This is a genomic window from Rossellomorea sp. QJM3NY_18 (assembly GCF_056173145.1).
The window spans coordinates 1300172-1415514 of the sequence record NZ_CM149659.1 but is presented as its reverse complement, the minus strand read 5'-3'; the positions used below and the strand labels follow the sequence as shown (position 1 = coordinate 1415514).

115 protein-coding genes and 1 riboswitch (1 of these 116 cut by a window edge) are annotated in these 115343 nt (G+C 43.6%); of the genes, 35 read left to right on the top strand and 80 right to left on the bottom strand.

All coding sequences use genetic code 11. The features are described 5' to 3' along the window. From AC0VXY_RS07320 to AC0VXY_RS07290, 7 genes are all read right to left on the bottom strand, one after another. A protein-coding gene (locus tag AC0VXY_RS07320) for an AEC family transporter (protein WP_435992000.1) crosses the window boundary here: on the bottom strand, positions 1-113 show its beginning. It extends 790 nt beyond the left edge of the window; only the first 113 of its 903 coding nucleotides appear in the window; it begins with the start codon at positions 111-113; the stop codon falls past the left edge of the window. A 70-nt stretch (positions 114-183) separates the two neighbouring features. Continuing rightward, a complete protein-coding gene (locus AC0VXY_RS07315) occupies positions 184-1506 on the bottom strand; it encodes a 2-hydroxycarboxylate transporter family protein (protein WP_475527422.1) in 1323 nt (440 codons plus the stop codon). Positions 1507-1705: 199 nt separating this feature from the next. Beyond that, positions 1706-2416, bottom strand: a complete 711-nt coding sequence (locus AC0VXY_RS07310; protein ID WP_475527421.1) for a response regulator — start codon at positions 2414-2416, stop codon at positions 1706-1708. Continuing rightward, positions 2409-4010 (bottom strand): DcuS/MalK family sensor histidine kinase, encoded by a 1602-nt coding sequence (gene dcuS / locus AC0VXY_RS07305; RefSeq protein WP_475527420.1) that lies wholly within the window; start codon positions 4008-4010, stop codon positions 2409-2411. The genes AC0VXY_RS07310 and dcuS overlap by 8 nt, the downstream gene beginning before the upstream one ends. A 115-nt stretch (positions 4011-4125) precedes the next feature. Then, on the bottom strand, positions 4126-5055 hold the full coding sequence (locus AC0VXY_RS07300) for an alcohol dehydrogenase catalytic domain-containing protein (RefSeq protein ID WP_475527419.1): 930 nt from the start codon (positions 5053-5055) through the stop codon (positions 4126-4128). 115 nt (positions 5056-5170) lie between these two features. Further along, positions 5171-6532, bottom strand: coding sequence for a serine hydrolase domain-containing protein (locus AC0VXY_RS07295; RefSeq protein ID WP_475527418.1), 1362 nt, complete (start codon positions 6530-6532; stop codon positions 5171-5173). 346 nt (positions 6533-6878) lie between these two features. After that, complete coding sequence (locus AC0VXY_RS07290; protein ID WP_475527417.1) at positions 6879-7655, bottom strand: enoyl-CoA hydratase-related protein; 777 nt, start codon at positions 7653-7655, stop codon at positions 6879-6881. A gap of 152 nt (positions 7656-7807) precedes the next feature. Here AC0VXY_RS07290 and AC0VXY_RS07285 point away from each other — a divergent pair, with 152 nt between their 5' ends. Then, on the top strand, positions 7808-8110 hold the full coding sequence (locus AC0VXY_RS07285) for a hypothetical protein (RefSeq protein ID WP_475527416.1): 303 nt from the start codon (positions 7808-7810) through the stop codon (positions 8108-8110). A gap of 41 nt (positions 8111-8151) precedes the next feature. Here AC0VXY_RS07285 and AC0VXY_RS07280 read toward each other — a convergent pair whose 3' ends face one another. The 3 genes from AC0VXY_RS07280 to AC0VXY_RS07270 all read right to left on the bottom strand — a co-directional run bounded on the left by AC0VXY_RS07280 (position 8152) and on the right by AC0VXY_RS07270 (position 11591). Next, complete coding sequence (locus tag AC0VXY_RS07280; protein WP_475527415.1) at positions 8152-9708, bottom strand: fatty acid--CoA ligase family protein; 1557 nt, start codon at positions 9706-9708, stop codon at positions 8152-8154. 150 nt (positions 9709-9858) lie between these two features. Beyond that, on the bottom strand, positions 9859-10845 hold the full coding sequence (locus tag AC0VXY_RS07275; protein ID WP_435992014.1) for a lipoate--protein ligase: 987 nt from the start codon (positions 10843-10845) through the stop codon (positions 9859-9861). Between the two features lie 11 nt (positions 10846-10856). Further along, complete coding sequence (locus tag AC0VXY_RS07270; RefSeq protein ID WP_435992016.1) at positions 10857-11591, bottom strand: MBL fold metallo-hydrolase; 735 nt, start codon at positions 11589-11591, stop codon at positions 10857-10859. Between the two features lie 196 nt (positions 11592-11787). Here AC0VXY_RS07270 and yhfH point away from each other — a divergent pair, with 196 nt between their 5' ends. Then, complete coding sequence (gene yhfH / locus AC0VXY_RS07265; RefSeq protein WP_079533738.1) at positions 11788-11922, top strand: protein YhfH; 135 nt, start codon at positions 11788-11790, stop codon at positions 11920-11922. A gap of 65 nt (positions 11923-11987) precedes the next feature. Here yhfH and AC0VXY_RS07260 read toward each other — a convergent pair whose 3' ends face one another. From AC0VXY_RS07260 to AC0VXY_RS07250, 3 genes are all read right to left on the bottom strand, one after another. Next, positions 11988-12740: a FixH family protein gene (locus tag AC0VXY_RS07260; protein ID WP_475527414.1), complete on the bottom strand. Its 753-nt coding sequence runs from the start codon at positions 12738-12740 to the stop codon at positions 11988-11990. Between the two features lie 146 nt (positions 12741-12886). Further along, a complete protein-coding gene (locus AC0VXY_RS07255; RefSeq protein ID WP_475527413.1) occupies positions 12887-15085 on the bottom strand; it encodes a YhgE/Pip family protein in 2199 nt (732 codons plus the stop codon). Positions 15086-15210: 125 nt separating this feature from the next. Then, positions 15211-15783 carry a TetR/AcrR family transcriptional regulator gene (locus AC0VXY_RS07250; RefSeq protein WP_475527412.1) on the bottom strand — a complete coding sequence of 191 codons (573 nt, stop codon included), beginning with the start codon at positions 15781-15783 and terminating at the stop codon, positions 15211-15213. A 188-nt stretch (positions 15784-15971) separates the two neighbouring features. Here AC0VXY_RS07250 and AC0VXY_RS07245 point away from each other — a divergent pair, with 188 nt between their 5' ends. Next, on the top strand, positions 15972-17378 hold the full coding sequence (locus AC0VXY_RS07245; protein WP_475527411.1) for a LysM peptidoglycan-binding domain-containing protein: 1407 nt from the start codon (positions 15972-15974) through the stop codon (positions 17376-17378). Between the two features lie 112 nt (positions 17379-17490). Here AC0VXY_RS07245 and hemY read toward each other — a convergent pair whose 3' ends face one another. From hemY to hemE, 3 genes are all read right to left on the bottom strand, one after another. Next, a complete protein-coding gene (gene hemY / locus AC0VXY_RS07240; protein WP_475527834.1) occupies positions 17491-18888 on the bottom strand; it encodes a protoporphyrinogen oxidase in 1398 nt (465 codons plus the stop codon). A 115-nt stretch (positions 18889-19003) separates the two neighbouring features. After that, positions 19004-19936: a ferrochelatase gene (hemH, locus tag AC0VXY_RS07235; RefSeq protein WP_475527410.1), complete on the bottom strand. Its 933-nt coding sequence runs from the start codon at positions 19934-19936 to the stop codon at positions 19004-19006. Between the two features lie 90 nt (positions 19937-20026). Beyond that, complete coding sequence (gene hemE, locus AC0VXY_RS07230) at positions 20027-21055, bottom strand: uroporphyrinogen decarboxylase (protein WP_475527409.1); 1029 nt, start codon at positions 21053-21055, stop codon at positions 20027-20029. A gap of 276 nt (positions 21056-21331) precedes the next feature. On the opposite strand from hemE, the gene AC0VXY_RS07225 reads away from it, so the two are divergent. Continuing rightward, positions 21332-21838 carry an antibiotic biosynthesis monooxygenase family protein gene (locus AC0VXY_RS07225; RefSeq protein WP_475527833.1) on the top strand — a complete coding sequence of 169 codons (507 nt, stop codon included), beginning with the start codon at positions 21332-21334 and terminating at the stop codon, positions 21836-21838. Positions 21839-21983: 145 nt separating this feature from the next. Continuing rightward, positions 21984-22559, top strand: coding sequence for a cysteine hydrolase family protein (locus AC0VXY_RS07220; RefSeq protein WP_475527408.1), 576 nt, complete (start codon positions 21984-21986; stop codon positions 22557-22559). A 98-nt stretch (positions 22560-22657) separates the two neighbouring features. Here AC0VXY_RS07220 and AC0VXY_RS07215 read toward each other — a convergent pair whose 3' ends face one another. From AC0VXY_RS07215 to liaF, 3 genes are read right to left on the bottom strand one after another with little or no spacing between them, the layout of a single operon-like run. Then, positions 22658-23311: a response regulator transcription factor gene (locus AC0VXY_RS07215; RefSeq protein WP_475527407.1), complete on the bottom strand. Its 654-nt coding sequence runs from the start codon at positions 23309-23311 to the stop codon at positions 22658-22660. Between the two features lie 18 nt (positions 23312-23329). Then, a complete protein-coding gene (locus tag AC0VXY_RS07210; protein WP_475527406.1) occupies positions 23330-24358 on the bottom strand; it encodes a sensor histidine kinase in 1029 nt (342 codons plus the stop codon). Positions 24359-24379: 21 nt separating this feature from the next. After that, positions 24380-25192 carry a cell wall-active antibiotics response protein LiaF gene (liaF, locus tag AC0VXY_RS07205; protein ID WP_475527405.1) on the bottom strand — a complete coding sequence of 271 codons (813 nt, stop codon included), beginning with the start codon at positions 25190-25192 and terminating at the stop codon, positions 24380-24382. A gap of 243 nt (positions 25193-25435) precedes the next feature. On the opposite strand from liaF, the gene AC0VXY_RS07200 reads away from it, so the two are divergent. Continuing rightward, positions 25436-26833: a hypothetical protein gene (locus AC0VXY_RS07200; protein WP_475527404.1), complete on the top strand. Its 1398-nt coding sequence runs from the start codon at positions 25436-25438 to the stop codon at positions 26831-26833. A gap of 40 nt (positions 26834-26873) precedes the next feature. Here AC0VXY_RS07200 and AC0VXY_RS07195 read toward each other — a convergent pair whose 3' ends face one another. Continuing rightward, the gene (locus tag AC0VXY_RS07195; protein WP_435992041.1) at positions 26874-27467 is read right to left on the bottom strand and encodes a phosphatase PAP2 family protein; all 594 of its coding nucleotides are present in this window, start codon (positions 27465-27467) and stop codon (positions 26874-26876) included. 95 nt (positions 27468-27562) lie between these two features. Between AC0VXY_RS07195 and AC0VXY_RS07190 the strand changes: the two genes are divergently transcribed. Continuing rightward, positions 27563-28765, top strand: a complete 1203-nt coding sequence (locus AC0VXY_RS07190; protein WP_475527403.1) for a M20 family metallopeptidase — start codon at positions 27563-27565, stop codon at positions 28763-28765. Positions 28766-28805: 40 nt separating this feature from the next. Here the strand turns inward: AC0VXY_RS07190 and AC0VXY_RS07185 are convergent, their stop codons facing one another. The 4 genes from AC0VXY_RS07185 to AC0VXY_RS07170 form a co-directional block, all read right to left on the bottom strand. Beyond that, entirely contained in the window at positions 28806-29213 is a 408-nt protein-coding gene (locus tag AC0VXY_RS07185; protein WP_435992045.1) for a DoxX family protein, read from the bottom strand. Positions 29214-29355: 142 nt separating this feature from the next. Then, a complete protein-coding gene (locus tag AC0VXY_RS07180; protein WP_475527402.1) occupies positions 29356-30084 on the bottom strand; it encodes an EcsC family protein in 729 nt (242 codons plus the stop codon). A 38-nt stretch (positions 30085-30122) separates the two neighbouring features. Further along, the gene (locus AC0VXY_RS07175; protein WP_475527401.1) at positions 30123-31352 is read right to left on the bottom strand and encodes an ABC transporter permease; all 1230 of its coding nucleotides are present in this window, start codon (positions 31350-31352) and stop codon (positions 30123-30125) included. Further along, complete coding sequence (locus tag AC0VXY_RS07170) at positions 31342-32085, bottom strand: ABC transporter ATP-binding protein (protein WP_435992051.1); 744 nt, start codon at positions 32083-32085, stop codon at positions 31342-31344. Before AC0VXY_RS07170 ends, AC0VXY_RS07175 begins: the two co-directional genes overlap by 11 nt. A gap of 1302 nt (positions 32086-33387) precedes the next feature. On the opposite strand from AC0VXY_RS07170, the gene AC0VXY_RS07165 reads away from it, so the two are divergent. Both AC0VXY_RS07165 and AC0VXY_RS07160 read left to right on the top strand, forming a co-directional pair. Beyond that, complete coding sequence (locus tag AC0VXY_RS07165) at positions 33388-33810, top strand: HIT family protein (RefSeq protein ID WP_435992053.1); 423 nt, start codon at positions 33388-33390, stop codon at positions 33808-33810. Between the two features lie 171 nt (positions 33811-33981). Then, positions 33982-34518, top strand: coding sequence for a tryptophan transporter (locus tag AC0VXY_RS07160; protein WP_475527400.1), 537 nt, complete (start codon positions 33982-33984; stop codon positions 34516-34518). Positions 34519-34580: 62 nt separating this feature from the next. On the opposite strand, the gene yhzF is transcribed toward AC0VXY_RS07160, so the two are convergent. Beyond that, positions 34581-34763, bottom strand: a complete 183-nt coding sequence (gene yhzF / locus AC0VXY_RS07155) for a membrane protein YhzF (RefSeq protein ID WP_475527832.1) — start codon at positions 34761-34763, stop codon at positions 34581-34583. A 176-nt stretch (positions 34764-34939) separates the two neighbouring features. On the opposite strand from yhzF, the gene AC0VXY_RS07150 reads away from it, so the two are divergent. Both AC0VXY_RS07150 and AC0VXY_RS07145 read left to right on the top strand, forming a co-directional pair. After that, positions 34940-35311, top strand: coding sequence for a YtxH domain-containing protein (locus tag AC0VXY_RS07150; protein ID WP_435992059.1), 372 nt, complete (start codon positions 34940-34942; stop codon positions 35309-35311). Between the two features lie 373 nt (positions 35312-35684). Beyond that, positions 35685-36260 carry an HTH-type transcriptional regulator Hpr gene (locus AC0VXY_RS07145; protein ID WP_435992061.1) on the top strand — a complete coding sequence of 192 codons (576 nt, stop codon included), beginning with the start codon at positions 35685-35687 and terminating at the stop codon, positions 36258-36260. Position 36261: 1 nt separating this feature from the next. Here AC0VXY_RS07145 and AC0VXY_RS07140 read toward each other — a convergent pair whose 3' ends face one another. Next, the gene (locus tag AC0VXY_RS07140) at positions 36262-36591 is read right to left on the bottom strand and encodes a DUF1878 family protein (protein ID WP_475527399.1); all 330 of its coding nucleotides are present in this window, start codon (positions 36589-36591) and stop codon (positions 36262-36264) included. 185 nt (positions 36592-36776) lie between these two features. On the opposite strand from AC0VXY_RS07140, the gene AC0VXY_RS07135 reads away from it, so the two are divergent. Continuing rightward, positions 36777-37313: a DUF3267 domain-containing protein gene (locus AC0VXY_RS07135; RefSeq protein WP_435992064.1), complete on the top strand. Its 537-nt coding sequence runs from the start codon at positions 36777-36779 to the stop codon at positions 37311-37313. Between the two features lie 220 nt (positions 37314-37533). Next, on the top strand, positions 37534-37713 hold the full coding sequence (locus AC0VXY_RS07130; RefSeq protein WP_034763303.1) for a hypothetical protein: 180 nt from the start codon (positions 37534-37536) through the stop codon (positions 37711-37713). 63 nt (positions 37714-37776) lie between these two features. Here AC0VXY_RS07130 and AC0VXY_RS07125 read toward each other — a convergent pair whose 3' ends face one another. From AC0VXY_RS07125 to AC0VXY_RS07115, 3 genes are all read right to left on the bottom strand, one after another. After that, on the bottom strand, positions 37777-37872 hold the full coding sequence (locus AC0VXY_RS07125; protein WP_079534381.1) for a YjcZ family sporulation protein: 96 nt from the start codon (positions 37870-37872) through the stop codon (positions 37777-37779). Positions 37873-37999: 127 nt separating this feature from the next. Further along, complete coding sequence (locus AC0VXY_RS07120) at positions 38000-38083, bottom strand: YjcZ family sporulation protein (RefSeq protein WP_060670486.1); 84 nt, start codon at positions 38081-38083, stop codon at positions 38000-38002. An 85-nt stretch (positions 38084-38168) separates the two neighbouring features. Continuing rightward, positions 38169-38255: a YjcZ family sporulation protein gene (locus AC0VXY_RS07115; RefSeq protein WP_034763301.1), complete on the bottom strand. Its 87-nt coding sequence runs from the start codon at positions 38253-38255 to the stop codon at positions 38169-38171. Between the two features lie 186 nt (positions 38256-38441). Between AC0VXY_RS07115 and AC0VXY_RS07110 the strand changes: the two genes are divergently transcribed. After that, positions 38442-39371, top strand: coding sequence for a peptidylprolyl isomerase (locus tag AC0VXY_RS07110; protein WP_435992067.1), 930 nt, complete (start codon positions 38442-38444; stop codon positions 39369-39371). A gap of 51 nt (positions 39372-39422) precedes the next feature. Here the strand turns inward: AC0VXY_RS07110 and AC0VXY_RS07105 are convergent, their stop codons facing one another. From AC0VXY_RS07105 to AC0VXY_RS07080, 6 genes are all read right to left on the bottom strand, one after another. After that, positions 39423-39602, bottom strand: coding sequence for a sporulation YhaL family protein (locus AC0VXY_RS07105; protein ID WP_435992069.1), 180 nt, complete (start codon positions 39600-39602; stop codon positions 39423-39425). Positions 39603-39719: 117 nt separating this feature from the next. Beyond that, entirely contained in the window at positions 39720-40661 is a 942-nt protein-coding gene (gene yhaM / locus AC0VXY_RS07100; protein ID WP_435992071.1) for a 3'-5' exoribonuclease YhaM, read from the bottom strand. 54 nt (positions 40662-40715) lie between these two features. After that, positions 40716-43667: an ATP-binding protein gene (locus AC0VXY_RS07095; protein WP_475527831.1), complete on the bottom strand. Its 2952-nt coding sequence runs from the start codon at positions 43665-43667 to the stop codon at positions 40716-40718. Positions 43668-43672: 5 nt separating this feature from the next. Beyond that, a complete protein-coding gene (locus AC0VXY_RS07090; RefSeq protein WP_475527398.1) occupies positions 43673-44884 on the bottom strand; it encodes a metallophosphoesterase family protein in 1212 nt (403 codons plus the stop codon). 145 nt (positions 44885-45029) lie between these two features. Then, entirely contained in the window at positions 45030-46280 is a 1251-nt protein-coding gene (locus tag AC0VXY_RS07085; RefSeq protein WP_475527397.1) for an ABC transporter permease, read from the bottom strand. Then, positions 46273-47172 carry an ABC transporter ATP-binding protein gene (locus tag AC0VXY_RS07080; RefSeq protein ID WP_475527396.1) on the bottom strand — a complete coding sequence of 300 codons (900 nt, stop codon included), beginning with the start codon at positions 47170-47172 and terminating at the stop codon, positions 46273-46275. Before AC0VXY_RS07080 ends, AC0VXY_RS07085 begins: the two co-directional genes overlap by 8 nt. Before the next feature lie 191 nt (positions 47173-47363). Between AC0VXY_RS07080 and AC0VXY_RS07075 the strand changes: the two genes are divergently transcribed. After that, complete coding sequence (locus AC0VXY_RS07075; protein WP_475527395.1) at positions 47364-47549, top strand: YhzD family protein; 186 nt, start codon at positions 47364-47366, stop codon at positions 47547-47549. A gap of 95 nt (positions 47550-47644) precedes the next feature. Here the strand turns inward: AC0VXY_RS07075 and AC0VXY_RS07070 are convergent, their stop codons facing one another. The 6 genes from AC0VXY_RS07070 to AC0VXY_RS07045 all read right to left on the bottom strand — a co-directional run bounded on the left by AC0VXY_RS07070 (position 47645) and on the right by AC0VXY_RS07045 (position 54824). Then, a complete protein-coding gene (locus AC0VXY_RS07070) occupies positions 47645-48439 on the bottom strand; it encodes an enoyl-CoA hydratase (RefSeq protein WP_435992079.1) in 795 nt (264 codons plus the stop codon). Positions 48440-48540: 101 nt separating this feature from the next. Beyond that, positions 48541-50154: a long-chain fatty acid--CoA ligase gene (locus tag AC0VXY_RS07065; protein ID WP_475527394.1), complete on the bottom strand. Its 1614-nt coding sequence runs from the start codon at positions 50152-50154 to the stop codon at positions 48541-48543. Positions 50155-50339: 185 nt separating this feature from the next. Beyond that, positions 50340-51833, bottom strand: coding sequence for a coproporphyrinogen III oxidase (locus tag AC0VXY_RS07060; RefSeq protein WP_475527393.1), 1494 nt, complete (start codon positions 51831-51833; stop codon positions 50340-50342). Positions 51834-51967: 134 nt separating this feature from the next. Beyond that, positions 51968-52840 carry a Cof-type HAD-IIB family hydrolase gene (locus AC0VXY_RS07055; protein WP_435992085.1) on the bottom strand — a complete coding sequence of 291 codons (873 nt, stop codon included), beginning with the start codon at positions 52838-52840 and terminating at the stop codon, positions 51968-51970. A gap of 416 nt (positions 52841-53256) precedes the next feature. Continuing rightward, positions 53257-53610 carry a YlbF/YmcA family competence regulator gene (locus AC0VXY_RS07050; protein WP_435992087.1) on the bottom strand — a complete coding sequence of 118 codons (354 nt, stop codon included), beginning with the start codon at positions 53608-53610 and terminating at the stop codon, positions 53257-53259. Between the two features lie 74 nt (positions 53611-53684). Then, positions 53685-54824, bottom strand: a complete 1140-nt coding sequence (locus AC0VXY_RS07045; RefSeq protein WP_475527392.1) for a DUF445 domain-containing protein — start codon at positions 54822-54824, stop codon at positions 53685-53687. Positions 54825-55054: 230 nt separating this feature from the next. Here AC0VXY_RS07045 and AC0VXY_RS07040 point away from each other — a divergent pair, with 230 nt between their 5' ends. From AC0VXY_RS07040 to AC0VXY_RS07025, 4 genes are read left to right on the top strand one after another with little or no spacing between them, the layout of a single operon-like run. After that, positions 55055-56287 carry a YheC/YheD family endospore coat-associated protein gene (locus AC0VXY_RS07040; RefSeq protein WP_475527391.1) on the top strand — a complete coding sequence of 411 codons (1233 nt, stop codon included), beginning with the start codon at positions 55055-55057 and terminating at the stop codon, positions 56285-56287. A 4-nt stretch (positions 56288-56291) separates the two neighbouring features. After that, entirely contained in the window at positions 56292-57383 is a 1092-nt protein-coding gene (locus AC0VXY_RS07035) for a YheC/YheD family endospore coat-associated protein (RefSeq protein ID WP_475527390.1), read from the top strand. Further along, on the top strand, positions 57383-58756 hold the full coding sequence (locus tag AC0VXY_RS07030) for a YheC/YheD family endospore coat-associated protein (protein ID WP_475527389.1): 1374 nt from the start codon (positions 57383-57385) through the stop codon (positions 58754-58756). Before AC0VXY_RS07035 ends, AC0VXY_RS07030 begins: the two co-directional genes overlap by 1 nt. Next, on the top strand, positions 58753-59946 hold the full coding sequence (locus AC0VXY_RS07025) for a YheC/YheD family endospore coat-associated protein (RefSeq protein ID WP_435992097.1): 1194 nt from the start codon (positions 58753-58755) through the stop codon (positions 59944-59946). The genes AC0VXY_RS07030 and AC0VXY_RS07025 overlap by 4 nt, the downstream gene beginning before the upstream one ends. A gap of 42 nt (positions 59947-59988) precedes the next feature. Here the strand turns inward: AC0VXY_RS07025 and AC0VXY_RS07020 are convergent, their stop codons facing one another. Further along, entirely contained in the window at positions 59989-60387 is a 399-nt protein-coding gene (locus tag AC0VXY_RS07020; RefSeq protein ID WP_060670520.1) for a ferritin-like domain-containing protein, read from the bottom strand. A 126-nt stretch (positions 60388-60513) separates the two neighbouring features. Here AC0VXY_RS07020 and AC0VXY_RS07015 point away from each other — a divergent pair, with 126 nt between their 5' ends. Next, entirely contained in the window at positions 60514-60723 is a 210-nt protein-coding gene (locus tag AC0VXY_RS07015) for a YheE family protein (RefSeq protein ID WP_435994586.1), read from the top strand. Between the two features lie 98 nt (positions 60724-60821). Next, entirely contained in the window at positions 60822-61010 is a 189-nt protein-coding gene (locus tag AC0VXY_RS07010; RefSeq protein WP_435992100.1) for a hypothetical protein, read from the top strand. Between the two features lie 186 nt (positions 61011-61196). Here AC0VXY_RS07010 and AC0VXY_RS07005 read toward each other — a convergent pair whose 3' ends face one another. After that, entirely contained in the window at positions 61197-61457 is a 261-nt protein-coding gene (locus tag AC0VXY_RS07005) for a metal-sensitive transcriptional regulator (protein ID WP_258264150.1), read from the bottom strand. Positions 61458-61604: 147 nt separating this feature from the next. Here AC0VXY_RS07005 and AC0VXY_RS07000 point away from each other — a divergent pair, with 147 nt between their 5' ends. The 3 genes from AC0VXY_RS07000 to AC0VXY_RS06990 all read left to right on the top strand — a co-directional run bounded on the left by AC0VXY_RS07000 (position 61605) and on the right by AC0VXY_RS06990 (position 64533). Further along, on the top strand, positions 61605-62522 hold the full coding sequence (locus AC0VXY_RS07000) for a PucR family transcriptional regulator (RefSeq protein ID WP_475527388.1): 918 nt from the start codon (positions 61605-61607) through the stop codon (positions 62520-62522). A 96-nt stretch (positions 62523-62618) separates the two neighbouring features. After that, entirely contained in the window at positions 62619-63716 is a 1098-nt protein-coding gene (locus AC0VXY_RS06995) for an ABC transporter ATP-binding protein (RefSeq protein ID WP_475527387.1), read from the top strand. 598 nt (positions 63717-64314) lie between these two features. Then, positions 64315-64533: an alpha/beta-type small acid-soluble spore protein gene (locus tag AC0VXY_RS06990; protein ID WP_034763234.1), complete on the top strand. Its 219-nt coding sequence runs from the start codon at positions 64315-64317 to the stop codon at positions 64531-64533. 90 nt (positions 64534-64623) lie between these two features. Here AC0VXY_RS06990 and fumC read toward each other — a convergent pair whose 3' ends face one another. The 4 genes from fumC to AC0VXY_RS06970 all read right to left on the bottom strand — a co-directional run bounded on the left by fumC (position 64624) and on the right by AC0VXY_RS06970 (position 68413). Continuing rightward, positions 64624-66009, bottom strand: a complete 1386-nt coding sequence (gene fumC / locus AC0VXY_RS06985; protein ID WP_475527386.1) for a class II fumarate hydratase — start codon at positions 66007-66009, stop codon at positions 64624-64626. 156 nt (positions 66010-66165) lie between these two features. Continuing rightward, complete coding sequence (locus AC0VXY_RS06980) at positions 66166-66900, bottom strand: amino acid ABC transporter ATP-binding protein (protein ID WP_435992110.1); 735 nt, start codon at positions 66898-66900, stop codon at positions 66166-66168. Positions 66901-66918: 18 nt separating this feature from the next. Further along, positions 66919-67614: an amino acid ABC transporter permease gene (locus AC0VXY_RS06975; protein ID WP_435992112.1), complete on the bottom strand. Its 696-nt coding sequence runs from the start codon at positions 67612-67614 to the stop codon at positions 66919-66921. Next, entirely contained in the window at positions 67598-68413 is an 816-nt protein-coding gene (locus tag AC0VXY_RS06970) for an amino acid ABC transporter substrate-binding protein (protein ID WP_475527385.1), read from the bottom strand. Before AC0VXY_RS06970 ends, AC0VXY_RS06975 begins: the two co-directional genes overlap by 17 nt. Positions 68414-68614: 201 nt before the next feature. Here AC0VXY_RS06970 and AC0VXY_RS06965 point away from each other — a divergent pair, with 201 nt between their 5' ends. Further along, on the top strand, positions 68615-69223 hold the full coding sequence (locus AC0VXY_RS06965; protein ID WP_475527384.1) for an NAD(P)-dependent oxidoreductase: 609 nt from the start codon (positions 68615-68617) through the stop codon (positions 69221-69223). 49 nt (positions 69224-69272) lie between these two features. Here AC0VXY_RS06965 and AC0VXY_RS06960 read toward each other — a convergent pair whose 3' ends face one another. The 10 genes from AC0VXY_RS06960 to yfcC all read right to left on the bottom strand — a co-directional run bounded on the left by AC0VXY_RS06960 (position 69273) and on the right by yfcC (position 80418). After that, positions 69273-69758: a hypothetical protein gene (locus AC0VXY_RS06960; RefSeq protein WP_475527383.1), complete on the bottom strand. Its 486-nt coding sequence runs from the start codon at positions 69756-69758 to the stop codon at positions 69273-69275. After that, complete coding sequence (locus tag AC0VXY_RS06955; RefSeq protein ID WP_435992120.1) at positions 69755-70135, bottom strand: hypothetical protein; 381 nt, start codon at positions 70133-70135, stop codon at positions 69755-69757. The genes AC0VXY_RS06960 and AC0VXY_RS06955 overlap by 4 nt, the downstream gene beginning before the upstream one ends. Before the next feature lie 238 nt (positions 70136-70373). Next, positions 70374-72392, bottom strand: coding sequence for an ABC transporter ATP-binding protein (locus AC0VXY_RS06950; protein ID WP_475527382.1), 2019 nt, complete (start codon positions 72390-72392; stop codon positions 70374-70376). Beyond that, on the bottom strand, positions 72389-74146 hold the full coding sequence (locus tag AC0VXY_RS06945; RefSeq protein WP_475527381.1) for an ABC transporter ATP-binding protein: 1758 nt from the start codon (positions 74144-74146) through the stop codon (positions 72389-72391). Before AC0VXY_RS06945 ends, AC0VXY_RS06950 begins: the two co-directional genes overlap by 4 nt. Before the next feature lie 529 nt (positions 74147-74675). Beyond that, entirely contained in the window at positions 74676-74882 is a 207-nt protein-coding gene (locus AC0VXY_RS06940) for a sigmaY antisigma factor component (RefSeq protein WP_435992126.1), read from the bottom strand. Then, positions 74879-75196 carry a YxlC family protein gene (locus tag AC0VXY_RS06935; RefSeq protein ID WP_475527380.1) on the bottom strand — a complete coding sequence of 106 codons (318 nt, stop codon included), beginning with the start codon at positions 75194-75196 and terminating at the stop codon, positions 74879-74881. The genes AC0VXY_RS06940 and AC0VXY_RS06935 overlap by 4 nt, the downstream gene beginning before the upstream one ends. Further along, entirely contained in the window at positions 75186-75713 is a 528-nt protein-coding gene (gene sigY, locus AC0VXY_RS06930; RefSeq protein ID WP_435992130.1) for an RNA polymerase sigma factor SigY, read from the bottom strand. Before sigY ends, AC0VXY_RS06935 begins: the two co-directional genes overlap by 11 nt. A 436-nt stretch (positions 75714-76149) precedes the next feature. Then, on the bottom strand, positions 76150-77415 hold the full coding sequence (locus AC0VXY_RS06925) for an MFS transporter (RefSeq protein WP_435992132.1): 1266 nt from the start codon (positions 77413-77415) through the stop codon (positions 76150-76152). A 267-nt stretch (positions 77416-77682) separates the two neighbouring features. Then, complete coding sequence (gene iadA, locus AC0VXY_RS06920; RefSeq protein ID WP_475527379.1) at positions 77683-78858, bottom strand: beta-aspartyl-peptidase; 1176 nt, start codon at positions 78856-78858, stop codon at positions 77683-77685. Between the two features lie 57 nt (positions 78859-78915). Next, a complete protein-coding gene (gene yfcC, locus AC0VXY_RS06915; protein WP_435992136.1) occupies positions 78916-80418 on the bottom strand; it encodes a putative basic amino acid antiporter YfcC in 1503 nt (500 codons plus the stop codon). Positions 80419-80583: 165 nt separating this feature from the next. Here yfcC and AC0VXY_RS06910 point away from each other — a divergent pair, with 165 nt between their 5' ends. Both AC0VXY_RS06910 and AC0VXY_RS06905 read left to right on the top strand, forming a co-directional pair. After that, complete coding sequence (locus tag AC0VXY_RS06910) at positions 80584-82644, top strand: sigma-54 interaction domain-containing protein (protein ID WP_475527378.1); 2061 nt, start codon at positions 80584-80586, stop codon at positions 82642-82644. A gap of 851 nt (positions 82645-83495) precedes the next feature. Continuing rightward, the gene (locus AC0VXY_RS06905) at positions 83496-84014 is read left to right on the top strand and encodes a universal stress protein (protein ID WP_475527377.1); all 519 of its coding nucleotides are present in this window, start codon (positions 83496-83498) and stop codon (positions 84012-84014) included. Between the two features lie 62 nt (positions 84015-84076). On the opposite strand, the gene AC0VXY_RS06900 is transcribed toward AC0VXY_RS06905, so the two are convergent. After that, positions 84077-84529, bottom strand: a complete 453-nt coding sequence (locus AC0VXY_RS06900; protein ID WP_475527376.1) for a helix-turn-helix transcriptional regulator — start codon at positions 84527-84529, stop codon at positions 84077-84079. A 195-nt stretch (positions 84530-84724) separates the two neighbouring features. Between AC0VXY_RS06900 and AC0VXY_RS06895 the strand changes: the two genes are divergently transcribed. Continuing rightward, a complete protein-coding gene (locus tag AC0VXY_RS06895; RefSeq protein ID WP_475527375.1) occupies positions 84725-86122 on the top strand; it encodes a cryptochrome/photolyase family protein in 1398 nt (465 codons plus the stop codon). Between the two features lie 45 nt (positions 86123-86167). Here AC0VXY_RS06895 and putP read toward each other — a convergent pair whose 3' ends face one another. From putP to AC0VXY_RS06880, 3 genes are all read right to left on the bottom strand, one after another. Further along, the gene (gene putP / locus AC0VXY_RS06890) at positions 86168-87643 is read right to left on the bottom strand and encodes a sodium/proline symporter PutP (RefSeq protein ID WP_435992145.1); all 1476 of its coding nucleotides are present in this window, start codon (positions 87641-87643) and stop codon (positions 86168-86170) included. A 375-nt stretch (positions 87644-88018) separates the two neighbouring features. Beyond that, positions 88019-88582, bottom strand: coding sequence for an NAD(P)H oxidoreductase (locus AC0VXY_RS06885; protein ID WP_435992147.1), 564 nt, complete (start codon positions 88580-88582; stop codon positions 88019-88021). A gap of 680 nt (positions 88583-89262) precedes the next feature. Next, positions 89263-90507, bottom strand: coding sequence for a dicarboxylate/amino acid:cation symporter (locus AC0VXY_RS06880; RefSeq protein WP_435992149.1), 1245 nt, complete (start codon positions 90505-90507; stop codon positions 89263-89265). A gap of 372 nt (positions 90508-90879) precedes the next feature. Here AC0VXY_RS06880 and AC0VXY_RS06875 point away from each other — a divergent pair, with 372 nt between their 5' ends. Then, the gene (locus tag AC0VXY_RS06875; RefSeq protein WP_336198893.1) at positions 90880-91308 is read left to right on the top strand and encodes a low molecular weight phosphatase family protein; all 429 of its coding nucleotides are present in this window, start codon (positions 90880-90882) and stop codon (positions 91306-91308) included. 47 nt (positions 91309-91355) lie between these two features. Here the strand turns inward: AC0VXY_RS06875 and splB are convergent, their stop codons facing one another. The 7 genes from splB to AC0VXY_RS06840 form a co-directional block, all read right to left on the bottom strand. Further along, a complete protein-coding gene (gene splB, locus AC0VXY_RS06870) occupies positions 91356-92384 on the bottom strand; it encodes a spore photoproduct lyase (RefSeq protein ID WP_435992151.1) in 1029 nt (342 codons plus the stop codon). Between the two features lie 12 nt (positions 92385-92396). Then, complete coding sequence (locus AC0VXY_RS06865) at positions 92397-92642, bottom strand: transcriptional regulator SplA domain-containing protein (protein WP_435994588.1); 246 nt, start codon at positions 92640-92642, stop codon at positions 92397-92399. Positions 92643-92815: 173 nt separating this feature from the next. After that, positions 92816-93553 (bottom strand): ABC transporter ATP-binding protein, encoded by a 738-nt coding sequence (locus tag AC0VXY_RS06860; RefSeq protein ID WP_475527374.1) that lies wholly within the window; start codon positions 93551-93553, stop codon positions 92816-92818. Between the two features lies 1 nt (position 93554). Continuing rightward, positions 93555-94316 (bottom strand): ABC transporter permease, encoded by a 762-nt coding sequence (locus tag AC0VXY_RS06855; RefSeq protein WP_435992155.1) that lies wholly within the window; start codon positions 94314-94316, stop codon positions 93555-93557. After that, positions 94313-94606 (bottom strand): thiamine-binding protein, encoded by a 294-nt coding sequence (locus AC0VXY_RS06850; RefSeq protein ID WP_435992157.1) that lies wholly within the window; start codon positions 94604-94606, stop codon positions 94313-94315. The genes AC0VXY_RS06855 and AC0VXY_RS06850 overlap by 4 nt, the downstream gene beginning before the upstream one ends. A 12-nt stretch (positions 94607-94618) precedes the next feature. Beyond that, positions 94619-95605, bottom strand: coding sequence for an ABC transporter substrate-binding protein (locus AC0VXY_RS06845; protein ID WP_435992159.1), 987 nt, complete (start codon positions 95603-95605; stop codon positions 94619-94621). Positions 95606-95772: 167 nt separating this feature from the next. Then, positions 95773-95882: riboswitch (TPP riboswitch) on the bottom strand. 49 nt (positions 95883-95931) lie between these two features. Then, positions 95932-96855: a phosphotransferase enzyme family protein gene (locus tag AC0VXY_RS06840; protein WP_475527373.1), complete on the bottom strand. Its 924-nt coding sequence runs from the start codon at positions 96853-96855 to the stop codon at positions 95932-95934. An 86-nt stretch (positions 96856-96941) separates the two neighbouring features. Between AC0VXY_RS06840 and AC0VXY_RS06835 the strand changes: the two genes are divergently transcribed. After that, positions 96942-97844 (top strand): aldo/keto reductase, encoded by a 903-nt coding sequence (locus tag AC0VXY_RS06835; RefSeq protein ID WP_435992163.1) that lies wholly within the window; start codon positions 96942-96944, stop codon positions 97842-97844. 45 nt (positions 97845-97889) lie between these two features. Here AC0VXY_RS06835 and AC0VXY_RS06830 read toward each other — a convergent pair whose 3' ends face one another. From AC0VXY_RS06830 to AC0VXY_RS06820, 3 genes are all read right to left on the bottom strand, one after another. Further along, positions 97890-98075, bottom strand: coding sequence for a Fur-regulated basic protein FbpA (locus AC0VXY_RS06830; protein ID WP_336198901.1), 186 nt, complete (start codon positions 98073-98075; stop codon positions 97890-97892). 138 nt (positions 98076-98213) lie between these two features. Beyond that, entirely contained in the window at positions 98214-99107 is an 894-nt protein-coding gene (locus tag AC0VXY_RS06825) for a cation diffusion facilitator family transporter (RefSeq protein ID WP_435992166.1), read from the bottom strand. Between the two features lie 177 nt (positions 99108-99284). Further along, positions 99285-99614, bottom strand: coding sequence for a hypothetical protein (locus AC0VXY_RS06820; RefSeq protein ID WP_435992168.1), 330 nt, complete (start codon positions 99612-99614; stop codon positions 99285-99287). A gap of 316 nt (positions 99615-99930) precedes the next feature. Here AC0VXY_RS06820 and AC0VXY_RS06815 point away from each other — a divergent pair, with 316 nt between their 5' ends. The 3 genes from AC0VXY_RS06815 to AC0VXY_RS06805 all read left to right on the top strand — a co-directional run bounded on the left by AC0VXY_RS06815 (position 99931) and on the right by AC0VXY_RS06805 (position 103436). Continuing rightward, entirely contained in the window at positions 99931-101256 is a 1326-nt protein-coding gene (locus AC0VXY_RS06815; protein ID WP_435994590.1) for a hemolysin family protein, read from the top strand. A gap of 98 nt (positions 101257-101354) precedes the next feature. Beyond that, positions 101355-102641: a GntP family permease gene (locus tag AC0VXY_RS06810; protein WP_475527372.1), complete on the top strand. Its 1287-nt coding sequence runs from the start codon at positions 101355-101357 to the stop codon at positions 102639-102641. A gap of 18 nt (positions 102642-102659) precedes the next feature. After that, on the top strand, positions 102660-103436 hold the full coding sequence (locus AC0VXY_RS06805) for a 3-hydroxybutyrate dehydrogenase (RefSeq protein WP_475527371.1): 777 nt from the start codon (positions 102660-102662) through the stop codon (positions 103434-103436). Positions 103437-103477: 41 nt separating this feature from the next. Here AC0VXY_RS06805 and AC0VXY_RS06800 read toward each other — a convergent pair whose 3' ends face one another. Beyond that, positions 103478-105094 carry an SLC13 family permease gene (locus tag AC0VXY_RS06800; RefSeq protein ID WP_475527370.1) on the bottom strand — a complete coding sequence of 539 codons (1617 nt, stop codon included), beginning with the start codon at positions 105092-105094 and terminating at the stop codon, positions 103478-103480. A 197-nt stretch (positions 105095-105291) separates the two neighbouring features. On the opposite strand from AC0VXY_RS06800, the gene AC0VXY_RS06795 reads away from it, so the two are divergent. Further along, complete coding sequence (locus AC0VXY_RS06795) at positions 105292-105948, top strand: YczE/YyaS/YitT family protein (RefSeq protein WP_475527369.1); 657 nt, start codon at positions 105292-105294, stop codon at positions 105946-105948. Between the two features lie 325 nt (positions 105949-106273). On the opposite strand, the gene AC0VXY_RS06790 is transcribed toward AC0VXY_RS06795, so the two are convergent. From AC0VXY_RS06790 to AC0VXY_RS06775, 4 genes are all read right to left on the bottom strand, one after another. After that, positions 106274-106618 carry a hypothetical protein gene (locus tag AC0VXY_RS06790; protein ID WP_475527368.1) on the bottom strand — a complete coding sequence of 115 codons (345 nt, stop codon included), beginning with the start codon at positions 106616-106618 and terminating at the stop codon, positions 106274-106276. Positions 106619-106734: 116 nt separating this feature from the next. Further along, the gene (locus AC0VXY_RS06785; protein ID WP_475527367.1) at positions 106735-108147 is read right to left on the bottom strand and encodes a SpoVR family protein; all 1413 of its coding nucleotides are present in this window, start codon (positions 108145-108147) and stop codon (positions 106735-106737) included. Between the two features lie 399 nt (positions 108148-108546). Next, positions 108547-109737: an MFS transporter gene (locus AC0VXY_RS06780; protein ID WP_475527366.1), complete on the bottom strand. Its 1191-nt coding sequence runs from the start codon at positions 109735-109737 to the stop codon at positions 108547-108549. Between the two features lie 253 nt (positions 109738-109990). Beyond that, entirely contained in the window at positions 109991-110293 is a 303-nt protein-coding gene (locus tag AC0VXY_RS06775; RefSeq protein WP_475527365.1) for a DUF3889 domain-containing protein, read from the bottom strand. A gap of 167 nt (positions 110294-110460) precedes the next feature. Here AC0VXY_RS06775 and AC0VXY_RS06770 point away from each other — a divergent pair, with 167 nt between their 5' ends. Next, the gene (locus AC0VXY_RS06770; protein WP_034763164.1) at positions 110461-110715 is read left to right on the top strand and encodes a YhdB family protein; all 255 of its coding nucleotides are present in this window, start codon (positions 110461-110463) and stop codon (positions 110713-110715) included. Between the two features lie 123 nt (positions 110716-110838). Here the strand turns inward: AC0VXY_RS06770 and AC0VXY_RS06765 are convergent, their stop codons facing one another. From AC0VXY_RS06765 to AC0VXY_RS06750, 4 genes are all read right to left on the bottom strand, one after another. Further along, positions 110839-111381, bottom strand: a complete 543-nt coding sequence (locus AC0VXY_RS06765) for an NADPH-dependent FMN reductase (protein WP_475527364.1) — start codon at positions 111379-111381, stop codon at positions 110839-110841. 21 nt (positions 111382-111402) lie between these two features. Then, positions 111403-112038 (bottom strand): response regulator transcription factor, encoded by a 636-nt coding sequence (locus tag AC0VXY_RS06760; RefSeq protein WP_475527363.1) that lies wholly within the window; start codon positions 112036-112038, stop codon positions 111403-111405. 14 nt (positions 112039-112052) lie between these two features. Further along, entirely contained in the window at positions 112053-113168 is a 1116-nt protein-coding gene (locus tag AC0VXY_RS06755) for a GAF domain-containing sensor histidine kinase (RefSeq protein ID WP_475527362.1), read from the bottom strand. A 174-nt stretch (positions 113169-113342) separates the two neighbouring features. Then, positions 113343-115094, bottom strand: coding sequence for a phospho-sugar mutase (locus AC0VXY_RS06750; protein ID WP_435992186.1), 1752 nt, complete (start codon positions 115092-115094; stop codon positions 113343-113345). Positions 115095-115343: the final 249 nt, after the last annotated feature.

The window sequence follows — 115343 nt, the reverse complement described above, 5'->3', positions numbered from 1 at the left end:
AAGTAGATGGCCATCTTCGAAATCGAATTGATCTCAAAACCAAGTTTCTTTTGACCTATATATCCAACAGCAAAGACCAGTAAGGCAGGCATTACAATCAATATTACATCCATTTATGTCACCACAATCTATTAAAATGAAAGATAGGCCTGACTACTAGAGTCAAGCCTAAGTGTACCATATTTACAGGAGTGGGATAATTAATCCGGCTAACAGCAGGATCAATGCGCCACCAAGTCGTGAAGAAATCTGTGCAAATGGCATAAGCTCCATTCGTTTGGATGCTGACAAAACGGCAACATCCCCTGTTCCCCCCATATTCGCCATGCACAGCCCCGCTGTGATGGCTGCTTCGATCGGATAAAAACCAACCAGTTTCCCAAGGATTGCCGCACCGATGATTGCCCCCAGGACCACTCCGAGTACAGTCAGGATATATTGAAGAGTCAAGGCCTCAAGGACCGTATTCAAATCCGTGTACGCAACACCGATCCCAAATAATAAAGCGAAAGTCCAGTTACCGGCTACAAATTGATACCACTGACTCGCTCCCTCTACTACATTTTGAGGAATGATATTTGAAATCTTCGCCACAGCGACCAGAATGATCATGATCGCATAGGGATGAAGCGGAAGAATGGATCCCAGCAAGGTACCGACCGTAAAGAATGTCAGGGCAGCGAGTAAGCCTACTCCCATCTTCTCAATATGATACTTCTGCTTTGTTTTCTCATAGGTAAAGCCTTTCATGAGCTGGCCGTTTCCACTCAGGGAAGGGACCTTTTTCCCGATAATATCAAGAACCGATGCCAGAATGATGGCAAATACATTTCCCAACGCAAGTGCCGGTACAAGCATCGATATATAATAGCTGGGATCATTCCCCATCATTTCTGAATAGATTTGACTCATCGGCACTGCGCCGGCTCCCATCCCACCACCCATGATTGGCATGGTAATGACAAGGATGGCTTCTTTAAGGGTAAAGCCGACAAGAGATCCAAATATACCGGCCACAATGACCGCTCCCGCCACTGCCCCGAAAATTGGCAGAAAGTAGCGAAGGCCCACCTTTACCAACACTTTCGAATTCATCCCCAATATACTTCCGGTAATTAACGTAGCAATATAAAAATTCAAGAATCCGCCTGACTTCATAAAGTCGGTCATGGATGTGACCGTGGTTTCAGGAAGCAGGCCGGCATAGACCATATAAGCCGCGCCGAAAATCGCTATGATTGCACCGCCTCCAAGGAATGTTTTCACGATGGGGGTACGGTCTCCCGCCCATCCAAATAATTCACCAAGGACCATCATGACGAGAAGGCTTCCGATCATCCCTCCCGGCAGATTCCCCGTGTACATGCTAACCAGCGTAATCCCTGCGAAGACCAGGAACCAAAGGATCGGCATATTAAAAACCTTTAGAGAACGATCTTTCGTATCCGTCACATCCTCTTTTGTTTTCCCATTTTCATATGAAAGTGTTGATGCAGGTTGTCCCATTTTGTTCATCCCCTTTGTCAATTTATAAGTACGAGCTGAATGCTGTAACACTCTTACCAGCACTCTCTTCCTTACACCCCTGTAATCGCACTTTAGCAACCGCTTACATTATACTCATTTTATGAAAACGCTTTACGATTTCATAGATTATGAAACTATTGTTTGTTTTTTGAAATTAAAATAAGCAGCCCTAAGCTGCTTATAGATAACTTTCGATTCTCGGGATATTCATTTTTTTCAACGAATACTGATATACCGGCCTACCGATTCCATAGACCAAGGTTTCATCCACAACCCCGATTTCTTTCAAAAACCTCAGGTACTTTCTAATCGACACCCGTGAAATGGACGTCACCTCCGCTATATCATCTGTTGAAAATGACTCTTCTTCGAAACTGACAAGCTCTTGATAAATAGACGCCAATGTACTTCTCGCCAACCCTTTAGGAAGGGACATCTTCTCCCGGGTTTCCTGGACATCCCGTAATAAAAGCAAATCCAGTTCGCCCTGTTCGATGGTAGAATGCTTTTGAAGCATGTGATTACTCTCCCGGTAAGACGTCAACGCTTTTTTAAACCGTTCAAATTCAAAGGGCTTGATTAAATAGTCCACAACGCCCATCCTGAGGGCACTTTGAATATTTTCTACTTCTGATGCCGCTGTGATGAGGATGACATCCATTTCCCGCTGTTCCATGCGTATTTGCTCCAATAAATCCATTCCCGTTTGCTTCCCGGGCAAATAAACATCCAATAATATCAAATCGACCTTGAACTCATTTATCTTCTCCAAGGCATCTTCAATGGAATTCGAAATGCCGATTAAATGAAATCCATCGATCTCTTCCAGATACCTTTGATTAAACCGGGCCACCATTGGATCATCTTCCACGATCAATACATTAATCACCCTTCATCCCCTCCTTATATGAAGCTTGAACAATCATGGTCGTTCCCGAACCTTCCTTCGATTCAACATGCAGCGTCCCATTCAGTTTACCGATACTCTCTTTCACTAGGAACAGACCGTAGCCGCGCCCTTCTCCCTTAGAAGAATACCCCTTGATAAAAATATCCTCTACCATATCATCCGGCATCCCTATTCCTGTATCCGTCACTACCATTTCAAACTGGCCATCCTGATAAAATATCTCCATCAACACTTCCTTTTCGTCACAATCCATCGTTGCATCAATACTGTTATCCAATAGGTTTCCAATGACGGTTATCAGCTCATGGGTAACAGCAGGGTCCCTTGGTTCCGGAAGAAAGTCGTGGCATTCGATGGTTAACGAAACGTTCTTTTCCCTCGCATAGCTTAGTTTCCCCATGATAAAACCGGCAAGGGCAGGGTCTTTCACTTTCGAGGTCACCATGCTCACTTCGTCGACACGGAAGGAAACAAGTTCTTTCACATACCGGTCTAAATGACTGTAATCCTTCATCTTTACGAGTCCCAGAATCACATGCATCTTATTCATGAATTCATGTGACTGAGCCCGGAGAGCTTCCGCATATGATTTTACACCGGTTAGTTGTTTAGCTAATTGATTCACTTCCGTCTTATCACGGAAGGTAGAGATCGCTCCGACTACTTCATCATTGACGATTAATGGAACCCTGTTCACGAGTATCGATACCCCGTTGATCGTCTGCTCCTCGTCAAGCTCGGGTTTCCCCGTCTCCATCACCCGTTCAAGACGGGTGTGCGGCATGTATTCCTTAATGGGCATACCTATCGGATCGGAGCTCAGTCCAGCTTTATTGAAAATTTTCAGCGCTGATTTATTCACAAGGGAAATGGTAGTATCCTTATTCACGGCCACCACTCCTTCATGGACCGACTGAAGCATCGTATTCCGCTCCTCTAAAATCTTCGCGATTGCAAAGGGTTCATGACCAAATAAAATTCTCTTTATGTACCGGGCAATGATGACAGCGCCTACGATCCCCACAATGATTCCGAAAGCCGACCCCAATAAAATATTGTAGTGGCTTTGATTCAGCGCTTCTTCTACACTTTCCAAGGAAATCCCGACAGACACTGCCCCGATCTGTTCGTGTTTCTCATTGTATACGGGAGAAAAAGCCCTGACAGACTTACCAAGCGTGCCCTCAGAAATGGACAGGCTTTCTTTTCCTTCCAACACATCTTTCTCGTCCCCACCGACAAAGTGCTTGCCAATTCGGTCGGAATCGGGATGTGATTTCCGTATGCCCTCCATATCCATCACCACAACAAACAGGACCTCTGCTGATTCTTGGATATCCAAAGCGTATTCTTGAATGCTGTCTTCGTTTTCTTGATTCTGAAGGCCGGTCTTCACAATCGTGGAATGAGCAACCGTCCTTGAAACAATCTTGGCTTTTTCTTCGATATTCGTTTCAATATTATCATTGATCGTCCTTGTAATCAGCAGATCGGTTATGACAAGGGAAACGAGGACAACGACACAGACGAAAAGAATGATGATGGTACTTAGTTTAAGCTTTTGCATTTTCACGGGAGTCACTCCTGTGCAGTTTGGTATGACTGTTAATTTTACATGAATTCTGGTTTTATGATAGACCCCCGTAAATAAAGAGGCTCCACGGGAACCTCTTTTTGATAAAAAGATGTTAGAAATAGTTCACCAAAACCTTTATGGGAGAAATCTTTCCGGTAAGTTCTTCAAAACACTCGGGCAGTTCTTCAAATGTGATCGTTTTCTCAAACAGCTCGCGTAAGCGGGAATCCTTGTCTTTGATCTGCTCAAAATACCATTTAGAATGTTGCTCATAATCCCATCCATCACTTGCCCCTGCAACCTTAAGCTCTTTGCGGAAAAAGTCAGGTTGCAGAATAAATGATTCCTTATTCCCGTCGGATAATATGCATATTTCACCTTCATACTTAAGCGACTTTTGCAGTATCTTAAATGCATCGTTAAACCCCGAGCACTCTAATGCATAATCATAGAAATCACTTGGGCATTCACTTTGATCTTTATAGACGGTTTTCGCCCCCAATTTCTTTGCTAATTCGCCTCTGAAGCTATGAGGTTCTACCATATCAATGTGACTGACCTTCATATATTCCTTCAGATAGTAGATGGTCAATAGACCCATCGTTCCGGCACCTGTAACCAAAACCCGATCGTTCCCTTTCGGATTCAATTTAAGCACACCTTTTGCTGCATCACATGACAAAATCACAAGCAATGCCTCTTGATGGGGAATATCTTCCGGAACGAAAATGGCCTTACTCTCCTTTACGATCCCATAATCCTTATGCCCATAAAATGCAACCGCCCGGTCCCCTATTTTAAAGCCTTTGACTGCCTCACCTGTGGCTATCACTTCTCCAACACTTTCATACCCGGTTTCTTTAGGGTAAGTCGGCGGAAGGTCAGTGGGATCCGTTTCATTGTATTGAGGAAGTTCTGCCCCGATGCTGATGGCTCCTGCAACAGTTTTAATAAGAATCTCATCTTCATTGAGTGGTGGTATGGTTTGTGTCGTCCACTGTAATGTTTTTTTCGCTGTTAGTTCAAGTGATGTTTGTATCATGTCGCATTTCCTTTCATTCAATATTTCCTCCAGTTTATCAGATAGTCTTTACGCCCGGCTCTTAATAGAGTCATCAGGCAATCCAGAATCGTATTATCCTTGGGTATAGAGGCAATCAGTGTCTTGCTTCATTTCGCTTTAGCAATGCAATCATTAAAAGTAGGACACCATTTAACGTCAACATCCCAACCAGAAGTTTTATGATGAATGCAATATCGGGCGCGTATAGATTGATTGAACGCCAGGGAGCAGAGAAGAAATAACACAATAGGGGAATGATTCCTATCGCAAGAAGCAAGGACAATGATCCGATGAATATCCATACTCTATTCTTAATGGAAGCTTTCGTTCTGAGTCGGGATAAAATCCAAAAGCATATTAAAAAAAGAAAACCTGTGATGAAAGAGACTATCCATTGTAAGTGATGATTAACCGGCTTCACTTCCGGCATTGTCCCATTTTCCAAAATCGTCTTGATACCATCCCTCATCTTTACAGTTGAAAGGACTTCTGAAAAGTTGTTTTTGTTTGTGAGTAAGATAAATCCATAGTGCCCATTGGGATTTATGAATAGTTCTGACCGCGAATCGGGTGTTTCCCCGCCATGGAAATAGTAAGAATCCTCTGCCCTTGTGGAGATTCTCCAGCCATAACCGTAATACATATCTTCTTTTCTATGAACTTGTGGAGAAGTATACATAGAGAAGGTTTTCTCTGAGAGCAATTCTCCGCCTCCGTCCATCATAAATCTTATGAACTTCGATATATCATCTGAAGTGGAGACCATATACCCGTATGGGACCCCGCTATCATCCATAAAACCTTTACTTTTTATCGGCTTACCGAACCATGTTTGAAACCCTGGCTGATACCCTAATTCTTGAGCATCTCTAAAATTCGATGCAGTCTTACTCATTCCAATTCTATTAAAAATTTCATCATACATAAAAGTAGCAAATGGCTGATTCGTTACATTCTCTACTATTTTTGCCAAAAGTAAATAATTTGCAGGGCTATATTCATGCACTTCCCCGGGTTCATGTTTTAAAGAAACACCACTCAGTTCCTGAACAGCTCTAGCTATTGCATCTTCTCCTCGAAGATTGCGGTCAGATAGAACCAATCCATCGTAAGAGCTAATCCCGCTTGTATGCGTTAGCAACTGCCTAATGGTCACTTCCTGATAGGAGCTATCCTGCCTATAATGGAAGTGTGGTAAGTATTGAGATATTTCTTGGTCTAGGTCCACCTTTCCATCATCTACTAACTTCATGATAGCGAGGCTGGTTATGGGCTTGCTGACAGAACCAATCGTAAACATGGTGTCCTTTGTTACGGGTGCCCCATTACTCTGTTCCCCGTACCCTGCTTGAAATATGAGTTTGTCATCCTGCACAATGGCTAATGAAGCTCCTGGAATCTTATACTTTTTCAATGAATCTATCATAAATTCATTGATGAGCTCTGCTTTAGTCATCTCTCCACGAACATGTGAAGAAATGGGAAGAACAATGCAACAAACCAAACATATAGAAATAAGTATTTTTTTCAAGGTCGTAGTCCCCTTTCTTACTGAATTGTCGGAAGAACAATGATACTTTTCATAAATTTACCAATAAATGCATCATCATACTAACGACCAGAGGACTATCTCATAGTGAGACTTGGGGCGTAAGGAAAAGAAATCTGTATATGATAGTTTTATTTCCAAAAATGCATCTCCACCAGTCCACCACCATAAAAAAGATCCGCCACGAGAGCCAAGCTCGCTCCACAGCAGATCTGCTACTCACATAAAACCTCAATCAGTCAAAACGTTCGATTCACTTTCCCTTAAACTCCGGCTTCCTCTTCTGACTGAATGCCAGTAAAGCCTCCACCCGGTCTTCAGTGGGGATCGTGATTTCATATGCTTTTCTCTCAATCTGCAAACCTGTCTGCAGGTCCACGTTCATCCCATTCTTAACGGCAAATTTAGCCTGCTGCAGTGCAACCGGGCCATTCGCTAACATAGGTTCCACGAATCCATGGACTTCACCCATGAAATTTTCTTTTTCTGCTACCTTTGTAACAAGTCCGATTTCCAATGCTTCTTCTGAAGTTAAACGTTTAGCAGTGAGGATAAGTTCGAGGGCTTTGGATTCACCGACCAGTCGCGGCAAACGTTGAGTGCCTCCTGCTCCCGGAATGATGGCCAGGCTTGTTTCGGTCAGTCCCATTGTCGTGCCCGCTACAGCTATTCGGAAATCGCATGCAAGGGCAAGTTCCATCCCTCCCCCGAATGCGTACCCGTTCATAGCAGCGATGGTCGGCTGCGGAAGGGTGGCGACAGATTGGAAGACCTCTCCGATTTTGTAGACGTTTCGGATGACCTGCTGTTCAGTCAAGGTCTTTCTTTCTTTAAGATCCGCTCCGACTGAGAAAGCTTTTTCTCCACTTCCAGTAAAAATGACGACCCGGACGTCCGGGTTGATGCGGAGTGCTTCGACAACCTGCTGCAGTTCGTTCAGTGTATCATAGTTAAAGGCGTTCATTGCATCCGGCCTGTTGATGGTGACCGTTGCAACGTTGCCCTTTTGATGTAGTAAAATGGATTCCATGTTTGTTCTCCCCTTTGTATAAGTGTTTCCTCCTTATGTATGATTCGACACGAATCGAGAAAACCCTTTCATTTTTTATAAGGTATGAACACTTCCTTCGTGAATGCATAGACTGTTCGTGACATCTACCCATAAAGGAGCTGTATGCTATTATGTATCATCCTTATAATCAAAACCCTTACTTCCAGCATCAACAGACTGCCCATTACAATAATCAGTACTACCGTGAAACGAAAAGCCTTCCGGATCAGTGGGTCGAATATATCCAACCACTCGTAACCCGTGCCTTATCAGAAGTGGAAGAAGGCATCAACCTTACCCACCTCTTCCAGGAATTTATCTTATCAGGTGTATTGGTCGGGCAGGGATTCACTCCAGATCAGGCAATTGAACAGGTCGAGACGTGGGAAAAAGGTGAATCAAAGCTATTACAGGCCAGTAAAGCTATGAAATGAAACAAAAAGATGCTCAGTGATCCACTGAACATCTTCTTTGTTTATGATTGAAGCACTTGCTCTTTCAGCGCTCTTCTCAAGATTTTCCCTGTTGTGTTCTTCGGCAGTTCATCCAGGAACTCGATGGAAGCCGGAAGCTTGTACTTCGCAAGATGCTCTTTGCAATACTCCAGCACATCTTGTTCTGTCAGGGTTGAATCGCTTTTTACAACATAGCTGTTGACGGCTTCACCAAGTTCGGGATGCGGGACACCGATGACCGCTGCTTCCACGATACCGGGATGATTGTAAAGCACTTCTTCGACCTCACGAGGGTAAACATTGTAACCCCCTACAATAATCAGCTCTTTTTTACGGTCCACAATGTAGAAATAGCCATCTTCATCCATGCGGGCAAGGTCTCCTGTATATAACCAGCCGTCGCGGATCGTTGCGGCGGTTTCTTCTTCCATTTTGTAATAGCCCTTCATAACATTCGGGCCTTTGACGATCAGTTCGCCGACCTCTCCGACAGGTACTTCTTCTCCCATTTCATCGACGACTTTATTTTCGAGGTTCATGATGGATGTTCCGATCGATCCCGGTTTCCTTGGTCGATCCAGCGGGTTGAAGCATGTCACAGGTGACGCTTCGGATAACCCATACCCTTCAGAAATCATGACATTGAATTTCTTTTCAAAATTTTTCAAGAGAGCCACCGGCAGGGAAGCGCCGCCTGAAATACAGAGCCGAAGAGATGATAAATCTTCAGGGTTTCCATCAGGGTACTGGAACAGGAAGTTGTACATGGTCGGTACTCCGGCGAATACGGTTGGTTGATAAGCCTTTGATAATTCAAAAATGGCCTTTGGACTGAAGCGTGGAACGATTAACAGGGTGGCTCCTCTCAAAAGCGGTGCATTCAGGACCACTGTTAAACAGAAGACATGGAACATTGGCAGAGCGGTAATGACGGTATCATCTTCATTCATTCGTAAATAACTGCCCACGTCGGTCGCATTGGAATAAATATTTTTATGTGTGAGCATGGCGCCTTTCGGTTTACCCGTCGTCCCGGAAGTATAAAGAATGATGGCTATTTCATTCTCATCCACTGTCTCTCCTTTAAATGCAGGGTCCCCTTTCCCCAAAACACTTGTAAACGATTTCATTTTAGGGTACACCAGAGAAATTTTTTCTAAATCAATGTCCTTCGCCCGTTCATCTCTTGATTCACACAGGATGAAGTGCTCCACATCCGATAACAGATGCTGCATTTTTTCAATCAATGGCACGAGCAGATCAAGTGTGAGAATGGCCTTCACATCACCATTTTTCAGAATGTAGCCAATCTCATCCGGAGTATAAATCGGATTGATCGGAATGACCTTTAATCCAAGACGCAGTGCTCCATATAATCCGATGACAAAATGCGGTGAATTCCCCAATACAAGCGCGATATGATCTCCTTTTTTCAGACCCAATTGCTCTAAACCGCTTGCAAATTTCGATACAGCACCATTCAATTCCCCGTATGTACTTGAAGTATTCAAGAAATGATAGGCTGTTTTATCTGCTTTCTCTTGAGCGATTTGATCTAACCGTGTAGCAATATTCAATTGTTTCCCTCCCCTTTTTAATAAACTGAATGAATGATCATTCATCAAACTATTAAAAGTATTCAAAATATATTCTATATAAAGAATAGTATTAATACAAGTATATTGATATAAAAAAACCGCCCAATTTGGACGGTTCTTCCATTTAAATCAATACACCAAATCAACGAATTCATCCATCGTGATATTACCGAAATAGTGTTGAATATCAACACCTACCAATGCCCCGGCAATGTCTTTTCGCTCATAGCGTATACCGGCAAGCTTTTCTTCAATGTCCTCTACATTTCCCACCCCGAAGAAATCACCAAAGATTTTACAGTTATCGATCTTCCCTTTATTCACTTCGAGGCGGACATCGATGGAACCGACCGGGAAGCGGTGGGAATGCTGAAGATTGAATTTTGGTGATTTCCCATAGTTCCAATCCCAGTTCTGATAGCGTTCTTTTGAGAGTTCATGGATATTCTTCCAATCTTCTTCCGTCAGGACATATTCTTCTGCGTCGCTTCCTTCGAAGATAAAATCAAGAAGGGTTGAGCGGAACTCTTCTATGCTCATTTGTTCAGTCAGGAATTCAGAGATATTGGCCACACGGCTCCGGATTGATTTGATTCCTTTTGATTCAATCTTGTCTTTTTTCACCCGTAGAGCGGACACGACGTTTTCCATTTCGGAATCGAACAGCAGCGTTCCGTGACTGAACATCCGACCTTTCGTTGAGAACTGGGCATTCCCCGAGATCTTTCTGCCTTCTGCGATGATATCGTTACGACCGCTCAGCTCAGCTTTTACCCCGAGTTTGTGGAGAGCCGTTACAACTGGCTCAGTGAATTTCTTGAAATTGTGAAAGCTCTCCCCATCATCTTTCGTAATAAAGCTGAAGTTCAGGTTCCCCAGGTCATGATACACGGCTCCCCCACCGGAAAGGCGGCGTACGACGTGAAGTCCCTGTTTCTCCACGTAATCTGTATTGATCTCTTCGATTGTATTTTGATTCTTTCCGATGATGATGGAAGGTTCATTGATGTAAAATAATAAATAACTCTCATTAATATCTAAGTTCTTCAATGCATATTCTTCTATAGCAAGATTGATCCGCGGATCTGTGATTCCTTTATTATCAATAAATAACATCGTGTTTCCTCCTAAATTTCTACTACCATATCTTTTTTTGCTAATGATACGTGACCGCTATAAATCGTTTTTGCTTCTGTAATTAACTGCTCCAGGTCGCCGAAATGAGGTAAATGGGTGAGGATTAGGTTCCCGGCACTGGTTAACTGAGCAAGTTTCCCGGCGTCGAGACTAGTCATATGACCAGCGTTCGATGCATCCATCTCCCCATAGAAATTGCATTCACAGAGAAGCACGTCAGCATCCTGTCCGAATGAAATAAATTCTTCCCTGAAGGCGGAATCTGCTGTATAAAAGAGGGATTTCCCATCTGCTTCGATCCTCATCCCATAACATGGAACGGGGTGCTTTGATTTCACAAACGTTACGGTGAAGGGACCAACAGATAAAGTAGAGTCCTCAGTATACTCATGGGCTGTCATTAAATCTTTGTATGTAAGGGAATTATATCCTTGCTGATCTTCCCGATGGGCATATACAGGTAATGGACCTTTATTTTTCCCCAAGAAGTATTGAATCAATAAAGCGTGTTGTAGTACACCTATATCTGCAACATGATCTGGATGATAGTGGGACAGAAGGACTGCATCTAACTCTGTAGGTTCTATATGATGTTGAAGTTGGGATAGTACACCACTTCCACAGTCAATAAGCAGTTTAAAGCCATTAGCTTCAAGTAAATACCCGGTGCTCGCTTCTCCTGCTTTCGGATATCCGCCCCATTGACCAATAACGGTTAACTTCATATTTGAACATCGCCTTTCACTTTAGTCTGTACCCCTACTATACTTCATTGTGCCTATTTTTTCATTTTTTCCGCCCATTTTAGAATTAATTATTGACGAAACTCATACTGTTATAATACAATAAAATAAATTAACACATCAGTTATATAACACGAACAATTGATGGGTGAATACAAATTTACGGAGGGTGATGAACATGGTAAAAAATATTGTTGAGTTCTTTCGAAATTTGCCGCCTAAGTCTTGTGCACAATGTGGAGATACAATTGAGGAGCAGCATGAATGCTACGGCATTTATTGCGAGAAATGTACGACTGACTACGAATACTAAGCACATGAAAATCAAGGGGTACTAAAAAGGATGCTCTTTCAAAATGAAGAGCATCCTTTTTATGATTATTGTACGTCCACTGTTTCCATCGTGTGTTCGTGAATTTCTTCTCCTTTGGTTACATGGACCTGTACATTATATGACCCTTTCTCCGGGAATGTATAGGATCCTTTATATTCTCCGCTTTCACCTTCAGTCAGATCCACCCATTCATGCTTTTCTTGACCATCCTGATAAATTTCAAAACGGACTCTGGCTTCTTCCAGTGCGACTTCTTTATTTTCTACATGCACCATCATTTCCGCTTCTTCACCCGCAGTAATACTGTCAGGCTTCATCAAATGGATGGTAACGGTGCTTTCATGGTCGCCATGGTGGTGATCTTCACCCGCTTCCTCATGATCGCCCTCTTCTACTTCTCCAATGGCAATTTCTGTCTTCGGCATCGTATGCATGTCCCTGGCGGTTACATGAACCTGTACTGTATACAGACCGTCTTCTTGAAACGTCTTTTCTGCTTTATAAAGTCCGCCTTTTTCGTGCTTGGCCTCGATCATTTGGCTTTCATCTTTCTGACCGTTTTTCCAGATCTCATATTTCACTTCACCGGCATCGTCGACGTTCTCATCACCTTGAGTGACTTTCGTGGAAAGGGAAACCGGTTCACCTTTTTCTCCTTTTTCAGGCACGTCTAACTTTGCATCGATCGCTTCCAGTTTTTCATCTTTATTTGCTCCGTTATCTTCTTTTGAATTTCCGCATGCAGCGATAAATAATGCGAGGAAACCTACCAGCAATAATAAGCTTATTTTCTTCATGACAACATTCTCCTTTAGGCATTCTCTTTTCATGTATCACCATTATGTACCTCTCACCATTTAGTATACACGTTCATGTTTACTCGGGGTTTGTCCATTTTATGAAGAAAAAACGACAGATGTGTGTGACATCTGCCGTTTTCCCCTTATGCTTCTACTGTTTTCGAATATTGCTTCTTGAATAATCCTACAAAGAATACAGCTGTCAATGCAACGAACACAATGAAGTATCCCAGCAGGATGAAGAGGTTTTGCCACATGAAGGCAAAGTCTCCACTTGAAATGACCGCCTTGAACGCTGACACCGAGTACGTCATCGGTAACAGTGCACTGATTGGCTGTAATGCAGTCGGAATCAATTCAAGTGGGAATGTACCTGCACTCGTCGTCAATTGCAGAATCAGAATGATGATGGCGACGAATCGTCCCGGATCACCCAGTACCGTCACAAGCATTTGAATCAATGCCAGGAATGTAAGACTTGTAATAATAGTAGAAAGTAAGAATAATGGTACACTTTTTACTTCAAGACCCAATCCAAAGAGTAAAATGGCTGCTGCTATCAGTGATTGGATGATCCCCACTGTCGTAAGGACAGTAAATTTCCCCATGAACCAGCTCATTCCGCTTGATGGACGGTCGGATGGTTCGCGGAGCGGATACACAATAGAGATTAATAATGCCCCTACGAATAGTCCAAGAGATAAGAAATAAGGAGCAAATCCTGTTCCATAGTTTGGAACATGATTGATTTTCTCATTTTTCACATCGACTGGACCCGCCATCATGTCATACGTATCGTCATCCGCTTTGACACTATTGGCTTCTTTTGCTGCGTCCTTTAATTTCGATTCGTATTCCGTTGTCCCGTCTGATAGTTTCGTTGAACCGTTTGCGAGCTCAGTGGAACCATCGGCGAGTTTCCTGGATCCGTCTGCAAGCTGATTGGATCCATCATATACCCGGTTAAGGCCTGAGCTCAGTTCATTCGCCCCTGAAGCAAGACCTACCGTTCCCTGGTATACGTCTCCAAGTTTCTGATTTAATAATCCGTAGTTTTCCACCACTTTATTTTGACCGGCAACAAGTTGATTGGAACCTTCGTCAAGCTGTGCTGATCCGGCCACGAGCTGATCGACGCCGCCCTGGAGTTTCTTCTGGCCATCATTTAATGCACCGATTCCACCCGCGAGAGAGTTTGCTCCTTTTTGAAGTTCAACGGCACCATTACTTAAAGCCCCGGTACCTGTCTGAAGTCCCGATGCACCCTGCTTGATTTGGTCGATGGCTGCCTGAAGTTCAGCCTTCTTTTCTTCCGGAAGGCTTCCCATGAATGGAGTCAATTCTTCTTCAAGCTTTGAAGCCCCGTCCCCAATCGCTTGAGCGCCTGCTTGCGCGCTATCGGCTCCACCTTTCAGGTCACCGATTTTTTCTGCAAGGGTCTGTGAACCTGCCTGCAATTTAGCCGTATTGTCCACGGCACTATCAAGCCCGGCGTCCACTTGCTCCAAACCTGCCTTGCTTTTATCGATTCCGGCAGCAAGGGAATTCAACCCGGATTGAACATCCTGCGTCCCTTTATATAATTGCTGGGATTTATCCGTCATGACGCCGACACCGTCAGATAGTTCCTGAGAACCATTTGCCAGTTTCTCGGCACCTGCACGGGTTTTAGCCACGCCGTCTGTCATCTCGACGTTCTTTTCAGCAAGAACAGCTAGATTGTCCTTTAGCTTCTTGGCACCTTGAGAAAGATCAATGGCCCCATTGTTGATTTCCCCTGCTTTGTCACTGGCAGTCTGGAAACCATCTCCCATTTCCTGAATTTTATCAAACATTGTTTCTGCATACGTTTCTGAAACGGATGTAGAAAGACTCGCTTTGATCTCTTTCATCGCCGTATCCCCAATTTGAGCAGATAAGAAGTTAAAGCTCTCATTCGGGACATATTTTAAAGAAAGCTTTTGAGGATTTTCCTCTAACAACGTAGTACCGTTTTCAGAGAAGTCCTCTGGAATTTCCACAAGCATATAATAGTCTTGTTTCTCCAGATTCTTATATCCTTCTTTTTTATCGACGAAATGAAAATCGAACTGATCGCTTTCCTTCAGCTTATCAACAAGATCCGATCCGATATGCAACTCCTTACCATCAAACTCTGCCCCCTGGTCACTATTCACCACAGCTACAGGAAGATCTGAAAGCTGCTCGTATGGATCCCAGAATGCCCACAGGAACATTCCGCTGTACAGTACAGGAATAAAGAGTACGGCTAGTATTGGAATGAGCAGCTTCTTGTTGCGAAAAATCGCTTTGAATTCTGAACCAATAAATGATTTCTTCATATTATCCTCCTATTATTATTCAAAGAATTGAACTATTGACCAATAAACCCAAACGGTCATTGAAAGGCAAAAAATAAATGACTATTTCATTCATTTGGTCATTTTTTCCTAAAAATGAAGGACTATCAATTTGATAACCCTTTAATGATATATAGCTCAAACAGATTGGCTATTTCATCTTTATCAAGTGGACCATGTGTACGTTCCCAATCGAAGATCAATGAAACGTATAGCTTCAATAGGACGAATGCCGTCATTTCCGGGTTGCAGGGCTTAATCGCTCCTGAGGCAATGGCTTTTTCAATCCGTTGACTCAAGAATTCTATGACCACTTTTTCCATCCGGTCAATGACCTCGGATACAGCAGGTGTTCCCATTTCACGGGCTTCCTGATATAGCTTGATCGTCAGCTTATGCTCTTTGCGAAATTCGAGAAGACGAAACAACGCACGGTGGACATTTTCAGAAAATGTAGCTTCCGGATCAATCACTTCTTCTGCTTCAAAGGTCATCTCATTAATTAAAGATGAAACGATCTCGTCGAACAATTCTTCCTTATTCTTAAAGAACGTATAAATCGTTCCTTTGCCCACATTCGCTATTTTAGCTACTTGATCCATCGTCGTGGCTTTATATCCAAACAAAGAAAAAGAATTGGTAGCTGCCTCGAGGATCTGTTTCTTTCGATCAATCGCCATGAACTCACTCCTCCCATATGACTGTTTGACTAGATTTGTAATTTAGTCATTTTGTTAACATTGATAAATTTATCACATCTTCAATCATTACACAAGTGATATTTTTCATTTTCTTTATCCCCGTTCTTTCATATCGAATAAGCCCTCTTGAATAGGCTATAGGTATAAGACCGTTCAGGAGGTGTCATATGAATATTTACGTAGTAAAAAGCGGGGATTCACTCTGGTCGATCGCATCGAGGTACGGGGTTGAGGTGAACCAGATCGCTTATGGAAATCAATTAAAGAACCACAATCTACTCGTTATCGGACAAAGTCTTCTCATCCCGGAACCTTTAAAAGAATATATCGTTCAGCCAGGCGATACGTTGTATAAGATCAGTCAAAAGTATCATATGGATCCCAATGAACTACAGACATTCAACCAGATTTCTGACCCCTCTACACTATTTATCGGTCAGTTGATCGTCATGCCCGCTTTCATTCACAGGGTTCGAACAGGCGATACCCTTTATACCATTTCCTATAATTATAAAGTTCCCATGCAAGAGATTTTAAATGCGAATGCCATCTCGAATCCATCCCTTATCTACACTAATCAACAGATTCGGATCCCGAACACGAAACCGGTGATCGAGGTGAATGCATACACCACGAGGACGGACAGTCAAGGAGTAACCGAAGTGAATGGGCTGGGAAGCTACTTCACATACCTTGCTCCTTTTACTCATTCCATTACAAAAGAAGGCTCCATTACAGAACTGAACGATACCGGTCTTATTTCGGCTGCGGATAATCAAAACGTCGATCCCCTATTGGTTCTGACCAATTATGTGGACGGAAAATTCAACTCTGACCTTGTTGCAACGATTTTAAGAAGTGAAGCACTGCAAAATACGTTAATCTCTTCCATACTGAAGAAAATGGAATCGAAGGGTTATAAAGGATTGAACATTGATTTCGAATACGTTTACCCCGAAGACCGGGAAAATTATAATTCCTTTTTAAAGAGGACGGTTTCAGCATTAAAACCAAAAGGCTATTCTGTCTCGACGGCACTCGCACCGAAAATCAAGGCCGATCAAAAAGGTCTATTATACGAAGCCCATGACTATAAGGCTCACGGAGAAATTGTCGATTTTGTTGTCCTTATGACTTATGAGTGGGGATGGGCAGGGGGGAAACCATGGGCGATCGCACCCATTAATGAAGTAAAAAAAGTACTGGACTACGCCGTGACAGTCATACCCCGCAATAAAATCCTCATGGGGGCTCCCTTATATGGCCGTGACTGGAAAGTACCATGGGTGGATGGGACCTTTGCGAAATCCGTCTCTCCTCAGGGTGCCATAGACCTTGCAAGCAAATACGGGGTCCGTATTCAATACAATGACCAGTATCAGTCTCCATTTTTCAAGTATTGGGATGAAACCGGTCAGCAGCATGAAGTCTGGTTTGAAGATGCAAGAAGCATGCTGGCAAAGCAAACGGTGGTGGACGACTATAGATTAAGGGGGCTGAGCTATTGGGTTCTGGGCTCTGCCTTTCCACAGAATTGGGTGCTTCAGCATTCAAGATATCGGGTAGTGAAGTAGGATGCACCTTCATTAGAGGGTGCTTTCTTCCATCTGGAAAGTAAGACATAGAGAACATTCAGCATGCCCACCCAAAAAAAGACCACCAGTTTCCCGGCAGCCTTCAAAATAATCAGTTCAAATAATCCAACACTTTCGCTACGGTCCTCTCCCCCTGCCCGATGCAGTCGGGAATACTCAATCCATCGTATGAACTTCCAGCAATGAATACTCCCGGCAAAGCGGCCTCTGCTTGATCATACATACTTTGAATACGTTCCCTGTGCCCCACCGTGTATTGAGGCATGGAATTTTTATAGCGTGAGACGATCGTGAAATCAGGTGGACCATCGATTTCCATGATCTTACTCAAATCATCAAGCACGATTTGCTCGATGTGGTCATCGGATAAATCCACGATCGTTTCGTCCCCGGACTTGCCAAGGTAGCAACGCAATAATGCTTTTCCTTCCGAGGCCGTGTGTGGCCATTTTTTATGTGTCCATGTTCCCGCAGTCAGGGAGTAATCGCTATTTCTGGAGACCAGGAACTCTGTTCCGGCGATATCTTTTTTTATTGCCTCTTGTGAGAATCCCATTGCAACCGTCGCCACTGAGGTGGCAGGCATCTCCTTTAAGAAATGTAAGAATGGATAGGAGGGAAACATGGATTGCAATACGTGATGGGGAGTCGTCACGATGACGCTGTCTGCTTCCATTTGATCCCCGTTCGTGAAAGTGATTGTATAATCACTGCTGATCTCTTTTTCTATGTTGGTTACCTTCATGCTTTTGTATACGGTATTTGGTTCCAAACTTGCTTCCATGGCATCGATCAATGATTGGAGACCCCCGGTAAAAGTCAGGAAGTTCCCTTCTTCATTTGATTCCCCCGCTTGTCCGCTCTTCTTGATGCCGGCTATTAAACTGCGATGTTTCTGTTCCAATTCATAGAGTTGCGGAAATGTAGACATTAAGCTTAATTGATCGATATCCCCGGCGAATATGCCCGTTAAGAGCGGTTCGATCAAATGGTCAACAACTTCATCCCCCATTCTCCTCCTGAAGAATTTACCCAATGATTGATCTTCTCTTTCCTGGGAGCGTGGAAGGATAAAATCCGCTGCAGCCCTCATTTTTCCTGATAGTGAAAATAAACTTGTTGTGATGAAAGGGGCGATTTGGGTTGGAATCCCTACGATGGATCCCCCGGGAATTGGATAGAGTTCACCACCGGCTATACAGTAGGACGTGCCTTTGCGATTTCGGACGAGCTTGTCCTCCATACCCAGTTTTTCCGCTAAACGGGAGATTTCCGTTTTGCTTGATAAACAAGAATCCGGTCCCTTTTCGATAATATAGCCGTCTTTTTTGAGGGTTTGGACCTTCCCGCCCAATCGGTGGGTGGCTTCTACCAGTTTTACTTCGATGGGGAGATTTTCTTCCTTGATTTTCTGTTGCAGATAGTAGGCCGTGGTTAAACCGGTGATCCCCCCGCCTACGACTACAATCTTTTTGTTTTGTTGTTCCAACACGTTCATCGCCTTCTTTAACAAAATATCTTCATATCCAATAATAGAGAAGGACTAAAGCGTTGAGAGTGAACCCACTCGCTTCAGTCCTTCCTGAACAGCCAAAAACGGGAAATTATTTTTTAAGGTGTTTTAACACGACATCTGCCATGGCATCAATGAATTCCGGTTTGGCGTTCGGCATTTCCGGACGATAATAAGAAGCTCCGATATCATCTGTTACGACTTTACATTCATAATCATTGTCATAGAGTACTTCAAGGTGATCAGCCACAAACCCTACCGGTGTATAAACAAAAGTAGTGTAGCCCTTTTCCTTGTGAAGATCCCTTGTCAGATCCTGGACGTCAGGACCGATCCATGGGTCGGGAGTGTTCCCTTCACTTTGCCAGCCTACTGCATATTCCGTGACACCGGCTCCCTCTGCGATCATCTTCGCCGTTTCCTCTAATTGCTTCGGATAAGGATCGCCGGACTGCAGAATGCGTTCAGGAAGGCTGTGTGCAGAGACAATGAGCACCGCTTTATTTCGCTCTTCATCACTCATTTCTGCAAAGGTTTCCTTCACCCTGTCTACCCAGTACTGAATGAATTTAGGTTCCTCATACCAGCTTTCAATCGATGTGATCGTTGGACCGCCAAGCTTTTCCGCTGTCTCTTTCGCACGTCCATTGTACGATTTGACGCTGAACGTTGAGAAATGAGGGGCGAGTACGATGGAAACCGCTTCTTCAATGCCGTCATGATGCATTTGTTCCACTGCGTCTTCTACGAAGGGTTCGATATGCTTTAACCCAAGATACATTTTAAACTCAATGTTGTCTTGAACCGCATTCAAACGTTCCTCCAGGCTTTTCGCCTGATCAAGGGTGATCTTCGCCAGTGGGGAAATCCCCCCGATCGCCTCATAACGTCCCCGTAAGTCATCCAAAAGTTCACTGGAAGGGACTCTTCCATGGCGGATATGTGTATAGTAGCGTTCCAGATCTTCTTCTTTATATGGTGTACCATAGGCCATCACCAATAGACCCATTTTCTTCTTTGACATCCCATTTCACCTCATTGTCAGTTTCATACATTACATTATTGTGCCATGTTTCTTTAATAGAATCCATTTATAGACATGTGTGAATGTTCTCTACCTGGCACTGTATTCATGCACAAAGGCTGCTAATCGCTTTAATGTATCTGGATTGACTTGAGGGAATACTCCATGTCCGAGGTTAAAGATGTGACTTAAGTCCTTCCCTTGATCCAGGATCTCTTTGGCTTTTTCTTCAATTACGTCCCATGGTGCCAGCAGGATCGCAGGGTCCAGATTACCCATCACTGTTTTGGAGATGCCTCTTTCCCTTGCTTCTTTGATCGGCAATCTCCAATCAAGTCCGACTACATCGATGGGGAGATCATGCCATTCATTCGCAAGGTGGCTTGCTCCGACACCAAACATGATCAATGGTACATTCTCTTCCTTCAGTTCATTAAAGATTCTTTCCATGACCGGCTTGATGAATGTGCGATAATCCTGTACATTCAATGCACCTACCCAGGAGTCGAATATTTGGAAGGCAGACGCCCCTGCTTTGATTTGGGCTTTTCCGTAGGTGATTGTCATCGCTGCCAATTTATCCATTAAAGCAAACCAAGCTTGTGGTTCTGCATACATGAACGCTTTTGTTTTATTATAGTTTTTAGAAGGGCCACCTTCAATCATATAGCTTGCTATCGTAAATGGAGCTCCTGCAAAACCGATCAATGGGACCAATAATTGGTCCTGTGTCAGTAATTTGATTGTGTCCAATACGTAAGGAACATCCTGTTCAGGATTGATTTCCCCAAGCTTTTCAACGTCCGCAGTCGTACGGATGGGATTATCGATCACAGGACCGATGCCTGATTTGATCTCGACATCCACTCCAATCGAAGGAAGTGGGGACATGATATCCTTGTAAAGGATTGCTGCATCGACATCATATTGTTCCACAGGCAGCCTTGTCACATATGCACAAAGTTCAGGCTGGTGCGTGATCTCAAAAAGAGAATATTTCTCCTTGATCTTCCTGTATTCAGGCTGTGAACGACCCGCTTGTCTCATATACCAAACCGGAGTATAATCCGTTTTCTCTCCCCTTGCCGCTCGTAAAAAAGTATCATTCATCTGTTTCATACCTTTGTTCGTCCACCTTTCTATGTAACTCCATTGACCCTATTGTAAACTAATTTGAGTAGATTCTAAAATTGTCCTATATATAATTTGAACGTACAGATTGTAACCCTTTTAAACTATAGACGTTTTAGGGAGAATTGTATAGTTATCAAGGGAAAATGTCATAAATTTGCCGATTTTTGAAGAGTGGTGAAAAAATATCCAGCATTCATGTTACAAGAGAGAAAGAAAAGGGAAGAGTATAGTAGAAGTGACTACTTTATTGAGGTGATTTGGATGAAGCTATATATGACGACAGGCACACATGATTTCTTACAAAAAATAATGGATAAGCACGCGGGTGAAAAAATGCTCTTGATGCAGGGCGAAGATGCACTGCTTTTACATGAAACAAGCGGAGAAAGTGTCTTTGAATCTCCTCGCAGCTATGAAATTGTAGATCAATCAGGTGAACTTGAAAGTAAAGGATACGTAGTCTTCAACAACATCCCCGTATCAGACGAAGGAAGGCCGCTTTTTGAATACCGCTTTAAAAATCGTGCCGGTTTGATTGAAGAGGTGCCGGGGTTTACCGCAATTCGGGTTCTGAGACCACTGGACAACGATACATATGTGATCATGACCCTTTGGGAGGACGAACGAAGCTTCCTTGGCTGGCAGGAATCCAAGCAATACGAGAAGGCCCATGCAAAGAGGGGCACTGAAGAAGGAATTGATAATCAAAAGGATATCTTCCCACGTGCATCTTATGTAAGTAAATACTATGTTTCGGGTCAATCCTGAAGAAAAAGCTGCCTGAATTCCGGCAGCTTTTTCTTTTATAATCTTTACAATTGCAGCGGGTGTGTACATACATAATTACAAATGATTAACAGTATACTTAATCGTATTGGTTACAGACATCCTGAATGAAAGGAGAGGAGTTCCGATGAGTGAAACATGTTTGATTTTGATTGATTTTCAAAAGGCATATAGTGATTCTTCACGGGGAAAGCGGAATAATCCCGGTATGGAAAAGAACGCTTATCAGCTTTTGCATGGTTGGAGAGAAAAGGCGTGGCCGGTTGTACACGTGCAACATTCTTCTTTCGATATGGAATCACCACTTCATTCAAGTTCAAGAGGTTTTGATTTTATAGAGTGTTTCCGGCCTGTACAAAAAGAAAAACACATCATTAAGCATGTCAATAGCGCTTTTATCGATACAGATCTGGATTTATATTTAAAACGGGAAAAATATAAATCCCTTGTCGTAATGGGGTTCACAACCAATCACGGTATATCCACTACTGTTCGAATGGCCGCAGATCTGGGATATGAAGTGACGGTCCCAAATGATGCCACTGCATGCTTTGAAACCTATTCGTTTGACGGTTCCCTCTTTTCTGCTGAAATTGTTCATGGACTGTCCCTGGCAAATCTTCACCAAGAATTTGCTTCCATTTCTTCAACGGAGTCCCTGCTATCATCACGATTGAAATTAACTAAGCCGGTCATTTCTTAATATTCAAATTCGTTTTCAGCAGAATGGGCTTAGTCAAGGGGAATGATTTCATTCCTTTGACTAAGCCCATTCTGCTTTCTGCCTTATATAAAACTTCTCTACTCTTTCCTTGAGGCTTTAAACAAGATCCCGTTTCGATTCGCATAAATGGCTGCCTGGGTACGGTCCGTGACTCCAAGCTTACTCAAAATATTACTTACATGGGTCTTGACGGTCTTGATTCCGATAAATAACTCTTCTGAAATTTCCTGATTCGTCATGCCCTCACCCAAACATCTCAAAACATCCATTTCCCTTGTCGTCAACTCTTCATGAGCCTTTCTTACCTGCGGACGGAATCGGTTCATCATCTTATCGGCAACTTTGGATGCTATGACCGATTCACCCTTAACCGCTTTATAAACCGCCCCGGTTACTTCTTCTGCACTTGCCGTCTTCAATAAGTAACTATGAGCACCTGCTTCGATGGCAGGAAACACCTTTTCATCGTCATAATAGCTTGTAAGGATGATAATTTTACAGTGAGGATGAAAGGATAGGATCTTCCTTGTGGCTTCGATGCCATTCCCATTCTCCATTAATAAATCCATTAATATGACGTCGGGCATATACAGCTTGGCAAGCTGAGCTGCTTCATTTCCACTTTTCGCTTCTCCAAGCAAGTCAATTCGATCTTCTGTCAGCAAATAGGTTTTCATACCCAGCCGTACCATCTCGTGATCATCAACAATCATCACTTTAATCTTTTCCAAGTGGCTTCCCCCTTTGAATTAAACCGGGATGCGGAGATTAATATACGTTCCCTCTTTTTCTTTGGAGCGAATCTGAAATAATCCTCCTATTTCTTCCGCCCGCTCTCTCATCGTTTGAAGTCCGTAAGAGGTCATCTTGTTTTCCTTTAGATCAAACCCCTTACCGTTATCACTGATATACAAGGTGACATAGCCACCTTTCTTCTCCGTTACGATCTTTACTCTTGTTGCTTCAGAGTGACGAAGGATATTTGAAAGACTCTCCTGGATGATCCTGAACATATGTGTTTCAGTCCCTTTCGATAAGTCCTCCATTCCATCCAGGGTGGCATCGATCTCAATTTGCGTTTTTTCCTTCAGTTCTCTGATTAAGATGGTTAACGCTTCCCGAAGACTTTCACCCTTTAAATCAATCGGTCGAAGATGAAGAAGAAGGGCTCTCATCTCACCTTGTGCCTTCCCTGCAATATCGGCTACTTGTCTCACGATGATTTCAACCTTTTTATAATCTTTCCCGATGCATTTTTGCGCCGCTGAAGAAAGCATATTCAGGGCAAATAACTGCTGGCTGACAGAATCATGCAAGTCCCTGGCAAGCCTCTGCCTCTCCTCCATGACCGCAGCCTGGTGAGCCTGATCGGCAAGCTCTGACTTTTCATCTGCCAGCCGCTGAAGTGATTTGACCTGCTCTTGAATGAATACCGCAAGCTGATTCAATTCGTCCGATAAAATCCCCAACTCGTCATGATCATACCGGTCCACCCTTGCAGAGAACTTCCCACTTCGGAGTAAGGTGACAAAGGTGGAGATATCATCGATTCTGCCCTTGAATGTATACCCTGTACGAAAACCGAAATAAATGCTTAATAGTAATAAAATGATGGCCAGCCAAGTGGTCAAATAAATGGAAAGTTTAAGAGAGATACTGGGGTCCTCTGAAAGATAAAGATAGACTTGCAAAACGATAAAAAAAAGTAGAATGGCCATGACAGCCATCATCAAAAAGCTCTTGAAAATCCAATTTCGGATATTTGAGGTTTTATTCAATCTCATTCCTCCTCGCAACCTTTATATCCGGGTAATCCGGATCGAACCGATTTTTACATCAACAGTCAGCTTGATTTTTTTGCTTGCCTCGACATATCCGGGGGATCGATAATACAGTTCAGAACGAATATCGGCAGTTTTCTGTTCAAACAACTTCACATCCCCCACCTGCACCTTCAAAGTGATTTCCACAGGGACATTTTCCGGTATGATCATCTTCACATCACCAATCCATCCCTTGATATCAATAGGCGTTTCCCCTTCAGGAATGAAGGCTTTACTGAAATCAAAATAGTAATCTCCTATGGCGTTGTATAGCTTCATATTTTCCAGTGGCCAGTTCGGTTCTGAAAAACGGATATCCCCGACGATAAAGCCTCTGTTGATCTTATTTTTCTTTTGAGGGATCTTTTCACCCAGCGGCTGCTCCTCATCATGTGTTTCAGCTGTCTTATCAAACGGATAATCACTGCTTATACTCACTTGAATCGGTTTATTCCTGACAATCCGATGAATCGCAATAGCAATAATGATAACCGGCCATAACTTCCACCAGTTCACGTAATCGAAAACCAGCACATCGTATCTATCCAGCAGGATCAGCACCCCAAGTGCCAGGCTGAAAAGGCCGAATAGTAATTTACCGAAGCTTTTTTTCAAAAAGCTGTCTACTGACCACTTCAAACCCAGCAGCAATAACAAAATAGGAATAATATTGACAAATATCTGCGTTATTTCCAAGGAAATGACACCTATATTCAGTAATAATAGCCACAATCCTATCACCATCAGCAAAAATGAGAAAAACCATTGCTTTCTTCCTTTGTATCTCATACGAACACCACCTTCACATCACTTATAACTTTCGCTATTGAACTTGCCTATTCCTGTTACATCTTCCATTATAGATTGACTTTCATGATTGTTTGAGGAGCAGCGGAATGATTCAGCCTCAGTCCAGAGGCTGAAAAAATGTATGTTTCCTGTATCACACCTTATCTGCATTTTCATAATCTATAGTACAGATCAGGGCATATGCCCAAGGTTTGAGGAACAAATGTTGAGGAGGTTTTTCTAATGGGGATTGATTTGACTGCTCTTCATTGGATTTATTTAGTTTTCATAGGGTTGATCATCCTATTTATGGTTTTCAGAAAAGACACAACCATCGTATGTATTCTCGGGATCTTCAGTATCGCTTTGGTTGCCACGGGATCGATCAGTGGGTCAATCAGTAGTATATTTAATAGCTTTATCTTTGCCATCACTGAATTACTCTCAACCATTCTCGTCATTTCCATCATCGTTGCCATGAGTAAAGGACTGACGTCGACAGGGATTAATGATGTCATGATCCGACCGTTCACTAAGTTCATCCGCACCCCTGCTCTTGCGTACTGGACAATAGGTCTTGTAATGATGTTCATTTCGTGGTTTTTCTGGCCATCCCCCGCAGTGGCTCTATTGGGAGCCGTGTTGGTACCCGTTGCCTTACGGGTCGGATTACCGGCCCTCGGCATCGCCATGGCCATGAACCTTTTCGGTCACGGAATCGCCCTTTCAGGTGACTTTGTCATCCAGGCTGCCCCAAAGTTGACGGCGGACGCTGCAGGTATTCCTGTTTCTGAAGTTATTTCGGCAAGTATTCCCCTCATCATCGTCATGGGAGTCGTCACGACCGTTACTGCATTCATCTTCCTTAAGCGAGATATGAAAAAAGGGATCCTCACAGTCGATTCCAATTCCCTTGCAGCCATCGGTCCAGAGCAGGATTCTTCACATGATCTTTTATCATCCCGTTGGAAAAAGGCCATCGCGATCCTCATCCCCATTTTATTCGCTGCTGATATTACGGCAATGGTTCTATTCGATCTACAAGGCGGGGATGCAACCGCACTTATCGGGGGAACCTCCATCATCATACTCTTATTGATTTCTTTGGCCGCCTATAGAGGAAAAGGATTAGAGAAAACGACCAGTTTCATGATTGACGGGTTTCAGTTCGGATTTAAAGTATTCGGTCCGGTCATACCGATTGCCGCTTTCTTCTATTTAGGGGACTCAGGGTTCCAAACGATCATCGGGGATTTCCTTCCGGCAACATCACATGGAATCGTCAATGATCTTGGTGCATCCCTTGCTGCTGCCGTCCCTCTTTCCAAGGCGGTGGGAGCGATTACCCTTACGACGGTCGGTGCCATCACGGGACTTGATGGATCAGGCTTCTCAGGTATTTCTCTTGCCGGTTCCGTCGCCAATTTATTCGCTGAAAGCATCGGTTCCGGCATTGCTACCCTAACGGCCCTTGGTCAGGTGGCAGCCATCTGGGTCGGAGGCGGGACTCTCGTACCATGGGCACTCATTCCGGCAGCAGCTATCTGTGGAGTCGACCCATTCGAACTTGCCAGGCGGAATCTGCTCCCCGTCGTCATCGGACTGATCGCAACTACCATCGTAGCGATGTTTTTAATCTAAAGATAGAGGGACGGACCTTCCGAGTGAAGGTCCGTCCCTCTTATTTTGCAGGGCGCTTTTCATATAAGAAAATACATAGCACGAAAAATGAATAACCCAGAAGGAAACCGGCAGCTACATCAGTAGGATAGTGAGCCTGTTCCGCTACCCGGCTGAATCCTGTCAACAGGGAAAGGATGACGGCCAAAGTGAAAATCATTACTTTGATTCCCAGGGACGAAATCTCTTTACTGATGAAATAAGCGATGACCAGCAGAAAGACAAGTCCCACCATGGCGTGACCACTGGGAAAGCTGAATCCTTCTTCTCCATGGGAAAATGGTGGCCTTTCACGCTCCATCAAACCTTTGATGGCTTTATTCAGGACGTTACTTCCCGCTACCAGTACCACGACAGTAATGATTCCTGCATAATCCTTTTTAATCCACCAAAGAAACAGAATCAGGACGATTGTGGCAATTCCGATGACCAGTTCGGTCCCTATCACTGAAAATAGTTCTAAAACATTCAAGTCACCCATGTTTGTCAGAAGATAATCTTCTCCGAACACCTCCAAGTCATGATAAACAAAATGGGCAATGGTCATAAAAAGTACAAATGAAATGATTGCCGTAATGGATAAAATTTTATTCATCGGATCCCTCCTTGAATTTCACTTAACCCCTCTTCCCGGGAACTTTTAGTGTTATAATATTCGTAATATTCACCAAACATTAGGAGGTTGGGGACTTGCTGAATGAATTATATCAGAAATTAGAAGATCGTTGGATAGAAATGGTTAAAATTAGAAGATTTCTTCATCAACACCCGGAATTATCCTTCCAGGAAAAAAATACGGCAAAGTATATTGCGGATTACTACAAAAAAATCGGGGTCCCCGTTCAAGAACAAGTCGGCGGCAATGGTGTGGTAGCGAGAGTGGAAGGTGCTCTCCCCGGTAAGACCGTGGCTCTCCGTGCTGACTTTGACGCCCTTCCCATACAGGATGAAAAGGAAGTGGAATATCGTTCTACCGTTCCGGGCGTCATGCACGCCTGTGGTCATGACGGCCATACCGCTACACTTCTGGTACTAGGGAAAACCCTTCATGAAATGCGCGACTCCATTCCAGGAACAGTCGTTCTTATTCATCAGCACGCTGAAGAATACGCACCGGGGGGAGCTAAGTCCATGATTGAAGCGGGATGCCTTGAAGATGTGGATGTGATCTTCGGCACCCATTTATGGGCAACCGAACCGCTTGGAAAGGTCCTTCACCGAACTGGTCCGATCATGGCCGCTGCGGACCGCTTTGAAATTGTCATTAAAGGATCAGGAGGTCACGGGGCACAGCCTCACAAAACGAAGGATTCCATCGTGATCGGGGCTCAAGTTGTTGCAGAACTTCAACAAATCGTCAGCAGAAGAGTAAACCCGATTGATCCAGCCGTCGTGACCATCGGGTCCTTTATAGCTGATAATGCGTTTAACGTAATAGCCGATTCAGCTAAATTGATTGGAACGGTACGGACCTTCAACCCGGAAGTCAGGGACTTTATTGAAGAAGAAATCGAACAGATCCTGAAAGGCGCCTGCCTTTCAGGCCGTTGTGATTATGAATATGTATATGAGCGGGGTTATCCGCCCGTTGTCAATCACCCTGAAGAGACAAATCTATTCATTCAAAGTGCAGATACTGTAGATGAAGTGCATACGGTGGAAGAAATTGAAATGCAAATGGGCGGTGAGGATTTCGCCTTTTATTTAGAACATGTAAAGGGTACTTTCTTCTTCACGGGAGCAAAGCCCGACAATGTGGAAACAGCCTTCCCACACCACCACCCCAAGTTCGATCTTAACGAAAAAGCACTTCTCATTGCAGCAAAATCATTGGCCGGTGCAACACTTCACTACCAGGATAAACATTCCGTTTCCGAAGCCGTTCCGAAATAACACAAAGAAGGATCGGACGCTCGCATCCGATCCTTCTTTTTTAATAAAAGCGATGATTTTTTTCAATTTTACTGACCACCAACACCCACCAGATCAAGAGGGGCTGAAACAATAGTCTGACCCAAAGCAGCAGTTGATTGGCATCTTCCTGTCCCGGAGCCGGAATTCCTTTAATGGCCGCGTAGATATTTGCAGGAAATACAAGAACTAAATATATCGCTGTGATGATCCCGGTTTTTTCACGAGTCTTCGGAATCAACAGCAGGACTGACAGAATGAATTCAATGATCCCCGTAATATAAACAAGCTCTTCCCTTAAAGGAATAAACGCAGGGACCATTTTCGCAAATCCTTGAGCTTCAATAAAATGAAAGAATCCTGCCAGAAAGAAGAAGAAGGAGAATAAAATAAGCCCGACTATCTTCCATGCTTTTTTCCGTTTATTCATCTATTCCACACCTCACTAAACACAATTTACCCTACCTTTATCACTATACATGAAGTCATTGCGGAAAGAAAAAGATGGGTTTGTCATCACAATGACCCCGACAAAAAGAAGGCCGATCATGACGATCGACCTTCATACGATACTATTCTAATGCATTAAAGTAGCGAATCCGATAAGCAAACTTTGCCACTTCACCAAGCTGATCCAAAAGCTGATAATTCGCATAGGCACCCACAACAGCCCCGACTCCCGGAATGAGCTGGAGCATCTTCACCAAATCGATGTAATCCCGATATTCCTGTTGAAAGGTTTTCCAGTCAAGTTCCTTCAGCTTTTCTTTTTCATCCTCCCAATTCTCAATGATGTGCAGGACCTTCTTCTTATGGGTATCGCTTGAGAATGCAAGTTGAAAAACATATAGAAGAAATAGACGTTCCTCATATTGTTTGGGATCATAACCATGGATCAGGGAGCATTCACTCAAAAATTTCATCTTAATAGACAGGAGCAATGGAAAATCCGCAAGACCAAGGAAGATCCCCCCGGCACCGGTTCCCGCCCCTTCGATGGTGGCAGCTTTCCGGTAAAATTCCATTCGTTCCTTCATCACGACTTCCCGTTCCTGCAGCGCTGACCTACGGGGAATCTTCTGAAGAGACACCCATTCGCTTCCCTTCAGAGTGGCCTCCACCATTTTCTTGATGCTTTCCGTGACAACTTTATGTGCTTTCTCAGGTATCCACTCATTCACTTTCGTTTGGGCCTGTTTGGAAACCCTCTGAAAGATGGATGACTTCCTGGTGTATCTTCGTTTCCACTGCTCAAGCTCTTCTCTCTCATGGTTCACTTTAGAACCACCATCCTTTTTCATCAGCCTTTACTCATATTATGTTCATCTTACCTGTTTCATTAAAAAAGGGTTTCTTCCATCTTCTTCAATCTTTGCCCCAGGTAGAACTGACTGAAAAAAATGGAAAAGGATAAGCCTGCGAGCAGCGTGATCAATCCCGGCAGCCACTCTCCCCTTACAAAAAGGGGCAGGGAAAACACAAGTGCCTGAATCATCATCGACTGGCTCATGATTTTCTGAAAAGATAATGTTTTCAATTCTCTTGAAACGGGGTAAATGAGCACCCAGATCTTATAGTCAAAACGCTTGAATAATGGAATCATCTGAAAAGCAGTCAAATAAAGAAAGACCATAGCCGTCAGGATACTGAAGACGAAAGAAGAATTTGAATAGATCAGCAACACACCGATCAGGGTCAAACGTATATACAGACCTGAATATTCACTTGTCCTCACAAGCGAGCGAAGATATAAATAGCGATAGGTTGATGCTTGTGAGAAAGGCGCCTTCACAAGCCAGTCGAGCCATTTTCTCCGATGTACTTTCCCTTTCAGCTTTGGAACATCCGTGAACATATTGGCGATGCGATAAAAGAACAGCATGCGCTGCTCTTCAAGATTGATCAATAAATCCCATTTAAGGTTCTTACCCTTTGTTGCTTGTTGAAAATAAAATGCATAGCCGAGCATCAAGACAGCCACGACGATTGTCATCCAAAGGGAAGCTCCCGATAAAACAAGGAACACAAGAGCCCCACTCAACAGAAAACGTGCCAGGTTGTCCGTCAGGTGAACTTCCCTCTCCTGAAACCTTAACATGAACCAGCGAACATAAAGATTCCATATTTTTATGACCAATACTAAGGCAAGTAACGGAAAGAAGCTTCTGAAACTGTTTCCGGATACAGCTACATACATAGGCATAAGGGCAGCCAGGACAAGCAGTTGAATGTAGGATTGGAACAAGAAGCTGATCCAGATACATTTCCTGAAATATCCGGATAGACGTTCTTCTAAAGGAAGAAGAAATACAGCATCCGCTTCCCGGAGGAAGGTGTAAACAGGACTCCATGCCAATAAGAGACCAAGTATGACTGCCATGATAAGAGGAGCCGGGAATGTTGGCTCGAGTGTCTTCACCCACTGATTATACGTAAACGCCGCGCCTCCCAATGCGAAGATCAGGACGAATAATAAATGATCGTTGAACATGTACTTCAAATACTTTTGAAGTTCCTGGTTATACTCCACAATCCTCTTTTTCCAGATGCCCTCCACGTTATTCATCATGGGATTCTTCCTTTGTCAGCTGAATATATATATCATCTAAGGTGGCTTCAGGCATAGTAAACTCCCTGCGAAGCTCTTCGAGAGTCCCTTTAGCCCGGATTTCCCCTTCATGAAGGATGATGAATGAATCGCAATATCTCTCGGCAGTGGCTAATATGTGGGTAGACATCAGGATGCCTGCCCCATTTTGTTTCATCTCCTGCATCCAAACAAGTAAGGACTGGATCCCGAGTGGGTCCAATCCGACAAACGGTTCGTCTATGATGTACAGACTGGGCTGGATAAGAAAGGCACACATGATCATCACTTTTTGTTTCATCCCTTTAGAAAAATGGGCAGGAAACCAGCTCATCTTCTTCTCCATGCGAAACGCTTTCAACAATTTGTCGATTCTTCCCTTATATTCCGCATCTGATAACCCGTAGGCCATGGCCGTAAGCTTCAGGTGCTCCTCCAGGGTTAGTTCATCATATAAAATCGGTGTTTCCGGTATGTATGAAAATTGTTTGCGGTATTGATCGGCATCCTTTTTCAACGTATGGCCATTGATGGAGACTTCACCTTGCTTTGCCTCCATCAGACCGATGATATGCTTGATGGTCGTACTCTTACCTGCCCCATTCAATCCGATTAACCCGACAATTTCATTCGATTGTATGGAAAAGGAGATATCCTTCAATACCGGCTTCCTTGTATAACCGCCGACAAGATTCTTGATTTCTAATAGTGACACGAGCAGCAACGTCCTTTCTCTTCAACGTATTATTTCTATTTTACCAAAATTTTAGGGTGAAGGCATGTTTTGAATATGGATCTTTTTCCCCTAGAGGCTGGAATGATGAATAATCAAATTATTAATTAGGATCACTTGCTACACCGCTATTGATTTCCGTGCAAGACTTCGCTTTCCTCGGGGCGGAAGGTAAGCCTCCTCGTCGCTAACGCTCCTGCGGGGTCTTACCAATTCCGCTTTTCCCGCAGGAGTCTTCGTCTTGCACTCCAATCAATAGCTAGATCCTGCTGTAACTGAATATGCTTTAGGAATAATTGCAAAAGGCCCGTTTTTCCAGGGATTTGTTATTCATACACAAACTATAGTTTTTGAATTCGGTCGTTTGGGAGTCTTAGCAGAATGGGTCATTACTGCAACTAAAAGGATAAGAGTGGTGTATGCATTGGTGTAGCAATCTCACCATTCCATTATTTTAGTGAAACACTTACACTTGGATAGTTGATTGGAGCGGAAGGTGCTCGACTCCTGCGGGAAACGCGGGAAAGTTGAGACCCCACAGGGCAAAGCCCGAGGAGGCTCAACTCACGCCCCGCGGAAAGCGAGCACCTGCAGCGGAAATCAACCAGCACTCACTCCTTCTTAGGTGGAAATTTTTACGACAACCGTTGAATAACACACCTTCCATATTTTAGTATTCATAACCATCCCCAAGAATGCACAACATATTATCAGAAGGGGCCAGCAATAAGAAAAAGGGGATGGTTGTTAAAGACCAGCTAACCGATTTCACTATTGTTTGCGACTTGAAGGATTCGTCGTCTTCTTTAGTGAATGACACACTCACCCAATTCATTTCATCAAAAATTTGATAAATGAGGTGTTTGTTAAAGCACATTTTGACTGAATCAACTTACTTTAGTAGCTTACCTTAGCTTATTAGATAAGGGGATGGTCAGTTTGCACAGAGTCATTCATGTTTCTAACGATTTACACATATCATCCTTATAGCAAATGAGGTGTTTGTCCAAGACGGCTAACAGTTTCTATTGTCTGAATGCTTAACTAGCAAAAAGATAAGGGGATGGTCGCATTGAACAATGTTCATTCTACCCAAGAATGGTACCACTACAGTAGCTACTAGCGAATGAGGTGTTTATCAAAGAGTATGAAGCCTGACATTTAAACCTTTAGAGTTTTACCCCTTCTAAGAAGAGAGGCAGGAAAATCGTTCCTGTCTCTTCTTCATTTATTCTCACTTTAATGGTAAAATATTTACACCATTACTGAAAGGTGGAAATGAGCATGAGTGACTGTATTTTTTGTAAAATCATCGATGGAGAGATCCCGGCAATGAAAGTGTACGAAGATGACCATGTCCTTGCATTTCTCGACATCAGCCAAGTGACGAAAGGTCATACACTCCTTATTCCGAAAGTACATAAAGAAAACGTCTACGAGCTGACCCCTGATGTGGCAAGTCACCTCTTCTCTGTTGCACCAAAGATCGCAAACAGCATCAAAGCTGAGTTTAACCCTGTGGGAATGAACCTTTTAAGCAATGCAGGTGAAGAAGCAGGGCAATCCGTCTTCCATTTCCATATGCACTTCATACCACGCTACGGCAATGGAGATGGTTTCGGAGCTGTATGGAAAACCCACAACGACGACTACAGCCACGAAGATTTAAAAACGATCGCCGATTCTATCGCCCGGCATCTGTCATAGAATTGAAAGCCCCGCCCTTTGTGAGTGAAGCGGCCGGGCTTTTTTCAGACATTTTCATCTTTGACACGGAGTATCTATATGTTATAATGTACCTATCTTTTCGCTGATGGCAACAGTGCACATTAGGAGAAGCAGAATACAAAGTATAGCTTAGTTGAGGAGAGATGAGAAATGAATACAAAAACACTTGTATCCCTGTCATTATTAGTAGGGATCGGAGCGGTACTGCACACAGTGATCCCGGGCATATTCCTAGGGATGAAACCGGACATGATGCTGACGATGATGTTCTTGGGAATCATTCTGTTTCCCGCAAAGAAAAACGTCTTGCTATTAGGTTTACTGACAGGAGTCATTTCAGGATTGACAACACAATTCCCTGGTGGTTTCTTACCAAACCTGATCGATAAACCAGTCACGGCATTCGTCTTTTACGGATTATTCCTGGCAACAAAGAAAATCACTCGTTCACTGGTAGGCGCTTCTGTTCTAACCGCAATCGGTACCCTCGTATCAGGAAGCGTATTCCTGCTTTCTGCATATGTGATCGTTGGCCTGCCTGGAGCTTTCTTCGCTCTATTCGCAGCAGTCGTCCTTCCGGCAACACTTGTGAACGCCGGCGCAATGTTCGTTGTGTATCCGATCATCAACGGTATTTTAAAACGTTCAACCATTCGAGAAGCTGTCACAACAGAACAGCTTTCCTAAACGAAATAATAAAAATACCCTCCATGAGTTGTGATCCTTCACATAATGGGGGGCTTTTTTTATTAACTGACTGCAAACCAAAGCAGTATCCCTAAAAGAAACGTGATCAATCCACCTGAACCCAATATGGTCGCACGCTTTTTTAATATATTTTTAGGAGGATACATTCCAGGTCTTTGAATACTAATGAAGTTATATACCATACTTAGAAATAAAACAGTACTGAGAGCAAAGAATCCAAAGATTATTCCATCCGTTCTGTAAGAACCTCCCCCTTTTCCCCACCTATTATCTTATTTTTATGCGTTTAAAGAGAAAGATATGAACCGACTTGTTTCAATCTGTTCTAAAAGGGAAAAGGAGAATACAATCTGATTGTAGAAATATAGTATTATAGAAATAGAAGAACGAGGTGAACATAGTGAATAAAAAATCTCTTGCCTACGGATTATTAATCGGTGGAGTGGTTGGAGGAGTCGCATCCCTGCTGACATCCCCTTCATCAGGTAAAGAAATCCGTGCACAAATCAAAGACAAGAAAGATGATTGGACAGTGGTCATCGAGGAGATGAAAGGCCACATCGGTGAATTGAAAGAGTCAATCGGCACCCTGTCGCAGGAAGGAAAGGAAACTGTCCTTCAGCTTTCCAAGGATCTTCAAGCTTCCTTCAAGCAGTGGCAGGCTTCAACCGAGCCGAACAACCAGCGCCTTCAGGAAGAAATCCAATCCATCCAACGAACCATCGAAGCGCTTGAAAAATCGATCAACTCCGCCAATACAACGAATCAATAACCCTATCCCCGTTTTGCCTTTCGCCCATTTCCGGGTTATGGCTTGCGGGGATTCTTTTTTATTTAAAATAAAATTTATTTTCACCCCGATTTTTTTCAGAATAGTGATTCCCTATACGAATCCCGTCATTACAGGGTTCAAACCCTCTAACATTTCTAATATGAAGCCGGTAAACCAACCAGAAATTATATACTTCGAAAAATTTTGTCAATTTAGCCTTTATTAATTATTACTTTATTGGCATAATAAAATATAAGCGCTTTCTTTTTTGATGATCGTTGTTTTAGTGAATCCTTTGGAACTGCTTACAACGCAACCATTTCAAGAATAGCTTATAGTAAAAAAAGATTTTCTAGCAAAGTGGGTGAATGAGATGAAGGAAAGAGAATTTACTTTGAAAGAGGCAATGCTCTTCAGTCAAAGGATGGCTCAGCTTAGTAAAGCTTTGTGGAAGGCCATAGAAAAGGACTGGCAGCAATGGATCAAGCCATACGACTTAAATATCAATGAACATCATATTCTCTGGATTGCGTATCATTTAAAGGGTGCTTCCATATCGGACGTGGCCAAATTCGGTGTTATGCATGTTTCAACGGCATTTAACTTCTCGAAGAAATTAGAGGAACGTGAACTTCTTGAGTTTTCCAAACGGGAGAATGATAAGCGGAATACGTATATTCAACTGACGGCCAAGGGGGAGAATATCCTTCTCGATCTAATGAAGAACTATCAGCCGGAAAGTCATTCTATCTTCAAGGGAGTGGCTCCATTACGGGAATTGTATGGGAAGTTCCCTGAAATGATCGAAATGATGACCGTCGTTCGTAATATTTATGGAAATGATTTTATGGAAATATTCGAAAAGTCATTTCACAATATTGAAAATGATTTTTCTGATGATAATGGAAAGCTCGGTGAACTGTTTGAAGATGAGGAAGAACTTGCCTGATCTATAAGCTCTTCTGTAATTGTTTCATCAAAGCTGGATAAATATTCTGAACCAGGCAACTATTCACGACTTCATGCACCTTCAGCTTTGCATGAAGCTCTTCTTCAAATTCTTTAAAAAGCGGAGTATTGTATACGAATTCTTCCGCTTTTTGTTTTTCAAGTTTCATGCTCAATCTATCACAAGCATGAAAGAACTCCTTCACTTCCTTCTCTGACAATCCATTTTTAATGATCAGACGATAAAAAGGAAACCCATTTTCAGGGCACATTTCAGCCATCAACCTCTGATGGTATTCAAGTTTTTCTATTCGCTTCATTAGTTCGTGCATCTTTATCACCCGCTATTTATCTCATACTCTTATTGTACAGAAACTATAACATACCTGTCGCCCAAAACTCCCTCCAAAAAATAAGAAAAATCCTTCTAAAATGTATTGATTTTTTCCGGCAATCGTAATAAAGTATGTAAAGCACTTATTTAACCACTATTCGTCTAATGGAGGCGATTTTTTTTATGCATTGCTGGAAAACAATCAACCTGGAAAAACAATTTGGATTTTACCGAGTCTTTTTACTTTCATCCATCATCATGATGATGGTATTCTCATTAATATACGTACCAATCAACTTACTATTTCCGAGTGCTTTTTACGATAAGCATTTCCTGGGATTCTTCGTGGGACTGATCAGTATCTATCCATTGCATAAATTTTTTCACATCGTGCCCATCTTGCCTTTCGTGAGAAAAATAAAATGCAAATGCAACCGAAAAATGCTTTTTTTGCCGATACTTTCATTGCGGGTGGATCAGCCAATTTCAAAATACCGTTATTTGGTCGCCCTTGTGGCTCCATTCTTTGTACTGAACAGTATTTTATTATACGGGTGCTTCCATTTCCCACATTATTCGCATTACTTTACTATGCTCCTTGCATTTCATTCAGGGATCTGTGCCATTGATTTCATTTATGCGAAACAGTTGATGGACTCACCAAAGAATGCATTAATCGAAGAAAATGATGATGGATATGAAATATTGATTTATCAGTAAGGATGATGGATGGCCATTGATGCATACACTCGATGGATGAAATCATCCTTCTCATATTTTCGGGATGATTCGCTGCTTTCATTTAACTGTTCTTCATACCGGTAGGGTATCATATACGAAAAAAGCTTCATTTACATGAACGTAGGCAACACTCTTGCTACCAATTAGGGAAATAATTTGGTAATGTATAGTCTATAGGAGATAACGGGGAGGGGTTTGGATGATCTCCATGTTTTTAGTATTTGCTGTCTTCATCTTATTTTATATAAATAAAATGACCAACGCATTATGTTTACAAAAAGAAATACCTGAAGAACGCCAACCTAAGGTATTTAGGACCATCAATATCCTAATCACCATACTGCTGGTTTCTTCTTACATAGAGATACTATTTACATAGAACATGAAATGCGAGAAAAAAGCAGATCCTTATAAACCGGATCTGCTTTTTAATCTATTTATATTAGCAAACGTATGCTGCACCAATGATGATTAACAAAATGAATAAAACTACGATTAACGCGAAACCTCCGCCGTACCCGCCGCAAGCACCTGACATATGCGCTTCCTCCTTTCATGTATGAAAAGCATAAACATATGAATATGAAGCAAAAGGGGCCAGCCTTTCTTAAGGTATTGCCCCCTCTTACAGTCTTTATCCGGTGAACCTAAACCCTGAGGCTAAATTATAGCCATGCTGCACCCACAATGATTAACAGGATGAACAGTACTACGATTAACGCGAAACCTCCGCCGTATGCGTGACCCATAACTTTCCACCTCCTTTGAAGCGCTACTTTATCTTATTCAAGTTAGCTGCCTTTTGTTTTAGGCAAATGTCATAAATTTATTTTTTTAGTAAATATATGCGGCACCAACGATGATTAATAAGATGAACAGCACTACGATTAACGCGAATCCGGAATTGTATCCACAGCTCATATTTATTACCTCCTTTTCTCTCTTCGCTCTTATCATATGAAAGTACCTAGGAAATGGGTGTGTAAAATGCCCATTTTTCTGAAGATTAGTTTGGAAAATATTTTTTAAAATGGAAGAAGTGTGTTATAGTATGTTTTGTAGATTTTGACAAGCCATCAAACGAAATTATTGTAGGAGTTGGTCACCATGAAAAAATGGATCATTTCAGTATCATTGGCTGCGGGAGTCGTAGGACTTGCAGGATGCAGCGGTGACGGTGCTGAAGGAAACAATGACGTTGTTGCAACAACAAAAGCCGGAGATGTAACAAAAGATGAACTTTACAAATCAATGAAACAAAAATTCACTCCACAAATGGAACAGGCCCTTCAGGAACTGGTGTATACAAAAGTCCTCGAAGAAAAGTATGATGTGTCAAAAGAGGAAGTTGATGAAAAGCTGAATGAAGCGAAGGATCAATTAGGGCCTCAATTTGATAGTTTCTTACAACAATATAACCTGGACGAAAAGTCGTTCAAACAATATTTGAAGCTTCAATTACTTCAAGAAAAAGCTGCGATTTCCGACGTGAAAGTAACGGATAAAGAAGTCAAAGAGTACTACGAGAAATGGAAGCCAGAAATTAAAGTTCGCCATATCCTTGTAGAAGATGAAAAAACAGCGAAAGAAGTCAAACAAAAATTGGCTGATGGAGCGAAATTTGAAGATATCGCCAAGGAGTACTCTACAGATCCCGGTTCTGCTGAAAACGGCGGAAGCTTAGGATGGGTAGACTACGCTGGGCGTCAAAACTTTGTCCCAGAATTCTCTAAGGCACTGGACACTCTGGAAAAAGGCAAAGTAAGTGAGCCGATTAAAACAGAATATGGATATCACATCATCGAAGTGACTGATAAAAAAGAAAAGAAATCCTTTGACGAAATGAAAAAGGAAATCGAAAAAGAATTGAAGCTTTCTAAAGTGGATCCTCAGAAAATCCAGGAAGCGATGAAAGCTGAAATCGAAAAAGCTGATCTGAACATCAAAGATAAAGATTTGAAAAAATCATTCGATCAAGTATTGAATCCTCCTGCAGCACCTGAAGGCGGAGCTCCGGCAACGGAAAAACAGGAATAATAAAAAAGGACTGACGGCTATCGTAAGCCATCAGTCCTTTTTTATGTTTGATCAAGACGTCAGTTGACGCCTTTTCTCTTTTTCCTCTTCCATTCGATGAATAAAGACTTCTCCTTCTTTCTCAATCCACTCATCTTCAATCGTCTTTTCTTCCTTCGCCGATTTGATCGTCATAAAGGCACTCCCGAAAATTCCTGCTACAACCAGGTACATCCAAATAGGCAGGGTCATTTGCTTCATCTCCTTATAGGTTTGTCCTCTTTTATTTACACTATATGAGGCCCTGGAAGAAAACATGACCGTAAGATAAAAATAAGAATCCGGCAATGGACCGGATTCTTGGAATCTTTATTTATGAAAGGTTGGTTTATAGAATGAACGGTTGTCGAGTGCGAATACTCTCTCCGTATACTCTCCCGGCTTCACCCGTTCAAGTGCCCGGTCTAGCATATTCATTTTTGCGTCAACATTATCGATGTAGTGAAGGATCTCTGCTTCCCGGATGAGTGGTGGCTTAGGACTTCCCCACTCGGCTTTTCCGTGATGACTCAGCACGAGATGCTGAAGAATCATGACCTCTTCGCCTTCGATTCCCAGTTCATCCGCTGCTTTCCCGATTTCATTCACCATGATCGAAATGTGACCAATCAAATTCCCTTCAATCGTGTATGTTGTCGAAGTAGGACCCGACAGCTCGATGACTTTCCCTAAATCGTGAAGGATAACCCCGGCATAGAGAAGGTCCGAATCCAGGGAAGGATACAGTCCGGCAATGGCTTTCGAAAGATCCAGCATCGAGACCACATGATAGGCAAGGCCTGATACGAATTCATGATGATTCTTCGTAGCTGCCGGATACTCAAGGAAAGGTTTTTGATACTTCTTAATCAGGTGCCTGGTGATGCGCTGGATGTTCGGGTTCCTCATTTCAAAGATATACTGTGTAATCTTGCTTGTCATCTCATCTATGCTCACCGGCGCCGTTTCAAGGAAATCTGAAATGGCAAAGCCATCCGCCGGGGAAGCTGGCCGGATCTGTTTGATTTTAAGCTGATTTTTACCACGGTAACTGTGTATATCACCGACAACCCTGACGATCGTTTCAGGTTGGTATGCCTTCTCATCCTGCTCAGAAGCATCCCAGAGCTTCGCTTCCATGTCTCCGCTCTTATCCTGCAGAATCAGCGTGAGAAACGGTTTTCCTGTATTGGTGGTACCTTTGGTCATTTGCTTGATTAATAATGGCAAGTCGATCGTCTCACCTACGCTGAAATGTGTAATACCTGACATCTCTTCTCCTCCGTTCCACTATAAAAGTAGTTTCAGTATATCATATTTTTGTACTCAGGTAGTCCGGATCGGCTCCTTCCTCTTTAACACAATCACCTCTTCATCCGTGAACGATTGTTTGATATGGGGGTGGCAGGTAAAGAATAACACTTGATGATCCCTTGCCACTTTCCTTAGGAGCGAAAGAAATGCCTTTGTTCTGGTTAGGTCAAAGTTGACTACCCCATCATCAATCAGAACAGGCAAAGGATATTTGTCACCGATTGATTGAATGAGGGCAAAGCGGATCGATATAAACAGCTGCTCTTTCGTACCTTGACTGAGTTCGATTGCATGAAAAGTGGTTCCATCCATCCTCCCAACTTTGATCATTTCATCATCCAGTAAGAAAATGCGTTGATAATGTCCTTCTGTCAATTCCCTGAAGTTTTCTTCTGCAAGCTCTATGACTTTCGGCATTTTGGTTTTCTGATATAGTTCCATTGTTTTCCTTAACGAGTCCCTCGCCAATGTATATGTAGTCCATTCAAAGGCAAGCTCCCCAAGCTCGGCTTTTTTGCTTTGGAATTCTTGAAGGATGGCCGAATGGCTCTTGCCTTCTTCTAACGTTTTGATTTCATACGAAAGGGAGGCGAGCTCTTTTTGATGAGCCGACAACTCTTTTGACAACTCATCTATGGATTGTAAGACCCGGGTCGACTCCTTCCTGCTTTCTTCCAGCGATTGAAAATCAAGAAACACATCAAGGGTTTTTTGGGTCAATCTTGTTTTCATCCCCCTATATTGAGACCAGAGTTCACTTCGTTCCTGAACCTTCTGAGCCTTTTCCCGGAATTCCATTTCCCCCGTGCAACCAGCTACATGAATAAGGTCATGTATATCATGGCGAATTTTCCCAACTTCTATGGAATGTTTTTCGATATCCAAAGATAAAGGCTCTAATTCTGCAGCAATATTTTCAACTACCAGCTGACGTTTCTCCAGATCCTGCAACATCCTTTTCAATTGAAGCAGCGCTTCGTCCACTGTCGTGAACAAGAGGGCATGCCGGTGGAACCAATCACGGCATTCTTCAGTGAATGCTTTCACTTTCTCCTCTGAATAAGCTTCTTCATCGGATAAATGAGTATATGTTTCATAAGAATAGACTAATTCTTTCATCTTGGCATATGCATCACGCAGCCACTTCCAATGAAAATCGGCAGGTAAGTATAATTCCCTTTTCAGACGTTCTATCCTTCCCTCTCCCTGTACGATTGCTTTCTCAAGCTTTTCCTTCCTCTCATGAAGCTTCTGTATCTTCAGCTCCTGCTCTTCTAACGATAGGACCCGCTGCTTCCACTCGTTGCGAAATTCCATTTGTTCCAAAAGTCTTTGTTCTGCTATATCCAGAGTCTCGGTTTTATCCGGTTGGATATCTTTGGCTCTTTCCTTGAGTTTTTGGAGGGTGAAGGTTTCTTTCCTGACATTCTTCCTCGATTGAAAGATGGTTCCACCGACAGTCATCAGAAACAGCAAGCTCATACCTGCCATGATCCAATTGCCGGAGAACATACCCCATAAACCGAATCCCATTACAATCAGGAATGCTCCCCCACTGATAAGCATCTGATACGAATAGGAAGCTTTTTTTCGGTTATAGTTTTCCTCGGCCTCCTTCAGTTGGAGGTTTACCCATTCCATCTGTTCCCTCGTAGAATGCTTTCCGGTAAGAGCTTTGACCTTCCGCTGTAATTCTTGATATCCATCCTCTTCCATTAATCGTTCTTCTAAGTTTTCGCATTTTTTTTCAATGGCCTGAAGTTCTTCCATTTCCTCTTCCTGAAGCTTATCCAAGCTTTCCCGTTCATGAAGGAGTTTGGTCTGATGGTCCAAAGTCTGCTGGATGTTTTCAGACATCACCAGACTTGTGTTCAATGACGGGATATTTTCCATTTCAATCTGCAGCCCTAATTCCCTGATTGTGTCGCTGATTTTACTTTGGACCATTCTCAATTCTCTGCTTCGTTCCCCGCTCTCTTCTTTCCATTTCAAGTAAGAGGATTGCCGGGACAATAGTTTCTCCATATAGGGAATGTCTTCTCTTAATGTAAGATCCAGATCTTTTGATTCCAACTTTTCATGTAGATTCTTTTGTTTACTTTGCAGGGTATCTAGATAGGCTGACGTTTGTCTTTCTTCGATTTTCAGCTCATTCATTTGTTCTAATCCGTTTGGAGGGAAGTCAAGGTCATTCAGCTGGGAGAGGCGCTTTTCCACATCATAGAAATGGACAAGGGTATCCCAATTTTCATTTACGGAAACAAGATTTTCCCTCTTATCAGAAAGAAGCTCCTTTTCCTTCTCCATGACTGATATTTCTGATTCCAGAGATCTACGTCTCGCTAGGAGCGGCAGGTACTGATCGTTTTTCTCTTTTCCTTCCTTTATTTGTTTTTCTAGATCTTTTAGTTCGGAAAGCACTACATTGATCTTCGGTTTTCTACCTGACTTTTTAAACAGCAGTTCTCTTTCTTTCTGCCAGTCCTGCGAAAGCTTCAATAGAAGGTCCGTCCCTGTAGAACCCGCTGTGAATAAATACCGGTTCAGTTCCTCTTTTTTGAGTCGCTGGATGTTTTGAAGACCATCCAGGTTGAATGAGAAGATGTTTTGATAAGTGGACCGGTCCATTTTGCCCAATAATTGTTGGAGGGTTTCTTCCCCCTCTACTCTTCCATCTTCAAATTGGACGGTTACGTCTCCTGCAGCCTTCCCTCTGATCCGTTCGATGCTCACAATCCCTTGATCATCCATTTGGCAAAGGATTTTCCCACCATACTCGGTCGATGATTTCGGGACGTACCTCAACAAAGATTGCTGTTTCGTTGGAAATCCGAATAGAATACTATGAATGAAGGACATGATCGTCGATTTACCCGCTTCATTTTCTCCATAGAATAATTGAAGATCCCTAAGTGTATAATGCTTGTTCTCAAGCTTCCCATATCCGTATATATGGAGTTCCATCAGCTTCAATTTCTTTCACCCCCACTTTTCAGTAAGTGCTTCGTTTCTTCTATCAGATCATCCTTCTCTTCTCCCTCCAAAGGTGCAAGAAATCGGTAGATCGACGGATGTTCATACAGCTCTGCCAGGACTTCATTCCACTCTTGCCCTTCCAAGCTTTCAAGGGTTAAAATCACTTCCTGTAGAAAGGGATCCCTTTCCTTTAACCCTCTGGTGCCTGGAGACCGGCGTATGGAGTGAACCCATTTCAATCCCCCATGACTTTCAATATCGGATTGCAGTGCCTCCAGAAGATCACCACTTTCAACCTTCCTCATCATATCTTCAGGGAGCGAATCTACATCGGTTAAGACGATTTCAATCAAGCTATCTTCACTTATGATTTCCATCGCCTGATGGATGCGCTGAAATACCTCACCAAACCGGACTATACCATGCAGGGATACATCACATGTTTCCCATATCAAATCATGGGTGGGAATGAACGTCAGCTCTGTCTGATGCTCACCAAGTACGAGCTCATAGCACCCCTTTGCTCCGGTCTCCTTTCGATGCCTGCCCTGGATATTTCCGGGATAGACGATAAATGGCTCTTCATGCAATATCCGGCGTTGATGAATATGTCCGAGTGCCCAGTAATGGTAATTCTTCTCCAATAATTCATTTATCGTAAAAGGGGCATACGTTTCATGAGAAGAATTCATGCTCCCTTCACTTCCATGCAGGATCCCGATTGTATAACGCTCTGCCGATCCTTTAGGATATTCCCCGATCCTTCTTTCCCGGATATGCCTTGTTCCATAGCTGAACCCCACAATATCAACCAGGGTACCATTCCTTGTGGTAAGCTGTTTCACTTCGGTTTTCTCGTGAAAAATATGTATATTATCCGGCATATCCAGTTCTAATCGACGGCTGCCGAGATGATCATGATTTCCGTGGACGACGTATACTGGAATATCATGTGAATGAAGAATTTGAAATTGTTTCACTAATTTTGCCTGGGCCCTTATGCTTCGGTCTTCTTCATCAAACAGATCCCCACTGAGAATCATAAAGTCGATCCCTCTTTCAATCGCTTCTTTCACCACTTTTTCAAAAGAAGCAAAGGTACTATTATGTATTCGTTCAAATACTTCTGTTGGTAAATGCTTCAGTCCTGTAAACGGACTGTCCAAATGTAAGTCTGCTACATGAAAAAACCGTATGTTCTCCATGAAGTCCCCTCCTTCAACACTACGAATATACGTTCTGCTATTCATTCATTATATCCTAAAACCGGGGAAAATTTCAGTATGTATTCACAATTTATCCGATTCACGAAAAAAAAAGGCTGCCAGTTTAAACGTGACAGCCTTCCAATTATTTCTTTGATGTTAAATCGATTGCTTTCTTAATATCTTTATATGAATTGGACTTCCCGTATAATAGCACCCCTCCACGATAGACACGTGCACCGAATACTCCCAGCAGAGTGATGGAGACAAGCAGGACGAGTATCCCGATGACCGGCTCATACACCGGCAGGTTCAGCATCCCGACACGCAGGAACATGACCATCGGAGTGAAGAAGGGGATGTAAGAAGTTACTGTTACAAAGCCCGATTCCGGACTTCCGAGGCCAAACATGGATATAAAGAATCCAATCATGATCAGGAAGGTCATCGGCATGATCATCTGCTGGACATCTTCAATCCTGCTCACAAGTGAACCGAGTAGCGCTGCAAGGGTCGCATACAGAAAATATCCCAGTAAAAAGAAGATGACAGCATAAATGATGACACTGAGTGATAGGGATTCAAATCCGAATCCTTCAAAGAATCCCCCTACCAGCTCATCCTTCTTACGGATCAGGGTAAAATAACCTACACCAAGGATAACGGCTAATTGAGTCAAGCCCACGAGACCGATCCCAATGATTTTGGCAAACATTTGTTTTACCGGTGACACACTTGATATGAGGATTTCCATGACCCTGGAGCTTTTCTCGGTGGCGACCTCCATCGCGGTCATATTGGCATAGGCAATCACTGAGAAATAGATAAAGAACAATAAGACGTAAACAATGCCCCTTGCCTGACTCAGTTCTTCTTCAGACTTCGCCCCCTCAAGCAGTGCTTCTTTCTCAAAAACAACGGGGGCACTTAACAAGGATAGCTCCTCCCCTGACAGATCCAGCTTACCCGCAGCAAGGGACGATTTTACATTTTGCAGGGCTGCCTGCAATTCCCCGGTCACGGCGGACTCTGAAAATGAGTTCGATTTATAAAGAGCCTGTGGCAGCCCATCACTGTTTTCACTTATTACCAATAAACCTTTAAAATCTTCTGACTCTATTTTTTTCTCGATTTCCTTTGTGGATTCCGAAGCAGGCTCTAATTGAATCTCACTATTCATAGTCTCCAACTGCTGCAGGAGCGGTTCATATAATTTGCCCGTTTCATCCTGAACCGCTACCCTGCTTCCTTCATCATCTGTGAAACTCGAAATGACGCTGTCGAAATTGGCCAGTAGGACTAGTGCAGCGGCAATGATGATAGTGGATATGATAAAGGATTTGGCTTTCAATTTTGACATATAGGAATGACCGAGGATCAAGAAGAAATTATTCATAAGATGTTCCCACCTTTTCTATAAATATATCGTTCAGCGAAGGTTCCTCAAGCTCGAATTTACGAAGGAAGCCCTTTTGGACGACATCATGAAATACCCCTTCAGCTGCAGCTTCGGATTCCACCTGAAGCAGGACTCCTTCCGTCGTTTCTTTAAGCTTAGTCACTCCCTGCATTTCCTTTAGGTAGGTAAGGTCAAAATCTGCATGTATCACGACATTCTTCTTTCCAAAGGAACGTTTGATTTCCTTCAGTCCGCCATGTACGACGGGACGCCCTTTATGCATGATGCACAAGCTTTCACAAAGCTCCTCCACATGCTCCATCCGATGACTTGAAAACACGATGGTCGTTCCATTCTTCTTGATTTCCCTCACAGCGTCCTTCAACAGCTCCACATTCACGGGATCTAGACCGCTGAATGGTTCATCAAGGATTAATAGTTTCGGCTTATGAATGACCGATGCGATGAATTGAATTTTTTGCTGATTCCCTTTGGAGAGTTCCTCCACTTTTTTATTGAGGTATTGAGGAACATTGAACCGCTCCAGCCAATAATCCAATTCTTTCAGGATCGTCTTCTTTTCCATCCCCCGGAGGCGTGCCAAATAGACGATTTGATCACTTACCTTCATTTTCGGATAAAGTCCTCTTTCTTCCGGGAGATACCCGATTTCCGGACTGGTGGAGTAATCAATCCCCTTGCCGTCCCACGTGATCCTGCCTTCTGTTGCATCCAATAATCCTAACACCATCCGAAAGGTCGTCGTCTTTCCCGCCCCATTCGCTCCAAGGAAACCGAACATTTCACTTGGGGGAATTTCAAGTGACAGTTCATCTACCGCTGTGAAATCCCCAAACCTTTTGGTCACCTGTTGTAATTTCAAACTCATCGTTTGTTTTCCCTCCTGTTGCCCGTAATGAATTCCGGCATTCTTATCTCTCTAGTACTCTACGATTCTATCCATAAAAGGTTTCATTTTCCATTCTTTTTTCATTATCAAACTATTTAGACTTCCCAAAAAAATGATAATATGAAAAAATAAAGAAGAACATCATTTCAAGTACAAAGGGGTATTACATAATGAAGGTATATAAATTGACGGTATTTGAGCGTGACGGCAAAAAAATCCTGGACGAATCATTCGAAGCTTCATCTGACAGAGAAGCAAAGAAAATGGGAGAAACCATGCTTGAGGAAAAAGGCTATGCTGAACATACGCATCGCTGTACGTCCCCACTTGGGAAACTCTTGCTGTTTCATGTGTAGGATTACTTCTCGCATTACAGACTTCAATGGCTGTAATGCTTTTTTATTACATGCACAAAAAAGAACCAGCCAAAAAGGCTAGTCCCTGTTCTCCATTATTCACCCTTGAATTCAGGTCTTCTTTTTTCCACGAATGCGCGAATGCCTTCCTGGTGATCGGAGGTTTGACGCATGAGCCACTGACCTTCCTTCTCAAGATCAAGTGCCTGCTGCAATCTTTCTTTGTTCAACTCAACATATACTTCTTTCGTTTTCAGCATTGCTTTCGTCGGCGCACTTAATACCTGTTTGGTATAGCGTTCTATGCCTTCCTCCAGTTTCCCTGAAGGAATGGCTTCATCGACGAGTCCTTTCATGAGGGCTTCCTGTCCTTCAAATACTTTTCCATTCCAGATTAAACGTTTTGCCTTATGCGTCCCCAGGCGTTCCTGGAGAAGGAAATGACTTCCTCCATCCGGGATCAAAGCGATTCCGATAAAGTTCATGGCGAGCTTACTATCTTCTTCACAAAGGATATAATCCGAAGCCAGAGCGAGGCTCAACCCAAGCCCCGCCGCTGCCCCGTGAATGCCTGTCAGGACCACTTTCGGCATGGAATACAAGGTCATCACCAGTTCACTGATCGTATCCATGATCCGTGAAAACTGCTCCTCTCCACTTAATGACAGCATGGACTTAATATCTCCACCTGAGGAAAATCCCTTACCCTCCCCTGTCAGGATCAATAAAGAAATCGATGGATCATTTTTCACTTCCTTCAACGCAGCCAGCAGCTCTTCCATAAGCCGGGCATCCAATGCGTTCAGGGACTGCGGCCGGTTCAAGTGAACCCTCGCCACCTTCCCGTCTTTATGTAATTTAACTGTTTCGTATTGATTTGACACTGTCAAAAAAATCCCTCCCCTTTCTATTAGCATAGCGCAGAATGATTATTTAGAAAAGTACAATAATTTGAAATGGAGATCGGCATAGAGTCGATCTCCCGTCTCATTTAAATTTGTTTCATCTGATCCTGAACCTGATCCCTTAGAGCCCTCTTTAAGAATTTCCCAACAGAGGTTTTCGGGATTTCATCCAGGAACAGTATCTCATCCGGCAGCCACCATTTCGCAAACTGAGGCTTCAGGAATTCCATGATTTCTTCTTTGGTCACATTGCCTTTCCCCGATTCCTTTAAAACGACACAGGCAATCGGACGTTCCTGCCACTCCTCATGGGGCACTGCCACCACAGCAGCTTCGAAGATATGCTCATGGGTCATGAGGGCATTTTCAAGATCTACGGAAGAAATCCATTCCCCACCGGATTTGATCAGATCCTTCGTACGATCGACGATCTTGATATATCCCTCTTCATCAATGGTGACGACATCCCCTGTATACAGCCAGCCATCCCTGAACGCATCCTCGGTGCGTTCATCTTCATAATACTCAGAAGCAATCCAGGGACCCCTTAAGGCTAGCTCCCCCATCTCGATTCCATCCCATGCCACTTCCCCGTCTTTCCCGACGACCTTCATATCCAAGCCAGGTACGAGGATCCCCTGCTTCGCTTTCAAGTCGAGTTTCTCTTCGGCAGAAAGGTCGTCATGATAGCTTTTGGAGGCGGCGATCACAGCGAGCGGGCTCGTTTCAGTCATGCCATACGCATGCATGAACGGGATGCCGAACTTCTCTTCAAAAGACCGGATCATCCCTTTAGGTGCTGCCGATCCCCCACACAGGACGGAACGAAGGCTTGAGAGATCATACTCATTTTTTTCCAATTCATTGAGTAATCCAAGCCAAATCGTCGGCACCCCTGCGGAAATGGTCACCTTCTCATCCTGCATGAGCCCGGCAAGCAGTCCAGGAGTGAAATATGGTCCCGGCAGAACCTGCTTACTTCCGAACCAGACCGACGCAAACGGGAGTCCCCAGGCATTCACATGGAACATCGGCACCACCGGCAGGGCAACGTCCCTCTCACTGACGCCTGTCGTATCAGCCAGTCCCAATGCCATTGCATGGAGCACGATGCCCCGATGGGAATAGATGACTCCTTTCGGGTTTCCTGTCGTGGCGGACGTGTAACACATTCCCGCAGGAGTATTTTCATCAATGTCGTTGCGGAATTGGAACGATGGATCTCCTTCTTCCAACAATCTTTCATAATGATACACAGGCTCGAGGGTCGTCTCAGGTAACTCTCCATCGGTCATGACGATGAAGGCTTTAACCGTTGGGATCTGGTCCTTGACCTTTTCAATGAGCGGGACGATGTCCGGGTCGATGAGCAATACTTGATCCTTGGCATGATTGATGATGTAAACAATATGTTGGGGCGATAAGCGGATATTGATCGTATGTAGTACAGCTCCACTACATGGGATCGCAAAGTACGCTTCCAGATGACGGTGATGATTCCATGCAAGTGTACCGACTTTGTCTCCTTCTTCAACACCGAGTTTCGACAGGGCGCTTGCCAGCCTCCGCGTTCTCTCACCCCACTGCTTGTATGTGAAGCGGTTGATACCCGACTCTGTCCGGGATACAATTTCTTTCTTAGGAAAATACTTTTCAGCTCGTTCAATCATTTGGGTCAATAGCAGAGGTGTTTGCATCATATTCCATCTCTCCCCTCAAAATAGTAAGCGTTTACAAAAAATGTCTGATTTTCTATGTCTATCTTACTAATTCTCCTTTCATGAGGATTTATCCTTTAAGCACGGATGAAATAATCCAGTAATGAACAAGGAAACGGAAGGCATAATAAAGAAACACGCCGCTATATCTATGCGGCGTGTCCGGTTTATAAAAATAAATCATTCAAGATCTTGATTTTCTTTTCTGTGTACTCTTTGAATCCAAGGTTATAGGCATTCGGTTCTTTTGGATTGGCAAAATGCGTGATCTTTCCGGTTTTCGGATCGATGAATTTGCTTGCCGCCCCGCAGCCGATTCCAATGATGGTCTGGACTTCTTCCATGATCATGATGTTATAGATGCTGTCCTGCTCGGGAAGGGCGTATCCTACATTTTCCAGGTTACCGAGAATGTTCTTCTGACGGTATAAGTAATAAGGTTCATAACCGTGCTCTTTCGTCCAGTTCTCCGCAAGATTCATCATCTTCTCGATTTCAAGCCTGTCTGCCACTTTATACTTGTCCTTGTTCTTTGTCATTTCAGACGCACGCTTAAAGGACAAGGTGTGAACCGTCAACGATTCAGGCATAAGCTTCTCTGTTTCGTCCAATGAATGTTGTAGTTCCGGAAGCTCCTCCCCTGGAAGACCAATGATAAGGTCCATATTGATGTTGTTCATTCCCATACCACGGGATAAATGAAATTTATCAATCGTTTCCTCCACCGTGTGATGCCGCCCGATCGCTTTTAAGGTTTCCTGAGTGTACGATTGAGGATTGATGGAAATACGGTCGATGTTCCATTTATTGAGCACTTCGAGTTTATCTTCGGATATCGTATCCGGTCTCCCTGCCTCCACCGTTACTTCCCTTACCTTTTCGACATCTGGGAAGGAGCGGTACATCTCTTCATAAAGAGCATCCATTTCTTCAGCTGTGATGGACGTCGGAGTACCCCCGCCATAATAGATGGTTGTAATCTTGATATTATTTTCCTTCATCCAGCGTCCCATTTCCTGGATTTCGTAATGAAGTCCCGCCAGGAAGGAATCTACCCGTCCCTGTTTACCAAGTATCGCATAGGCAGGGAATGTGCAATAGGCACATTTGGTTGGACAAAAGGGAATGCCGATATAAATGCTCACTTCATGCTGAAGATCATAGAGATCCGGTACAACGGATAATTGACGGTCCACGATGTTTTGCATCAGCTGGATCTTTTCATCCGTGATCAGGTATTCTTTTTTTAATTTCTCATGAATCTCTTCTTTGGGCAATCCAAGCTGGGTTTGCTTATGAATGAGTTTCGTAGGGCGGATTCCCGTCAAGATGCCCCACTTCTGCCTGATCCCCGTCAAATCTTGAAGAACATTCAAATACACATGAGAAACAGCCGTTTTCAGCTGTTTGAATCGTTCTTTTTCATTTTCATAGGGTACCCAGTCATGTTCATAGCGTGCAGTGTATGATTGTTCGCTTGAGTTCGTTAATACGGCTTCCGCCTCTATCAAGTCATCTGAAGAAAGTTCTATATGGACTTGAAGATCGGCATCATCACAATCACCAAAGTGAATGGCAGACTCTTCAAAGAATAAATTCGCTATCAATCGCAGGGGACGCTCGAAACGCTCATCCTCGATTCCTTTTATCAAAACATTCACGTTCTAATCACCTTTCATAAAACTAATAAGCTTTTATAAGTGTACAGAAAGGGGTGGGAATGGTCAATGGTCCGAAACCTCCCTACAAAATAACACCCCGTATCCTTGTTGGAATGACGGGGTGTTCCTTTTAGTTACGATTTTATGATGTTCATTTTTTTCAAGAATGGGATGGGGTGTTGTTTACGGAATAACTCAGTGACAAAGTACGGAATCCCTTTTTCAACCTGACTGCGTGTGATCCAGTCCGCCGCTTCCCGCACTTGACGCGGTGCATCACCCATGGCGACACCGAGGCCCGAGCACTCCATGGAATCGATGTCATCTATCCCGGATCCGACCATCACGATTTGATGCTTCTTCACTCCGAGACGCTCAGACAGGTACATCAATCCCCTGAGCTTTGAAACACCCCTTGGCACTATATCAAGTTTATAGTCAGACGTCGGGATAGCGTCCACTTCTTCATACATGCCTTTTAAGGAAGCGACAACGTCCCATACGTCTTCCTTGTGCTCCATCACAACTGAAATCTTCGGTACCGACATCGGATTCTCCAACAGGTGATCACTTACCCGGTCCACAAACTGTTTGCTGTAAAGTAATTTCGATTCTCTTTGCCACGAGACCTTTGCCATCTCACGTGCCCCGGTACTGGTTTTGCCTACGATGGACCGCTTTTCATGGGACAAGTGTACCTGGCATGAAAAACCTTCAAGGAATTGAGAGATTTCATAGGTAATGTCTTCCGCAATTTTTTTCACATACATCGGTTTTTCAAGCTCGCCTGCGATATAGGCACCGCTGTGTGTAACAATCGGACTTTCAAGCTTCAGGGCTTTGGCTACTTTCTTAGCAGAAGCAAAACTCCGACTTGTAACCAATGTGACCGGAACCCCTTTATCTTGAACGTACTCAATTGCTTCCTTCGTTTCCTTCGCAATTTTTCCGTTTTCATTTACAATCGTGCCATCAATATTCAAAGCCAGCATTCGATAGATCATCATTGGTGTCCCCCTATATGTTGTCTACTCCCTTTCTCTACTTTTATGAAGGAGGAGAGACAAATATGCCAAGGAGTGGGATAGGAATGATGACTATTTCTTGGGAATGAAGAGATAGAGTGCTCGGCAGCTAAGAATCAGGTGTTGAAACTGGGGATAAGTGAAAATATTTCTTTTATTGGGACGTTTGGAGAATCTATATGACATTCGCGGGACGATGATTGCGTCATTTATGGGCTTGATCTTGCGTCATTTTCAGCATAATTGCGTCATTTTTTCTATAATTGCGTCACTCTCGACCGGAATTGCGTCATTTTACAATAAATGTAAATACTTTCAATATACCAAAGACAATCAATCAGCTCTACCAACAAAAAAAGACCGACTCCCATCAGGAAGTCGGACCCTACTCATCAGTATTATTGTTGCATGGAACCGTAAAGTTCTTCAAGCGGCTTCATGATGACTTTGTTTAAGTCATTGATCACCATGCTCATGCGTTGCTCAGCTTCCATAAGCTTCGCGATTTTTTCATGTTGCTGTACAAGTTGAGCTGTTTTTTGAGCCTGCTCCACTTCTTCCTGGGAGATTTCTTCACCGCTCATTTGTTTTTGTTGAAGAGTCATTTGGATGTTTCTGAAGTTTTCAAACATCTTGCTAGCAGATTCGTCATTGTTTACTTCATCATACATTTTCTTCAGTTGCAGGAATTCATCGCTCTGACGCAATGCGCTTTCCAGTTCGTTCGCTTGATCGTATAAGTTAATAGCCAAAATACGTACCTCCTAAAATTTCATTCTTCCTCACTATAACAAACAATGGGGTTGATTTCTAGGCAGGACCCTTATCAGGCGATGAAAAGAGCGATGATTCCCTGAATGATCCCGATCACGCCGCCGAGCAAAGCTCCGAGATAGGTGATCATTTTGAATTCACGCCGTGAAATGCCGAGGACGAGTTCTTCCAACCTGCCAACAGAGAAGGATTCTACCTGCTCCTGGACGATATGCTGAAGGTGCATCTTCTCCATGAGGTTCGGAATCTTCTTGGATAATAGGTCCGTCCCTCTATCCACCCATTTCGGCAGCTGTTTGTCGAAGAAGGATTGCTTATGCGGTTCGAGCCAAGACCTGAGCGGCTTCTTGAGGTGACCGTCGATGTTGACGAGTTTGACCAGTGATGTTTGGACGGTTTGGATGAGGTCCTCTTCCGGCAATCTGTCGATGAACTCTTCCAGTTGCATTTGTTTCAGCTTCGACCACTCTTTCGACAGTAGGTTAAAGAGGATCTCCTGTGTACCTTCATGCTTGATGAACTTGACGATTTCCGGCTGCACTTTATCCGCAACCGACGTATTACCAAGGAACATACCCAGCATGTTGCCGAGCATACCGCGTTCTTTCAGGAAATCGTCGATCATGATCTTCACTTTCATTTTTCCTTCCGGGCTAGTGAAATACGTTTCCGCCCTGTTTGCAATGAAGTCGACTAGCTTCGGAATACTTTCTGAAACCTTTTCCTGCCACCTCTCAGGAAGTGCCTCTTCCAGTTTCATAGATGTATAGGACATTTTTGTATCCTTGATCTTTACTGCGATCCAGTCCTCAAGCCATTCATTGAGTCGATCAGAGGAAACGGGGATTTGGAGGGTATCGAGCCATTCATTCACCGTTTTGTCGGATGTGAATACCGGCTGCAATTCTTCGGATAGCCAAAGGGTCACTTCTTTTTGGAAGTCCTCATTCATCACTTTTTTCTGAAGACTTTCAGGGGTGATTAAGTGGTCCACCACCATCTTTCCGAGCTGTTCCGCCAGTTCCTCCCGGCGTTTCGGGATCAGTCCCGGTGTGAATGGGACTTTGTATTTTCCGATATAGTATGCCCGATAAGGCCTGAATAACATTTTTATTGCGAGTGAATTGGTGACTCCCCCAATAAGGGCCCCAACGATTACCATGAATAATACCAGGATGAAAGCATCCAGCATGAGTGCACCTTCCTTTTCTACTTCTCTCGTTTGAACATTTTGCCTATGTTTACATAGAATGCTATATCAACATTAGCCCAATAAATCATTATAAAGTCAACCTAACGGGTTATGCAAACGGGGAATGCCGGATGAAGTTAAAATGTTCATTTATTTCGCGTCATACAAAGGACCATCATCATTTATATATTCCAGGAAAATGGATGGACCGCTTCCCTTTTCAACGACATATGACGTTGAAATGTGGCAGCTCCCTTCTTGACGTTACATGCATGGAAACAAAAACGGATTCTTTACAGATTATGTTGGATACATCCGATTCATTATTCGCATCCATCCCGCCATTGCAAAATATATGGATCTCCATCGATACCAGAAATACCATGATTCATATGGGACCGGTTGTGGCTCTCTTACTCAATCAATCTTCGCTTGAGACCATCCATTCGCACTCTTTAAATGAATATTTTACAGAGTGTCAGGAATGGTTTCAACGAAAAGGTGGATTTTTCTACCTGCTTCCCCTTTCCTCCTTCGTCGGGAATAAAGGGGAAGGTCTTTATTATAACGGGAACGATTGGGAAACCGGTCCTCTACCTGATCCCCATGTCTTATACAATCGATGTCACTCACGAAAAACAGAGCGGTCACCTTCCTTTCAAAAGGCTCTTGGCCGCTCACTGGACGGGGGCATCCAGGTTTTCAATTCCGCTTTTTTGTCCAAAGATCAGGTCTACAATGCATTAAAAGACAGCCCCGTCCTCTCTCCACACCTGCCCGAAACCGTAAAGGGACTACATTCCTTGGAGAAGATGCTTACCTTATATCACGATGTTTTCATCAAAGGGATAAATGGGAGCAAAGGACGCTACATCATGCGGATCAAAAAAAGAGACGGTGGATATCACATGCAGCAGAATTCATTTTCGCCTGAGAATCCTCTCACCTTCCCGACTTACCCTGCTCTTTACAACCAGCTTAAGGCCTGGTGCAATAGCTCTTATCTGGTTCAGGAGACAATCCCCTTTCTTACAGTCGAAGGGCTACCTTTGGACTTTCGATTTCTTTGTCATCAGAATCGCGATGAAGACTGGGAGGTGGTTTCATCGGTTGCAAGAATTGCTTCTCAAGATCAATTCGTGGCAAATGTCGACCAGGGCGGCCGTATCGAAAAGCCCCTCATGGTCTTGCAAACTATTTTTTCTCCCAAAGAGAGCATGGCTATCATGAAAGAGATGAAAGAATTATGTATACATGCTTCAACGCTTCTTGCCGATAGCCTTGAAGGTCATTTCGCAGAGCTTGGCATCGATATCGGCATTGATAAGGCGGGAAAACCATGGCTGATCGAAATTAATTCCAAGCCTTCTAAACGGACCTACTTAGAGAACGACAGGATTCGTCCTTCGGTTAAAGCACTTTATGAATATAGTTTGGCCAACTGGACTAATAAGGAGGAATAATACGATGAATCACTCATTAGGCATCATGACCCTTACACCGGAAGTGACGAACGGATACTTTCTCGAAATCGCAAAACAGTCCCTTTCATATCCAATCGACCTTTTCCTGTTTTCTCCACAGGGAATATCTCCTTTAAACGAAACCGCGGAAGGATTTCATTTTGACAGGGTGAAGGGGGAATGGGAAAAAAATGCCTTTGAAATCCCGGAGTACATCTATGACAGAACCTATTATCAGAAGGATATGAAGTCCCGGCAGGCGAGAGCCGTCGTTCAATGGTTGAAAAACCAGAAGCATATCCGTTTCCTTGGTTACGGATTACCAAACAAATGGCATCTTTATGAAAAACTGAAACAGACCTCCCTCGCCCCCTATATCCCTGCAACATCCTTAGTATCCGATGGAAAACATTTATTAAATCTTCTCCTCAAACATAAAGATATTATAATCAAACCTGTCGACGGGGCCCATGGTTTTGCTGTTTACCATCTCGTTGCACATCCACATGAAATTGTGGTTCGCACCACCAAAAAGCAAGGAATCATAGAACAATCTTTCGCAAATGAAGATGTCTTTCTAAAATGGGTTGACCACATGCTCACGCTTAACACGTTCATTTGTCAAAAAAGGCTGCCAAACCTGACGAAAGGAAATGCCCCTTTCGATATGCGCATTCTCATGAATAAAGATCGCAATGGAGAATGGCGGGAATTCCAACGTGCAATCCGTAAAGGGGAAGAGAATGGGATTCTGACAAATATCAGCCTCGGTGCATCCTATCTTTCCTACAGTGAGTGGAAGAATAGCCATGATCTGCACGCATGGGATTTTATCGACGAAGAACTCACATCCATTTTAGAAGAAGTCCCTATACTTCTTGAAAAACATTTTTCCCCTCTTTTTGAAATTGGGGTCGACCTCATTATCGGGGATGATCATTCCATATGGATCCTGGATTTGAACTCTAAGCCGGGGCATAAGGTAGTGGATGCTTTACATCCCGGGAAGTTATCAACATTATATCAGGCACCTTTAGATTATTGTGACTTTCTATCCTCACAATCTCTTACATCCTTAAGGCGAGGTGATTTCTAATGCTCCATGCATATAAAGTCGAATACTTCCAAGATGAAGAAAGCATCCTCTACCTTCCGTCTGGATTCAAAACCCGGGAAGACACCCTTCCACATACGGTGATACTTGGGACCAGAAGACAACCTGCCAGCTGCAGGCGCCATCCGAATGGCCGGAATGTAATGGGGATCAGTACAGGTTTAGCGGAAAAGCTGCACCTTCCATCAAAAGTGGATTCCCTCTCCCTCTATTGTAAAGATGAATGTTTACACGCAGGGGTACTGATTGGCATATTCACTGCGGGTTTCACAAGTTTCCGATTAAGTCCCATCGGACAGCGATCCCACTTTTTCAAGAAGCTATTATCGGTTCAATCTTCCTTGGGAGTCATCCCATTTGTATTTGGAGAACGTCATATTGATTGGGAGAATGGACTCATCAAAGGATTTTTTCATTTTGGGGAAGGTTGGGAGATTGAAGAAATCCCTTTCCCGAATGTGATTTATGACAGACTTCCGAACAGGCAGAGTGAAAAGCGGAAAACATATCAGGGAGTGAAGGAGAGACTGGAAAGAGAGTACGGCATTCCGTGGTATAATCCAGGGTTCTTCAATAAACTCGACCTTTTCGAGAGATTAGAAAATGATCGGACTGTTCAACACTTCCTTCCGGAAACGAGACCATTCCAATCTTTTGAGGAAATGGAACGAATGCTTTCCGCCTATACCCATATTTATTTGAAGCCGAAAAACGGTAGTCTCGGGAACGGAATACACAAAATCACGTATAACCGGTCCACAGAAGAGTATTATTGCCGTTTCAGGGACGGAGATCAGAAGAACCGTTTACTTAAGTTTAAATCACTTGAACAGCTGGCCAATACAGTGTTTAAAAGCCGGAACCTGGACTCCTTTGTCGTCCAGCAGGGAATCTCCTTACTGAAAGAGAATAATCGCCCCATCGACTTCCGGGTCCATACGAATAAAGACGAAGAAGGCAACTGGCAAGTCAGTGCAATGGCGGGAAAAGTGGCAGGAATGGGAAGCGTGACGACACATGCGAACAATGGTGGGGAAGTGAGGATTCTTTCAGAACTATTCCTTGAAGAAAGTGAAAGAGAAACCATTGAAGAGGCTTTAAAGGATGCGGCTTTATTGTTGTCACATTCCATCGAAGGGAACCTTGAAGGATTCATCGGTGAAATAGGATTCGATTTCGGTGTGGACGACCAACATCGCATTTGGATGTTTGAAGCAAACTCCAAGCCTGGCAGGTCGATATTCTCACATCCTGACTTAAAAAGGTTTGATTTATTAACAAGGAAACTCGCCTTATCATTTGGCATTTTCCTCACTCAACAAAGCTTGGATCATCCCGAGGAAATGATTCCATGATTATCCTTTACGACCGGGTGAAGAAGACCTTTTTTCACGGGGAAGAAGCGATTACAACCTATGGATTTGCAAAGGATTCCTTTCTCTTATCTTCTAAAGTTTCCAATCAATGCTATACATTTACGATTCCCCCCCGAACGAGGAATCGTCCCGCGATTCCCTTAGTCGGCATCGTCTCAAGTAAAGAAGGAAGAAATAAATATAAGGGGAACTTCGAATTATTCCGGTCGATCCAACAGGACGTCGAGCAGTCTGGAGGAATCTGTTTCGTCTTTTCCCCGCAAGATGTTGTGGGTGATTCGATAGAGGGGATCATGTATAATCACGTTTTACACAAATGGGTAAAATGCCTGTTTCCGGTTCCCAACGTCATTTATAACCGGGTCCCATCAAGGCATGCCGAGCAAAATCAATCATACGAAAAGCTTCTTCGTTTTATCAAGAAGCATCAGATTCCATTCTTCAACCCCCATTTCTTTAATAAATGGGAAATCTACGAGTTGTTATCCAAAAATGATGATCTCAAAGTATATCTGCCACAGACCGAACTGGTTACCGATGAAGCTTCCCTTTCACGTTTCCTCTTCACTCATCGGAAAGTATACGTTAAACACTCTCTCGCTTCACAAGGAAAAGGAATTCGACTGATTGAAATGGATGACAGGGGCCGAGTTCTGTGTAAGAGCATTAAGAAAATAGAGAGGTTTACATCGATCTCCCGCCTTCATCAAACGTATAACGAATGGTTTATGGGCAATCAGTGGATCATGCAGGAAGCGGTCCCTTGCAAAACAGTGCACGAACACCGTTTCGACTTTCGCATATTAGTCCTTCACACAGGAGAAGATTTCCGTTTGATCGGTATCGGAGTCCGCATGTCCCAACGTCAGGAAGTCACCACTCATGTACCTGCCGGTGGTAAAATCATTTCCCTGAAGGAAGTAGCAGATGCAGAAACAAAAAAAGAAATTTCGAGGATCGTTCAAACATGCGGGGAAGAACTGGCCAATTCGTTTGGCTATGTAGGGGAGTTTTCGATTGACCTCGCTCCCAAAGAACAAGGGGGATTCGTGTTGTTTGAAATTAATTCAAAGCCGATGTGTTTCGATGAGGTAGAGATTGAGAAGAAGCGGAGAAAACAGCTTGTCCGTACGTTCATGACACTCAGTTCACAAAACAGTGAAGGTTGAATCTTCGTGGATGACACAAGGTTCAACCTTTTTCTTTATTGCTTATCGCAAGGAATTATAAATGGTTGAAAATCTGGTAGCATGTTCCTGTTCATCTGTCATGGCAATAAAAAGCGGTTTATACGCCTGCTGATTGGGAATCTCAAGGAGCATATCCCGGTAAAACTCGGCACCCTCCAGTTCATCCTTCAGAGCCCGAAGGACCCCTTCTTTAAAAGTGGTGAACCCCACCTTTTCTTTCTTGTGCTCATAATACTCTCCCGTCAATAAATAATGAAGATATTGAAACATTTCATAATGTTCTTTTTCGTCTTTTTGAGCGTGTTCAATAAACTCAACGTACAATGGATTATTGGTACGTGCTTTTAGCTCTTTATAGAAATAATAACCTGTCCATTCATCACTGATCGCCTTCTCTAAATCACGAATAAACGAATTCATTCTTCGTCCCTCCCCTATCTCTTCAGTAAATTCTATTAGAGGAGCCTTCCATTTATGATACATTTCACGGCCGGTCCTACACAGTTCGAGTTAAAACGTTTACAATATGAATGGAGGTGACGAATGATGATCCAACATTTTCAATTTAAGAACATGTTCGAAAATAAGCAGCTGCCCGGCTGGATGTTTTCCTTTTATTTCAGCGGGACGAAATATACAGGAACATACCATAAAGACGGAAGGATCGAATGGACCGGCCCCATTCCTCCGTCCGATAAGGAAGAGATTCTTAAGAAGCAGCTCCACGAACTGATGCTTTTCCATGTTTATGAGTGATGCAAACTATATAATAGCCCAGTCAGAAAGAATTTAATCCTGCTCCCATGCATAACTTCAGCTCCCTTTCTAAAACTATAGAAAGGAGGCTGATGAGCATGAAAAAAGACAATATGAACGATCAATTCCTTCCTGATACGAATTACGAAGGAAAAGAAAAAGCATTTCTCGATGTCGACCGTTTCATCAACGAAGGCATGTCCGGAGGTTCCGTCCACATGAGGGAAAACACGACGAACATCGAAGAAGCGATTGAAATCACTAATCATGAAGAACGACCGCAATAGAAAAGCGGAGGCGGCTTGGTCAGGCCCGACAAGCATAAGGCGAACCAACCGGAAAGGCGCTCTTTGCCTTTTTGGTTGGTTTGACTTATGACCTCGAGGGACTAGCCGCCGGAGCTGGACAAATAAAAAAACTCAAACAAAAAAGCTGCCCATGAGGGACTTTCCCTTTTGGCAGCTCTTTATCATTCATCTACTTTTAACGAGCATATTGACAGCTTCTTGAATGGCATCTTCCGCCTTCATGCCCTCTTCTTCCGACTCGCGTATGCACGCTTCCAAATTCTTTGCCACGATGAGGCCGATCGTGCGGTCAACAGCAGTACGGACGGCTGATAGTTGAGTCACAACATCCTTACAATGTTTCTCATCTTCCATCATTTTCAATACACCGCGGACCTGACCTTCAAGACGCTTCATTCGATTGGTTACTTCTTTCGTATATTCCATTCAGGACACCCCATAAGAATTATTCATTGTACAATAGTATTAAAATTATTGTACTTTTGCAATCATGCACTCTTTGATTACTACAGCTATTTCAGTACAATGTCATTATAACCTTTTTTACTATAATAATGAACAAAGAGGGATCACATGTTTACATCTTTACGTAAAAAATATCCTGCTGCCATCATTCAGCACCATTATCCCACAAGCCTTGAATCTTCTAAAATCTGGTTTACAAACGAACAGGAAAATGAATATATAGGGATCGATCAATCAGAGATTACCGAGCCGGAATTGGATTTATTATTTTGCTTGTTCAAAGAGATTATCCCATTACCTGGAAACGTAAATGATTCTTCCGGTTCCGCCGAGTGGTACAATTACTTATTGGAAAACGGGCCGGTCCCCTCAATGAATGATGGAGAGTTCCGCATCATTCAGTTCAGTCTGAAGGAAGGCAGGGATCAGCTACAACTGAGAGAAGCGTTTCAACATTTGTTACCACACGGGACCATCCCCGTTTTCCTGGCTGATCGCATGGGGCTGCTCATAGAAAAGAATCATGAGTGGATCGTGGATGAGGAGCAGCTGCTGTCGATATCCCATGTCATTGAATCGGACTTCTTTGTCACCCCTTCTTTTTACATAGGGCAGTTTCATGAAGCCGATTTACATCTACCAGACTATTTTGCCCATGAGCGTGAGCTATTTGCATTCTCAAGAACCATTCATAAGCAGGCATTCATCCAGTCGGCCGTGACGGTTCTGCCTGAATTCGCCCTCAACCACTTTCCACACGAGTGGGAGGAGCATTTCTTTAAAAAGGTCGCCGACTTTTTTTCTGAAGATCCTGAACAAATTCACACCATCAGGGCATTTCTCGAAAACCAATCCAATATCAGTCAGACCGCCAAGACATTATTCATGCACAGGAACAGCGTCCAGTACAGGATTGATAAGTTCATCGAAAAAACAAATATAGATATTAAAAGCTTCCAAGGAGGAATCCTTGCCTACTTTGCCTGTTTAAGCTTCCAATCTGACAACCTGCCCAATAATGATTAGGCAACTTTGTGCAGGTTGACCATATCGTTTTGAATCCGCTTTCTCTACAATGAATCTATAGATGAAAACGATTGCATTTCAAGGAGGAGAAAATAAGTGGCTGAATTAAAATTAGAAAATATCCACAAGATTTATGATAGCAAGGTAACGGCGGTAAATGACTTTAACCTTCACATTCAAGATAAAGAATTCATCGTGTTTGTCGGTCCATCGGGCTGTGGGAAATCCACTACCCTGCGTATGATCGCCGGACTCGAAGAAATATCCAAAGGGGATTTCTCCATTGACGGAAAGCGCGTGAACGATGTGGCACCAAAAGACCGTGACATCGCCATGGTTTTCCAGAACTATGCCCTATACCCTCATATGAGTGTGTATGATAATATGGCATTCGGTCTAAAACTGCGAAAGTTCGATAAACAGGAAATTGACCGCCGTGTACAGGAAGCGGCTAAGATTCTCGGTCTTGAAGCGCTGCTTGATCGTAAACCAAAAGCATTATCAGGTGGTCAGCGTCAGCGTGTAGCTCTTGGCCGTGCCATCGTCCGTGATGCGAAAGTGTTCTTGATGGATGAGCCCTTATCCAATCTTGATGCAAAGCTTCGTGTACAGATGCGTGCCGAAATCGCCAAGCTGCATCAACGTTTACAAACAACAACAATCTACGTAACACATGACCAGACAGAAGCGATGACGATGGCCACACGTATCGTTGTCATGAAAGACGGTGTGATTCAACAAGTTGGTTCTCCTAAAGAGGTATATGATAAACCGGAGAATGTCTTCGTAGGCGGATTCATCGGATCACCTGCCATGAACTTCTTCCACGGATCTCTGGAAGATGGGAAATTCGTCATCGGTCATACGAAGGTTTCTGTACCTGAAGGAAAAATGAAAGTGCTTCGCGAACAAGGTCATGTAGGAAAGAGCATCATTCTTGGTGTGCGTCCTGAAGATATTCATGACGAGCCTCTTTTCCTGGATACTGCTCAAGGTGCGAAAATCACGGCGAAGATTGAAGTATCTGAATTAACGGGTGCTGAAACGATGTTATATTCTCAATTGGAAGGACAAGAATTTGTAGCCCGCGTTGACTCCCGTACAGATATCGTTGCAGGTCAAACGATCGACCTGGCATTCGATATGAATAAAGCTCATTTCTTTGATTCTGAGTCTGAGTTAAGAATCCGATAACTATATAAGAAGAAAAAGGCGCCCCCTGCTTTTCAGGGAGCGCCTTTTTTTATTAAAATTCCGTCAGGTCGATACTTTTGGCTTCTTCTTCTCCACACCGAAGGCATGTAAAAAGATGTAGACAAGTATCAGAGCAGCTGCTATTCGGAATGCCGTCGGCTAATTGCACGTGCTGAATATCCATATACGCACTATACTCATCGTAAAAATCATAATATCTACCCTGATCCGTTGTCGAGTCCCCACACTTCTTGCAAAGGCCCCTGTATTCAACGATCCCGTTACATAACGCGCAAGCTTTCATGATGTGTCACCATACTTTCAATCTAAATCTTTGTATAGTGTTATCCTTTTTACAATCATGGTGATTTATGTAGAAAACTTGCAGGTATTTAATAGGAATAAATTCCCTGTCACCCTCTTGAATATAATCCTCCAGAAAAACCATAATACCTAGTAACAAGGCAGTAACAAGCCTTCACTTAACCCCACTCGATGGGTTACACCATATGAAGATGGTCGCTCATGGAATAGCGGGCTGGTGCAAGTCCAGCTAACCCAACCAAAAAACTTATACATTCTAAGGAGATGACAGATTATGCAACAGCAACAATCTCGCAGCAATTCATCTAACCAACTAGTAGCTCCAGGAGCTCAACAAGCAATCGACCAAATGAAGTACGAAATCGCTTCTGAGTTCGGCGTACAATTAGGACCTGATGCAACGGCTCGTGCTAACGGTTCTGTAGGTGGAGAAATCACTAAACGCCTGGTTCAAATGGCTGAACAACAAATCGGTGGCGGGTACCAAAAATAATCACCCATTTAATATGATTGGTTAAAACTCCCGGTCTTTAGGCCGGGGGTTTCATTATGTCTTTAATAAGTTTCAGTCCATACTTTCCCATCATTTATTATGAACCATGGATGCCGGATCAATCCATTCATCATACTGTTCTTCTGTCAAATAGCCTGACTTTAGCGCCGCTTCTTTTAATGTGGAACCGTCCTGATGGGCCTTCTTCGCAATTTCAGCCGCCTTCTCATATCCAATATGCGGGTTTAAGGCCGTGACGAGCATAAGGGATCTTTGCACAAAGTCTTCAATGACCTCAAGATTTGCCTCTAATCCCTTCATACATTTATCGTTGAAGGACTTTATTCCATCTGCAAGCAGCCTTACGGATTGCAGCATATTATAGATGATGACCGGTTTAAATACATTCAGTTCGAAATTCCCCTGACTGGCGGCAAAGCCAATGGCTGCATCGTTCCCAAAGACTTGGGTCGCGACCATGGTCACTGCTTCACTTTGGGTCGGGTTCACTTTACCCGGCATGATTGAGCTGCCTGGTTCATTGGCAGGAATCGTCATTTCCCCTATGCCGCTTCGAGGACCGCTTGAAAGCCATCTGACATCATTCGCAATTTTCATAAGATCCGCTGCCAATGCCTTGATGGCACCGTGGACGTACACGATTTCATCATGGGATGTCAGGGCATGAAACTTATTATCAGATGAAACGAATTTGATGCCTGTCTGCACTTCTAATTGTGCCGCAACCTTCCTTCCAAAAGTAGGATCTGCATTGATCCCGGTTCCTACTGCTGTTCCCCCGATGGCAAGGTTGACCAAACGCTGTACACTTTCTCTTGTCATACTATAGGATTTTTCCATCATGGAGCGCCATCCACTGATTTCCTGCCCGAGAGTTAACGGCGTGGCATCCTGGAGATGGGTACGGCCGATTTTTATAATATCCTGAAATTGATCCTCTTTCTCTTTCAGTGTTGCAGTGAATTCCTGAACCACGGGAAACAGCTTGGATTCAATTTCCTGATATGCCGCTACGTGCATGGCCGTCGGGAATGTATCATTGGAACTTTGAGACATGTTCACGTCATCATTGGGATGGACCCTCTCCTCCGAGCCATTTTCACCGAGAAGTTCATTGGCACGATAGGCCACTACTTCATTTACGTTCATATTGGACTGTGTACCGCTTCCCGTTTGCCAGACGACAAGGGGAAAATGGTCATCCCATGTCCCTTCCAAAATCTCGTCACAGGCCTTACTAATCGCCTTCATCTTCCCTTCAGAAAGCTTTCCGAGAGAATGATTGACGACTGCGGCCGCTTTCTTCAACTGTGCAAAGGCATATGTAACCTCAATGGGCATCTTCTCTGTACCGATCTGGAAGTTTTCCTTACTCCGTTGAGTCTGGGCCCCCCAATATTTTTCCTTTGGCACCTTCATTTCTCCTATTGTGTCACGTTCAATGCGGTATTCCATTGTCATTCCTCCCTGTTAATGATCCAACTACTACCATATTTCCACTAAAACGTTCCTTCTAACCTTTTTCTAAAAAAGTTTATTAGCTCTGGCCGACGATATGAATAAAACCCAAAAAAAAGATGAATGAGCCCACGTCCCATTCATCTTCTCACTTTATTGTATTAAGTTAAGGAATTGCTTCGTACGTTCATTCTTTGGATTTTCAAACACTTCCTGGGGAGTCCCTTCTTCGACAATATAGCCCCCATCCATGAAGATGACTTTATCGGCCGCTTCTTTCGCGAACCTCATTTCGTGGGTCACGACGACCATCGTCATCCCTTCTTCAGCCAGGTCTTTCATGACCTTGAGAACCTCACCTATCAGTTCAGGATCAAGTGCTGAAGTTGGCTCATCGAAGAGCATCACTTCCGGCTCGATTGCTAGGGCCCTTGCGATGCCGACCCTCTGCTGCTGCCCGCCTGAAAGCTGGAATGGATAGTAATCGACCTTATCTCCGAGGCCCACTTTTTCAAGCAGCTGGATGGCTTTCTTTCTTGTTTCCGACTTGTTACGCTTTTGAACGACCGTAGGGCCTTCCATGACGTTCTCAAGCGCTGTCATATGGGGGAACAGATTATAGTTTTGAAATACCATCCCCGTTTTTCTTCTTAGTTGAAGAAGCTGCTGCCTGGATGCTTTCTTAGTGAAGTCAACCGCCGTTCCCCCTATTGAAACGGTCCCGTCATTCGGGATTTCAAGGGCATTCAAACAGCGGAGGAAAGTCGTCTTCCCGGAGCCTGAAGGGCCGATCAGAACGATGACCTGACCCTTATCGACTTCTACGTTCATTCCCTTTAAGACTTCTAACTGATCAAATCGTTTCGTTAATCCTTTGATGGAAATCATATTCAATCTCCTTTTAAATTACTTGGCAATATATCGATCCAGCCTGTTCTCGATGCGGCCTTGTATGACCGATAATATAAAGCAGATGATCCAATAAAGCACGGCTGCCTCCATATACATGAGCAGGAACTCATAATTCGTCGCAGCGATTTCCTGTGCTTTTCTGAACATTTCGGTTACTAAGATCAAGGATGCAAGCGACGTATCTTTCACTAGACTAATGAACGAGTTGGCTAATGGCGGAATCGATACTCTCGTCGCCTGCGGCAGGATGATTCTTTTTAACGCCTGTGAATAGGTCATGCCGATCGAATATCCTGCTTCCCATTGCCCCTTTGGAATCGATTGAATCGCCGCACGGACGATTTCTGATGAGTACGCACCTTTGTTCAATGAAAAGGCAATGATGGCAGATGGGAATGGATCAAATTTGATTCCAAGAGTAGGTAACCCGTAGAAAATGATAAATAATTGCACGAGTAAAGGCGTACCCCGTATTGCCGAAACATAAAATCGGGCAATTCCCCGTAAAATTGATATATTTGATAAACGTGCAAGAGCAGTGAGTACAGCCAGAATCATACCTAAAGCAAAAGAAATCAGCGTCAGAGGGATAGAATAATACAAAGCTCCCTCTAACATTGGAAGCAGGGAGCTTTGTAAAATATCAATCATTGCTTCAGGATTCTGGTATATGCTACTTAGGAGATACATCTTCTCCGAACCATTTCTCAGAAATCTCTTTGTACGTACCGTCTTCCTTCATTTCCTCTAACGCTTTGTTTACTTCTTCAACCAGTTTGTCATTCCCTTTACGGAACATGAAACCACTTTGACCTGCATCTTCCGCTTCAGCAGCGATTTTAACTTTGGCATTCGGTTGTTTCTTTAAGTAGTCAAGAATGGAAATTTTATCGTTCACGGTTACATCCACTCTGCCTTGTTCAAGTAGCTGGATTGATTGTGATAATCCTTCTACACCTTGGATCTTTGCCCCGTTCTTTTCAGCGATATCCCGATAGTTACTTGTCAGGGACTGAGCTGAAGTCAAACCTTTAATATCTTCAAATGATTTGACATCCTTGTTGTCTTTTGACACGACCACTACGGCACTTGATTCGATATATGGCTTAGAGAAATCGTATTTCTTTTCACGGTCTTCACGAATTCCCACCTGGTTTGCGATCATATCGAAACGCTTGGAGTTCAAACCTTCAAACATCGCATCCCATTGCGTTTCCTGGAATTTCGCTTCTACACCAAGACGCTTCGCTACTTCACGGGCGATTTCTACGTCAAACCCGGTCAGCTTTCCTGATTCGTCATGGAATGTGAAAGGAGGATATGTACCTTCCGTCCCAACAAGTAATTCTCCATCTTCCTTTACCTTATCGTAAAGAGATGTTTTTTTCGAATCATCATTTGATTCTTCTTTATCTTTAGATTGTCCACACGCAGCTAATACCATGGATAAGGCGATTAGCATGATAATGGATAATTTCCACTTTTTCATTGTAAAACCCCCACTATTCTTATCGGATTTAAATTTGTTACGAATGTCATCATAAAACGTTACCATAAATAAGTCAACATAAAAGTTTCATATCGAGATTTTTTTCTTATCCTCTTTAGTATGTATCCTTGGTTACACAAACATGTAAAAATTTCCGATTATAAGATACACTATTTTTATAAGAAAATGGGAGGGCATGATATGAAAATTGCTTTATTTGGGAGCACGGGCCGAGTTGGTTCCGTAGTCTTTCAACGGGCTATGTCAGAATATGTTGTAAATCGATTGGTACGGAGAGGCAGTGGACAAGACGCCTCCGGTACGGAAATTGTCGGGGATGTGTTGAACGAGGAAGATGTGATGAAGACCATCGAAGGTTCGGAGGCCGTGATCAGCTGCCTGAATACAGATAAACAGGATGTCCTCACAAAAAGCATGCCAATCCTGTTAAAAGCCATGAGAAGGCATGGAGTGAAACGGATCATCACGTGCGGGACGGCGGGCATCCTACAGGCGTGGCAGGAGGATCACCTTTACCGTTTTCAGTCAAGTGAATCGAAACGGAGGAGCACAACCGCGGCCGAAGACCATTTAAGGGCCTTTCTCATGCTTCAGGCATCCGAAATGGACTGGACCATCGTTTGTCCGACCTATTTACCGGATGGAGAAAGGATGGGGAATTACCGAACGGAACGAAATGTCCTTCCTGATGCCGGGAAGAGCATTTCCATGTATGACACCGGAGATTTCATATACAAACAACTGTCAGACGAATCCTTCATCAAAAGCCGGGTTGGTATCTGTTATTAAGGATGGGATAAAAAAACGGGACTGAATGTCAGTCCCGTTTTCCTATTTATTATTTAAAGATGGTAGAAATGATTTCGTCCGTGCTCATTCCACTTTCGACGTCAAAGGTACCTGGGCGCAGCTCGTTCTCAAGGCCCCGCTTTTCTACCTCTTTATAGAAATCCAACCCATCTTTTATAATATTGGCTTGTTCCAGAGCGTTTCCTACGTCGATACTCGTCATTCCGGTAGAAACGGTGAGCATCGTTTTGTAGACCACCTTACCGCCACTTTTCTTATCCGATGCTTTCTCTTCCTGCTTTTCATTCATGGCTTTCAGCTGCTTGTTCCACTGGTCTTCTGTATGTATGACATAGCCTTTTGAAGTCAGCTTCTTCACCATTTCATCCTCTGACAGCTTTTGCACTTCCGCAGATTCTTCTTTCCCGGTACTCTTTGCTTCAGAAGGACCGAAAAGATACACAGCCCCAATCAAAGAGGTGGCGATCAATATCCCTCCAGCAAAGCTCCGTAATGAATTCGATGTCACTGTCATTGTGCCACTAAGCCCCTTTCAGCCTTCTGAGCCATAAATGGCGCAAGCATATGCTCCACTTCATTAGGCTTGAGCTTTGTTTTCCCTGCGATACTTTCAACAGAATAGCCTCTTTTATACAAATCAAGCATCTCACGGAGTAATTCGCGCTCCTCAGATACAGCAGGTGCAGCTCCTGCCTGCTGGGCTGTAATCTCTGCATCCAATTGTATATTTCGTAACTGCTTCTCCAGTTCATGAACCTCATTCAATACAGAAATGGATACATGCTCTATCTGTTGCTCAAGCTTCGAGTTGGTTTGTGTCGTTTTAATAAACGATAAAATGAGCAGCAAAACTGCTGACCCAAATAAAATGGCGATTGCCCATCCCATCATAGGATCCTCCCTTTGTGAAACTTTTTTATCAATTAAATTATACATTGATAAGGAGATAATTTCGATTTAAAACGACAAAATCCCACGAAAGTCCTGTTTTCTTAACAGGAAATTTGTATTTACTCATGGATGAATCCCCGTAACACCGGGATATTTTAAAATTTGACGGGGTTATTTTCACTATCGAAATCGCCCAAAAAGAAAAAGCGTCCGACTGCTATCGTCAGACGCCCCTATTCTATCCTGCCAGATTTTCTTTTGAGCCTTGTTGAAGCTGATACATTTGATAATAACGACTCTGCCTTTTCATTAATTCATCATGATTCCCGCGTTCAACGATTTCCCCCCGATCTAATACAAGGATTTGATCGGCTTCCTTGATCGTGGATAATCTGTGAGCGATGATGAAGGTCGTCCGGCCCTTTTTCAGGACTTCCATCGCTTCCTGAATGATGGCCTCAGTTTCTGTATCGATGCTCGATGTCGCTTCATCGAGAATCAGGATCGCTGGATTAAAGGCAAGTGCACGGGCAAATGATATGAGTTGGCGTTGACCGGAGGAAAGGGTGCTGCCTTTCTCGATCACCGGTTCATCATATCCCTTCTCCAGGTTTTTGAATACTTTTTCCGCCCCTACAGCATTGAGTGCCGCCTCCACTTGCTCCCTTGAAATCCTTGGATCATCGAGACTGACATTTGAAGCAATCGTTCCTGTGAACAAATAAGGATCCTGCAAGACGATCCCCATATGCTCCCGAATCGTTTGATAGGGAATATCGACAATGTCTTTTCCATCAATCCGGATTTTCCCTTCATTGCTATCGTAGAAACGGAACAGCAGATTCATGATCGAGCTTTTTCCTGAACCCGTATGTCCCACCAGGGCAACTGTTTCCCCTTTGTTTGCTTCAAACGTAATATCTTTCAATACATATTCATTCTCTTTATATCCAAAAAATACATGCTCAAAGCTGACATTTCCGTCGTATCTGTTCATTTTTCCATCTTCCACCGGGGTCCCAGTCTCTTCAAGCAGCTGGAAAACCCGTTCTCCCGCAACAAGTGCCTGTTCTAGGTTGGCAAGCTGGTTCACGATCCCTGTCACCGGCTGGAACAATCGGTTGATATAGTCAACAAAGGCATAAAGGACGCCAAGCGTAACAACAGATCCCACTCCGATCGATGCTCCTCCGAAATACCATATGAACGCCACAAACGTGATATTCCTAAGGACCCCTACAAGGTTATGGGAAGTCAATGAATTTAAGCTTAATAGTTTATTTTGATATTTGAAGTGGGTTTCGTTCAAATCTTCAAATTCATCATCCGTTTTTTTCTCTCTGCTGAAAGCCTGAATGATGTTCATGCCCTGAATTGATTCATTGATCATGGCATTGATATCACTCACTTTCGATCGGATGATATGATTGTATTTCGACGCATAAATACGGTAAAGATACGTCCACACAACAAGGATCGGTATCAGGACCAAGCAGATGCCCGCTAATTTTGCGTCAAGGATAAAGAGTGCAATGTAAATCCCGATAATATAAATCGTACTGGAGAAGAACGTGGATAGTACGGTTACATACAGGTCCCTGATTGCTTCCGTGTCGTTTGTGATCCTGGCAACGACCTTCCCTGCCGGCAGATTATCGAAATAGCGGATCGGAAGCTTCTGGATGTGTTGAAACACATCATTACGCATCTTTTGTATGACACGGTTTGCCGCCTTCTGAAGGTAGAACCGCTGGCCATATTGGAAAAAGGCAGCGACGACAAGCAATCCGAAATAAAAGGCAATCAACCGGATGATCCTTGGGATTTCCGGATTATAGAATTTGAGAAGCTCATCCCCTGTTAACTTTTCAGCGGGATAGGTTGCTGATTCCCCGCCTTTTGTAATCGTCATCTCCCCTGATGATACAGATCGTTCCCCGTCAAAGGAAATGGTGGCGGGAACGAAATAAAACGCTCTGCCAACCTGAAGGATACGGACGTCTTCTCCTTTTGTCTCTCCATCTCTGAAATATTGATCACGCTTATACCAAGTTCCTTCATAAGGTACAGCTTCTTTCCCCTCCACCGTTTCATACCAGGTCGACTCAATCCCGAGAATATGGTCATCAATCAGTTTTTTGGCAATGAATGGACCGGCGAGTTCTGCAGCCACTGATACACTGAGCATCAGGAGGGCCGCTATGATGATTTTTTTATATATTAGGGCATATTCGGTTAATTTTCTTCCGACTTTCATGTGCCCACCTCCTCAGGTGAAGAATCTTCAACTTGTTGGCGGTCAAATTGTTCTTTATACCAACCGCCATTCTCGAGGAGCACTTCATGGACCCCTTCTTCTACCACTTTCCCATCTTCTAATACGATGATCCAATCTGCATGCTGAACCGCCGAGAGACGATGAGTCGTAATAATCGTCGTTTTCCCTTCACGTTCTGTTCGTATATTGTCTATGATCTTTGCCTCTGTCTTTGCATCGACTGCTGATAATGAGTCATCAAGAATCAGAATTTCAGGATTCTTGATGAGTGCCCTTGCAATCGAAATCCGTTGTTTCTGTCCACCCGAGAGTGCCACACCCTTCTCACCTACAAGAGTGGTCAAACCATCAGGCAGCATCTCGAGGTCCTTCTTGAAATCAGCCAGCTCTATCGCCTTTTCCAAATCTTCCTCTGTTGCATCATGCTTTCCGAATAATATATTTTCTCTTACGGTCCTGGAGAATAGAACATGATCTTGTGGTACATAGCCAATCCAGTTCCTTACCTGCTGAATGGATAACTTGTCAATCTGGATTCCTCCGATCGATAGCGAACCACTTCCTGCTGGATATTCACGGAGAAGCTGCTTGATGAAAGTCGTCTTGCCGCTTCCTGTCTTTCCGACTATCCCAAGGGTACCTCCTTGATGAATGTTCACATTGATGTTGGATAGATTCAGTACCTGTGAGGAAGGATACCTGAAGTCCACATCCTTAAATCCGATCTGTTCAGGGGAATCAATCGATTTAGGATTCGCTCTATCCTGTACGTCCTGGACATAATCGAGTGTCTCCTGGACCCGATCGAGGGACGCATTCCCACGCTGCATCACATTGATCAATTCACCAATCGCAAACATCGGCCAAATCAGCATCCCAAGATACACATTAAAGGAAACCAACTGTCCAAGCGTTATGCTCTGATGGAACACCAGGTAGGCCCCGTAGCCCAATCCGATTAAGTAACTCAACCCGACAAGGACTTTGATGGTCGGCTCAAAAAGTGAATCGATTTTCGCTACACCGATATTCTTGTTATACACATCTTCCGTCATGTCAGCAAATCGCTTCTCATCTGCTCTTTCCTGTACGTAAGCCCGGATGACCCTGACCCCCGCAATCGATTCTAGAACTTTATCATTCAAGTCTCCAAATGCATCCTGCGCTTCGGTGAACCGTTTGTGGATCCTCGCACCGTATACCTTCATTAACAGAGCCATGATCGGAAGTGGTAAAACAGCAGCTATCGTCAGTTTCCAGCTGATGAGAAATCCCATCGTAAACAGGATCGTTAACATGAACACGCTGGAATCGATCAACGTCAACACCCCGAAACCTGCCGTAACCGAGATCGCCTTCAAATCATTCGTCGCCCTCGCCATTAAATCACCCGTCCGATTCTTCTCGAAGAATGTCGGGGTCATCTTTAAGAGGTGCCCCATAAATTTGCTGCGCAGCTTCCTCTCAACCAGAAAGGCTCCACCGAACAGTTGATACATCCACACATACGTCATCCCATACGAGATGAGGGCGATTCCTGCTATCAACCAGAGATACTTCTCCACCCCATCCCAGGTCATCGCACCAAGGTGAATGTCATCGATGGCATTCCCCACTAGCTTCGGAGGAATCACATCAAGGATCCCGACAATCGTCAAGAGAACGATCGCCACTGTGTACCTTTTCCAATTTTCAATAAAAAACCATGATAATTTCTTAAAAATACTAAACATCCCACTCTACCTCCTCAAGTTGACTTTCTCATCTATCCGCCTTCTGTCTCCACAGCAGTCATCCTCTTCTTCATTTGAGCCATTACCATCTTCATTTCCTCCTCAGTAAATTGAATATATATGTGTTCAAGGATTACCTTGGATACACCGCCTGAAAAAACAAAACAGACGGACGTCCTAAGGTGGTCAGATTCAGCAGAGCCCATCATTGGCCTAACCGGATCTTTTGCGCCTTATGAACGTCCGTCTTCGATTTTGGACATATAAAAGCACAGATTACATTCATAACCTGTGCTCATTGATTCATATTAAATCGTAAGGAGTTACTGGTCATGTGATGATATGAAATTGATAGGACAAGCCGCTGGTGCTCCATTAACTCTAACCACTTTCATCATCACAAACCCTCCATTTCATTTAATGTTTTTATTCCATTAATAACCATACTATATGACACGAATTGTGTCAATATTATCTCTATTAGTAATTTTCTATACACTATATGTTCCACTTATGCATACGTGAACCTTCATTTTTCTATTCTATTGAACTTCCTCCATACTTTTTTGGCAAATAATAAATAAAAGATGATGGGGAATGGACACTGTATCAATCCCCAAATTCCCCAGAACCAGTAATTGTGACCATTTTTACGAGCATCGATGAACAGATAAATGCTTTGTGTCAAAAGGATGGGGATGACAAGGGGTAAAATATAGAATTCTTCTTTCGTCATATCCTCTTCACCTTTTTCATATAGCTGATCCCTGTGAAAATCGATGCTCCCAGAAAGATGATAATTTGAAGAAAAAGAAATAACACGGGCATTTGAAATAAAGTAAGGGAAAACAAAGTCAGGATGCAGCCGGCCATAAGAAGAAAAATGATGAGATCCCGTCTGAATCTGGCTTTAAGCTGCTCCTGCCTGTCCGAGACCAATTGCTCAAACCATTGCAGATTGGGCGTATTTTGATCGACTTCTTCTTCAATAGACCGGAATCCGTCCCTAAGTAATTTCTTTAATTCAACTTGTTCACGATCATTGTTCATCTATTTTCAACTCCTTTCTCAGCCTGGTGATCCCGTGATGAACCCTCGATTTAACTGTGCCTGGTGGAATTTCCGTCATATGAGCGATTTCATCATAAGAATATCCGTAGTAATGTTTCAAGATGATTGGGAGCCTGATATCGTCAGATAATGTGGACAATGCGGCTAACACATCATTCCACTCATCATTTCTTGACTCCATTTCCCACCTCAGCTTCCTTCCGTTCATTTCTTCCTTTCGCCATGTCTCTTCTCTCTTCTTTTTACGCTGAAGGTCGATATACCGATTGGTCGCAATTGAAATCAACCAGGAGGAAAATTTGGATTTTCCGTTGTATTGATGGATTTTTTCAACACACTTAGTCATGGTATCCTGGGCAAGATCTTCTGCCTGATCCCGGTTCATCGTCACTTTGATCAAGTATTTCACTAGAAAAGGATAATGTTCTCTAAAGAGCAGAGCAAAGGCTTCGTGATTCCCCTTTTTCGCTAGTTTAATCCACTTTCTCTCATCCATCCATTACTGTCCTTTCTATCCACCCCATCCGGTGAGTTCATTGATAAGACGTAAACACGGAAAAATCGTTCATAAAATCATTATACTTTTTTGAAATATTTTTCATTCTATATTATTTTTCTATCATATGGCGAGTGCTGGTTGATTTCCACTCCAGGTGCTCGCTTTCCGCGGGGCGTGAGTTGAGCCTCCTCGGGCTTTGCCCTGCGGGGTCTCAACTTTCCCGCATTTCCCGCAGGAGTCGAGCACCTTCCGCTCCAATCAACTAAGCATGTGTTTCTTAAAAACCTAATATTGATACCATTAAAGATTAGAGAACAACTTTTTCACAGTACGCAGAAAACAACTTCAGCTACTATAGAACCACCATTTTCCATGTAAAAACTATAAAAAAGCCTCCGAGAATAGTTTACCCATTCATTTGAGGCAACCAATATTATCCATTCACCACTGCGGGTTGTGTTTCTTCTTTTACGTATTTTGGAAGGATGATGGTGTAGAATACGGCTACGATGAGGAGGCAGCCGCCGACGAGCCAGTAGAGCATTTCTACGGTTACGGTGGATGGGAATGTGACGGCGATGACTCCGAGAGTGATCGATTGAGACAGCATCATGAGTGGATTGATCCACCCCTGGACCCTTCCCATCATTTTAGGGTCGATGATACTCGGCATCCACCCGCCAATCGCAATGTTTACGAGTGGCAATCCAAGTGCAGCCAAGAAAATGATTGCAAGGAAGATCCATGTGGTCGGAGCAAAGGATGCAGCGATGATGAATGTCCCCGAGATTACCAGACCTGCCACAATCAGGACATGAAGCTTGAATTTCTGGGTCAGCACCGAAGAGAAGATACTTCCGATCAGCACACCGGCACCGAATGCGACACCTAATAAAATCGAGTATTCTTCATAGGAATCTGGAGCCAGTTTATATTTCAAAATAAAGATAGGAATCACCGAGAACCCGCCGTTTACGATTCCGAATACGACAAACCCGCCAATCAACGATAAGAGGAGCTTATGGTTCAGGATATACTTCATACCGGCTGTAAAATCTTTTGCGACAGATTGAATGTTCATATCCTTCCAGGAATGCTTCCCATTTGGAAGCCGGACTTCTTCAGGGATGACACATTTTCTAATCAAGATCGCTGAAATCACAAACGTAACGAAATCCACCGCAATGGCACCGTATATCCCGGCAGTCCAATAGACAAAGATGGCCACGGCATTTCCGAGCAGCATAAACAAACTCATCACCATCTGATTCAATCCGGCTGCTGTAGCATAATCATCCTTGGAAAGTACCCCCTGCAAGATACCTTGTTCCGCCGGGAAGAAAAATTTCTGCACGCCGCTTCTCAGGAAAAGAACGGTAAAGATGAGTGGTAGCCACCCGATGAATATGGCTCCGAATAATAACAGTGTGAGAAAGGCACTGATCGTATCACAGTGATAGGCAATTTTTTGGCGGTCCAATCTGTCAGCGAACACACCTACAAGGAAAAATACGAGAAGAGTCGGGAGTGAATACATCATCTCCGTAACCGATGCATACATAGGCTGCTCCGAAAAGCGATCCAGCAGATAAAACATAAACGCCGTCAGGCCAATCACACTTCCCATATGCGAAGTGAAGTTTGCGAAAAATAATTTTAAAAATATTGGATTCTTAAAGATTTCAATCATTTTTTTCATAACATCCGTCCCCCATCAATAAGTAACTATCTTTATCATATTGAAATGACCTTATGAACAGGAGGGTCTATTGGTGGTTTTTTCCTCCGTCTCTGGTCGGAAAAGATTTAGGCGCCTCTGCAGAAACGGGAATGATTTTACGTTCCGGTGATATATTCAAGATTCCGCTGATAAAAGGTAAATTTCACAAGTATCGTTCTAATCAATCATTCAATTTCAATAAAAATAGCCTGGAACACCAAGGCTCCGGGCTATCCTTTCTTTCAATCACTGTTCAAATGTCCCTTTCACGATCGCTTCCCCGTTTTCCACCATCAATTTCCCTCTGGCGAAAACCGTATTCACGTTAAGGGTTTCCTGATCCAAAAGGACAAGATCAGCGTCCTTTTCGACTTCCACGTGACCTTTTTGCTTTAGTTTCAGGATTTTCGCAGGATTCGAGGTAATGACCCTGATCGCTGTTTCCAAAGGGATGTTTTCCTTCTGAACGGCATCCTTCACTTCTTCATAGAGGCTTGACACTTGACCAATCTGCAGTCCGATCAGCTCTCCATCCTTATCAAAATTCGGCAGACTTGCTTGTCCATCGGAGGTATAGGTGATTTGTTCCACCGGTACGCCCGCATCGAGCATGCGTTTAAGCGCTTGACTGCATTTGACTTCCCCGTCTTCCAGAAACTGAGGGATGGTACTCGTTGTAAAGTCTACATAGCCACCTTTAAGGGCATATTGAATCCCGGCTTCAAAGAGATGGGCATTCCGGTTGATATGCGTCGGATAGAACTGCTTGATCGGAATATCCGTTGTCTCGACAATCTCTTCCAGCAGGTTCAGGTGATCATAACTATCCCCGACGTGGATATTGACAATCCCGGCTTTCCCTGACAACATCCCTCCGATCCTTGCTGCGGAAGTAATTTTCGCTAACTCGTTTACCGTCGGCTGAGATGAGCGGTGATCGGCAATCGCCACTTCACCCACACCAATAATTCTATCCACTAAGATGATATCATTCTCAATCTTTCCGGTAAGTGTTTTCAAAGGTACCTGGTATGAACCTGTTTGCGTATAACAGGTAATCCCTTCTTCCTCAAGCCCCTTTGCTTTGGCTATGAGGCTTTCCATCGTCCTCGTCGTCCCGTCTGTACCGATGACACCGACAAGAGTGGTGATTCCTGAGAGAGTGGCCTGAGTCAATTGAATTTCAGGGGTTCTTGTACGGAAGCTCCCTTCGCCGCCTCCGCCCATAATATGGACATGTGAATCGATGAATCCGGGTACAACATACTTCCCGGTTGCATCCACCACTTTTATATCCACAAATTGACCGTGAAGTTCAATCTTGTCTTCTATGAAACCTATTTTATCCCCTACCAGGAGGATATCCTTTTTCCCTAGATATGCTGGAGCATAAACTTCCCCGTTTTGTATAAGTGTTAACATGATGTTTGCTCCTTTCACTATTTATTTATAATCGAGCCTGGCCCGAAGAATGGCTAATTAAAATCCAATGAGCGTTGCTGTAATGACAAAGATGGATGATAGTACGAATAGAATAAGCATGAATTTAAGGATGAACTTAGCCCACACTCCCCAGTCGACCCGCGCTGCCCCGAGTGTACCCATAAGGGCGGCAGAAGTCGGAACCAGGATATTCGTTAATCCATCCCCCAGTTGGAAAGCCAGTACCGATACTTGGCGCGTGACGCCGGCAATATCGGAAAGCGGGGCCATCAATGGCATCGTGAGCGCTGCTTGACCAGAACCGGAAACCACGAAGAAGTTGAATACTGACTGGAATACATACATACACCATGCAGAGATGGCTTCCGGGAAATCACCGACTACCTGCCCTGCACCATATAATACCGTGTTCAATACAGATGGTGCGTCCGGCGCATCTCCGCCAAGGATGATGACAATCCCTTTTGCCATCCCGACCACCAAAGCCGCAGGCAATAGATCTTTCGCACCGTCGATGAAGCCGTTTGCTACATCATCCCAACTCATTCCATTTAATTTAAACAGAACCCCGATTATCCCTGCAACTAAACCGATTGTAAAGAATTGGCTTGCAATCTCAGGAATATAATAAGCATGTTCCACTACCCCCCAAATGATCCAGGCAATCCCCACTACTACTGTAAGGATGACGAGTGAATGTCCCAAAGTGAATCTGGCATGTAAATTTTCCACTTTACCTTCTTTCCTGAAATATTCATCCGTTGTGTAAGAAAGGCTTCGTTTTGGATCCTTCTTGATTGCTTTGGCATATCTCCAGGTGTAAATGATTCCAACCAGAGTAAAGACGATCCACATGACGATCCGGAAGCCGGCACCTGATAGAACCGGAACACCGGAAACCCCTTGAGCGATCGCTACCCCGAATGGATTCATCCACGATGTGGCAAACCCGATCTGAGTGGCAACATACGTGATCATGATGCCCGTGATGGCATCATATCCGATGGCAATCATGATCGGAACGAGGATCATGGCAAACGCAATGGCCTCTTCCCCCATTCCAAAGACTGCCCCACCTAATGAGAATAAGAAGAACATGATCGGAATGATAAGGGACTCCTTCCCTTTGGTCCGATCGATTACCTTGAGGATCCCTTCTTCGATCGCCCTTGTTTTCATGATGATTCCGAAGGCTCCCCCAATAATGAGGATAAAGGCGACTACCCCTACGGCCGACCCCCATTTGTCCCCTGATACAAGTCCTTCAAATACATAATTCAGGAAGCCTATCCCACCACCAGGTTCGAACAGGCTTGTTCCTTCCCTGATCAGGTTTCCATCCTCATCTTTTAAATAACTGAACGAATCCGGATCCAAAACTGTTTTCGTTTGTTCTTCCCCATCCTGCATATACGTGATTTCTTCTGTAGCAAATTGCCCCTTAGGTATGACATACGTTAAAATAGCAGCCGCAAGCACGACGAAAAACACAATGATAAATGTATGCGGTACCTTCCAAGCTTTTTGTTCTTTCTCCATTTCTTATCCCCCCGTTTGACAGTTTAATAACCTTCATTTCCTTATATGCAAGTTCCATGCCAACTCATTATTATCTGAAAATACAAACTTCGATCCCGCTAATGGTTGAAATAGGTTAGAATATGTATAACCAAAAACCTTTGATTAACCATAAGGAGGATTCAAATGAAACGTGAATTAATTCTATTAGCCGGCACAAAAGAAACAGAGAGAGCCTTGAAGGAACAGTTACAGTCCGTTTTTGGCGAACTGATCCATATTACCAGTTATGCCTGCGATGAGGGGATTCCAACCTATTTCACAAATAAACTGATCGTATACTCATCTTCTCTGATTGAGCCAGAAGTACAAGAATATATCGATTTCGATTCCTGTACCATCATCAAAGCCCGCCGTACGGTGAACTATGAATACATAGACCGAATATTTGAATTACCTCCGGGAAAGAAGATCCTTTACGTAAATGACTTCATAGAGACGGCCCAAGAAGCCGTCGCCACTCTGAAGCGTCTCGGTATAGATCACGTGGACTATATTCCTTACTCCCCATCAGGAGGAGGGGATACGAAACAAATTGATATAGCTGTTTCTCCAGGGGAGATGGTGAGCATCCCCTCTTCCATCCCCCAAAAAATCGATATAGGTGTCAGACTGATCGATTTGAATACGATCATGAAAATCATCCACCACTTTCAATTATCAGAGAGATTGACCTTTGATATTACAGATCGTTATACAAGGAAAATCATCGAGCTAAGTCAGAAGCTCGGTGCCATCAACCGTCGAGCCAAAACATTAAACAAATTTTTAAATAAAGTGGTCGATGGAGTTAACGACGGAATCCTCGCCTTTCTGGAGGATGGGGAAATCACCGTCTTCAATGAAGTCCTCGAAAGAATGATCGGGATTAACGCGGCTCACGCTAAGGGGAAGAAATTGAGCAGGGTGTTCAAAAACATCGAGCTCAATCGTTTCCTGACCTCAGAGCAGGATGAAGATCTGGAATACTTCACACTCCGGCAGCAGAATGTCATGGTGTATCGCTTCCGTTTGGAGGCTGAAGGTGTCATTGTGGCAACTTTTAAAGATATGGAAGAGACCATTGAAATGGAGAAAGTGCGGAAACGCGAACTCCAGCGAAGGGGATATATCGCTAAGTATACATTCGACAGCATATTAGGGAACAGCCATCTTATTGACGACACTAAATTGATCGCAGAAAAACTCGCAAAAAGCGAGCTGCCGGTATTGATTTATGGGGAGACAGGGACGGGGAAAGAGCTGTTTTCCAGCGCCATGCATAATGATTCTTCCCGTAAGAACAGTCCATACCTCGCTGTTAACTGCAGCGCCTTGCCGGAAGACCTATTGGAAAGTGAATTATTCGGATATGAGGAAGGTGCCTTTACGGGTGCTAAAAAGGGCGGCAAAAAAGGATTATTCGAACAAGCTGATGGAGGCACCCTGTTCCTTGATGAAATAGGTGATATCAGCTTAAAGCTTCAGGCGAGACTTCTAAGGGTGCTTCAGGAAATGGAAATCAGAAGGATTGGAGGAAACAAAAATATCCCGGTGGATGTGAGGATCATCGCTGCTACAAACAAGGATCTTCAAGCCTTAATCATTGAAGGTACGTTCCGGGAAGACCTCTACCATCGATTAAAAGTGTTATCCTTACAGCTTCCAAGCCTCAGGGAAAGAAGTGAAGATATCCCCCTTCTTATCGAACACTTCCTCGGGATGGAACATAGTAAAATCACCACGATCGACCGTGCCGTATTGGAAGCCATGAAGAAAGCCCCGTGGAAGGGAAATATCCGGGAACTAAAAAATACTCTCCTATATATGATGACCGTCGCCGGGCACAATAGGCTGACTCTGCAAGAATTACCGAGAAATGATCATAATTTCACTGGGATAGAGCAAACTAACGGTACCTATTCTCCGGCGGAAATCACCATGTCTAAATCCCGGGAGTATATCAACATCCTGACTGCATTAGTGGGATTCTTTGAGAATGGAGAGAGTGCAAGCAGGGAAAAAATCCATTCATCACTCCAACAAAGTCCTACCCCACTCTCAGTCCAACAGATCAGGACAAGATTGAGCGAATTACAGGATTTAGGATACGTTTTCATCCAAAGAGGGAGAATCGGAACTGAAATAACACCTGCAGGAGTAAATTGGCTAAACGAACATAGGGAGAATGTTTTAACCAGTCGATAACGGGGTATCTTACCTTTAACCGGTTAGATACACAAAACATTCTTCACGATACAATAAGTCGAGGTGATTTTCATGGTACGTACGATCTTAATGGTCATTGGCGCAATTGTTGTTATTGGCTGGATCATCAGCATGCTTTAAGAGAAACCATATCAGCCAAACATTATTCTTGCAATTATTTGAGTTATATTATTGAAAGCGAAGGAGCAGAATGGATCTTCCCCCCATTCTGCTCCTTATTTTTTTCGAATGGCTTTGTTGCTGTCTGAAGAAGCGCGTAGTGGTTGATTTCCACTCCAGGTGCTCGCTTTCCGCAGGGCTGGCGGTGAGCCTCCTCGGGCTAATGCTCGTCGGGGTTGGTCAAGCCGCTTCCGCATTTCGGACTGTCCAGCGTTTCCCCCAGGAGTCGAGCACCTTCCACTACAATCAACTATCCAAGCGTGCGTTTTTCACTAATAAAATGTCGGATTGCTTTCTTTCTTGGGTAATACAAATGTTCTTTTTCTTTTCTGATTTTCATGAACCATTTAGCTCTGACACCATATGCTTCTTAAGAGGGTGAGGAGAACTGCGTAGACTCCTACGGAAAAACGGGCGTGCCGAGACCCCGGAAGCAAATTGTGCTGAGGAGGCTCGGCCGGACGTCCGTGGAAAGCGGAGCAGTTCTCCTCACCCTGTAGCACCCACTTATTGTCAGAGCATGTGCGAAGATTTTTTTGTAATTATAACCACAATCTTGATGATAAGATCTTTTCAAATTAATCCACACCCCATCTCGGGGATCTGCCAAAGAAGATTAAAAATTCTTTAAACGGGTAAACAACAGATATCCCAATGTTGAGGTGATTAACATGTATAGACATATCCTATTAGCTTACGATGAAACAGATGGCAGTAAGAAAGCATTAGACGAAGTAACGAAATTAATGAAAAGTTCCATAGACTCAAAACTAACCGTACTGCATATTTCAGACGAAAAGACAGCGAATGAACCCCGTGACAACTTTACGCCGACACACGCACTCGCTGATACGTCACCTGGTTTCGATAACCAGTACATGGGGAATCTATCGGTTTCCCCTGACAACAAAGTTCGAGAGGAAGACAGGCATGAAATCAAGACACCTTCTTCCACCCATCCATATTTAGTAAATGCCAGGGAAAAACTTTCTCCTCATGGAGTGGATGCCAATTACATTCACCTGTCGGGTTCTGAAGCAAAACGCATTTGTGAATACGCCAAGGAAATACAGGCCGACCTCGTTGTCGTTGGAAGCAGCGGCAAATCCGGCATGAAGAAATGGGTACTTGGAAGTGTGAGCGAAAAAGTCACACAAAACTGTGAATCCAGTGTCCTGGTGGTAAAATAAGCAATTAATCAAGAGGAGGGACGGACCTTTAAAGGTCCGTCCCTCCTCTTTTGTTATGTATCCTAATTACTCGTTAATTCATCCAATCGCTTACGACTGCTTGCTTCATCGAAGCTGCTATAGATCCGGTAGTCCTCTGCATCGAGTATTCGATAGTGTTTGCTGAACAGATTTTGTTGAAGAATGTATTCGTCGGTCTTTTTGATATCTTTCCACCAGATCTTGCCTCCAAGTGTTTTTTCCTTCCGGTAATCAATGCCTTCCCGGGCAATGGTCTCGATGACCTCAAGGGGTTCTCCACCAAGACTGGTCGTTAACGTTTCACTGTCCTTAAATAACGCACAAATGGCGACGGCTGCGGTCCAGCTGGCCATCACTCTACCCTTTTCAATCTGCACGAGGGTTTTTTTCGATAACCCTATGACAGTAGCCATCTTATCCTGCGTATACCCCGCCTCTGTCCGTACCAGCCTTAATTTATCAGAGATGATTAATATGATTTCTTCTTTTGTCATGGTTTCACACCTTAATTGTTTATAGTGTAATATTACACCTATATCATACCTGTTTTCAACACCAATCAAATATCTTTAAGCAACCCATTGAGTTTTGAATACAAATCAATGATTTATTATACTTCTACTTAGAATGCATTTAAAAATTTTACAAACAATGCGTTAAAACCAGCATCATTTCGAGGAGGAATTAAGGTGAAGGATCCCATCATCGTTCTGATCAGGGAGGACTTAAGGATTCACGATCACCCTGCTCTCTATACAGCTTGCCAGGAAGGGAACGTGATCCCCCTATATATCTTGGATGAGGAAACGTCCCTTGGCGAAGCAAAGAAGTGGTGGCTGCACCGGAATATCGAGAACTACCAACATACCCTTCAATCGATTAACGGCCGACTATGGCTGGATCAGGGGAAAGTGGATGAAGTCCTTTCCCAATGGGTGAAGAATACTAATGCAAAAGCTGTTTACTGGAATCGGATATACGACCCCGACATTTTCCAAAGAGATCGTACGATGGCCCAGTCCTTATCTTCCCAAGGAATCCAGGTCAAAACGTTCGAGGGTACCCTTCTTCTGCCCCCTTGGAAAATCAATAAGGATGACGGTACTCCATATAAGGTGTACTCGGCATATTACCGATCACTCAAGAAAGAAGAAATTCCAAAACCCCTTCCAGCTCTTAAACGGATGGAGGTACCACAGCTTCAAAACGATGGGGTGGCCCTGAACGATTTGAATCTCCTCCCGTCCATCCCCTGGCACAACATCATGGAAAGCATATGGGACCCTGGTGAAGAAGCTGCATTCAAAAGAATGAACTCATTCCTTTCTAAAAGATTAGATGATTATTCAGAAGGTAGAGATTTTCCCGGGAAGGGACTGCATTCCACCCTGTCCCCGTATTTGGCTCTCGGGGTCATTTCTGTCAGGAGTATCTATCATACCCTCATTGATATGGAGAACAAACCGATTGAACCATTTATTAAACAGCTTATATGGAGGGAATTCTCCTATTCAGTCCTCCTCCATTATCCCGAGTCACCGACACGTCCACTTAATGAAAAGTTTGCCGAATTCCATTGGCGTAGTGATGTAGAAGGTTGGGAGAAATGGACAAAAGGCAAAACCGGGTATCCAATCGTCGACGCAGGGATGAGGGAGTTGTGGGCAACCGGCTTCATGCATAATCGAGTGCGAATGATTGTGGCATCCTTCCTCACAAAGCACCTGCTCATCCCTTGGCAAAGGGGAGCAGAGTGGTTTCTTGATACCCTGATTGACGTAGACCTTGCCAATAACTCCATGGGGTGGCAGTGGGTGGCAGGCTCAGGATTTGATGCAACACCTTATTTCCGGGTCTTTAATCCGACCCTTCAAAGTGAAAAGTTTGATGAAGAAGGAACTTATATACGGATGTGGGTTCCTGAATTAAGTCAACTTCCAAATCGGTATATACACAAACCTTCAGATGCTCCCGGCGATGTGTTAAAAAAGGCAAACATCACCCTCGGAGTGGATTATCCAAATCCGGTTGTTGATCACAAAGCCGCCAGAAAAAGAGCATTGGAGCACTACGAGGAGATAAAATAATGTAAAGAAAAGGACCCGATACTAGCGTATCGGGTCCTTTTAAGATCATTGGTATTCTTTTAAACGCACCTTAACCGTTTCGAACTCTTCCTGTACTTCTTTGGCAGGAGGATTACCAACAAAACTGAAAATAAAGATAGCGATGGTCGCGAAGATGAATCCCGGAAGGAGCTCATACACATCGAAGAGTCCTCCAGACAACTGCTTCCATATAATGACCGTTACTGCACCCGTGATCATACCTGCAAGGGCGCCATTACGTGTCATGCGTTTCCAGAATAAGCTCAAGATCACGACCGGTCCAAAAGCAGCACCGAAACCAGCCCATGCATAGCTGACTAATTCCAATACTTTACTATCGCGGTCATATCCAAGGAAAATGGCAAGGATCGCGATGACCACTACCGAAATACGACCAACCAACACTTCTTCTTTTTGGCTTGCTTCTTTTCGGAAAATGGCTTTATAGAAATCCTGAGCCAGGGCACTTGATGAGACAAGAAGCTGTGAATCCACTGTGCTCATGATCGCTGATAGAATGGCTGCAAGTAAGAAACCCGCTACCCATGGATTGAATAATACTTGTGAGAACATAATGAACACCGTTTCCGAGTTTTCCAACGGTGAATCGGCGAAATACGCAATACCGGAGAAACCGATGAAGATGGCTCCAAATAGGGAGACAATCATCCATACCATACCAATCAAGCGTGCTTTAGGTATTTCTCTCGTTGATTTAATACCCATAAAACGTACAATGATATGAGGCTGACCGAAATAACCCAAGCCCCATGCGAGAAGCGATACGACTGAAACAAATGTCGCTCCTGTGTAAACATTCAAGTAAGAAGGATCGATGCTTGATACGGCACTTACCGTAGCATCCCAACCGCCAATCTCGGAAATGGCTACAACAGGAATGATGATCAGAGCAAGGAACATCAGGATCCCTTGAATGAAGTCTGTCCAGCTGGCTGCAAGGAATCCGCCAAAGAACGTGTAAGATAGGATAACTCCTGCACCAACCCATAAAGCTAATCGGTAATCCATATTGAATGATTCTTCAAGTAAGATTGCTCCACCCACTAAACTCGATGAAGTGTAGAACGTAAAGAAGATCAGGATGATGATAGCAGAGAACACTCGAAGAATTTTGCTTGAATCGTGAAAACGATTTTCAAAGAAATCAGGTACTGTGATTGAATCATTCGCCACTTCCGTGTAAACCCGGAATGGCTTTGCAATGAATTGCCAATTCAAGTAAGCACCTACTGATAAACCAATTGCTAACCAGATTGATCCCATACCACTGGCATAAACGGCACCCGGCAGACCCAGCATCAACCAACCACTCATGTCGGAAGAACCTGCACTCAAGGCAGCTACACCGGCAGTCAAACGCCTGCCTCCAAGTACATAGTCGGATAAATTGCTGGTTAACTTGGCTGCCATGTAACCAATAATACCCATTCCAATTAAATAAATAATAATCGATGTTAACGTTTGAATATTAATATCCATAATCTACTCCTTTGTTTTTTCTGTAAAAAAAGTAATGATTGATAAAATGATCAATGTCGGCATCGGAATTAATAACCATAACCAGGTTCCCAATGTTAATTCTTCACCCATATCACGTACCTCCTCCTTATGCATTTAAGTGTATTTTTTATACACTTACTTTTCAAATATTAATTTCCCGGCTGTTATAGACACAAGAATTATCATACCATAAACGAGAATTTTTTAAAGTCATCTGCTCCTAACAGGGATAAATACATGAATAAATATACGATAATATTCGATATTTTCGTCTTATATCAAATATTACTCAATATTTATTCACAAAAAATTATTTAAATTTATTGAAAAACAGTACTTTTTTTCTCACCCTAATCAAAATAACGTACCAAGCAGATATGCTTTATTCATAGTTTTTTCATAATCAAATTTTTTATCCCTGTCCATTGTGTCAAAAAAGATCTCCACTTCTTTGTCAATGACTCCCATTTTTTCGGAAATTCCCTTTATTAGCTGGTGTCTCAACGTTTCATCATGACCATTAGAAATAAATTCCTCTTTCGTTTCACCTGCGAGCCCGACCCAAAGAACCTTCTGAGGATTGACTTGAGTGAATGCCGGATATGTAAAGACTCGATCAATATACCCTTTCATGATGGCAGGTAAACCATACCACCAAATCGGGAACACAAAGATCAGGGCGTCATACCGCTTTAATTTTTTCCTTTCCTTCTCAACAATATAAGAGGGCTTCCCTTTCATAGGGTTATCCCATTCATCTTCACCCTTTTCATCAAGTAGGGGATTGAATTCCTCCCTGTACAAATCTAAGATAGATGACTTATATTCTTTGTCATGCAGACCTTTCTGAATATGCTTTGTAATGGAAAACGTGAGGGAATTCGTTCGTGGATGGGCAACAATCATCAGTACTTTCAAGAAAAACAACTCCTTAAATGGACTACAGTGATCACTGTGCGGCTTTCACTCCCCAGGATAACATACCGGATTTCTCACCACGTCCGTCTCAAATAATTTGTCGGATCAGCATGTAGAACATACATACCCAATACGACCAGCTCGTTTTTACATTCGTAAACTTTGTTGCTATGTAAGGTAGCGAGCAGTGGTTGATTTCCGCTTCAGGTGCTCGCTTTCCGCGGGGCTGGCGGTGAGCCTCCTCGGCTTCAAGTGGTGTCCTACCCTTGTCCAGCTCCGGCGGCTACAATCAACATTAGTTTTGAGGATTAATATACTTCTGCACACCTCTAGAAAACATTATTTTCTATGTGTGAGTGGTCAATTTCAGCTTGAATATGCTGTTTCATTCGTTTTTTCACTGGTAAGCTCTGTCACTCTATCTCATTAGATGGGGAGGGGAACGGCGTAGACTCCTGCGGAAAAACGGACGAGACAAGACCCCGCAGCGAATGCGAGGAGGCTTGGCCGTTCGTCCGCCGGAAAGCGAAGCCGTTCCCCTCACCATCAATCCATATACTCATAGACAGAGCCTCAGAGTTCCTATGTTAGAAAACAACAATCTTTGTGAAAAGAGTTTTACAAAAAAAAGATGAAATCGTATTGATTTCACCTTTTTCCTTGCAGAATGGCGGGAACGGTTATGATTCGCCCCTCTGGATCTTAATGGTCCGTTTTTTCTCTGACTCGGATACAAACAGGGCACATGCAGCATCCCCTGAGATATTAATGGATGTACGGGCCATATCCAATAGACGGTCTATCCCAAGGATCAAACCTATCCCTTCAACTGGAAGATTGACACTGCTTAATACCATGGCCAGGAGGATCAACCCGACTCCCGGCACCCCTGCTGTACCGATACTTGCAAGTACGGCTGTAAGGACGACGGTAATCAGCTGTTCCATGGATAAATCCACATTATATACCTGAGAGATGAACACCGTGGCCACCCCTTGCATGATGGCCGTACCATCCATGTTGATCGTGGCTCCCAGGGGTTGAACGAATGAGCTGACCGACTTTGAGACACCCAGTCGCTGCTGGGCAACGTCCATTGAAATCGGAAGGGTTGCATTACTGCTGGATGTACTGAATCCGACACTCATGGCAGGACTGAAATTCTTGAAGAACCAAATTGGGTTCTTCTTTGCGAGTAAGAGTATCGTTCCGCCATACGTAATAAATGCATGAACAAGTAAAGCCGCTAATACGACTACGAAATAAAGCCACATCGCTTTCAGGGCACTGGAACCCTGACTGCCGATTGCCGAAGCGATCAATCCAAATGTTCCGTATGGAGCGAATTTCATCACAAGGGTCACGAGATACATCATCAGGTCGTTTCCTTGCTCCACAAGTTTCAGGATTCCTTTTGTCTTATCACCCAGAGCCGTCAATCCGAATCCGATGAAGATGGCAAACGCGATGATCTGGAGCATATTGCCCTCGGTCATGGCCGTTAAAGGGTTTTTAGGGATGATGTTCATAAGTGTTTCGCCTACAGGAGGAGCCTTTTCTGTTTTAAAGCCCTCTGATTGAGAGGCGTCGATTCCTTCCACCAATCCCGGATCGATGATGTATGCCAGAGTCAAACCGATGACAATGGCGATACAGGTTGTCAGTAAAAAGTAAACGATCGTCTTTAATCCGATTCTTCCAAGCTTCTTCGGGTCCCCTAATCCTGCCGATCCAAGGACGATGGAAAGAAAAACAATCGGCACGACAAGCATACTGATCAGGTTGAGGAAAATCTTGCCTAGAGGTGTGAACAGATAAGGATCTAATATATCGAATAAATCTTTTGCAAATATGTTCAGAATCAATCCTACTACGGCCCCTAATATCAAGGCTGTAATAATCTTTGTTGTCAAATTAAATTTCATAGATGTACCTCCCTATAATTTTCCAAATAGTATAAAGATATTACCCTTATATCATTTTTATAAAACCAAAAATTTTTAGAACTTTTAATGAATGAATTTCTCTGATGTCATCCCCCGGCTGCCTAGTTCGTTCAAGAACTTCATTCTCCTTCCCCCATTATACTGATTTTTTATTAAATGAAAGAAGGTTGACGAAGATTCACATCGAATTTACTAGATTTACGGCTCGAGATTTCATAATTTCAGGCAGTTCAATGAATCCATTCTACCAAGAAAGCCTTTCCAAAAATTTCTTTTCGCATTTCATGGATTATCTTTTACGTGATTGGGTAAATAGTAATAACAGCATGAAATAGAAAGGAACATACGATTATGAATAAAACCGTCTATTTTCTTTCAAGTAGTCAACAGCGCAGCTTGATGGCTGAGGGCTGGGCAGAGAAGCTCCAAGTGTCGGATTGGTCTTTTAAAAGTGCCGGATGGGTTGCTGATAGCCGTGAGGAATTCAGCGTTCTGGCAATGAAAGAATTATGTATCGATATCAGTTCATTTCCTCTTTCGCGCATTGAAATGAAGGAACTTGGTGAGGCCTCGGTTATCGTTGCGATTCAGGATACAGAATATGATGATAAGATCGAACTTCCCTCTGAATTAGAAGAAAAAGTCATCTATTGGAACTTACCGAATCCACGAAAGCGTTCTGCGACATTGATTGAAGAATGGGTACACTACCAGGAAATTTGTGACGAAATTGCTATGCGGGTAAAGGATTTGGAACATTTACTCCCACAATTACATTAAGAGGACTGATTACAACGGTACGTTTAATGTAATCAGTCCCTTTTTTTTTACGTGAAATATTCCAGCTTTGCTTTCGGAAACTGCTTCTCCATATAAGCATACAGATGATCTTTGATTTCCTGCTCTTCATCCTTCTGGTATATATACTTACCGATTCCATATTTACCCCATTTGTATCGGCGTTCTTCTTCATTTAATTCTAGCTTCGTCATCGGGTAATTCTTCTCGATCACCCTTTTAGCCGGCTTCGTGAAACGGTGCTGGATAAATTCGAATGTTAAATCCTTTTTAGCTTCTTCCGGAAGGCGCGCTTCGAGGTGTTCGAACATTTGCTTATACCCTTCCTGCCATCCTTCATGTATATAAATGGGAGCTACGATAAAGCCCAAGGGATACCCTGCCCTGGCAACCTTACCGGCTGCTTCCAACCTTTTATCCAGTGGGGATGTACCCGGTTCAAAATTCTTGATGACATAGTCTGCGTTGATACTGAAGCGGAATCTTGTCTTCCCATTATGTTTCGCATCCAGCAAATGATCAACGTGATGAAATTTGGTGACGAAACGTAACTTACCATACTCCGATTCACCAAAATGTTCGATCGCGCGCTTTAACGTATGCGTGAGATGGTCCACGCCGACGATATCAGACGTACACGCTGCTTCAAAACGCGTGAATTCAGGTGCTCTTTCCTCTATATACCGATCTGCCGCCTCAAATATTTCATCTACATTCACATACGTACGAATATAAGGTTTACTACCCATCGTCGTTTGAAGATAACAATAATGGCAGTGCCCCATACACCCTGTCGCAAACGGGATAGCATACTCAGCTGACGGCTTGGATGTATCGAACTTAAGCGTTTTCCGCACGCCCACCACTAACGTTGATTTGGCGATCCTGTATTTTTGAAAATGATTCTCTCCAGGCAGATTTCGCACCTGATTGTGGGAGGTAGTATAACGGATTTCCACATCCATCTTCTCGAACTTTTCCTTTAGTTGCTTCCCTAATGGGTAATCCAGTGCATTGGGTTCAAAATAGACCAATTGAGGCACGAACGGTTTTACCATATTATTTCCCTCCTACAGGTCTCCAAATGTTTGTGAGTAGGCCTCTTCTGCTTCTGATTCTGTAGAATAGACGGCTACTTCATGTGTTAACGGATAATAGGTTTCATAAAGAAATAATGCTAATTCGTTTGGGTTTTCCGGATCGTGCACAACCGCTGCTTCCTGCACATTGGCCACACTTTGTGTATGTGGGTTGCGGTAAATCACGTAAACAACATCGCCAGCTTGATATGGCATATAGTGATCGTTCAATTCCATTTTCCTCACCTTTTCCTATCATTCATTACTTTCATTTTCTGTCAATCGAGATAGAAATATGATGGTAAAAGATGTTTAATCGTATTCCGGCAAATAAAAAGAGGCCTCCCTTGGCACCGGAAACCTCTTTTTCTATACCCTATAAAATTCTATGGGCAACAATAAGCAATGATTTACACATATTGAGACAATTCCTCAAAAATACCCGTTTTCCATTTCAGGAACTCCTCGGTCAGAAGGATTTCTTTTTCACGCGGTCGCGGAAATGGCACATTGAACTCCTTTTGCACACGGGCCGGTCTGGTTGATAACACAATAATACGGTCCGACAAGAAGAGTGCTTCGTCGATATTATGAGTGACAAACAGTACCGAACTTAAGTCTTCCTCCCATATGGAAAGGAGCCACCTCTGCATGTCCAGTCGGGTAAATTCGTCGAGGGCAGAAAATGGTTCATCCAGGCATAAAAAGGATTGAGGACTGACCAGTGCACGAATAAAAGCGACACGTTGTTTCATCCCTCCTGAGAGATCCTCAGGATATGCGTCCTCATAGCCCTTTAAGCCGGCACGTTCAATCATCCCCATCGCCATTTCCTTATCCCTCTTTCCGTGTAATTCCTGACCAAGCATCACATTCTCGATCACCGTTCTCCACGGTAAGAGGGACGGACTTTGTGGCATATAGCTGATGGATCCTCTACGGCCATTTATCGACTGTCCATCGAGCTTTATATCTCCTGAATCTGGTGCGAACAATCCACCGATCACGTGAAATAACGTACTTTTACCACTTCCGGAAGGGCCAAGAATAGAAACGAACTCACCTTCCCCCACTTGAATGGAAAGATCATCGAGAATCAATTCACCATCAAAGGATTTGGACATATTTTGTATTGATAGCATCGTCATATTATTTGTCCTCCTTTCGATTCCACTTCACCATGATTTTTTCTAATAGTACGATGATTCCAAAGAACAGCAGGCTGAGGAGCATGATCATGAAAATGGCGACAAACACCCTGTCGGTCCTGAAGGAAGAGGATGCAAGTGTCATATAGACGCCAATTCCTTTTTGAGCACCAAGCCACTCCGAAATGACCGCACCCATGACACTATAGGTAGCTGAGATTTTCAAACCGGAGAAGATGGAAGGCAGTGCATGTGGCCACTCCACTTTCCGGAAAATCTGCCCTTTTGTTGCACCTGACATTTTCATATAAAGGATGTACTCCCCATTCGTCTGTCTGAACCCATCCATCGCCGAAACGGCAACAGGAAAGAAACAGATCAAGGTAATGACGATGATTTTGGGCAGGAGTCCAAATCCGAACCAAATGACAAGGAGAGGAGCCAAGACAATGATGGGTATATTCTGGGACAAGATCATGAGTGGATAGACCGCTTCCCTTACCTTTGGCAGGAGATGCAGTATGACCGCTGTCACGAGTCCAATTGAACAGCCAATCGCAAACCCTGTGATTGTCAGCAATGCCGTTGATGAGAAATGTCCCTTGAACTCAGACCACGAAGCCATTCCTTCTTCCCATATCTCTGAAGGCGACGGCATCAGCCAGGCTGGCACCTCAAATACGTTAATAACAACTTCCCAGATAATGAATAAAAGGATGAGGACCAAGAAGGGTCTCCATCCTTTTGAAATCCAAGTTCTCATCCTTTATATTTCTCCGTTAAGTCGTTCATTTCGATCCCATCCGGCTGGTACAATACTTTGATTTGGGAAATGACGTTTTTGCTTCCCATTTCAATCATTCGTTCATTCATTTGTTCAATCACCTTGAATAATTGTGACAGATTCCCCTCCATCGTCGTTTCCAAAGGATGGACTTCATATCGTATTCCCGATTTTTCGATGATTGCGATCGCTTCATCCACATATGGAATCACATCTTCACCGTTCTTTGTCTTCGGAATGATTTGTATACTTACAAGTGCGTTCCCCATTTTGTTCACCCCTTATTTTGGTAAGAATTCATTCGTGAATGCTTTCTTGCTTTCGAGTTTCTTATCTAATAAATCATTTTTATACATCCATGACGCATAGTTCTCCCAGACTTCCAGTTTCTGCTCTCCCCATCGATCAGCATCATCTTTATATCTGGGTGCGAGCCACTCCTGACTCTTCATGACTAATTCTTTATCAAGGTCTGGAGCTGCATCCAACAGAATCTCCCCCGCCTCTTTCGGGTTGTCAATCGTATATTGATACCCTTTGGAAGCAGCTGCCATGAATGCCTTGACCGTTTCAGGGTCTGAATCGATCATTTTTTCATTTGTTGTGAGGACTGGAGTGTAGTAATCCAGTTTATCGGAATAATCCTTCACATACATCATGTTCAACTCTTCTCCGCGAAGTTCTGCTTCGATTCCTGTCCACCCATAATAAATCCAGGCGAAATCCACGTCGCGTTTAACGGCAGTAAAGAAATCGGTGTCTCCCATATTTATGAATTTCACTTTTTCCACATCCGCGTTTTCTTGCTTCATGATTGAATCCATAACGGCTTTTTCCACGGGTGACCCCCAGCCGCCATAGCTTTTCCCTTCAAAATCCTTTGGTTTTGTAATACCCTTACTCTTCGGGGAAGCAAACCCTGACGTATTATGCTGAATAATGGCAGCGATGGATACGATCGGTACATCCTGAACCCTCGCTTGAGTGACACCCTCCTGATATCCAACACCGAATTCGGCTTTCCCCGATGCAACGAGCTGATCGGCACCTGCTTCTCCGGGCAGGATGATGTCTACGTCCAATCCCTGATCCTTGAAGTAGCCTTTTTCTTTCGCTACATATAATCCGGTGTGGTTGGTATTCGGTGTCCAGTCGAGGACGACACTTACTTTTTTAAGATTGTCCTTCTTCTCATCGGCTGTATCTTTTCCCCCATTACAGGCGGATAAAAGAAGTACAGAGCAGATGAGGAACATCCATTTTTTCATGGTGATTCCTCCTTCGATCTTTTGCGGTGTAACGTTTCATTCCATTATTCTTCGCTTATTATTGAGAATGAATGTAAACCAATGGCAGTTTGAGACGCATTGCCCGGGATACAACAAAAAAACGCCCCAAGCTTCAGCCGCGGGACGCATCGTTAAACAGGTTATGTATCGTTTAAGAGAATGTTTCCTACGCTGGTATCAGCCAGTTCAGGTTCAAAGGGTCAGTATCTACACGATACAATCTCAACCGGCCACTCCGGTCCCCCTACACGTGGAATATGAAATTAAACGTTATCTTCCTCCCTACTTTGCCATAGAACGAAAGGTTATTCAAGCTTTTCCTTCTCATATTGAAATACTCCATGGAAATGAACGGATCCAATCAGTTTCTCGATGAAATCCATGCAGGAAGAACCAGCTTCTGGATGTCCTTGTTGAAAGTAAAAAAAGGCATATTGCAGTAGAAAGAGAATGACTAGTGAAGGCACGATCCTTTTCTCTCCTGCAGTCAAAGGATCCTGGCTTTCATATCCTTTCATAAAAGCCAAGATCCAATTAATAGAATGATCTTTTTTCTCCTCTGGGACCATTTTAAGCATCCCTGCGAGGAAGTAGCCGATGTCAGTGATCCTGGGTGCCGTCCGGATCCGTTCAAAATCAATGATCCCGCTCACTTCTCCTCCCTGCATCAAAATATTCCCGGGATTGTAGTCGCTGTGAACGAATTGCTGGGGCAAACACTCATAGGGTTTCCAACACCCCTTCATCCTCGATAGGATCCCTTGCCCCCTTCTCCCGATCGATTCAGAACCAAGCTCCTTCACCCACTCTCTTACATGCCGTTCAATCTCCCAGCCCTTCACTTCATTATGACACCGGTATTCTTTAAGGATAAGATGCAGGGATGCAAGGTATGTTCCTGCATTTGTGAGAGAGGCGATGGAAAATTTCTTCAATGGCGTTCCTTCGAGTGCTTCATATAAAGAATAGATTCGTTCTCCTTCTTTTACATACGGAATTTGTGAGGAAGTTAAAATAGGAGATTCAACGTTCTGGTGATGATTCAATAAATATGAGGTTAGATAGAACTCCTCCATTCGATTTTCAATGGAAAAATACTCTCTTCTTTTCAAATAGAAGGTCTTTCCTTCTGCCTTTACTTTCATAACATTCGGATGAAGAAGTAGCGGTTTCATGGAAGTAGGATCCATTCCCCAATGACTAAAGATATCCTGAAGAGGTTCAATCATTTCTATTTCCTTTCAATACATAGTAATATACATGTAGTATGACTATGAAAGTATAACTACATACCATATGAAGAGAGGTTTCACCTATGCAAAGAATACAAATGACAGAAGACTTATCATTCTCTAGGATCATTCATGGATTATGGAGACTTTCAGACTGGAAGCAGTCCAAGGAAGATACGTTATCATTGATTCAACACAATATTGAAAACGGAATCACAACGTTTGACCATGCCGATATTTATGGTTCTTATACGTGCGAAACCTTATTCGGTGAGGCGCTTGCCCTTAAACCTTCATTGCGGGAGAAGATGGAGATCGTGACAAAATGCGGCATTGTCCTGCCTTCTGACAATCGCCCGGAGCATAAGACGCATCACTACAACACCAGTAAAAAACATATTCTCACTTCGGTTGAACATTCTCTCCAACAATTAAAGACGGATTACATTGATCTATTGTTGATTCACAGACCGGATCCTTTCATGAATGGCCACGAGGTATCCGAAGCCTTCACTCAATTAAAGGAAGAAGGGAAAGTCCGTCATTTTGGAGTCTCCAACTTTAAAGATCATCAGTGGAATCTGCTTCAATCTTATTTACCATTTCCATTGATTACAAACCAAATTGAATTATCCGCCTACCACCTGGAAAACTTTGAAGACGGCACGTTAAACCTCTGTCAGGAAAAGCGTGTGGCACCCATGGCCTGGTCACCACTGGCAGGCGGGGCGGTCTTCAAAGGGGAAGATAGGAAAGCTGTCCGTCTTCAACATACCTTAAAGAAAGTGCAGGAGGAAACAGGAGCGACGGGGATCGACCAGGTCCTATATGCCTGGCTGCTTAACCATCCGGCCAACATCATGCCGATCGTCGGTTCAGGTAAGAAAGAACGGATCCAACATGCAATCGACTCTCTTTCCATCCATTTGGACCATGATCAATGGTTTGAAATCCTGCAGACTTCCATGGGACATGATGTTCCTTAAACGCTCGCACAAAAAAGACGATCCTTTCTTTAAAGGGTCGTCTTTTTATTGAGCTATATCTCCACCAACATAATATTCAAGGTAAACATCCTGCAATTCATCCATTGAAAGTTCATAAAGCTGCTTCCCGAACGATTTATAGACGCCGATCCTCAATAATTGTTGTATATAAAAGTCTTTTTTTAATTCGGGTGTTTTGTTCTGTTCTGATTTCGTTTCTTGATGTAGCATGTTCATCCCTCCAGTTGAGGATATACCCCAATCATGGAGAGACATAAACATTCGTTTTCCATTTTTCTTGAATCATCTATTAAAAGAACCCTTCATTACAATCATTAGAGAAAATGAATGCATAATATTCCCAACTGATCATGTACAACTATGATGATGCCCCCCAAGCACGTTTTTCCCTTCCACTTGGATGGTAGAGTGATGAATCTCAAACTCTTGTTCTAGAAAAGCTGACAGCTGCATTAAGATAGTATCCCGATTTACTTCATCCCCTACGACGACATGGCAGCTTAAAGCTTTAAAATCCGAAGTGATGGACCACACATGCAGATCATGGACTTCCATGACTCCCGGTACCTGAGACAGGCTCTTGGACACCTCTTCCATATCAACATCCCCCGGAGAACCTTCCATTAAGATATGAATGGAATCCTTTGTCACCCTCCATCCGGAGATGACAATAAGAATCGCTACGATGACAGAAGCAATCGGGTCTGCCAGATTCCAGTCAAAGAAGTAAATGAGAAGACCCGCAATGATGGCCCCGACTGATCCGAGCATATCCCCCAGTACATGAAGGAACGCACTGCGGACATTCAAGTTATGTTCCTTGTCCCCTTTCATCAGGATCCAGGCGACAATAATGTTCACAATCAAGCCGATTACGGCGATGACCATCATACCGGGTGATACTGTGGGAGTGTCGATGAAGCGGCGGTAAGCTTCCCAGAAAATATAAAGGGAAACCAGAATCAGGGTGATCCCGTTCAGGAAAGCAGCTACGATTTCAAAACGTTTGTACCCGTAAGTCTTCCCCAAATCCGACGCCTTCTCCCCTATATAGAAAGCGGCGAGACTAAGGCCAAGTGCCGCTGCATCACTAAGCATATGCCCTGCATCTGAAAGAAGGGCGAGACTATTAGTAACCACTCCCCCCACCACTTCAACAATCATAAAAGTAAAAATGAAAAGAAAGCTGATTAATAAAGCTTTTTTATTTTGGTTGTGGCCGTGACTGTGATCGTGACCCACATGATATCCCTCACTTTCGATTCTTCTTCTAAGTACATAAATACTATTTAATATTATACGTACCGTCGCTCCCATTAAGCAAAAATATGGTACGCACTCTATGGCAAGGGAGACTCCGGAAGCCGATCTTTGAACATAAAAAAACCCCGGACACTAATTCCGGAGCTCGCTGAAGGATTAATTTTGTTGAAGCCTTTTACGCTCGCGCTTTATGAAGAGGTCAAGTGTTACCCAGAACACAACGGATGTAATGGCGAAGATGGCGATGGCGAAGTAGATGTCTTCTGTTTTCCAGTCTAATCGTGGAATAAGCAGGCCCAATACACCTGATAATATATAATAACCGCCAATTAATTGCAGGTATAACCGTCCTGTTTGTGATTGAAGGTTTTCAAGATACCCTTTTCCTGCTTTGCCGAAGAAAATAGCTACTCCTCTTAAAGTGACATAAACGGAAAAGGCAATGATAAGGGCTACAACAAACCCTTGATTAAATACGTCTGCCATGATCGTCCTCCTTTCCAACTATCCAGTGTCTTGAATCCTAAATGATTGTATTGTTCTTAAATATTCACTATGATGAAATCATGAATCATTCCAGTTAATCGTTATATTTCAGAATAACCCAATGCGTGTTGCATTTCAATGACAAACGGACAAACGAAATGGGATAGGAATGTAATACGTTAAAAGGATATACTCAATGCGAAAGGATTTCAAGTGGCATTCGTCCCTCAATTCTTACGTTATCATGACTATTTTATACAGGAGGTGATTGAAGCGAAAGAAAGGGACAACTTCCCGTTCTTTTGACTTCTACTACTTGGATATTTTAATTAATTTACTACTTATTGCCCTGCTAATTGGATTGACAGCGTTCTTCGTCGCTTCTGAATTTGCCATTGTGAAAGTGAGGGGTTCGAGAATCGATCAGTTGGTCTCTGAAGGAAATCAAACCGCTGTTGCTGCGAAAAGGGTCATTTCCCATCTGGATGAATACCTTTCTGCCTGTCAGTTGGGGATTACCATCACCTCCCTTGGACTTGGGTGGTTAGGAGAGCCAACCATTGAAACGCTGCTTCACCCTGCATTTGAAAAGTTTGATTTAAACCCGTCCATTTCAAGCATAATTTCATTTGCACTGGCTTTTTCTGTCATTACCTTCTTGCATGTGGTGATAGGGGAATTGGCACCGAAGACATTTGCCATCCAAAAAGCTGAGAAAATCACCTTATTATTTGCCAAGCCTCTCATTTGGTTCTACCGGATTGCTTATCCATTTATTTGGACCTTGAATAGTTCGGCACGCGTGTTTACGGGGATGTTCGGTTTGAAACCGGCCTCAGAGCATGAAATCGCCCATTCGGAAGAAGAGCTCAGAATCATTCTTTCCGATAGCTATAAGAGCGGTGAAATCAACTCATCTGAATTCAAGTATGTGAATAAAATATTTGAATTCGACGAGCGCATCGCCAAGGAAATCATGGTCCCCCGGACAAACATTGTGACGCTATCCGCAGAATCCACCATTGATGAAGTATTATCGGTCATTAAGGAAGAGCGGTATACGAGATACCCTGTGGTGGATGGTGATAAGGACAATATCCTTGGGGTTGTGAATGTGAAGGAACTCTTAACGACCCTCGTGAATCATAAAAGCGAGCATGAAGACGTGACCTCCTTCATTAAGCCCGTCATCCGCGTCATTGAAACCATCCCGATTAAAGCCCTGCTCCTCAAGTTGCAAAAAGAACGCTCCCCGATGGCCGTCCTTCTTGATGAATACGGCGGAACGGCAGGCCTGGTTACGGTGGAGGACATCATCGAAGAAATCGTCGGTGAAATCCGGGATGAATTCGATATCGATGAAATTCCTGAAGTCCAGAAGATAAAAGAAGATCATTATATTTTCGACGCCGTCATGCTCATTGAAGATGTGAATGACCTTCTGGGCATCTCGATTGAAGAGGAGGAAGTCGATACAATCGGCGGCTGGTTCCTAACTCAAAAATATGAAGTCAAGCCTGAAGATAAGATCGAAGAACAAGGCTATTGCTTTAAAGTCAAAGAGATCGACGGTCACCATATTCAGTATCTGGAAGTCACTAAAATGAAAAAGAATACTTTTGAAACGAACGAGTCTCACTAAGAGGCCGTTCGTTTTTTTTGTTCCTCAAGACGTCAGCAAAGAATAAATCTTTTCACAAATGGAAAAATAAGCGGAAATATATAGTTAAGAGGTGAATTATGACTAGCATCATCGTTGGATTAATCCTGCTTATGGTTTTAGCGTATCTAGGCTGGTCGATCATCTGGATCGCGCCGTTAGTTGCAGGTTTGGTTGCGTTAATGAGTGGTCTAGATCTGCTACCGGCCTATACAGAAACGTATATGACAGGATTTGTGGACTTTGCAAAAGAATGGTTTCCTGTATTCCTTTTTGGGGCCATCTTCGGAAAGTTGATGGAGGATGTAGGTGCCGCCCAATCCGTTGCATACAAAATCACTAACATTATCGGGAAAGACCGGGCCATCCTGGGAGTATTGATTGCTGCAGCGGTATTGACATATGGAGGTGTAAGCCTATTCGTGGTGGTGTTTGCCATCTATCCACTTGCGATTGCCATGTTCAGAGAAGCGGATATTACGCGGAAATTACTGCCGCCAACCTTTGTATTAGGTGCTTTCACTTTTACCATGACCGCAATCCCGGGGACACCACAGATCCAGAACCTGATACCGATCGATTACTTCAAGACTTCACCTACTGCCGCTCCCATCATCGGGATTATCGGGGGATTAATCATGGCGGTTGGAGGGTACTTTTATTTAAGATGGCGTCAAAAGCAATTCTCAAGTAAGGGAGATGCATTCACTGAGCCTAAGGGCGGAAATGATGTGAAAGAAATTAAAGAATCAGAGCTTCCAAACTTCTATCTATCGTTTCTGCCACTTGTCATCGTCGTCGTTACATTGAATGTGTTCAAGTGGAACATCCTGACTGCCCTTCTTGTCGGAATCCTTTCAATATTACTTATTAATTTCAAACATTATAAGAAATTCATTCCTGCTGTCAATGAAGGGGCCAAAGGATCGGTTATGGCCGTGATCAATACAAGTGCCGCAGTCGGGTTTGGGGCTGTCGTTACAGCGGCACCCGGTTTCAAGACGTTAACGAAACTCATCCTGGGCATCAAAGGGAATCCGGTGATTTCAGAAGCAATCGCTGTTCAAACATTGGCTGCCATAACGGGTTCTGCGTCCGGAGGGATGGGAATTGCCCTGGAAGCGTTGGGAGATAAATACTATGAGCTTTCACAGACAAACGGAATCAGCGCAGAAGCATTCCACCGAATTGCTTCCATCTCTTCCGGCGCATCGATTCTGCCTCATAATGGCGCTCTCCTTACCCTATTTGCCGTAACAGGACTTACTCATAAAGATTCATATCTAGATGTTGCCGTTGTCGGGTTGCTTATTCCGACAATCGCGGAAATCGTCTCAATCATCCTAGCCAATTTGGGAATTTACTAATTCGAGGAGGAAATCAAAATGGTCAATGACAAAGTGGTATTTATTACTGGTGCTGCAAGAGGGATCGGATTTGAAATCGGGGAGCATTTTGCTCAAAATGGTGCAAAGGTCGTTCTGTCCGATATCAATCAAGAAGGATTGGATGAAGCGGTAGATGAACTAAAGAGCAGAGGGTTCGAATGCCTTGGCATTAAATGCGACGTAACAAGTGAAGAAGACGTGAAGGCCGGAATTGATAAGACGGTAGAACATTACGGACGAATCGATGTCCTGATCAATAACGCAGGGCTTCAACATGTTTCCCCCATTGAGGACTTCCCGATTGAAAAGTTCGAACTATTAATCAAAATCATGCTGACCGCCCCATTCATCGCAACAAAATTTGCTTTTCCACATATGAAAAAGCAGAAGTTCGGTCGGATCATCAATATGGCATCCATTAATGGCCTGATTGGGTTTGCCGGAAAAGCTGCCTATAATAGCGCGAAGCATGGTGTCATCGGGTTGACAAAAGTCTCTGCCTTAGAGGGTGCTGAACACGGGATTACAGTCAATGCTATGTGTCCTGGTTACGTGGATACCCCCCTTGTCCGTAACCAGCTGAAAGATATCTCCACCACCCGTGGTGTGGAGCTTGAAAAAGTATTGGAGGATGTCATTTATCCCCTTGTTCCACAAAAACGATTGCTATCAGTAGAAGAAATTGCGGACTACACCATCTTCCTTGCAAGTGACAAAGCAAAGGGTGTAACCGGTCAAGCCGTAGTGTTGGATGGTGGATATACAGCCCAGTAATTCTGCACAGAAAAATCGGATCAGAAACCTGATCCGATTTTTTACTTTAAATGCTCAGGAAATGCACCAAGGTCCACTCCCCACACGAGCGGCATCACAAAATAAATTAATAGAGTGATAAACACAATACTGATCAAATTCAACCAGACTCCTGCTTTCACCATATCCCCCATTTTGATATAGCCAGACCCGAATACAACGGCGTTCGGAGGAGTTGCAACCGGCAGCATGAAAGCACAGGATGCAGCAAGCCCGGCGGCTACCATCAGGCTGTAGGGATGAACGTCCAAAGCAGCAGCCAACGCTGCCATAATCGGAAACATCATCGTGGCTGTAGCCGTATTGGACGTGATTTCCGTCAGGAATATAACAAAAGTGGTCACAGCTGCAAGGATGATAATGAAGGAGACCCCTTCAAGTACCGTCAACTGTTTTCCGATCCATTCCGCCAAGCCCGTTTCCTTGAACCCTTTGGCAATGGCAAGTCCTCCCCCGAATAGAAGCAGGATTCCCCATGGCAGCTTCTTCGCATCCTCCCAATTGATCAACCTTGCCTCTTTTCTTCCCGGAAGAAGGAAAAGGACAAGTGCCCCAGTCATGGCAATGATCGTGTCATCTAAAGCAGGGATCCACTGGTTCAATAAGAAGGAACGTGTGATCCAGCATAGGGCAGTGACTGTAAAGACAGTGAGAACGAGCTTTTCCTCAAATGAAATGCGCCCGAGGGAGCGGTTTTCCTTTTCGACGATTTCCCTTCCCCCCGGCAATTCTTTTATTTTCAAAGGAAACGCCACTTTAATGAGATACCACCACGTAGCGATGAGAAGAATGGCTGCAAGGGGGACTCCGAACAGCATCCACTTGGCAAAGGAGAAATCGATACCATACAGTTGTTTCACAACTGCAGCGAATATGGTGTTCGGAGGCGTTCCAATTAATGTCCCTAATCCTCCGATCGATGCACTATAGGCAATCCCCAGCATGATGACTTTACTGAAGTGCCCTGTTCTATTCGCTCCCTCCTTCTTTAAGCTTTCATTCACCTGGTAAATCACGGCGGTTCCGATCGGCAGCATCATCATGGCCGTTGCCGTGTTCGAAATCCACATGGACAGAAACCCCGTAGCAAGCATGAACCCCAGAACAATCCGTTCCGTACTCGTCCCAATCAGCAGGATGATGTTCATGGCGATGCGCTTATGTAAGTTCCATTTTTCCATGGCAATCGCTATGATGAACCCGCCCATAAACAAAAAGATGGTCCCATCCCCATAAGCAGATGTGACATCCCCTGACTGCAGTGCCCCGGTAACGGGAAACAGAATAATCGGAAGAAGGGATGTAGCCGGTATCGGGATCGCTTCCGTAATCCACCAAATCGCGATCCATACTGTTCCCCCAAGGACCCCCACTGCTTCTTTGGACAATCCTTCAGGAGAAAAGAACAGGATGGTGAGAAAGAATAAAAGCGGCCCTAAAACAAACCCGATTTTTTGTCCGGGATTTGCAGAAGGTTCTGGAGAACGATCCGTCTGCACCCCAGCATTTACCCCAGCCCCCCCAGCTGGAGTACTTCCTGATGTGAAAAACCTGAAGGTCTCCAATACATCACCATGCCACCCCCATAACGTTTTCCAAGCATACTTCACTGTTTGCATCTTATTCCCCCTTTTCTTGTCATACTAGACCATACCCCTTGGAGAAACCGGTATAAACAAGAATCAACGACAATTTGTCAGATTGTCCCATTCCCCATTTATGACAAACAGAATGAAAAAAGGACCATTTCATCATAAACCGTTTCATTGTAAAATAATGTTAGAGTAGAGATGACAGGCAGATAAAAGGAGAAACAATGAAAATCTATTGGCAAATCAGCTATTTTGTAATCGGGTTACTTATTTTCAGCTATGGGATCAGCATGTCCATTAAAGTTCAATACTTAGGCATCCACCCATGGGATGTATTAAATATCGCCCTGTTCGATAAGTTCGGGCTGACCATCGGAACATGGAATATCATTGTCGGTGCCACTCTCATAGCAGGCACGCTTATGTTGAAAGGGAAATATATTCAAATCGGAACCATCCTGAATGGAGTAATGGTCGGCATGCTCGTTGACTTTTTTCTTTTTTATGATTTGCTGCCTCCACAAACGGGTCCCGTTATCGATATCCTGATTCTCCTGTCTGCCATTCTGTTGATGGGGGTTGGAGGCGGGTTGTATTCTGCTGCACATCTTGGAACGGGACCAAGGGACGGATTTATGCTCACCATTTCAGACCTGACCAATCTTTCCATCAGCAGAGTCCGGATCATATGCGAGTGCACCGTCTTACTGATCGGTCTTCTCCTCTCCGGTCCCGTCTTCGTTTTCACGTTTATTTATACGTTCATCCAAAGTCCCATCTTTCAAAAATCGTTTCTATACTTCACAGAAAGACTCCATACCCGCTTTCCGGATAGAAAAACAGAAAAGCGGAGGCGGCTTGGTCAGAGGCGACAAGCGTAAGATGAATGGGCGCAGAAGGCGGCTATTTGCCTTCTTGGACCATTTAGCTTATGACCTCGAGCCTCTAGCCGCCGGAGCTGGACATCCCGAAAAGCGGAGGCGGCTTGGTCAGAGGCGACAAGCATAAGATGAATGGGCCGAGAAGGCCGTTTTTGCCTTCTTGGACCATTTAGCTTATGACCTCGAGCCTCTAGCCGCCGGAGCTGGACATCCCGAAAAGCGGAGGCGGCTTGCTCAGAGGCGACAAGCATAAGATGAAGGAGCTCGCACTGGGGCTGAATCAATAAAGGACAAGCTGCCAGAATCGCAGTTTGTCCTTTTCACGTCATGACATCTCGCATGCCACTAATCCGTATTGCCGTCCATGGTCCAGCTTCTTGATGAATTGAAACAATTGCTGCACCTCTTTATTATCCTGCTCTTTCTTATAGTAGTCTTCCAGCACCGACAGCATTTCATCAGGATACATCAGGCACGTGTGGCTCCCCCAGTCTGTCTGCCTGCCTTCGAATTTTTTATAGTAAATGCCATCCAACAGGACGAAAAACAATTCATACCCTTTAGGAAAGAACGGACTGATCCGTTTCGGATAATTATGATTCCAGTCTCCCCCCTCATAATGGAATGTCCGGTCGGTCAAATCACCGATAAATACTTCAACATCCGCCATCCTATCTCCTCCTCTTCAATAAGTGCCTACTCTACATTGTATAAACCCGTCCATCATTTTTAGAACAAAAAAAGGGCCGCCTCAGGATTCTTCTTCCTAATGCGACTCCCGGTATATTAAAGATATTTTCGCTGGACGCTCCTTCCGTCATACGTAAATAGCATATCCCGGTTCTCCACATGGGTTTCGATATGGACCGGTCTTCCCCAGAGCTGGTGCAAATAAGGTAAAACCTTTTCTAAATATTTAATATCAAGCTCAACATCTTCAAACCAGTGCTTAAGATAGAGCTCCCCGCTCTTCATGTAGTCCCCGTCATTCACGGTGATGTAAGGGAAACCGCCATTCACCCTCATACCCACGAGCTGATCCCGAACATGGGTCCATTCTTTATCGACAATTTTATAATCCTTCCCCTGTTTTTGGAACAGATACATATCCTCTCTCATCACCAGTTCCTTCGTTAAATAGTTTCGTAAGAAGGAGATATCCGATTCGATTTCCCGCACTTCAAACATTTTTTCACGTCCCGAATTCGGCTTTATCCCCCGCTTTTTCATCTCTTCTGTCGGATTATCGAACCGATCCTCAATATCTTCGAAAATCTTCAGACCTAGATAATATGGATTGATTTGTGTACGTGACGGCTGTACGACACCAGCATTCAACTTGGCAAACTCGATCGATTCACCACTTGTCAGATCCATTTCACGAATGATCCGCTGGTGCCAATACGAGGCCCACCCTTCATTCATGATCTTCGTTTCAAGCTGTGGCCAGAAATACAGCATTTCTTCCCTCATCATCGTCAATATATCCCGCTGCCAGTCCGACAATTCCCTGCTGTACTGCTCGATGAAAAGAAGGATGTCCTTTTCCGGCTGCGGTGGAAACTTTTTCTTCACTTTCTTCTTTTCCCTGCTCTTTGGTTTTTCATCCAATGACCATAGATCATCATATGGAGATGTATGGCTCACTTCTTCTTCTTCCCACTCCACATCATCCAGCGTCCACGACAGCTTCGGTCGCATAAGTGAAGGATCGATGTGTTCATCCACGGCAAGGACCGCATCGAGGAAATTCTCGACTTCCTGCTTCCCATGTTCGATCTCATACCTGCGCACACGTTCAGCCGTAGCTGCCATACTTTCCACCATATCCCGCTTCGTATTCTGGAACCGAACATTGTTTTTAAAGAAATCACAGTGTGCCAGAACGTGAGCCACAATCAATTTATTCTGTATGAGGGAATTCGAATCCAGCAAAAACGCATAACAAGGATCGGAATTGATCACAAGCTCATATATTTTACTCAAACCCAAATCATACTGCAGCTTCATCTTATGGAACTGCTTCCCGAAACTCCAGTGCGAAAACCGTGTCGGCATCCCATAAGCCCCAAATGTATATATAATCTCAGCAGGACAAATCTCATAACGCATCGGATAAAAATCCAGACCAAACCCGGCTGCAATCTCAGTAATTTCCCCTATCGCATTCTGCAAATTCTTCTGCTCCTCTAAATTCATCTCCATCCCCCTCTTTATACTCTTATCTAAATGTATGAAGACAATGGGGATTTGATGAAAAGAAAAGCGGAGCCGGGTTGGGCAGGCCCGACAAGCATAAGATGAATTGGCCAGAAAGGCGCTCTTTGCCTTTTTGGTCGATTTAGCTTATGACCTCGAGGGACTACCCGGCGGAGCTGGACAATTAGAAAAGCGGAAGGGGCTCGCACTGGGGCGACAAGCATAAGATGAATGAGCCGAGAAGGCGGCTCTTTGCCTTCTTGGATCATTTAGCTTATGACCTCGAGCCCCAAGCCCCTGGAGCTGGACAATAGAAAAGCGGAGCCGGGTTGGGCAGGCCCGACGAGCATAACCTAAAAAGGCTGTCCCCTAATCCAGGGAACAGCCTTCTTATCCACCTCACGTATTCAGATTCTTATGCAGTATTTTAACTGGGATGAGCGTAGTGAGTAAGAGGAGTGCAGACCATGTGAAAACCATTGAAACACTCATGACTTCCAGGAGAAGTCCGACCCCCACTGACGATAAGCCGAACAAGAGAGTGGTTAATGCCCCTTGTGCAGCATAAATCTTCCCGAGCTCCTCAGGTGGCGCACTCTCCTGTAGATACGTCTGCAGCACAACATTCTTAATCTGATCAAACAACCCGAACACAAACGACAAGATAAGTGCCATCACGGCAATTTTATTCCAGGCAAATACAAGGGTGACACCTGAAGTGACGATCATACAGTAGGGGAGCCACTTTTGCCGGTGTTTTGAAAAAATGCCATGCAGCTTAAATATGAGATACGAGGCAAGGACCAATCCGACAAAGAAGCTTGAGTTGATGAATCCCCACCACTCTTCACCCCGCTGAAGTAAGAGATCCACATACAAATAAAGAACAGCCGCGATCCAGACGGTCCCTGAAATCGACTCCAGCCCGTATATCCAAAAAACGGGAATCAGCCCTTTCCGACTTTTAACCTGTGACCATCCTTCCCCAAGCTCCTGCCACCAAATCTTGCGAACTTCAAGCGTGCTACTTGGAATGACCGGCAGCTTCAGCATAAAAAAGGTGCTGGCCAGGAACAAGAGGATCACCACAATAAAAAGATTCGTCGCATTCAGAACCGCTAAAAGCATTCCGCCCAATGCCCAGCTCGAAAATTGAATCGTCTGATCGACGGTAGAGAGAAAGCCATTCGCTCCCATCAGTTCTTCCCGCTTCACCAGGAAAGGCACATATGAGTTCCTCGCCGGGAGTGCCCAACCATCCAAAAATGAAATGATACTGGCGCAAACGAGATAGATCCACACATTTCCCATACCCAGTACCATCATTAGGAGGAACACGCATAAAAAAAAGGTCTTTCCCATTTGCGAATACGCGATTAAGCTCCTCATCTGTGTACGATTCAACAACAAAGGCGCTGCCATACTGCTGATGAATCGTGAAAAGGTGATGATTAAAGGAACAGCCGTCATGTAAATAGCAGAACCGGTTATGTTGTATACAAGGGAGATCAACCCTACGATATAGAAAACATCCCCCATATTGGCCAATGCCTGACCGAACCACAGATTTCTAAATGCATTGGAATGCATATCTCTTCCTCCCTTTATTTTAGTTTATATATAGGTAAGAAAAGAACAGCATCACATCGGAACAAAGATCCCCTTTCAGAATCAAAACGATTTATGTATGATTTCATTTTAGCAAATTGGTGGTGAATTTGCAGGTAATACTTTAGTTTATTGTACATATAGGTATGCGTGTGCAGGTTTTATGGGGAAATGGCCAGTCTCACCTATAAACAAAAAAAGCCTCCTTAATCAAAGAAGACTTCATCTGTTCCCGTTATTCCTTCACCGAGATGTTGAGTACCTTTTCATTGTCTAGATCGTGTACCACGATGACAACGACCTTTTTCTCTGCATTGTTTTCTTGCACGGTAAATTCAAAGGCATCAGATACTTTGTTCTCCGTCAATTTCTGACGTCCCTGGTACTGATAATCCTTTACAGGCTGCCCGGGATAGTCCTCTTTGATGACTGCTGTCGCAATGCGTCCAAACTTCTTGTAATCCGACTGCTCGGCATGCGCCTGATTTGAAAATACTAGAAAAAATACAGTTGATACTATCACGATTGCTTTCTTCATTTTCATCACCTCAGTTTACGTTTCATTACATAGGATGAATTAATCAGGCGTTTTTATTCACCCAATAGAAGGAAAACGAGCATTTGCAACAGTACCAACTTTTACAGAGAAATAATAACGGTTTTCTCCATACAATAGGAGTACCCCTTCAGAAGGAGGGAAACCAAGTGAACAAAGTCGATTACGATCGGGCCTTGTATTACACTCACCGATCAGAATGGGATAACCTGTTGATCCTTATGGTGAGAACGAAGGATGACCTTCTTTCAAAAAGAATTGAACATTTCTTACATGCGTATCATTTTTCAAATGATTACACGGTTGTAGAGCGTAATCTCTATACGCTTTTACGATATATCGAACATGCAAACTTCACCTATAGTGTCGAGCAACCACTCCAGGAAACCTTTGCAGAGATGTAACAAAAAGAGAATTCCACCTGGCTGATCCAATTAGTATGCGCTATTGGATCAGCTTTTATTTATTTCCAAAATTATTTTAGATACAATATCAAATAAAAAAACCGGCAAAATGCCGATTTTTCATCAATGGGACGAAATTTCAGTTTTTACCAGTTCAGCCGCTTTGACATACACCTTTAGTTCCCTCATCAGGTCATCCACTAACTTTGCTGGTTCCTCTAATAGCCCATCACTTTCATAATCAAAGCAGTGGGGATCAAGAACAAGCTGTTTCGGAATGACATTTGCATACACTCCCCGACCGACGATACGAAGATTATTCAAGCAGTTGATACCGCCTTTCCCTCCGCCTGCACATGCAAGTAGCGCAACAGGTTTATGGGCGAATTGCTCACTGCTTAAGAAATCGAGTGCGTTTTTGAGTGCTCCGCTCATACCGCTGTGATATTCCGGGGAAGCTAAAATGACGGCGTCCGTATCTTTCACTTTTTGCTTAAGTGACTGAACGGCTGTAACCTTAGATTGCTCTTGTTCTCCCGTGTACAGTGGAAGAGAGCCATCACTTAAGTCAATAAAATCACAGTCATATGTCCTTGCAATGAATCTTGACGCAATTCCAGTACGTCCTCGTTTTCTCGGGCTTCCGTTAATAATTACGATGTTCATGATATAAAAATCCTTTCCAGATTAATTTTTTGTCAACTGATGCTTCACGGCATAGAGTGCCGCTTGTGTCCGGTCTGACACTTCCAGCTTGGAAAAAATGTTCGAAATATGGGTCTTGACGGTTTTTTCCGTAATATAGAGGCTTGAAGCAATCTCTTTATTACTCTTCCCTTTCGTCAGCTCAATCAAAACATCCTTCTCCCGTTTGGTCAGTTCATGAATTTTATGTGGAGGCTCTTGCTTTGTAATCCTCGTCAGTAAATGATTGGTTGCTTTCGGGTGAAGAGAATTTTCACCCGATAGGAGTTTTCGGATTCCACTCACTAATTCATCGGGTTCAATGTCCTTTAACTGATATCCAGCCGCTCCTGCTTCTATAGCGGGAATCACGTGATTCTGGTCGGAAAAGCTCGTCAGTATCAGAATTTGAATGTCCGGATACTTCTTTTTGATTTCCCTGGTCGCCTGGATCCCGTCCATGACCGGCATCATCAGATCCATTAGAATGATGTCGGGTTTCAAGGTTCCAGCCATTCGGACGGCCTCTTGCCCATCCTTCGCTTCACCGACAATATCCAAGTCCTTTTGTGTTTTCAAAAAGAAAACCAATCCTCTCCGCACGACGTGGTGATCATCTGCTATCAATACTCTAATCATTTACCCGGCACCTCCTAATACGGTAATCGAACCTGTATGACGGTTCCCCTTCCAAGCTGACTGTCGATTGTCAACGTACCACCAATGCTTTTCACACGTTCTTTCATACTTTGGATCCCTACTGAAGGCAGGGACTGCTTTCCATCATATTGAAATCCGTATCCTCTATCTTCAATCGCCAGATGAATGGATTGCAACTCACTTTTCAATGTATAGAGGATGTGTTTCTCCCCGGAATGCTTTTTACAATTATTCAGTGCTTCCTGACTCACACGCCACAGCACTTCTTCTATTTTAGAACTTAAAGAAATGACTCCTTCCACTTTCGTTTCCAAGGTTAATCCAAGCATCTCTGCGTATCCTTTGGCCGCTTCTACAACTCCATTCTCAAGTCCATGGGGTCGCAATTGCCAGATGAGGGCCCTCATTTCCGATAATGCTTCCTGAGCCATCCCTTGAATCGTTTTGAACGTATCCTTTACTTCTTCATCTTCGGTCATTTCTGTACCTCCCCTTGCCGTTAGCGTAAGGGAGAATAACAATTGATTGACCGAATCATGAAGATCTCTGGCCAGCCGGTTCCTTTCTCCGATCAATGCCACTTCCTGCTCTTTTTTCGTGAGCAGAATGCGCTTGATGGCGGATCCGATTTGGAAGGCAACCGATTCAAGAAGCGCCAGTTCGTCTGTTGTGAAGTGGGTCTTGTTCGGTGCTGCCACATTCAATAACCCAAAGGACTCATCCCCGGACTGCAGGGGGACCGTCGCATGATGCGTAATATCATCTGTATCTTCCCTGTTCTCTTCGATGGCCAGCTCGATCCGCTGACATTCAATAATATTGGACGCCTTGGTGAGTTTACCTTTGCGAAATCGATTTACACACCAGCACCCACCCTTTTTCATCGGCTCACATTTACGGTCTGAGAGGGATTCCGGCAGATTCTCATAAGAAACAAGCTCGTGGCTGCCTTCTTTTTCAATGAAAAAGATCCACCCTGTTGTAAAGCTTGAACCCCTGATCAGCTTCTTCAATGCACCTGAAAGCATGGAATCAAGCTCTGTTTCGTTATTCAGCAACTCGGCTATTTCTTTCAAAAGTCCGATATTTGAAAGGGATTCAGCATTCATATTCATCTTCCTCTCCGATCCTATATTACTATTATATAGATTTCACATAAATCCGGTATTATCAAAAAGAATGATACTATTCTACGACCTTTGACCGAAAACACATGTTCTCATCACAATCCAAAAAACAAGAGATGCAGGAACACATCTCTTGTTTTAGAAAGATAAAAAGGTTTACGCCTTCCCTACAGACGAACGGATCATCGTCTCGACTTTCGCCATGATGGCATCTTGCAGAGCTTGTAATTTATCATCGCTTTCGCTTTCGGTCTCACCGATCACGCTGAAATAGAACTTGATCTTCGGCTCGGTTCCTGATGGACGGAGACAAATCCAAGATCCATCTTCAAGATGATATTTCAACACATTGGAAGAAGGCAGATGAATGGAGGTTTCCTCCCCGGATACCAAATCCACTTTCTTACTTATTTTGTAGTCCTCTGAAGAAACCACACGTAAGCCTGCCACTTCTTTTAACGGTTCATTCCTGAAGTCCTTCAGGATCCCCTGAATTTGTTCGGCCCCTTCTTTTCCTTTAAGGGTCAGACTCTTCAGTCCTTCCTGGTAGAATCCGTGTTTTTCGAATAAATCATGCAAGACATTGTATAGCGTTTTGCCCTCTTTTTTATAATATGCAGCCGCTTCTGCTGCCATCAATACTGCTTGAATGGCATCCTTATCACGGGCGAAGTCGCCGATTAGGTAACCATAGCTCTCTTCATATCCGAATAAGAATGAATACTCACCTGTCTGTTCGTATTGCTTGATTTTTTCACCGATGAATTTAAAACCAGTCAGTACATCCTCGACTGAAGCACCATAATGCTCAGCGACTTTACGACCCAATTCGGATGTCACGATGGTTTTGAATACCCGGCCGTTCTCAGGGATCATGTTCTTTTCCTGTTTGCGGCCAAGGATATAATCCAGGAGGATGGCACCTGTCTGGTTTCCGGTAAGGAGGATATACTCGCCTGTTTCCCCTTTTACCGCTACACCTAACCGGTCTGCATCGGGATCTGTCGCAATCAGGATATCCGCGTCGATTTCCTTCCCGTCACGGATGCTGTATTCAAATGCCGCTTTATCTTCAGGGTTCGGAGACTTCACTGTTGTAAACTCAGGATCAGGGACTGCCTGTTCCCTTACAATGTGAACTTGCTCATACCCTAATGCCTTCAACCCTTTTTCTGCCATCTTCAAGGCAGTGCCATGCAGTGGGGAGAATACGATTTTCAAATCGGTTTCCTTGGCGACCTGAGGCTTCTCGGAAATCGAAATCAAATGTTCCAGGTAGGATTGGTCGATGTCTTCCCCGATCATTTTAATCAGGCCGGCTGATTTTAATTCTTCTTCGGTCTGAACATGGATTTCAAGTTCGTTTTCAACGGCGTTCACTTTTTCGATCACTGCATCCGCTACATGTGGAGGAAGTTGAGCACCATCTTCCCCGTACACTTTATACCCATTGTATTCAGGCGGATTATGGCTGGCAGTCACCACGATACCGGAGAAGGCCTTTAGCTGCCGGAGGGCAAATGAAAGCTCCGGTGTCGGTTTCAATTCATCGAAGACATATGTTTGGATTCCGTGGGTTGCCAGGGTCTTCGCTGACTCCATGGCAAATTCAGGTGATTTATAACGGGAGTCGTAAGCGATTACAACTCCTCGGTTTTTAGCCTCTTCACCTTGCTCTTCTATGTATCGCGCCAGTCCTTCAGAGGCTTTTCTGACTGTATAGATGTTCATTCGATTGGTTCCGGGACCGATTTCTCCCCTCATTCCACCAGTACCGAATTCCAGGTTTTTGTAGAATGCGTCTTCCAAGGTCTTTTCGTCGTCTTTCATTGACTCTAAAAGTTCATTGACTTCTTTGTCCAGATGTAAGTAGCTGCTCCATTTTCCCCATGATGTTTTCCAACTCAAAACGATCCCCTCCTAATGCTGTATAATAATGAATTCTATCATATATTGTAGAATTCCTTCTAAAACAATCCGTCACATGTCGACAAGATTCGTTTAATCCTTATTTTAGCATAATTTCTCTCATTGGAATTTGTCTTTTTTCTTTTTGAAAAAAGGTTAATATATACCAATAGGATTTAGATCACGTGGTATACCGCTGCCCGATTTCCGTGCAAGACTTCGCTTTCCTCGGGCGGAAGGCAAGCCTCC

Coding starts and splice junctions, on each gene's coding strand:
- AC0VXY_RS07315 (WP_475527422.1), bottom strand. CDS start 1,506: ATGGGACAACCTGCATCAACACTTTCATATGAAAATGGGAAAACAAAA.
- AC0VXY_RS07300 (WP_475527419.1), bottom strand. CDS start 5,055: ATGATACAAACATCACTTGAACTAACAGCGAAAAAAACATTACAGTGG.
- AC0VXY_RS07295 (WP_475527418.1), bottom strand. CDS start 6,532: ATGACTAAAGCAGAGCTCATCAATGAATTTATGATAGATTCATTGAAA.
- AC0VXY_RS07290 (WP_475527417.1), bottom strand. CDS start 7,655: ATGGAATCCATTTTACTACATCAAAAGGGCAACGTTGCAACGGTCACC.
- AC0VXY_RS07285 (WP_475527416.1), top strand. CDS start 7,808: ATGTATCATCCTTATAATCAAAACCCTTACTTCCAGCATCAACAGACT.
- AC0VXY_RS07275 (WP_435992014.1), bottom strand. CDS start 10,845: ATGTTATTTATTGATAATAAAGGAATCACAGATCCGCGGATCAATCTT.
- AC0VXY_RS07270 (WP_435992016.1), bottom strand. CDS start 11,591: ATGAAGTTAACCGTTATTGGTCAATGGGGCGGATATCCGAAAGCAGGA.
- yhfH (WP_079533738.1), top strand. CDS start 11,788: ATGGTAAAAAATATTGTTGAGTTCTTTCGAAATTTGCCGCCTAAGTCT.
- AC0VXY_RS07260 (WP_475527414.1), bottom strand. CDS start 12,740: ATGAAGAAAATAAGCTTATTATTGCTGGTAGGTTTCCTCGCATTATTT.
- AC0VXY_RS07255 (WP_475527413.1), bottom strand. CDS start 15,085: ATGAAGAAATCATTTATTGGTTCAGAATTCAAAGCGATTTTTCGCAAC.
- AC0VXY_RS07250 (WP_475527412.1), bottom strand. CDS start 15,783: ATGGCGATTGATCGAAAGAAACAGATCCTCGAGGCAGCTACCAATTCT.
- AC0VXY_RS07245 (WP_475527411.1), top strand. CDS start 15,972: ATGAATATTTACGTAGTAAAAAGCGGGGATTCACTCTGGTCGATCGCA.
- hemH (WP_475527410.1), bottom strand. CDS start 19,936: ATGTCAAAGAAGAAAATGGGTCTATTGGTGATGGCCTATGGTACACCA.
- hemE (WP_475527409.1), bottom strand. CDS start 21,055: ATGAAACAGATGAATGATACTTTTTTACGAGCGGCAAGGGGAGAGAAA.
- AC0VXY_RS07225 (WP_475527833.1), top strand. CDS start 21,332: ATGAAGCTATATATGACGACAGGCACACATGATTTCTTACAAAAAATA.
- AC0VXY_RS07220 (WP_475527408.1), top strand. CDS start 21,984: ATGAGTGAAACATGTTTGATTTTGATTGATTTTCAAAAGGCATATAGT.
- liaF (WP_475527405.1), bottom strand. CDS start 25,192: ATGAGATACAAAGGAAGAAAGCAATGGTTTTTCTCATTTTTGCTGATG.
- AC0VXY_RS07200 (WP_475527404.1), top strand. CDS start 25,436: ATGGGGATTGATTTGACTGCTCTTCATTGGATTTATTTAGTTTTCATA.
- AC0VXY_RS07195 (WP_435992041.1), bottom strand. CDS start 27,467: ATGAATAAAATTTTATCCATTACGGCAATCATTTCATTTGTACTTTTT.
- AC0VXY_RS07185 (WP_435992045.1), bottom strand. CDS start 29,213: ATGAATAAACGGAAAAAAGCATGGAAGATAGTCGGGCTTATTTTATTC.
- AC0VXY_RS07180 (WP_475527402.1), bottom strand. CDS start 30,084: ATGAAAAAGGATGGTGGTTCTAAAGTGAACCATGAGAGAGAAGAGCTT.
- AC0VXY_RS07175 (WP_475527401.1), bottom strand. CDS start 31,352: ATGATGAATAACGTGGAGGGCATCTGGAAAAAGAGGATTGTGGAGTAT.
- AC0VXY_RS07165 (WP_435992053.1), top strand. CDS start 33,388: ATGAGTGACTGTATTTTTTGTAAAATCATCGATGGAGAGATCCCGGCA.
- AC0VXY_RS07160 (WP_475527400.1), top strand. CDS start 33,982: ATGAATACAAAAACACTTGTATCCCTGTCATTATTAGTAGGGATCGGA.
- AC0VXY_RS07145 (WP_435992061.1), top strand. CDS start 35,685: ATGAAGGAAAGAGAATTTACTTTGAAAGAGGCAATGCTCTTCAGTCAA.
- AC0VXY_RS07140 (WP_475527399.1), bottom strand. CDS start 36,591: ATGCACGAACTAATGAAGCGAATAGAAAAACTTGAATACCATCAGAGG.
- AC0VXY_RS07135 (WP_435992064.1), top strand. CDS start 36,777: ATGCATTGCTGGAAAACAATCAACCTGGAAAAACAATTTGGATTTTAC.
- AC0VXY_RS07130 (WP_034763303.1), top strand. CDS start 37,534: ATGATCTCCATGTTTTTAGTATTTGCTGTCTTCATCTTATTTTATATA.
- AC0VXY_RS07125 (WP_079534381.1), bottom strand. CDS start 37,872: ATGTCAGGTGCTTGCGGCGGGTACGGCGGAGGTTTCGCGTTAATCGTA.
- AC0VXY_RS07120 (WP_060670486.1), bottom strand. CDS start 38,083: ATGGGTCACGCATACGGCGGAGGTTTCGCGTTAATCGTAGTACTGTTC.
- AC0VXY_RS07115 (WP_034763301.1), bottom strand. CDS start 38,255: ATGAGCTGTGGATACAATTCCGGATTCGCGTTAATCGTAGTGCTGTTC.
- AC0VXY_RS07110 (WP_435992067.1), top strand. CDS start 38,442: ATGAAAAAATGGATCATTTCAGTATCATTGGCTGCGGGAGTCGTAGGA.
- AC0VXY_RS07105 (WP_435992069.1), bottom strand. CDS start 39,602: ATGACCCTGCCTATTTGGATGTACCTGGTTGTAGCAGGAATTTTCGGG.
- yhaM (WP_435992071.1), bottom strand. CDS start 40,661: ATGTCAGGTATTACACATTTCAGCGTAGGTGAGACGATCGACTTGCCA.
- AC0VXY_RS07095 (WP_475527831.1), bottom strand. CDS start 43,667: ATGGAACTCCATATATACGGATATGGGAAGCTTGAGAACAAGCATTAT.
- AC0VXY_RS07090 (WP_475527398.1), bottom strand. CDS start 44,884: ATGGAGAACATACGGTTTTTTCATGTAGCAGACTTACATTTGGACAGT.
- AC0VXY_RS07085 (WP_475527397.1), bottom strand. CDS start 46,280: ATGAATAATTTCTTCTTGATCCTCGGTCATTCCTATATGTCAAAATTG.
- AC0VXY_RS07080 (WP_475527396.1), bottom strand. CDS start 47,172: ATGAGTTTGAAATTACAACAGGTGACCAAAAGGTTTGGGGATTTCACA.
- AC0VXY_RS07075 (WP_475527395.1), top strand. CDS start 47,364: ATGAAGGTATATAAATTGACGGTATTTGAGCGTGACGGCAAAAAAATC.
- AC0VXY_RS07065 (WP_475527394.1), bottom strand. CDS start 50,154: ATGATGCAAACACCTCTGCTATTGACCCAAATGATTGAACGAGCTGAA.
- AC0VXY_RS07055 (WP_435992085.1), bottom strand. CDS start 52,840: ATGATGATCTATCGAATGCTGGCTTTGAATATTGATGGCACGATTGTA.
- AC0VXY_RS07045 (WP_475527392.1), bottom strand. CDS start 54,824: ATGCTGGATGCTTTCATCCTGGTATTATTCATGGTAATCGTTGGGGCC.
- AC0VXY_RS07040 (WP_475527391.1), top strand. CDS start 55,055: ATGACGTTGAAATGTGGCAGCTCCCTTCTTGACGTTACATGCATGGAA.
- AC0VXY_RS07035 (WP_475527390.1), top strand. CDS start 56,292: ATGAATCACTCATTAGGCATCATGACCCTTACACCGGAAGTGACGAAC.
- AC0VXY_RS07030 (WP_475527389.1), top strand. CDS start 57,383: ATGCTCCATGCATATAAAGTCGAATACTTCCAAGATGAAGAAAGCATC.
- AC0VXY_RS07025 (WP_435992097.1), top strand. CDS start 58,753: ATGATTATCCTTTACGACCGGGTGAAGAAGACCTTTTTTCACGGGGAA.
- AC0VXY_RS07020 (WP_060670520.1), bottom strand. CDS start 60,387: ATGAATTCGTTTATTCGTGATTTAGAGAAGGCGATCAGTGATGAATGG.
- AC0VXY_RS07015 (WP_435994586.1), top strand. CDS start 60,514: ATGATCCAACATTTTCAATTTAAGAACATGTTCGAAAATAAGCAGCTG.
- AC0VXY_RS07010 (WP_435992100.1), top strand. CDS start 60,822: ATGAAAAAAGACAATATGAACGATCAATTCCTTCCTGATACGAATTAC.
- AC0VXY_RS07005 (WP_258264150.1), bottom strand. CDS start 61,457: ATGGAATATACGAAAGAAGTAACCAATCGAATGAAGCGTCTTGAAGGT.
- AC0VXY_RS07000 (WP_475527388.1), top strand. CDS start 61,605: ATGTTTACATCTTTACGTAAAAAATATCCTGCTGCCATCATTCAGCAC.
- AC0VXY_RS06990 (WP_034763234.1), top strand. CDS start 64,315: ATGCAACAGCAACAATCTCGCAGCAATTCATCTAACCAACTAGTAGCT.
- fumC (WP_475527386.1), bottom strand. CDS start 66,009: ATGGAATACCGCATTGAACGTGACACAATAGGAGAAATGAAGGTGCCA.
- AC0VXY_RS06980 (WP_435992110.1), bottom strand. CDS start 66,900: ATGATTTCCATCAAAGGATTAACGAAACGATTTGATCAGTTAGAAGTC.
- AC0VXY_RS06975 (WP_435992112.1), bottom strand. CDS start 67,614: ATGTATCTCCTAAGTAGCATATACCAGAATCCTGAAGCAATGATTGAT.
- AC0VXY_RS06970 (WP_475527385.1), bottom strand. CDS start 68,413: ATGAAAAAGTGGAAATTATCCATTATCATGCTAATCGCCTTATCCATG.
- AC0VXY_RS06965 (WP_475527384.1), top strand. CDS start 68,615: ATGAAAATTGCTTTATTTGGGAGCACGGGCCGAGTTGGTTCCGTAGTC.
- AC0VXY_RS06960 (WP_475527383.1), bottom strand. CDS start 69,758: ATGACAGTGACATCGAATTCATTACGGAGCTTTGCTGGAGGGATATTG.
- AC0VXY_RS06955 (WP_435992120.1), bottom strand. CDS start 70,135: ATGATGGGATGGGCAATCGCCATTTTATTTGGGTCAGCAGTTTTGCTG.
- AC0VXY_RS06950 (WP_475527382.1), bottom strand. CDS start 72,392: ATGAAAGTCGGAAGAAAATTAACCGAATATGCCCTAATATATAAAAAA.
- AC0VXY_RS06945 (WP_475527381.1), bottom strand. CDS start 74,146: ATGTTTAGTATTTTTAAGAAATTATCATGGTTTTTTATTGAAAATTGG.
- AC0VXY_RS06940 (WP_435992126.1), bottom strand. CDS start 74,882: ATGACGAAAGAAGAATTCTATATTTTACCCCTTGTCATCCCCATCCTT.
- AC0VXY_RS06935 (WP_475527380.1), bottom strand. CDS start 75,196: ATGAACAATGATCGTGAACAAGTTGAATTAAAGAAATTACTTAGGGAC.
- sigY (WP_435992130.1), bottom strand. CDS start 75,713: ATGGATGAGAGAAAGTGGATTAAACTAGCGAAAAAGGGGAATCACGAA.
- AC0VXY_RS06925 (WP_435992132.1), bottom strand. CDS start 77,415: ATGAAAAAAATGATTGAAATCTTTAAGAATCCAATATTTTTAAAATTA.
- iadA (WP_475527379.1), bottom strand. CDS start 78,858: ATGTTAACACTTATACAAAACGGGGAAGTTTATGCTCCAGCATATCTA.
- yfcC (WP_435992136.1), bottom strand. CDS start 80,418: ATGGAGAAAGAACAAAAAGCTTGGAAGGTACCGCATACATTTATCATT.
- AC0VXY_RS06910 (WP_475527378.1), top strand. CDS start 80,584: ATGAAACGTGAATTAATTCTATTAGCCGGCACAAAAGAAACAGAGAGA.
- AC0VXY_RS06905 (WP_475527377.1), top strand. CDS start 83,496: ATGTATAGACATATCCTATTAGCTTACGATGAAACAGATGGCAGTAAG.
- AC0VXY_RS06900 (WP_475527376.1), bottom strand. CDS start 84,529: ATGACAAAAGAAGAAATCATATTAATCATCTCTGATAAATTAAGGCTG.
- putP (WP_435992145.1), bottom strand. CDS start 87,643: ATGGATATTAATATTCAAACGTTAACATCGATTATTATTTATTTAATT.
- AC0VXY_RS06880 (WP_435992149.1), bottom strand. CDS start 90,507: ATGAAATTTAATTTGACAACAAAGATTATTACAGCCTTGATATTAGGG.
- AC0VXY_RS06875 (WP_336198893.1), top strand. CDS start 90,880: ATGAATAAAACCGTCTATTTTCTTTCAAGTAGTCAACAGCGCAGCTTG.
- splB (WP_435992151.1), bottom strand. CDS start 92,384: ATGGTAAAACCGTTCGTGCCTCAATTGGTCTATTTTGAACCCAATGCA.
- AC0VXY_RS06865 (WP_435994588.1), bottom strand. CDS start 92,642: ATGGAATTGAACGATCACTATATGCCATATCAAGCTGGCGATGTTGTT.
- AC0VXY_RS06860 (WP_475527374.1), bottom strand. CDS start 93,553: ATGACGATGCTATCAATACAAAATATGTCCAAATCCTTTGATGGTGAA.
- AC0VXY_RS06855 (WP_435992155.1), bottom strand. CDS start 94,316: ATGAGAACTTGGATTTCAAAAGGATGGAGACCCTTCTTGGTCCTCATC.
- AC0VXY_RS06850 (WP_435992157.1), bottom strand. CDS start 94,606: ATGGGGAACGCACTTGTAAGTATACAAATCATTCCGAAGACAAAGAAC.
- AC0VXY_RS06845 (WP_435992159.1), bottom strand. CDS start 95,605: ATGAAAAAATGGATGTTCCTCATCTGCTCTGTACTTCTTTTATCCGCC.
- AC0VXY_RS06840 (WP_475527373.1), bottom strand. CDS start 96,855: ATGATTGAACCTCTTCAGGATATCTTTAGTCATTGGGGAATGGATCCT.
- AC0VXY_RS06835 (WP_435992163.1), top strand. CDS start 96,942: ATGCAAAGAATACAAATGACAGAAGACTTATCATTCTCTAGGATCATT.
- AC0VXY_RS06830 (WP_336198901.1), bottom strand. CDS start 98,075: ATGCTACATCAAGAAACGAAATCAGAACAGAACAAAACACCCGAATTA.
- AC0VXY_RS06820 (WP_435992168.1), bottom strand. CDS start 99,614: ATGGCAGACGTATTTAATCAAGGGTTTGTTGTAGCCCTTATCATTGCC.
- AC0VXY_RS06810 (WP_475527372.1), top strand. CDS start 101,355: ATGACTAGCATCATCGTTGGATTAATCCTGCTTATGGTTTTAGCGTAT.
- AC0VXY_RS06805 (WP_475527371.1), top strand. CDS start 102,660: ATGGTCAATGACAAAGTGGTATTTATTACTGGTGCTGCAAGAGGGATC.
- AC0VXY_RS06800 (WP_475527370.1), bottom strand. CDS start 105,094: ATGCAAACAGTGAAGTATGCTTGGAAAACGTTATGGGGGTGGCATGGT.
- AC0VXY_RS06795 (WP_475527369.1), top strand. CDS start 105,292: ATGAAAATCTATTGGCAAATCAGCTATTTTGTAATCGGGTTACTTATT.
- AC0VXY_RS06790 (WP_475527368.1), bottom strand. CDS start 106,618: ATGGCGGATGTTGAAGTATTTATCGGTGATTTGACCGACCGGACATTC.
- AC0VXY_RS06785 (WP_475527367.1), bottom strand. CDS start 108,147: ATGAATTTAGAGGAGCAGAAGAATTTGCAGAATGCGATAGGGGAAATT.
- AC0VXY_RS06780 (WP_475527366.1), bottom strand. CDS start 109,737: ATGCATTCCAATGCATTTAGAAATCTGTGGTTCGGTCAGGCATTGGCC.
- AC0VXY_RS06775 (WP_475527365.1), bottom strand. CDS start 110,293: ATGAAGAAAGCAATCGTGATAGTATCAACTGTATTTTTTCTAGTATTT.
- AC0VXY_RS06765 (WP_475527364.1), bottom strand. CDS start 111,381: ATGAACATCGTAATTATTAACGGAAGCCCGAGAAAACGAGGACGTACT.
- AC0VXY_RS06760 (WP_475527363.1), bottom strand. CDS start 112,038: ATGATTAGAGTATTGATAGCAGATGATCACCACGTCGTGCGGAGAGGA.
- AC0VXY_RS06755 (WP_475527362.1), bottom strand. CDS start 113,168: ATGAATGCTGAATCCCTTTCAAATATCGGACTTTTGAAAGAAATAGCC.